Raw genomic sequence first — 113,746 nt, 5'->3', positions numbered from 1 at the left:
AACCGATGACATTGCGAGGAATTAATGATGAGGAGAGCAAAACCGTTACGACAACAGTTTGCACAGCTTAGTTTGATTTTGTTCGGATCTTGTTTATTGGCATTTGCGTATTACCATATCAACTTCCAAAACCACTTGTCGGAGGGCGGATTCGTAGGCTTGGCGCTTTTGGCCAAGTACGGCTTTAATCTCCCGCCGGCTGCGACGATGCTCGTCCTGGACATCCCGCTTTTTATCATGGCGTGGTTGCTGAAAGGACGCCAGTTCATCTGGAACACCATACTTGCGTCGCTTGCCTTTTCAGGCTTTTATGAATTGTTTGAACGATTTTCGCCTATCGTAATCAATTTGAGTGACTATATGCCGGTCGCCTCCCTGCTTTCCGGGGTGTTGACTGGCCTGGCAACAGGGATTGTTCTGCGCTTCGGCGCTGCTACGGGCGGGGATGACATCATGTCTGTCCTGCTCAGCAAATATACCGGTCTGTCGATCGGGACGATCTTTCTCCTGTTGGACTGCATGGTGCTTAGCCTGTCGTTCCTGTATTTGCCGGTCAAAGAGGTGCTGTACACCATTTTGGCGGTCTTGATCGCCAGCAGGGTGATTAACTGGACGATTGGAAAAGGAACGACGGAGGAAGAAGAGAACGTCCATGGACCTGTCCGGGGCGTTTCGACAAGCCACCGATGAGTTTTGACGAAAGCGATAGAAGTATCCATTTTCAATCTGGATCCGACAAGCGACAGGAGAGCCTCCTGTTGCCAATCGAAAAGACCCGAGGGTTATCCCCGGGTCTTTTTTTGGCTGGGGATACTGCAACTTTTCAATCCACAGCCGTAAACGTAACAAATAGACATGTACCAGCAATCTGGGCAAGTGCCCCAGAACGTGTCATCGGTAGGCGAATACCTTAACAGAGGAGAGGGAAAACTGTCTGCAAGGAAATGCAGTCAGCGGCGAGAACTGCCTTCGACATCTATTTAATAGGAAACGATAAAATTACCGGAGCAAATGAAGCATTCAATTGCCAATAAAAATCATTCTCATCGTTGACAGATAATGATTTTCATTATACGATGGTAATGATAATTGATCTCAGTGACGAAGCGATTGCTTTGCTAGTCCTTTTTGCGGGAGGGTGCCATGCGTTATCAAATCAATGGTTACACAGACATGTACACGGTGTTGGCAAATGAACGTAAGGTGGGCGGTGCCGTAGAGGCGGGCTTGATTCGCCTGCGGACCGGTGAAGAGTTCACCAATGCGGTTCTGACGCGGCTTGAAATGTCTGATGCACAGTTTTGTTCGCTTGGCTTTGTCACCCAGGAAGGCAAGCGTCTGATTGTCCATGTGAATGATGTCAGCATGGTTGCAGATGCCGTACATATCAACGTATGTGATCTGAAAAACGAAGTCATGAGGGCGGAAAAAACTGCTGAGCGACTCAAACGGCTGAAGCGGCTATGCGAACTGAATGAAGGCAGTTGTACGCCGACATTCCGCGAAGAAGCACTCCTTCTGGCGGAAGATATCGGGATGGAACTGGCCAGAGGTCATGTCGATTTGTCGTTCCTCCCGGATACGGAAAAAGCGAAAGTGGTGCGAATCGCCTAAAACAAAATTCAAGGCGGCATGTATGAAACAGCGTACATGCTGCCTTCTTACGTTTTGGAAACAGGAGTGAAGGAAAACATGATCAGCTTGCATGATATTGCCCGAACATTAGAACGAGTACGAGAGAAGAAGCCACTCGTGCATAATATCACAAACGTGGTGGTCACCAATTTTACAGCCAACGGATTGCTTGCTCTGGGGGCTTCGCCTGTCATGGCATATGCCCGCGAAGAGGTGGCAGACATGGCCAGACTTGCCGGGGCGCTCGTGTTGAACATCGGTACACTGAATCAGCCGGAAGTAGAAGCTATGATTATTGCCGGGAAGGCAGCCAATCAGCAGCAGGTGCCGGTTATTTTCGACCCTGTGGGGGCTGGCGCGACTTCGTACCGGACAGAGACAGCCAGACGCATTCTGCAGGAGGTCAACGTTTCTTTGCTGAGAGGCAATGCGGCCGAGATTGCCCATGTCATCGGAGAAAACTGGACCATCAAGGGTGTGGATGCAGGGGAAAGCAATGGGGATATTGTCGCGCTGGCGAAAAAGGCCGCGCTGCATTGGAAAACGCACGTGGTCATCACCGGACGGGAAGATATCATTACGGATGGCACTGCCGCGTATCTTATCAAGAACGGTCATCCCATTTTGACAAAGGTTACCGGGACGGGGTGTCTGTTGACTTCGGTGATCGGCGCTTTCGCTTCGGTTGAACAAACCCTCTTGACAGCAGGAGCAGCGGCTCTGGTCAGCTACGGGGTTGCAGCCGAGCTTGCCGCGGAAAAAACAGAGGAAAAAGGCCCTGGCAGTTTTCAAATTGAATTTCTGAATCAACTGGCGATGGTGTCATCGGAAGATATTTTGCGGTATGGTGCTGTGGCTGTTGCGATGTAGGGCCGTTTCGAGGAAAAATTTGCGCATTGAGCATTTAGATCGAAAGAATGAGGCGGGTACACATTGGATGCGATCGACTTACCGGATCATGGATGCAATGTAGCTGTATTTCTTCAGCGTGTACGACAGAAGCTTTTGCTGATGCTCAGACAGTGACAGAAAAACAAACTCCACCTGATCTTGTTCGAGCGGGCGAACGTAGTATTTGGAAATGCCGTGCCTGACGATCTCTTTGTTTAGTCTGGCGGCGATTCCCGCGTCGGTACGTATGTGTATTTCCACTGGTTACTCTCCCTCCTTGACCACAAAATAGCGTACCAGAATCAGGCAAAGAAAAACGTCGGACATGTGACGAAAAAAAGTCCGATCTGTTACCAAGTTGTGTACCCGAACGTGCAATTTCGAATTGTGAAAAATATCCGACTGCCTTGCCTTTGTCTAGAGAAATTCGCATCAGATGAGAAATCGCGTACAGATGGCTGTCAAACATGCGAGAAGTGGAAGGGGAAAAGAAGGTATTGAAATAACTCTTGTTTTATGATATAGTCATTTGTGTCAAAACGGACAAACACAATGTGATTTGGTACTGGATGGATGTCCGAGTGGCCGAAGGAGCACGATTGGAAATCGTGTAGACGGGGATGACTCGTCTCGTGGGTTCAAATCCCACTCCATCCGCCATCTTGCTTAAAATGGCCCGTTGGTGAAGCGGTTTAACACAGCAGCCTTTCACGCTGTCATACAGGGGTTCGAATCCCCTACGGGTCACCATAACTCATGCGGTCGTGGCGGAATTGGCAGACGCGCTAGATTCAGGTTCTAGTGGTGGCAACACCGTGGAGGTTCAAGTCCTCTCGACCGCACCATATGCGGACGTAGCTCAATTGGTAGAGCGTCGCCTTGCCAAGGCGAAGGTCGCGGGTTCGAGCCCCGTCGTCCGCTCCATGATGCGTATGCAGGTCTCTCACCCGTGCCGGGTTTACCCTCGTGGTAAAACACGAAGAATTGCTCGGGTACTTCAGATTTGGCTGCGCAAAGAAGGATACTCGACGAGGTATTGCCAATGGAAGCGAGCCCCGTCGTCCGCTCCATATATATGTGCCCTTAGCTCAGCTGGATAGAGCGTTTGACTACGAATCAAAAGGTCGGGAGTTCGAATCTCTCAGGGCACGCCATTTATCCCCCCAGCAAGGGGAGGTACCTCGGTTGATCTGATAGCCTTTTGCGAAAGGCATGATTCATTTTGCATCGGGAAGTGGCTCAGCTTGGTAGAGCGCTTGGTTCGGGACCAAGAGGTCGCAGGTTCAAATCCTGTCTTCCCGACCATCTTTGTTTTTTTTCTCGAATAGTTGGCTACTATAAATAGAAGCAAGATCGTGCGGGTGTAGTTCAATGGTAGAACCCCAGCCTTCCAAGCTGGTCGCGTGGGTTCGATTCCCATCACCCGCTCTTTTTCATTTATGGCGGTCGTGGCGAAGTGGTTAACGCACCGGATTGTGGCTCCGGCACTCGTGGGTTCGATTCCCATCGATCGCCCCATTTGTCAAACAGCAAAAAAGCCCAGTGTTTGTCCAATTGGACAGCCACTGGGCTTTTTTTTGCTGGGATTACATGCTTTTCTCGCTCAAAATGGCTGTGGTCGAACGCGCTTGCTTCAATCTGATTTGCGGGACGATGATCGCGAGCATGATCAGCGTGACGCCGGCCCATCGCAGTCCGGACACCTGCTCATGGAGAACGAAGCTGGACAAGAGGACGACCGTAGGCAATTCGATTGCACTGAGAATCGTCGCTACGCCATTGCCCAGACGAGGAACCCCGATCGCAAGGCAAAGAATCGGGATGACCGATCCAAAGCAGGCGACCAGCAGAGCGTACGGAAGCAGGCCGTCCAAAAGCCTGCCATTGATCAGGAAGGCAGGGGGGTACACCAACGAAAGCAGAATGGCTGCCAAACTGATGGAAATGGCGCTGCGCAAATATGGATTCATGTCAGGGACGAGCCGCCCGCTGAAAAAGATGACCATCGCAAAGGTGGCGCCTGAGAGCAGTCCAGTCACGAGTCCGTACAGACTGACGCTCTTCAGGCTGTCTATGCCGAGTCCGCTGGCAAGCACCGTCCCGATGCCGAGCAGAACAAGAGACAGCCATTTTTCACGAGTCGGCCATTTCCGGTCTGCGATCGCTTCGATCATCACGCCAATCCATGTAAATTGAAACAACAGGACGATGGCGAGCGACGCGGACACTTGACTGACCGATTGATGATACAGAAAGCTGGTCGCGGCCATCATCACGCTGACAGGCAGCAAAATGAACACATAACGCCAGCGAAAGCGTTCCCTGGATAAAAAGAAGGCGACCGCGATCATGATGAGACCGCCAAAGATTAATTGGCTGCTGCTCATTTCATAGGGGGAAAATCCTGCGTGAAAGGCTGCTTTCATGATAATAGAGAGGATTCCGTAGCTGACAGCTCCCGCGAGAACGAGAATCACGCATTTCCAGTATGACATTAGTAAACTTCCTTTCTTCTGACTAAACAAATAATTGATGGGACCTATTGTACTATAGAAGCAAACTTGATACAATAAAAGTTTATACCATGCTTTATCGTGATAATTAGGTAATAAACTGCTTAGTTACCATGGTAGCGCAATGAAGGGTTGATCTCCTTTTTGAGCTTCCTATAAAGAATGTACATAGATAGATAAGTTGCTCTTCTATCGTTTACACTGAAGAGAATGAGCGAGGAGAACGAAACAGAAACAAATGGGGGCAGGTGTGGATGAAACAAGGAGTCTTGTACGCAATCGGGGCCTATTTTATGTGGGGAATGCTGCCGCTGTACTGGAAGGTTTTCGAGAAGATGGGAGCCTGGGAGATATTGGCCCACCGGATTATCTGGTCAGCCGTGTTTGTCGTAGCCCTGCTGTTTGTGACAAAAAAACTGCGCTATTTGAAATCGTCGGTAACGGAAGCGAAAACGTGGATCGCTTTGGTGCTGAGCTCGTTAATTATCAGCGGCAACTGGCTGATCTATATATGGGCAGTCAACATCGGCCATGTGATGGAAACGAGCCTGGGCTATTACATAAATCCGCTGCTGAGTGTATTGTTCGGGGTTTTGTTCCTTAAAGAGCGCATGCGCCTGGGGCAATGGATCGCTATCGTACTTGCGGCGATAGGGGTTTCCGTCATGACTTTCCATTACGGAAAGGTTCCGTGGGTAGCTATTTTGCTCGCGCTCACGTTTGCCCTGTATGGATTGGCGAAAAAAACCGTCAAACTCGAGCCCATGATGAGTCTCGCCTGGGAGACATTGTTTGTGGCCCCGATCGCTCTTGCCTACGTGCTTGCACTTCAGGTAAACGGACAGGAAACCGCCCTTTCACTGGAAGCTTGGCAAATAGTCTTGCTGACCTTGGCTGGGGTTGCGACAGCCCTGCCGCTGTATTGGTTTGCCCAGGCAGCGAAGCGATTGCCTTTGTCAATGGTCGGCTTCGTTCAATACCTATCGCCAACTATCACGCTGCTGATGGCCATTTTCTTGTTCCATGAACCGTTTACCCAGACCCATTTGATCAGCTTTGGCTTTATCTGGAGCGCATTGGTCGTATTTACGATCAGTTCGCTCCGAAGCAAGGGAACGTCAACAGCTCCCGCTCCAAACGCAAACCTGGCTTTCAAAAAGAAAGCATAACAACAGAAAAACTCCCGGCTTCCTTATATAGAGGAGGCCGGGAGTTTTTGCTATTGCCTTTATTTATATAGCTAGTCCAACACTTACGCTTTTTGCAGCTTGCGATACGCTCCATGATTGGTCGGACCAACGTATTCGTTCAGCTTGAAGGAGTGGCGGATCGCTTCCGTGATAAACTGCTTCGCTACGTTAACGGCATCGCGAACCGATTGTCCTTTTGCCAATTCGGCGCAGATCGCCGCGGAATACGTGCAGCCTGCTCCGTGCGTATAGGTGGTATCGATGCGTTCGCCTTCGAGGATGTCGAATGTACTGCCATCATAGAGCACATCGATTGCTTTTTCATGCTGCAGCTTGCCGCCGCCCTTGACCAAAACATAGGCCGCGCCTTTGTCGTGAATCCGCTTGGCGGCTTCCTTCATGTCGTCGACAGTCTTGAGCGCGCCCATCTGGGACAAAGCCCCTGCTTCATACAGGTTAGGTGTGACGACGGTCGCACGCGGTACCAGAACGTCACGCAAGCAGTCCGCATTTTCCGGATGGAGCACCTCGTCTGCCCCTTTGCAGACCAGGACAGGGTCAACGACTACGTTTTTCAGTTGATACTGTTCGATTTTTTTGGCAGCCAGCTCGATCAGATCCGTTGTTCCGAGCATGCCGGTTTTTACCGCATCGACACCGATCCCGGAGAGGACCGTCTCGATCTGCTTTTCCAGGGTGCCGAGGTCGATCGGGAACACTTCATGGAACCAGGAATTATGCGGATCCTGCGCGACGATAACAGTCAAGGCAGTCATCCCGAATACGCCCAGCTCCTGAAAGGTTTTCAAGTCCGCCTGAATACCTGCTCCGCCGCTTGTGTCAGAGCCTGCGATGGTCAATGCTTTCTTCATGGTCATGGCTTTCGTCTCCCTTTGTATCCGCTACGATGGTAGTAGGGGCATCTCTGAAATCTTCTTATCCTTATTGAAGAGCAAATGCACAGCGGTGTCAATAAGGGTGACACGCAAAAAGCCGCTTTCCCTGTGAGGAAGAGCGGTTCAAAAAGGTGGACGGTCAAACCATGGCCACTTTATGTATGTGTTAGACAGATGCGACGTGATGGAAAGAGAAGCTGATGGGAGCGGCCATTGCTTTTGACCTTGTGCTGGCCAGTTTCTTGGCCTCTTTCGCTGCTTCAAACATGCTAGGAGCTTTAATGACTTCAATCCATTGACGTGTAGCTGTTTCAAACAAAAAGCGATAGATCCTCATCTTCACTCTGCCCTCTCGTGTTTTTCTTGCCTGCTCCTATTATATCAGCGAACTGGAATGATTTGGTTACAGGAGTGTTACAAGTTCTTGAATTTGGTGTGTACAAAGGGTTAATTTTATTTCACGAAATAAAATCGTTACATTTTTCCTGCTCCTCCGTCTATATACAATGAGATGATTTTTCCAAATTTGTAATAGCAAAAGAGGTGTACACAGAAGATGGCCAACGGAATGGGTGAATTGACGGTCGAAAACGTCAATCACAGCTATGGAACCGGGAAAATCAAAGTCCCTGTCCTCTTTGACATCAATATCCACATAGCAAAAGGGGAGTTTGTCGCGCTGTGCGGGTCTTCAGGATCGGGAAAATCGACACTCCTCAACCTGCTGGCGGGATTGACCAAACCGGAAGAGGGCAAGATTTTCGTCAATAGCGAGGAAATCTCCCGTTTTAACGAGAACGAGCTTTGCTTGTTCAGGCGCAAATGCATGGGCTTTATTTTTCAGTCCTACAATCTATTGCCGGGTCTGACCGCGCTGGAAAATGTGGAGCTTCCCTTGATTTTTGCAGGTGAGAGCAAGAAAAAAAGACGGATAAGAGCTGCCGAGATCCTGGAGAAAATGGGGCTGGAAGGCCGCCTGGATCACCGCCCCAACGAGCTTAGCGGCGGGCAGCAGCAGCGTGTCAGTATCGCCCGCGCCCTGGTAAACAACCCGAGTATCGTGCTGGCTGACGAACCGACTGGAAACCTGGACAGCAAAACAGAGCAGGAAATTCTCGACTTGATGAGGCAGATGAACCGAGAAAGCAATACGACATTTATTATCGTTACGCATGAGCAGGAAGTGGCCGAGCAGTCCGACCGGGTGATTTACCTACAGGACGGAAGAGTCGTGCAAAGGCGTACAAAACCGGCGTGATCGAGGGTATGAGGTGAAACAAAAGTGAAATTTATAGACTCATTTCGGATTGTATGGAGAAACCTGTGGCGCATGAAGCTGCGAACAGCGCTTACCTCGGTTGGGGTCATGATTGGTACGGCAGCGATTGTCGCGATGATTGCCCTCAGCTTGGGCTTGAAGGCAAATGCTGTAAAAAGCCTGGAGAGCTGGGGGAACTTGACAGAGCTCGACGTGGAACCGGCCTTCTACATACCGGAAGAAGACAGAGTGATTCCCGACGACGAACGAAAAAAACTGAATATGGCGGCTGTTCAAGAGTTGAAGGCGGTCAAAGGCGTAGCTGCGGTCATGCCGATCAAGCGCATCCGCGGCGAGTCCAAGCTGAAGGTTGGCCGAAGGGAAGGGTACATCGAGCTGGTCGGTGTCGACGTCCGCGAATCTGCCGCATACCGGAAGGACGAAATTGAAAAAGGAACCTATCTTACGGGAGCGCCTCAGGAGGTTGTTGTTTCCTATTACGTTCCGCGAGAGATGAGGGACGTGGAAAAAGAAAAGCGGGAAGCCCGAATGAGGAATGCCAACAAGAGTGGCGGCGGAGGAGGGGAAGTATACTTCTCTCGGCGAGGTGGTGGCGGAGGAGGCGAAGAAGGCCCGGCTCCATTCGACATGGTGGGCAAGCCGGCAACGATTACGCTGACTCGCGAATACCGGATCGACGATGAATTGAAGCTGGAGAAAAAAGACGTCAGGGTGAGGGTCGTCGGCCAACTGCAAAAATCGGAGAATTTCCGCTACGGAAGTGCGGTCTACGCTCCGCTCAGCCTCGTAAAGGAAATGAACGACTGGCTGAACCGCAGCAGGGGCGAGGAGTTTGGTGACACCAGCTCAAGGCGCTCGCGCGATAAAAATCAGGACGAGTTTGTATTCGATGAGATTACAGTCAAGGTCGAGTCTCGCGAAATGGTCGAGAGCGTCGTATCCGATTTGAAAAAGCTTGGCTACGAGGTTTGGTCGCCTGCCCGCGAACTGGAGCAGATCAACAAGTTCTTCTTCGTGATTCAAATGATTCTCGGCGGGATTGCAGCCATTTCTCTTCTGGTCGCTTCCATCGGGATTGTAAACACAATGATCATGTCCATTTTGGAGCGGACCAAAGAAATCGGGATTATGAAGGTAATCGGAGCCACCGTTTACAACATCCGCTGGCTGTTTTTGATGGAGTCGGGCTTCATCGGTCTGATTGGAGGCATGACCGGTCTGGGACTTGCCTGGGGCGCCGTTGAATTGGTCAACTATTTCGGCAAAGCAGGCGGTCTGATGGACAGTCTGGGCTTTGGCGGCGGAGGAGAGGAAATGACCACGTTGGCTGTGATACCGACATGGCTGGCTCTGTTCGCCATCGGATTTGCCTTTATTATCGGTTTGTTGGCGGGCATTTTCCCGGCCATTCGCGCGTCCCGTTTGAGCGCATTGCAAGCGATTCGATCTGAATAAGGAAATGTGGGGTTACTTACGATGAGCAAAAAGAAAAAGTGGATCATCATTTCTGCCGTTCTCGTGCTGTTGGGCGGCGGAAGCGTGTATGGTTATACGAAGTTTACGAGCAACGAGGCGGCATCGGAGCAGCCGCAGGAGGAACCGCCTTCCTTCCCGACTGCGGCAGTAGAGACGGGAGAAGTAAGCAAAGCCATCTTCGCTTCGGGGACAGTGGAAGCCAAGGCCCGTGAAGAGGTGAAGCCGGAGCTGAGCGGAAAGGTCGAGAGGGTGTTCGTGCAGGAGGGACAGCGCGTTTCAAAGGGCGATCCTCTCTTTAGCATTGACGGCGAGGACGCTGCCATTGAGCTGCAAAAGCAGGAATTGAACATCATCCGGGCGCAAAAGGATTTGGCCGAGATCAAAAATAAAAAGGACAAAATTCTCTCTGACAAAACCGGAAAGATCAAAGAAGTTTTGATCAAGGAAGGCGATCAGGTAACGCCTGACACGATTGTGGCAAAGCTGGTCAACACGGATTATCTGAAAATCAAAGGGAAATTCACGGCATACGAGGCCGAACGCTTTAAGGTAGGCCAGCAGGTGAAGGTATTTCTCGTAGCCTCTCTCTCTTATGTCGATGGAACGGTTACGAAAATCGACCTGACCGGAACCAAGGAAAAAGGTGTCGGCGGCGTGCATGACGTAGAGGTGCTCGTGAAAAAGCCGGGAGCCATTTACGTTGGGGACATGGGCGAGGTGCAGTATACAGATGCAAAAGGCACGTTGTACGCCAGCCAGATCGCCACGCCATTCGAGAATCCGGATGACATCGATCTCGTAGCCGGTACGCATGGAAAAGTGGGCAAAGTCGAGATTGAGAATGGCGACGAAGTGAAGGCAGGACAGCTCATTGCAAAAATGGACATGACCTCCGTCGATCTGGAACTGAAGGAAAAAGAACTGGCGCTGAAGGAGTCCCAGCTGACGATGGAGCAAAAGCGACGGGACATCGCAAAAAAACAAGTAACGGCGCCAATCAGCGGGGTAATTACCAAGCTCAATGTAACGGCAGGCGAAACACCTGACTCGGGCAAGCCTGCTGCGGTCATCATGGATACGAGCGCGGTTTACTTTATCGCGGCTGTGGACGAGCTGGACATCCCGTCGATCAAGGTAGGGCAGCACGCGGAAGTGTATGTCTCGGCTTTTGGCAACAAGCCGTTTACAGGAAAAGTAATCGAAGTGCCAAAAGAAGGTACAAAGGAAGACAAGACGGTTCGATTTGCTGTGAAAATCGAACTGTCCGATACGAACGAGATGAAGCACGGAATGACCGGGGACTGCGATATTTTCGTAGAGAAGAAAGAAAATGTGCTCCGACTCCCCATGCAGGCTGTTGAAGTCCTGGAAGAAGGGAAAGGACAGGTCATGGTGAAAGATCCGGCGTCCGGAGAACCGACACCGAAAGAAGTGGAGATTGGGATCGAAGGATCGGAATTTGTTGAGATTAAGAGCGGGCTTGCAGCCGGAGATGAAGTTTTGATGATGCTCGGCGGAGAAATGTAGCCGGAGCAGGCTGGAGCGAACCGCAAATAAAGGGGAAACCGCCCGATGTCTCTATTCATGGACAGCCGGGCGGTTTTTTATGAAATTATGAAGGAAACAAGATTCTCTCTATTTCGGCCCGCAAGCTTTTTAGCGGATTGCCGATCGGCCGCCCGGTGCTTGCTTCGAACAGCTCGGCAGCAGGAACCATGGACAATTGGGCCACGGAAATGCTCTCCGGCTCCCCTCGCTTGGCCAATACTTGCAAGCCATGATAGATGGCTTCGCGGTATTCCGCTGTTCGTCCGCTCATCAGCAAAGGAAATGAGTCGGGAACGAGCTCTGCACGTACGTCTGTCTCCGAAGAACGCACGTGTGCGAACGAATGGTAACGCGCCATGGTCCCTTTGATCGTAGCAGGGTTTGAAAAAAGCAGACGGTGAGAGCCGGAGGAGCTGGATACGTCGTGGAAAAATGGTTCGTCCAGCTTGATGATGGGCAGCTCTACACAATTTTCATCTTCAGGCTGCATGCCTGCAATGTACTGAGTGCAAGTAATGAGAATCGCGTCCACGCCGCATGCGGCGATCCATTGCAGCTGTTCCCGTATCTTTGCTCTCGACGCCTCGTCGGGAAAATGTCCCGAAAGCTCTGAGCGAATCAGGACGCCGGGGTCGACAAAATGGGTCAACGCCAAACCGTCGATACACAAACCATCAGAAATGAGGGCGATATTGGAGTGATGGGCGTGCAAACAGCCAAGGCGCATCAGGAAATCTCCTTTTCAAATGGTTTGACAGCAGCCACTCTGATCCGTTTGTAGTCGATGACCCAAGAGCCGTCGTGAAACAGATGAGGCTTGAGCTCTTCGGCGATGTCCCGATATGCGGCCTTTTTTTCGCCAGCGGACATCCCGGTGAAGAAGGGGGAGCAAAAAGCGTTCAGCCAGTGAAGAATGCCGTTTTCTCCGTCAGGCAGGGGAGTCGGGCGGTCAAAAAGCTGCGCACAAGTGACAGAGAAGCCTTGATGCTCTAATATAGTGGAATAAGTGCCAATACTGGGAAAGTACCAGGGCATTCTTTCAGATGCATCAATGCCGGCTGAGCTTAGCACGATTCGGATCTTTTCGATAACCGTTTCCACATTGCCGGCTCCGCCAAACTCGGCGATGAAGCGCCCGCCGGGACGAAGCGCAATCCAAATGCTTTCAGCCACCTTCTCGGGCTGCTTCATCCAGTGCAAGGCGGCATTGGAAAAGACGGCATCGAAGGTTTCGGTTGTACGATAAGTATGAGCGTCCGCAACATAAAAAGGAAGATGCGGATATTTTTTTCGCGCGGCATCGATCATTTCTTCAGAGAAGTCAATTCCGGTCGGTTTGGCCCCCATGCTCGCCAGCTCATGGGACAAGTCGCCCGTCCCGCACCCGATATCGAGGACAGACTCGCCCGGTTTCGCTTGAAGCCAATCCAGGATGCCTTTGCCAAAGGCGGAAACAAAGCTCATTTTCGTGTCGTACAATTGCGAATTCCATGAATGCGTATCAGTCATGTGAACCCCCTCCTTGCTTTGTTTTTAACAGCAAAAAGGGTATTAGTCAAATCTATAATAAGTATAAAAGTAATAGGAAATTTCTATTTGCATTTGCGAAACAATGCCTTCAGGCAGACGATAAGGGAGGATGAAGGATGGAACCAGTTGTTTTGCGCGGGCATCATTTGCTGTGTGTCCACGGTTTTCGCGGAATGGGATACAGTCCTGACTTTGTTGTCAAAATGGGGGAGATTGTAGAGAGAATCCGCGACAATGAGCAAGACTTTCCGATTCAAGTCGTAAAAGGATTCGATGAAACGTGTCAAGTCTGTCCTCATAAAGGATCGACGCGCTGCGAAGCGGCTCCTGATTCGGAGGAGCATGTCCAAACGCTGGATCAAAATGTGTTTCGGCACCTGGGAATCACGCCAGGGGAGGTTTATCTCAAGTCGGAACTCGTGCAAAGGACACGCGAGAGAGTATCCCCAGATGATTTGGCCCATTTATGCGAGGGGTGCTCGTGGTTATCCTACGGTGTCTGCAAGGAGGGAATAACCGAGCTTCGCAAAGGAAAAAACCCTGAACCTTCCTAATTTTTTCTGACGTGCTTCGAGGATTTGGGAAAGAAAGATCAGGGAGGGAACGGCAATGACGGAGGAAGAGTGGGGCATCCTCTACAAACTTGGCTTTCGCATGGAAGAAGGAAAAGTGAAACATCTCAAGCTGGGAGTCGTAAAAGAAATTGAGGATTTTTCGGGTTTTGATTCACTCTCGGAGTTGGAAGCATTCGCAAAGGAATGCTTGCGGACCCGATGCCTCGTAAACAAGCAGAAGAAACGCGATAAACGGCAAAGGGGTTGAACGGATCGTGGAGCTTGAAGATCGAGTGACACTAACCCGTAAGTTGGATGAGGTAAGGAAATGGGAATCAGACCAGAACGATCTGTGGTTTTGGGAAAAGCTTGGGCGCCTCCCCTTTGTCTTTCTAGACCGGATCACGCCAAACGTGGTGCGGGACAAACTTGGCACAGCCGTCGACGAACTGGTTGCCTTTTTGGAGAACGGAGGGAAGTACCTGGTACGTGAGCGGGATATCCACACCCGCTTTCAGGAAGCGTTCCCGAGGAAGGACGAGCAGTCGCTAGAAACGCTTCCGATCAATCAGCGTCCACTCGCGCAAATGGATAAAATCGCCGCAGAGCTGAGCGAGTCGCGTGCCACCTTTGCAGCCGTACAAGGAGCCACCACAGGCTTTGGCGGCATCTTTACGCTTGCAATCGACATTCCTCTGCTGCTGGGCACCTCGCTAAAGGTACTGCAGGAGATGGCGATTTGCTACGGCTATGATCCGCAGGACAAGCGGGAGCGGCTGTTTATTGTCAAATGTCTGCAGTTCGCTTCCTCGGATATTGTAGGAAAGCAGGCGATCCTGGAGGAGCTGTCTTCTTTCGACAATCCTTCCAAAGAGCGGGATGTACTCTCTCAGCTTCAGGGCTGGCGAGAGGTAGTGGTGACCTACACGGAAAATTTCGGGTGGAAAAAGCTGTTTCAGATCGTACCGGTCGCGGGAATGCTCTTCGGCGCTTATCTGAATCGCTCGTCTGTCCGTGACGTGGCGGAGACGGGCATGATGCTGTATCGCAAGAGAAGGATTCTCGAGCGGCTTGGCACGGAGGCGTAGCTGTAGTGTGAACAAAAGCCCAAATGGCCGAATCGGCCGAACAAATTGCCCAGCCAAACGCCGAACCGAATTATTGAACCGATTTTCTGAATTGCAACCGTCCAGATTAAGTGATGCTGCCGCTCCTACGTCGTCTCCAGCTCCTCGGCGGTAATGGCAAAGATCAGGTGATCCTCCCATTTACCGTTGATTTGCAAATAGCGAAGCGACAGTCCTTCTTCGCGAAATCGGTTTTTCGCAAGAACCTTGATCGAGCCTGTATTGCGCGGCATGACCGCAGCTTGAACCCGGTGAAGCTTTGCTTCGGTAAACGCAAATCGGATGACTTCTCCTACTGCTCTGGTCATTATTCCTTTGCCGTTATGAGATTGATCGAGGAAATAGCCGAGTGTAGCGTTTTGCCAGGCTCCGCGCACGATATTGGAGAGGTTGACGCGGCCGACGAGGGTTTGATCAGGGCCGACGAAAATGCCGAACGAATAGCCTGTCCCTTCGCGAAAGCTTCGCTCTGCCTCCTCCAACTGCTGGTACTGCGCTTCAATTGTGTAAAAAGAAGCGGGGCGGATGGGTTCAAAAGGCTGCAGAAATTGGTGGTTTTGTTGCCGCAAAGAGGCCAGGGCAGGGGCATCGCTTGCAGACAAGGGACGAACAAGAAACGCAGAAGGTGCAAACATCTTCAGGTTCAGCCTCCTATTCACATATAGGGTGGATGGAAAGTTTAGCATGAATCAGGACTGTTGAAAAGAGGGAAAAGGGAGTCGCTGACAATGCCGTCCAGCAGGAGCGGCCCACTCTCGATTCAACAGTTGCCACCGGGTACGGAATTTGGTACAGTACAGGGTAAGTAAAGCTGAACAATTGCATATTGCCTTCTAAATAGAGGCGCGCTGCGGATGAGTACTTCTTTTCATCAGGAATGGGGAAAGGGAAGAGGAGAAAAGGCCAAAGCGCCGAAGTTCTGGCCGCATCCCCATTGGCGGCAGGGCTGGGGTGCTCGTGAATAATGATCATCCTGTCATAGGAGAAGTTTCTCTTATGGAGCGCTATTTACGTTTGCTTGTCCGGTATCAAAAAGCAATGAGTATAGCGTTTGCACTCATTGCTTTTTCTACATTCATTTCAAGAAAAGTGGAGGAGAAGTACTGTGAACATGATGGATGCCAATGAAATTATCTCGTTTATTCAAAAAAGCGAAAAGAAAACGCCTGTAAAGGTATACCTCAAAGGGGATTTGGACGGCATCGACTTCGGTCCCAGCGCAAAAGCCTTTTTGAACGGCGGCACGGGAGTCGTTTTCGGGGAGTGGAAGGAAATCCAGCCTGTTCTGGAGCAGCATGCGGATAAAATCGCGGATTATGTAGTGGAGAGCGACCGCCGCAACTCTGCGATTCCGCTTTTGGATACAAAAAACATTCAGGCACGCATTGAGCCAGGCGCAATCATTCGCGACCAGGTGAGCATCGGCAACAACGCTGTCATCATGATGGGAGCTTCCATCAACATCGGAGCCGTCATCGGAGAAGGCACCATGATCGACATGAACGTCGTCGTCGGCGGACGCGGAACGATCGGGAAAAATTGCCACATCGGCGCAGGTGCTGTCATTGCCGGCGTGATCGAACCGCCATCTGCGTCTCCGGTCGTTATCGAAGACGATGTCGTGGTAGGAGCAAATGCGGTCATTTTGGAAGGGGTTCGCGTCGGAAAAGGCTCCGTTGTAGCCGCAGGAGCTGTCGTTATCGAGGACGTTCCGCCGAATGTGGTAGTAGCTGGTACGCCCGCACGCATTATCAAGCAAATCGACGAAAAGACACGCTCCAAGACGGAGATCAAGCAGGAGCTGAGACAGCTGTAAGGGAGAGGGTAGGCATGGACTGGCGTTCGCTTGATCAACAATACATCGTCTCTACGTACAAAAGACTGCCGATCGCTATCGCCAAGGGCGAGGGAAATTACCTCTACGACACGAATGGCAAGGGATATCTCGATTTGTTTACCGGACTTGCCGTAAACGTGCTCGGCCACTCTCACCCGCGGATTATTCAGGCCCTGCGGGAGCAAGGGGAGCAATTTTTGCACATCTCCAATATTTTCCTCAATCCCCCTGCGATCAAGCTGGCGCAGAGGCTGATCGAGCATACCATCCCGGGGAAAGTCTTCTTTACCAATTCCGGAGCAGAAGCGACCGAGGCGGCTATCAAGCTGATTCACAAATGGACGGCTGCCGAAGGTACGGGACGCTCAGGCATCGTGGTTCTGTCCAACAGCTTTCACGGCCGGACATTGGGAGCTCTTCGCCTGACCAGACAGCCTCACGTCTATCAGGATTTTCCTCAGCCCGATTTTCCGGTCTATGAGCTGAAGGCAGGAGACATTGATCAGCTTCGCGCTGTCTGTGAGGAACGCCGTCCTGCTGCCGTTTTGATGGAGCCGGTGCTGGGCTCGGGCGGTGTCGTCCCTCTGGCTGAAAGCTATTTGCAGGAAGTGGCGGCGATCTGCCAGGCGACAGGCACTTTGTTTGCAATGGATGAGATTCAGACAGGAATGGGACGGACAGGCAAATTATTCGCTTTTCAACACGCTGCTGTGACACCGGACCTCATTCTTTTTGCCAAAGGAGTAGGGGGCGGGCTTCCGCTCGGGGGTGTCATCGCAGGCGAAAAACTGCAAGACTTGTTCAAGCCGGGTGATCACGGCACCACGTTTGCGCCGTCACCGCTCTCTGCCGCCTTGGGGAATGCAGTTCTGGACGAACTGTTGGACGCAGCGTTCCAAAGTCAATTGCAGGATGTGACGCAATACCTGTGGGATCGTTTGGAAGATCTGCGGGCAGCCTTTCCTGAGCAGCTGCAATCGCTTCGCGGAAAGGGAATGATGGTGGGAATCCCGCTCTCGGTTTCACCGGAGGAAGTAAGCCGGCTTCAGCAAAATTTGCTGGAGGAGGGGATTTTGGTCGATGTTACGCAAAAAACCATTGTCCGTTTGCTCCCGCCGCTTACGCTGACCCGCGGAGATGTCGATCGTTTTATGGAAGCCTTCACCCGCGAAATGAGCCAGTTGGCGGCCGGAAAGGAGGCGTAGCAGCGTGAGTGTTTCGACGTTTGTCCGTATCCGCAGAGATCTGCATCAAATTCCCGAGCCCGGGTTCGCGGAGTTCAAGACACAGCGTTACCTGCTCGATTATCTGGAGCAGCTCCCTGCAGAGCGGTTTGAGCTCAAGACATGGAAGACAGGCATTCTCGTAAAAGTGGCAGGCCGCAATCCGAAAAGAACGATCGCCTGGCGCGCGGACATGGACGGGCTTCCCATCACGGAAGAGACCTCCTATCCATTCCGCTCCAGGCACGAAGGGTATATGCACGCATGCGGACACGATATGCACATGGCGATTGGCCTCGGCATTCTGACGCATTTCGTCCATCATCCCATTGACGACGATCTCCTCTTTATCTTCCAGCCTGCAGAAGAAGGACCTGGCGGAGCCAAGCCGATGATGGAGAGCGAGGAGTTTGGAGAATGGCGGCCGGATTGCATTTTTGCCCTGCACATCGCTCCAGAGTATCCCGTAGGCCATATCGCGACAAAGCCAGGCATTCTGTTTGCCAACACATCCGAATTGATGATTGATCTGGTCGGAAAAGGCGGACACGCGGCATTTCCGCATAAGGCAAACGACATGGTAGTCGCGGCAAGCCATCTGGTGACCCAGCTGCAGTCGGTCATCTCCCGCAATATTGATCCGCTGGATTCGGCTGTCATTACGGTCGGGAAGATTGAGGGAGGTACGCGGCAGAACATCATCGCGGAGAAGGCAAGACTGGAAGGGACGATCCGGACGTTTTCCACCGATTCCATGACCCGGGTGAAGGACCGGATTGAAGCCCTGGTCAAAGGGGTGGAAGCGGGATTCGAGTGCAAGGCCGAGATCGATTACGGCTGCGGCTATGCTCAGGTGTACAATCACGAGGAAATGACCCTTCAGTTTATGGACTGGGTGAGGGGAAATCTGCCCGACGTCACCCTTGTACACTGCGCGGAAGCGATGACCGGTGAGGATTTTGGCTTTTTCTTGACCGAAATTCCCGGATTCCTGTTCTGGCTGGGAGCGGATACCCCTTATGGACTTCACCACTCCAAGATCGAGCCGGATGAGCAGGCGATTGAAGTCGCCATCGACGTAGTGACCCGATATTTTACATGGCTCTCCGATCAGCAGGCATGACCGGATAAAACATGTGGATAAAAGCAGGAAAACGACCTCTTGGGGGTCGTTTTTCTATTGTTTGGACATGATGTGACGTGCCTATTCCCGCCAAGCAGGCCATAGCTGTGGATGATGTGGATTTTGTGGATATCGCAGAAAAAACTTCGCGGGGCACCACAACTATTTGCTTGCTTGGGCGTATAAGAATATGGAAAGAAACACTGAGGAAAACAAGCGCTGAAGCGCAACGATACTGGAGGATTGAGTCATGAAAAAAAGGTGGTTGTCTGCCCTGTTGGTGCTGACGGTTGCAGGTGTAGGGAGTACGGCCTTGGGCGAAGGCGCAATGCGCATTTTTCTGAGCGGCGAGCGCATTGTAAGCGATCTGCCCGGGTCTACGGCTTCTTCCATGGAAGAATTGGTGAATCGCTTGGGTGGATTCACAGAGTACGATCAGCGCTCGGGCAAAATGGAAATTATCAAGCCTAATGTGAATGTGCTTGTTCTTGAGGGAGTTCAGCAAAGCCGCAATAAAAATGTCGTCTTCAGCAACCCGATCAAAGGGTACAGCGACAAGGATGTCCCTCGCACGTTTAACGTCTTTGTCGAAGTAGACGAAGCCCCTTCGGCAAAGGATTTGCGCATGCAAGTAGTATTGATTGGACCGGATGGAAAAGAAGTGGAGCAAAGTAAAGTCTGGAAATTCTCAACTCAAAACGGAAACAGCTTCTACTTCTCGGAACCGTTTGTCTCCACCAAGCTTGAGCAGTACGGGACCTACAAAGTGCAGGTGCAGATGAAAACCGAAAAGTTTGATCAGTATGTAACAGTAGGGGAAAACAGTTTTTCCGTGGGCAGATAAAATTATCTGGCTTGGATGCGTTTCCACATGACTTGTTAACGTGGTATAATGATTACAAAACACAAGTTTTTTCATAATCCGCAAGCAAGTACATGAGAGAAAGGAACGATGGGAGCGAATGGAGACAAATCCCCCGCGGTCATCCACCGACATTGACGGCCCGAGTATAACCATTGCCTGGCAAGATGAGCATTCGATCTTGGCCGAATGGCAAATGACAAAAGAGTTTGAGCAGGAAGTCGAGCGAAAATTCGCGATTCCATTTGCCGAACTGCCATTTGTACTCCGCCTCTTCGATGTGACGGACCGCAACGAGATTCGTAATGACGGCACAGATCTGTATACAGACTTTGATATTAACCACCGGTCTTCAGAATGGATTCTTTATGGAGTGACACAGGGACTGAGATACTGTGTTGATCTGGGGATTCGGATGGTTGATGGCAGATTTTATTCGCTGTCGCGATCTCAACTGATTTGATCAACGTACGCATAAGGCAAGGCTCTCCTTTGGGAGAGCCTTTTTTTGCATTCGCTAAGGGATATTTCTCTGTTTGTCCAAAAGGCGCAGAGCGACAGCGAATACAGCCCAGGCCGGCATCGGTTCATCCAGCTTTCCGAGCCATTCCGGTGAGGTGATCAAGCCTTCTTTTAATGCGCGCAGCCCCAGCTCCTGCTTCCACTCGGGGACGGACTTCTCTTCGGGGGCAAATTGATCGTACTGTGTCAAATGGTAGGTGCGTATCAGGTTGGTCAATTTTTCGGCGTACGCCGGATCCGTTGCGTAGCCCGCTTTTTGCAGCTCCTGTGCGGCTTCGGTGGGAGTGGATGCGAGGATGACACGCTTATACGCGGGCCGAAGCAAAAACGAAGCGTGGTCATCGATGGACTGTTGATAGGAATAGTAGGCTTTGAAGGCAGAGGGGCGAATAACCGTCTGGCCATTTTCCACCTCCCGGGAGTTGACCGTGACAGAACCGGCTGGTCCGCTTCCTTTGATCCCGAACAAATTATAGGAGTAGCGGCCGGTTGCGGCATCGGTTGGAACGTGCTTGCCCCAGCCGGATTCCAGAATGGCCTGGGCAATCGTGATCGAGGGGAAGATGCGATGCGTCAGATAAGATTGGCGGGCTGGCCCGGCTACAAAATGGATAAACACTTGTTGGTCCATCGGGCATTCCTCCCAAAAGAAGGGTTGTGCTCTATTTTTATGAGAAAACAAGCAGAGCGGGGAAGGCTGCTGTCTCTCCTTTTAGAAAGAGCGGCAAATGTGGACAAAAACAGCCAGAAAATAAAAAACAGCCGGGAAATGCCGGCTGCTGCTGCTCCAGGCGCTTTATGGCTTGCGCGGCTGGAAATATTGGATGCGGTTGTTAAAGAGGTGCAGCTCTGCTTTAAAATTGCGTGCAAGATAACGGCAAAATTCATTTGCCTTGCTCTTGTCGCCATGTGTTGCAGAGTCCGGCAGGGAAACTTGAATGTAAGAATGTTCTTTACCATTTTTCTCTCGTTTGCCAACTCCGATGATAATCGCCTTGTGAGTGCTCGGATCTTTGCCGCGAAGCAGCAGCCAGGAATCCTTGCCCTCGGGGCGTTCATCGATGACATAAGGGAAAGCGGCATCGGCGTAGGACCAGCCGAGTTGTTCACCGGTTTTTTTGGTCATGTCGACGTAGCGCAGCAATTTTGCTTTGACTTCATCCAGAGATGCTTCAGTGGCTGTAGAGCCATCCACTAAATATATGTAGGCCGACTGCAGATTCACGTTTGCATTCACTCCTAGTCCCGGGAATCTCCTGCGTTAAGTGTAGCATTCCTGCCACTCTTTGGCAATGAATCATTCCCAGGGGGAAAACAATTGCGAGTTTTTTCAGAAAAGTGTAAAATGTATATACCATTTGCAGCGCGTTACAGCACTAGAGAACGACAAATGGATTGTGGAGGGAAGATACCATGCAGGAGGTTTCCATTCGAAATGTCTATGAAGCATTAAATACGATGCGCGCCATAGATGTGGTCAACAAGGAAGATTGGGAGCGAGCGGCAAAAGAAGCGGAGCTGGACTCCTCCGTACAACTGAATATTCTATGGATCATTTATTGCTACGAAGGCGTGCGCGTAACGCAAATCGCGGAGTGGACCTTCTGGCATCCGTCTTCCATTGTGATCCACATCAAAAAGCTGGTGGAAAAAGAGATGGTCTACATCGAAAAGTCAGAGCTGGATGGCCGGGTTGTCCATGTCTATCCGACGCGCAAGGGCAGAGAAGTGATCGAGACAAGCAGGCAGCGGGTCCCTTCGATTTTCCGTCTCACCTATGCGTTGGAGAAGCTGGAAGAGAGGTACAGTACAGCTGTTGTCGAGCTCTTTTTTGAGTGTCTGTCTTTTGTCGCGCAGTCGCTGCACGGATCGGAAAAGGTCCGGTGGATTCAGGAAGGAGAAGACCGGGTACCCAATCGGCAATCCATGATCATCTGACTTCGCCCAATATTTGGCAGGTTGAAATGTAAACTGGAAATTGAGCGGAGATTGTGTTACACTAATAAAGAATCCGAATATTTAAACAATGCTCGGATCATTACACTTGGAGGAGGGATTGCTGATGGAACGCTATGACCATTTGTACGACGTCGCCGAGAATGCACAGGTTCGTTTTTTCGGTTTTGTCACAGAACGGACTCGCCACGACTTCGGAATCGTCTATACGAACAAGTTTTATGGAAAGCCGTTGGTCATCTGTATGCAGACTGGGCAATCTACCCTTCTCGGTTCAGAGGATGCCGTAAACCCGGAGTACCTGAAGAAAATCTTCCGCTTGGATTGTTCAGATGAAGCAGAAATGCTCTCCCACTTTTTCCAGGAGCATTTGCCATCGTTGCCCTTCGAAGAAAACCAGTATTAACGGATGAGCAGAAGTTCGCTTCTGCTCATTTTTTTGTGCGGTGAGATGCAATCATTGCCTTCCAGAAGAGATGGCGCTTTCATACAATTGCCTTGTCACATGCTATTCTTGGAGAAGAGGAGGGAGCAAAATGGAGTGGTTTTCCCATACATGGTCTGTAGAAAAGCCTCGTGCAGCGATGGTGCTGATCCACGGAACAGGCGAGCATCATGGCAGATATCAACATGTCGCTGACGAGTTAAATCGGTTCGGAGTCGAAGTAGTGACAGGGGATCTGCCAGGGTGGGGCCGGTCTGCGGGCAGGAAAGGGCATATCGACAGCTTTTCGCAGTATTTGGACGCGGCTGGGGCGTGGGTAGAGACGGCCTTGCAAAAAGCAGGACAGAAATACCCGGTATTCGTTTTTGGGCACAGCATGGGCGGCCTTGTCGCGGTGCGCCTCATCGAGCGCTTTGCGGAGCGAAAACGACTCGCCGGACTGATTCTCACGTCTCCATGTCTCCAACTGAAGGTGCCGGTTCCACAGTGGAAGGCCAGGCTGGCTGTTTGGTTGGATAAGAGCTGGCCTACACTGCGAATGGCGAGCGGGATAACGCCCGAGATGGTTACGCGCGACCCGGAGGTGCAAAAGGCTTACATAACAGACCCATGGCAGTATCCAAAAGTAAGCGTGCGCTGGTACCAGGAGCTACATCGAGCGATGGGGGAAGCTTGGGAGGAACGAGGCAGCCTTTTGTTGCCGACTCTTGTGCTGCAGGCCGGTGATGATCTGCTGGTCGACGCGGATGCCGTGGAGCGATTTGCGGCTGATTTGCCGGAAAAAGCTGTATTCCGGCGCTTCCCCGGAATGCGTCACGAGCTTTTGAATGAGCCGGAGCGGGAAGATGTGCTCTGCTGTATCGTAGAGTGGATGAAGCAGCACGGACTAGAAATGTGACATACTAATAGAGGTTAAAATGTGTATTTTTTCGATTGACTCCTCCATTATGACGTATTAATATAAAGGTACGATCATGAATGAGCATCATCTTTTTGCTGGCGTGTAGGATATATGACATGCTTGTGCGACAGCAATATGAGAGTCGGAGGGGTTTGCGCAATATGGGGACTATTATTTGCCAAAGCTGTGAGTCGATCATCGAGCATTTTGAGAGCAATCAGGTAAAGACGCTGTATGGCATGTGCAAAGGCGAATGCAAGCACGCGGAAGCGACGAAACAGAAATAAGGCGAAATAGATAGAACACGGACGCTTGTCGAAAGCGTCTGTTTTTTTTTGACAATGATTGGCGAATGAAGGATAATGGGAAAGAGAGAAAATAGTTGTAAGAGGAGGAATTGTTTCATGAAGCGAGGACGCATCCGGGGACTGATGGCGGCTGTCTTGCTGACATCTTCCCTCTGGGGCGGTACATCGGCTTTCGCCGCAAATGAAATCCGAGTCGATGCAAGTCAGCCTTATATTGCCCGTGTAGGCTTTGACATTTCTACCGATTATGCCGTGTGGATGTTGAAGAATGAAAACACCATTACTCTGTATGACATCGATGATCAATCCGAAACCAAAATTGGGGACAAGTCCTCTGGAAAGAAAAATCCGGTGGTGGACGGCAAGTATGTTGCCTGGATTGACGACCGCCACGGAGGAGACGATGTCTACCTCTACGATATTGACCGAAAAAAGGAAACCCGGATTACGAATGGAGACGCCAAACCGTCTCAACTGGATCTTGCGGACAATATGATCGTGTGGACAGATAGTTCAGACGACAACATCTACCTCTACGATATCAAGGCAGGGGAAGCAAAGCGTGTTTCTACCAGCGGTCGAGCGAGCAACCCGACTGTTTCCGGCAATTACGTTGCTTGGGAAGACAGAAGAAATAAAAATGCCGATATCTACTACTACGACATTAAAAAGGGTCGCGAATACGCGGCTGTTGAAGAAAAAGGCGATCAGACCAAGCCGTCGATCTCCATGGATCAAATCGTTTACGAGAATGACAACGGCAGTGATACCGATGTATACCTCCACGTGTTGGGGACCACTCGGGATAAACGATTGACGACTGATTCTGAAGACGATAAAGTGCCGCAGATCTACGATGACAACTTCATCTTCATTAACGATGGGACCCTGTACTTTGGCGATGTCGACAGACCAAAGGACATAGACGATATTGCCAGAGACGTTTATGACAAAATTCCGCCTCGCATGGCCGGCGATTATGTCATTTTCACCAAGAGAGATCGCGATGACAACCTGAGTCTCTATATCTATGATACAGATGAAGAGGACTTGGTCCAGATCGGCGGAACTGCCGGCGAACCAACAGAGCCGGATGGCGATGACAGATATATCGTCTACATAAACGAGTCGAAGAAATCTTCTAGCGTTGTTTTGCACGATCTGAAAACGAAAACGAGCAAGGTGATCAGCAAATCTGACTCCGAGCCAAACCGTCCGCTTGTCAGCAGTCCTTATGTAGTCTGGTATGACGACGATGAGGAAACGCTGATGGTCTACAACATACGGACTGGCAAGCTGAGCAGAGCTGTTGACGAAGACGATACGCCACATGAGAGCCTGTACGAGCTGGAAGGGAAAAACCTGCTGTGGGTAAACGAGGGCCGTCGTTATGATGTGATCCTGACCGACCTGTCTACAGGTGATTACGAAGAACTCGAAACGCTTAATGATGAACCTCTTTATTTGGATGTCAATGAAAACTATGCGATGTGGGTAAAAGAATCACGCTCCGGTGATAGCACCGTTGTCTTGTACGATATCGACCGCGGACGGGATGAGGATATCCGCACTGACGTAAAAATCAAAGGAGCAAGCCTTGGTGACGAATTTGTCGTCTGGAGCGAATACTCCAATTCGACAAGATCGTATGACTTGTACTATTACGACATTGACCGCGAGCGCACCAATCTGGCAGCCCGTTGGACAGAAAAAGACCAGATCGAACCGCAAGCCTCGCGTGATGTTGTGTTCTTCCTGGATAATCGCAATAGCAAAAAAGACACTGACTACGCCTTTGAGTTATACGACATAGAGGATGATTCCTATCTGGATGAAATTTGGTCGGAGGATGCTGATATTGAGCAGCCGCGCATGGGCGGGAACCGACTTGTCTGGATTGACAACCGAGGCTCTACACCAGCTGTTTACACGAGTGAATTCGCCAGCCCGCGTGATGATGACGACGACGATGACAACGGTGGCGAGCAGCCGGTAGATTACAAAGATTACAACTTCATGAAGGCATTGGATGACAATACTCTCCTGAAGATTTTTACCAGCGGTGATCTCGATAAAATGTACTTCGTATTCAATACAGGCACAAGCAAAGAGAAGCGTCTGCCTGTCGAGGTTGCATTAGATGACTATAAATTATTCTTAACCATGTTGAACGACTCGGACTACGATACAGTAGTCATCCGTGTGTTTAACTAATGTATAATAAATCAGGCGTTGGGGTAAGTGCCTCAACGCCTGTTTTTTTTGCTCTCGCCAATAGAAGAAGTCGTGTTTTTTTAGTCAGCTTTTCCTCAGACAAAAGTAGGGGTATGTGAGCATTAATGCCACCAGGAAGAGAAGGGCAGCCACATACGCAGGGATCAAATGAATAAAGTCCGTATATCCAACTGCGAAATGAATGCCAATCCCGGATGCGAATCCAGGCAGACCTCCCAGAAACAGCGTCCACCAGACCCAGGACTCTCCCTGTCTGAATGCCCACAAGCTGATCAACAGCACCGCGATTCCGACTGACAACAGGGCACCGCCAAATCCGGCCCGATCATGGGCGATCACGGGGATCAGCTTCTCATTATAGGCCTGCAAAACCTCGGGCGTAGCACAAAGAAAGGCCAGATCCTGTGGGACAAACACACCGGTAATCCCGATGATGGAGATAATCAGTCCAGCTCCGGTCAACCCGCAGCCGATAATCACAAAGAACAATTGTCCCCACAGTGAGCGGCGCCAGTCACGGTCATTTTTGACTTGGGCGGGCAGAGGAGAGAGCTGTTTGTTTGCAGGTTGCCTTATGGCCAACAGGAAAAACGGGAACAGCGACAGAGACAATACAGCATGCAGAATATCAAAATAACCGTAGCCAATGTAGAGAAAGAAGCTGAGAAAGCCAACTGAGCCGGAAACGAGCAAGACCTGCTTAGCCCAATGAAGCTGCCGGCTAAGGCCGAATCGGGAAAGCTGGAAATAAATCACGCCAATCGAAATCATTGTACCCGCCAGACTAACCCTGTCATGGGACATGAAAGGGAGAATTTGCGGGTTGAGAGCCTGGAGCTCGGACGCTCTCATGCCCAGGAAGGCTTCATCATAGGGAAGTACGACAGTTGTCAATGCTACCAGGAGTGCGAGTAATCCCCCGATCACCATGCCGATCCCCAGCAGCGAGCCAGAGAACCATCCAGTGAACTGCCCGGTGAATTTCCGAGGAGCACGATGGCTCTCGACGGTTGGTGAATCCGGCTCGGACAACTTGCTGTCGGCAGAAAGTTCAGCAGTCCGAAGAGGATGATTGCTTTGCCAAATGGCTTCATTGATTCGTTTTGGCAGGCCAGGACCGGAATAAATCAGTCCGCTGTGAAGCTGCACAAAATCGGCGCCTGCCGCGAATAAAGCCAGAGCATCGTCTGGCTCGATCACGCCGCCGGAACCGATCATAAAAAGATTCGGGTAACTTTTTCGAATCCACTGAACCATCTGGATGCTCTTTTCCCTTGTTATGCCCCCTGTCAAGCGGCGTGGGGACAGCTCTTGCGGCGGCTTTGTGTCTTTGGCTTCAGACTGCGGGATCGATGTTTTGCCAAAAGCAGATGATGGGGAAATGCCACCGGCGATTGCAACACCTTTTATCCCCGCGCGAATCGCCGGCAATAGCAAGCACTCGGCCTCGACCTTGGGCAAGTCCGGTGACAGTACCAGAAGCAGCGGGGCCTTTGTTGCCTCTGCGAGCAAAGAGAGATGCAGGTTCCATGCAGTCTCATCCCACCCATCCAAAAGCTGTTGACGTGTATCAAGCGTAAAGAATCCGCAGTAAGGCGATAGCTGTTCAATCATTTCAATGCGCTCCTGAGCCGCTTCAAGCGGAGAGGACCCAGGGGCGAATGACAGCCGGCAAGCCAATGGAAGCGAGCGATGTCCGCAGCGCTCAAGCCGCTCGGCCAGCTTTGCCGCCCCCATGTTAGCCAAGGGAGCTGGATACGAGATAGACTCGTCTGCCAATAACCGCTCGATGCCGCCGGATTCATCAACGGGATTGCGGGTGACGGGACCCAGTTCTATATAGCCGAAGCCGAATTGGGAAAGGGCGGATAGCCCCCGGGCATCGGTATCGAGCCCGGCCCCCAAGCCAATCGGAGTGGGAAAGGAGATACCCCAATGCTTTCTCGAAAGCTCGGCGGGAGGCTCCATATGTCCCATCAGTTCGATGAGTGAGGGACCGCCCGGGCATTTTGCCAATGTGCCGATAGCGGTCAAGGTCAAATGGCGTGACCGCTCTGCGGGCAGTGTAAACAATAAGGGGCGAAACATCGTGTGATACGACCAATCCGGCATAATGGTTTCCTCCATCTATACCCACTTTTCCCTATCATATCAAATGCTGACTACATACAAAACGCGAATGGCCTCTTCCGAATTGACCTTCGAGACAAAAAAAGCCGACTCGCGTAGAGCCGGCATTTTGTAGGTTATCCAGAGATAGCTGTTTGACGTTTTACGACCTTGACCGTTTTCAGTGACTCGTCCTCAGGGCCTTGAACAGGAAGGCCGACACGAATGTTCTCCTTGATGTAGGCGATGTTTTCCTCTGTAATCACCTCTCCGGGCAAAAAGATCGGAATACCGGGAGGATAAACCATGATAAATTCGGTGATTACCCTACCTGCCGCTTCCGCCAAGGGAACAGTCTCCGTCTCTGCGTAAAAGGCATCGCGCGGCGTCATGGACAGGACCGGGATGTTCGGCAGCGAAATGGTCGGCTTTTCTTCTGCCTGCACATGAGCAAATTCCACAGACAGTTCCCTCAGCGCATTCACCAGAGTGCGAATCGATTCCTCTGTATCGCCAGCGGTAACAAAGCAGAGGACATTGTACAAATCGCTCATTTCGACCTCGATGTTGTACTTCGAACGGAGCCAGTTCTCCACTTCCCAGCCAGTAATCCCCAGATCGCGAACGTGAATCAAGAGCTTGGTCGGGTCCATGGCAAAAGTCGCAGGCGTACCGAGAATTTCCCGACCGACGCAGTGAATCCGCGGGATCTCGTTAATCATCTCTCTGGCTTTGTTGGCCATCTGCATCGCTTGCTCGGTCAACATCCGACCGTTAATGGCCAGGTGCTGCCTCGCCATGTCCAGAGATGCGAGCAGGATATAAGAGGTCGAAGTCGTCGTCAGCATGCTCATGACGGTCTTGACGCGATCGACATCGACCAGGCCTTCGCGAACATTCAGGATAGAGGTCTGGGTCAAGGAGCCTCCCAGCTTGTGAACGCTGGTCGCTGCCATGTCGGCACCGGCTTGCATCGCGGAAATCGGAAGCTCTTCATGAAAATGAATGTGGACACCGTGTGCTTCATCCACCAATACGGGAATTTCATAGTTATGCGCAGTACGTACGATTTCTCTGAGATCGCCCGCAAAGCCGAAGTATGTCGGGTTGATGACGAGGAGAGCAGCCGCATCGGGATGCTGCTCCAGCGCTTTTTGAACAGCTTTTACAGTAATCCCGTGAGATATCCCCAAACGCTCGTCCATCACAGGATGGATAAAAATCGGAGTCGCTCCGGCAAAAATGATCGCCGCCATGACTGATTTGTGAACGTTCCGCGGGACGATAATTTTGTCTCCCGGATTGCAAGTGGCCATAATCATGGCCATGATCGCGCCGCTCGTTCCCTGAACGGAAAAAAAGGTATGGTCAGCTCCGAAAGCTTCGGCTGCCAGATCCTGGGCTTCCTTGATCATTGCCTTGGGATGGTGCAAGTCATCCAGAGGAGCAATATTGATGAGGTCAATCGAGAGAGCGTTTTCCCCGATGAATTCACGGAATGTCGGGTGCATGCCCATGCCCTTTTTATGACCAGGGATGTGAAATTGAATAGGATTTCTTCGGGCGTGCTCCAACAACCCGCTAAACAGAGGAGTACTCTTTTGTCTCATATGATCGCCTCACTTTGCAACAAGAATAAAAGGGTAAAAAACAAACAAATTGAGTATAGCAAAAAGGGGGGGGAAAGCAAGTTCATTTTTTTGATATTTATCTGTGGCGGCAGGAGTTCTCCCTTTTGGCCGAGAAGTGAGTGAGAGAGGTGACGCTTATGAAAACAAGAGTGACTGAGCTGCTGCAGATCCAGTACCCGGTCGTACAAGGCGGGCTGGCTTATCTGGCGTATGCCGAATTGGCGGCTGCCGTCTCCAATGCCGGCGGTCTGGGACAGGTAACAGCAATGTCTCTTCCCTCTCCGGAGGCTTTGCGTGAAGAAATTCGGAAAACCAAGGCCTTGACTGACAAGCCGTTTGGTGTGAACTTTGCCATTGGCCAGCATGGTCGCCCATATGAACACATGCTGGAGGCCGCTTTGGAAGAGGGGGTCCGGGTCATTTCCATAACCGGAGGAAATCCCGAGCCGCTCATTCGCCGAACGGACGGCCTCGATGTGAAAAAGCTCGTGCTTGTCGCCTCAGTCCGTCAGGCGCAAAAGGCAGAATCGATCGGCGCAGATGCGGTCATGGCCGTAGGTCAGGAGGGCGGCGGGCACCTGGGCAGAGATGACATCGGCACGTTTGTACTGATCCCGCGCGTCGTTGATTCGGTGCGTATCCCTGTACTTGCCAGCGGAGGGATCGGAGACGGCAGAGGAATTTTGGCCGCTCTCGCTTTAGGAGCAGAGGGCGTAGAGATGGGGACCCGGTTTATCGCGACCAAAGAGTGCGTCCATGCTCATCCTGCCTACAAGAATGCTTTGATCAGAAGCACAGAGCACGACACCCAAGTAATCAAACGGACGTTGGGGACTCCTGCGAGGGTAGTCAGAACACCCGGGTCAGATCTCATTTTGGAAATGGAAAAAAGCAGTTCGGACTATGAGCATTTGAAGCCGTACATCAGCGGTGAGCGAAACCGCTTGTTTATCCACGAAGGAAACGAGCAGGAGGGCTTCGGATGGGCAGGGCAAGTGATCGGATTGATTGACGATGTCCCGAGTGTACAAGAACTGTTTGACCGAATGTTTCAAGATATACAAGGCAAGCTGGCTTTTCTCAACAACAGTGCAGGTCGTTCCTAGTGGTTTTCCTTAGTGTTCCCGGTCGCACCCGATTATGTGTCCGAAAAGCAAAAGAACAGGAAACCGCTTTTTTAGAGAAAGCGGACCTGTTCTTCTGCATATACCTAAACTACATCCTCATCAAGCGAGTCCCGTTGTACGCAGCTTGCTCAGATTGTACAGCTTGGTCAGGACAGAAAAGGTAGCGTCGAGCTTTGAAAGCAGTTTGTCTCCATCCGCAAGGACAGGATCATGGCGATCGATATTGATGCCGCACAAAATTTCTGCCTTTTTCACTTGTTGCAGTCTGTCGATCAGTTGCAGTACGCCTTCACATCCCAACACTGCTTGAGGAGTGCTGCCCGGCTGCATGTGATCGGGGGACCAGCGAAAGTCGTCAGGTACCATTTCGAGGATTTCCTCCAGGTGTTCCTTCATGGACCGGCTGATCTCCTCCTTGAAGGGAGATTCGTAAATCACTGCATACCAGACAAACAGATGAGTGCCCCACAAGCCTACCTGAAAGTGAGGGTGTTTCTTGTATCCGCGTTTGTCGCCAGCCCAGGCAACCCATGTATCTTTTGGCGGGTTTACTGTTCTGCGCGCGTGCTTGGCGACATGGTAAAACATCTCTTCGCCAGTTGCCAGCGAGAGAGACGGAGCGAAATGTTGTCCGAGGGTCTCCAGCTTGGGCCGGATCAGCTCCTTGATCCCTTCCATTCTGTTGTCCAATCCCTCAATGGCAAACACATCAAAATCATTCTGATGAAAACCGGTAAAAGAATTCGTCATCACGACCACCTCTCATAGCACGATCTGTAGCAAGCAGCCCGCTGGGAAACAGGCAAGTGTCTTTGTCAAAAGAGCTCAGAACCCCCCATATAATAACATAAGATTTTAGGAAAAAACATGCAGGGAAACGAATAGCAAAAGCTGCAACAGAATAATATGATATACCACTCACTCCCGTAAGCAGTTCTATTTACTGAGTATTCTGTGAATGGGAGGGATCTGATGCAAGACGGGAAGGAATTGGAGTATTGCAATTTGTCTGTCTGGTTTGACCGAAAAACCTTGTATGCGATGCTGCAGTTTCTGGTCAATGCAGGAGCAACTGTCACTTGGAAGGAAACCAAGGAGCACTTTCATTTACTCGTGTGCACCCAGGACGGCAGAGCAGAATGGAGACTTCAACGCGTCAACGGTGTCTACAGATGGCAGCAACCTGATTGTTCAGTCCGTGACACCCGGGTGGCCTTGATACTCTACCGCTTTATCCAGAAGGCAAAAGGACATGTCGTTGTAAAAATGCTCCATGAAAGCGGGTTGCTCATAAAGCACATTCGGTATGGAGAAGCCGTCAGAATCGTGGAGATAAAAGGAGCTGAGAAAAAAGTGATCTACGAAAAAGCTTGCAGTGTAACCATGGATCAGGTGATTGCCGCCCTCAAACGTCGTGATGCAGAGGAACGAATACCGGTTTTGCGTTTGGAACTCGATTATGAGTTGGCTACCCTGTACGATGCTTTGCATGCCAAGGATACGGCTCAGATTCGCAGATCGACCGAACGCTTGAAGCAGCTCCGCAAGGAAATGCTGCTGCTGGAAGCATAGGGAAAGCCAACCTAAGATGCAGGCCAGTGAAACGTTAACAGCTTTGCGATTACACGAAAGCATGCGAAAGATGCGTGCATGAGTGGAGGAAAGAACAAAAACGATGAAGGTCGCACATGTGAATAGGGAATGAAAAAAGCGGCATCTCATATCGAGAGTGTCGCTTTTTTTGGTTTTTGCTCCTGGGCATCTTTTTGATCGTAATGTTCGTCTTTTCATTTGAATTGGCCCAGGCAACAGATGTACAATAGAGTAGGATTTTTGGGCCCCTTGCGCCACTAGAAAGGAAGAAAATGTTACATGGTAGATCTCCTATCGCTTGCTGAAAACACGCCGTTCTTGCTCCTGGCCACCCTCGGGCTCATCCTCTTGTTGTTTTTGCTCCTGATCATGCAGTCGGTTCGTATCAACCGTCTTCGCAAATCGTTAAATCGCTTGCTGAGCGGTACAAATGGGGCTAATTTGGAGGAAGGCATGCATCGTCTCTTTGACGAGATGGATGATGTGAAAAAACGGCAAACGGATCAGCAGTTTTTGCTCAATCGCCTGTCACAGCGCATTGCCGGACAGTGCGGAAATGTCGGGGTTGTCCGCTACAATGCGTTTGATGACATCGGCAATGACCTCAGCTTTTCCTTGGCAATCATCGACGATTCCCAGAATGGTGTGGTTGTTACCAGTATTTTCAGCCGCATGGAGTCCCGGGTCTACGCAAAGCCGGTCGAACAGGGCAGCTCGCCTTACCATTTGTCAGAAGAAGAGCAGACAGCGATCAGAAAAGCAATGAATCAAATAGCTGGAAGCCCTTCTGGAACGGAAATAAAACAGGAAAATTAGCGAGTATCCGGCAGAATAGGTGAGTTCTTCTTGTGTCAGGATAAAATTCAACGGATATTCGGCTTTTTTGCGAAAATTCATCCGCTTTTCGCTCAAGACTTTTTACTGCCTCTGTAGTATAATAAAGGAGTCAAGGTTGGCTTTAAATACGAAAAGTAGGTGATCCGCCTTCAATACCCAAATCGATTTTCGATTCGCGGGGCAAGGCCAGGTTCTACAACGTTCCTTCGTTGACACCTAGCGTATCTCCTCATTTGGCAACCGTTTTCGTCCAAACGATCCAGGTAAACCAAAAGAATTGAGGAGATATTTATGGCACAGCGTTTAGCAACAAACTACGCCAAGGCCTATTTTACGATGAACGAAGAAGAGTTGAACCGATTCGTCTCTCTCTTCACCAATGAGCACATTTCTGTCGAAGTGAAAATTTGTGAAAACGGCGATCGGGACGTTTTGTTGACGGACAAGAGCGGTGCGATTCAGTTGACATTCCACCGCTTGGGCAACCGGTATTCCTGTGAAAGTTCCTACCTCATTAGAGATATGCATCTGGCTAATGCCATGCGGAAAGCAATGAAAACGTTTCGAGGCCACGGGATCGTCCATCGGATTTATGACGGATTTACAGTCGTCTATCATTACGACGAAGGTTCTGTCGTAAGCATCCAGGAGGTTTCCGGCGACGAGGAAGTGTCCATTTTTGAAAATACCGCCCCTCATGCCGCAAAGGAACTGGAAGAGCTGTTCCGGCAGACGGGAAGCGAGTGTGAGATTGACTCGATCCGGCAAGAGACGGATAGATGGCTGGACTTGCGTAACTGGGCGAAGCATGCTGCCCCGGAAAAACTTGGCATGATCGACCTTCGTTTGTGCGCATTGTCACGTCGTTTGTTTGAACTGGAAGCCTGAGAAAACTGAAGATTTTCTGCATGAAATGGGTGCTGCGGCGCCCATTTTTTGTTTCCCATGATTTTCTTTCATAAAAAGTATTGTCAACTAGGCCGAAGCATGGTATGTTTGTTTTCGTTGGAAACAGGATTAGGAACCAGGATTCACTTTAAAGGGTGGATAACAAGAGGGAAACCGCCCCCGTTAGTGAATGACGCAGGTCCTAGCGATGTTTAACATTACACTTGCTAGGAAGGGGGAACCGAAAGATGGAATACTCGACTTTCGGAAGACACGTTGCCGTTGACACATGGGGAGTTCAGTTTGACTTGTTGAACGACGCAGAATTTTTGAAGAAGGAAATGATTGAAGCTGCTGAAAGCTGTGGTGCCACTGTACTCAGTGTGCAAGCCAAGCAGTTTTCTCCTCAAGGGGCTACCGTTCTGGTTCTTCTCTCGGAAAGCCATCTGTCTATTCATACCTACCCAGAGCGTGGATTTGCGGCTCTGGATTGCTACACCTGCGGTGAGACCGTAGACCCGCAAGTTGCCATTGATTACCTGGTTTCTGTATTGCGGCCAGAAAAAGTGTACGCAAAGAAACTGGTTCGCGGTACAGGCGAATTGCAAGTGGTTGAACCGGAAATGAAACCGGCCCAGGTGGCAAGCAAGTAACGATTGGAAAAAGCCAAGAGGTGCGGAATATGTCCGCACCTCTTTTGTGTCAAAAATTGCCCGGGTTTAACGGAACGGAGCGGTTATCGTACGGCCGACATCCCGCAGCAATACGGTAAAATCGTTTGCGGCGTTTGCCAGATTTCCGGTTACCGTATTCGGCCCGGAGGTAACGGCATTGGTGGTGTTCGCCAGGCCGTTCGTCACGGTGTTGCTGATGTTTTGCACCCTGCTGTACATGTTGTCATCTGAAGTGACGCGGATGTTGAGATTTGGTGCGGCAGCCCGCGCAGCAGAGTGAACCTGGCGTTCGATGGCTTGCCTTTGCTGCATATCTTGAGCGCCAAAACGGGTCCTGACGCCGATAATGCAATCGTTCCCGTACACGGCTGCCGTTGCTCCTTCAACCCCGGGAACATTGTCTGCTGCTTGCGCCAAACGATCTGCGACATCGCGGTTAAATCCTTGGGCAGTAAAGCCGTTTTGATAATTGTAGGCACCGTAGTTGTTTGCTCCGAAATTGTTTGCGGTGCCGTTGTTAGGCTGCGCATTGTTTTGCAGGTTAGCTGGACGCTGGTATGCCAAATTGTTTGTTTGGGTACCTTTATTTTGATCCGTGCCTGCATTTGCACACCCGGATACAGTTGCCAGCACCATTACGCCAACAAGAGAATACGCCCATTTATTCATGGGGAGCCACCTCCTTCGGTTAGTATGAGCCCGCATTGCACTCGATACTCAGGAAGGGGCTGGATGTCAAAACACCCCATTGTGCCATTTTTCTCTACCTGTTAATATGGAAGGTACGCATACTAGAGGAGGTTTACATGAAGCGTCTTGACATACGCAACATCGCAATTATTGCACACGTCGACCACGGTAAAACGACATTGGTGGACAAACTGTTGATTCAATCCGGTACATTCCGCAGCAACCAGCAGGTTGAAGAGCGGATGATGGACTCCAATGACCTGGAGCGGGAGCGCGGAATTACCATTCTGGCAAAGACCACATCCATTAAGTACAACGAGTACACCATCAACATTCTGGATACTCCTGGGCACGCCGACTTTGGCGGCGAGGTAGAACGGATTATGAGCATGGTGGACGGCGTTCTGTTGATCGTCGATGCTTTTGAAGGATGCATGCCGCAAACTCGCTTTGTATTGAAAAAAGCGCTGGAAGCAAAAGTGACGCCTATCGTCGTGGTCAATAAAGTGGACCGTGATAATGCACGTCCGCAAGAAGTCATCAACGAAGTTTACGACCTCTTTATTGATCTCGACGCAACCGAAGATCAACTGGAGTTTCCGATTGTATACGCATCCGGATTGCAAGGGATTGCGGGTATGGAGCCGGACAAACTGGAAGGAAACCTTCGTCCGCTGTACGAGACGATCATCGAGCACATTCCAGCTCCGGAAGCGAACTCCGAAGAGCCATTGCAGATGCAGGTTACGATGCTGGACTACAATGACTTCCTCGGCCGCATCGGGATTGGCCGTATTTACCGCGGTGTGCTGAACGTAAATGACACCGTTGCCCTGGTAAAACGGGACGGCTCGGTTAAACGGATGCGTGTGCAAAAGCTGTTTGGATTCTCTGGCCTGCAGCGTGTTGAGCAAAAAACGGCAAAAGCCGGTGATATCGTTGCCATCGCCGGTCTCGAGGATATCAACGTAGGGGAAACTGTCTGCCATACAGATCATCCGGATCCATTGCCGCTGCTGAAAATTGACGAGCCGACCCTGCAAATGACATTCCTCGTCAACAACAGCCCGTTTGCCGGACGCGAAGGCAAACACGTAACTTCCCGCAAGCTGCGCGACCGCCTGATGGCCGAGCTGGAGACTGACGTATCCCTTCGCGTAGACGAAACGGATTCTCCGGATGCGTTTATCGTATCGGGACGCGGTGAGCTACACTTGTCCATTCTGGTTGAAAACATGCGTCGTGAAGGCTTTGAGCTGGGCGTATCCAAGCCAGAAGTAATCGTGCGGGAAATCGATGGCCAAAAGATGGAGCCAGCCGAACGCCTGATTATCGACGTGCCGGAAGAATACACCGGTTCCGTCATGGAAACGCTTGGCCAACGCAAAGCTGAAATGGTCAACATGATCAACAACGGCTTTGGCCAGGTTCGCCTGGAATTCATCATTCCGTCCCGTGGTCTGATCGGCTACCGTACAGAGTTCTTGACGATCACACGCGGATACGGCATCATGAACCACTCCTTTGACAGCTACCGTCCGCTCGTTCCGGGCAGCGTTGGCGGACGCCATGCAGGCGTGTTGATCTCCAATGAAACGGGAACGGCCACCACGTACGGTCTGATGTCCGTCGAAGACCGCGGCATCATGTTTATCCAGCCGGGTACCGAGGTATACGAAGGAATGATTGTCGGCGAGCACAACCGCGACAACGATCTGACCGTAAACGTCTGCAAAGAGAAGCACGCGACCAACGTCCGTTCGGCAACGAAGGATGATACCGTGAAAATGAAAACGCCTCGTCTCTTGACGCTCGAAGAGGCGCTGGAATATCTGAATGACGACGAACTGTGCGAGGTTACCCCGCAATCCGTTCGTTTGCGTAAAAAGTATCTGACCAAATCGGAGCGCGAACGCTACGAGAAGCAAAAACGCTATGCGTCTCAGTCTTGATTTGCAGAGGCAAACGCAATTTTGTCTGGCATGACATACTGTCCGGATACGAAAGTAACCATGCAAAAAGCCGCCTGGTAAAAGGGCGGCTTTTTCATTTTCTCAGCAAGAAATTGCTTCGGCCAAGAGGCAAAAAACATCGCAGGCATTCACCCGAGACCAATGTGTATGAACTGGTTTGCCCCTACTGCAAATACTGTTCGATCAGCCCGGTCAATTCTTCCGGCTTCACCCGCGGATCAATCCGCTTGACGACGTTTCCTTCACGGTCGACCAGAAATTTGGCAAAATTCCATTCAATGTCCTGGTTTTCCTCGTTGGGGGCGTGCTGCTTCAGATACTGATACAGGGGATGAGCATTCGGTCCGTTTACATCAATTTTGGCAAACAGGGGAAAAGTCACTCCGTAATTTCGATCGCAAAATGCCGAAATTTCTTCAGCCGTACCAGGCTCCTGAGCGCCGAATTGATTGCACGGAAAACCAAGTACGACCAAACCGCGGTCACGATAGCGCTCATATAATTCCTGCAGTCCTTTGTACTGCGGAGTCAGCCCGCAAGCACTGGCAGTGTTGACGATCAGAAGCAGGTTGCCCTTGTAGCGGGCCAGTGTCGTTTCTTCACCAGCGATGGTTGTGACGGGGATGTCGTAAATACGCAAGGATTCCACCTCTTTCAAAGAGTTGTGATCCCGTCCACTATACCACGTCAAAGGGGAGTCATTCCAGCCTGCCGGCTAAAGCAACTGTTTGATAATCGTCATTTCGACCTCGGACAAGATGATTTGCTGCACAGATTCCGACCCTTTTCGTGCGGTGCTTTGCAGGATGCGTACAACTCCCTCCGGGTTTTGGGCGATAATTGTGCGGATCTCCCCATTCCCGCTCTTTCGCCGAGAATCATGCATGACAGAATAACCGAAGCGCTCCTGCAGAAACTGCAGGCTTGCCTGTACCTGAGCGTGCTTCATGCGAACCCCTCCCGACCGCTTCTTTTCTATTGAACGTATGAAAAAAACAGGACGAGAATGCATGCCAATCTGTCAACCTGCAGTCACAGCATTTTGACAGGTTTCAAGGCAACTGATAAAGTGATAAGGATGGGGTAAACCAGTGCAAGAGCCTCTGGGAAACATCATTACATACGAGAGAAAATGCGGGGGAGAATTCGCTGGTTTGCGAGCGCTTACCCGAAGCAGTATGGCCGCAGGGCAGGAGGGTTAAAGATGGAATGGTTTGAGGTTGTTTCTACCTATGCTCCTTCTTCAACGGAGGGACTTTCGGCTTATGACAGCTTTCGGATGTGGGCTGATCATAACCGGGTGTGGATCATTTTTGTACAATTGATACTTGTCTATTACATGGGATTTGCCACTCGTGTGCGAATGCCCATTTTAAAAACAATTTTGCTTTACGTACTGCTCTTTATCGGCGCTCTGATCTTTGGCATTCTGGATGTGCAGCTGCCTGTGAAAAGCGCCCTGCTCGTAGCGATTGCCATCCTGGTGATCGTCAAGGTCAGAATCAAGCCGGAAGGAAGCAGCAGAAAGTGAGGGGGAGCGCACGTGAAGCGTGAGGATGCATTGGCCAATTGGCTGCAGATCAGGATCGTTGCGGATGCTCGTCCGGACGATCGCTCCGCCGCTGATACTGCCGCCTTTTTTGAGGCCATTCTCAAAGAGGATCATCAGGCGAGCAACCTGACCTACGAGGCAAATGAAGACAGCTACGTGGTTTCCGTTCTATGCAATCAAGAGAAGGTCGAACGGAGATACGATCGTGAGGAGGCAGAATCCCTGCTGAGGGCAATCGAGCTTGAACCGCGATACAATGAATCATAATCACTGTTCTGAAACAAGATGGCTCCGCCTTGCATGCTTTGGCGGGGCCCTATTTTTTATTTCTGCAACTTTTCCAAAGTTGCCCTCGTCTGTAACTGTGCCCAGGGCATTGAGGGAAAACATGGAAAGGGGAAGTACATCAATGAAAAAATACATGACCAGGCCCGTGCTGGCAGTTGTGGCTGCCGCTACGATAATTGGGGGCGTAACGCCGCTGCTGGCCAATGCCAGTACAACCGGAAGCAGCAGTGCGATCAAGGTTGTCATGAACGAAGAAGGCAAGCAAGTGACTCGCTACAATCTGAAAGAGCTGGCAACAAACGATCCGGCCACGCTCAATCTGTTGCTGAAAACGCAGGCAGATCACTTGTACATTGTAGTGGACAAACTGAATCTCGACGTAAAAATGCAAACGTACATTGAGCAAAATGAGGCGGAGTGGAACCGGATTTACAAGGAGTACTATTCCGATATTTACCTCGAAGTACGTTTTGACGAAACCGAGCAGGGCTTTGTCAGCCTAACTCCAGAGACAAAAGAAAGCACCACCTACCTGAAAGGTGAAGTAACGGATGAAGTAACCAAAGTCGTGGTTGTCAAGCCAAATGGCGACAGCATCGAAGTCGTGCCAACGGCCAACGACAGCTTTTCGGTGAGCTTTGCGGCCACTGTGAGCGCGACTCCGCAATACGCGACAGTGAAAGCTTACGTCAACGACAAACTGGTCGATACCCGCGAAGTGCGGATCAACTCGGGAACTGTTGTAGATTCCGATGTTTTGATTCATACGCAGGCTGTTTTGGATAGCAAAAAGGGTGAATTGAAAGTAAACGGCATTGTAAACCTTACGGCAGGCAAAGTAGTCGTGACCTATGACGGAGACAAGAGAGGCGCCGGCGTGAAAAAGCTGTGGGACGGTGTCGGCTCCTATTCAGTCACCATGAAGGATGTAGAGGCTGACAAAGGGAAAGTATTGATTGAGGTGTACAAGGACGGCAAGAAGCTTGATTCGGAATCCGTCGATCTGCTTGTTGTCAACAAGCCGGATAAACCGACCAAGCCGGAAACGCCGAAGCCTGCCCAATACAAAATTACCGGAACCGCCAAGCTTGACGCCAAAGATAAGGAAATTGAAGTAGAAGGGGAAATCGCAGGATTCTCCAAAAACCAAAAAGCGAAGCTGTATGTAATCGCTCCGGACGGCAAAAAACACGAGGTCAAGATAGACGATGACGGGGAGTTCGAAGTGGAGCTCTCTTACAAAAATCGTTCTTACAGCGCCAAGTCCGTCCATCTGGAAGTAGTCGTTGACGGGAAGGTCGTAGCACAAGCTGACATTCCTCACGGTACGCCAGTAAACGAAGTTGATGACGATAAAGATAAAGATAAGAAAAAGAAGGACAAAGACAAAAAGCATCCGAACGGAAATGCGTATGGCTACTGGAAAAAGCATGGCCATGACGATGACGATAACGACGATCGCGACAACGATTAATCCGTTGCATTCTTGAGCGGCCACGAATGGCAATCTTCTTTCTGCTCCGGGCAGCTTGCCAATCATTCCATTTGACTAGGGCTGACGGTAGGTGGAGACATAATCCATCAGTTGGCTGATGTAGTCCCCGATGATGGGAATCGAGAGGAATTTGCTCAGGACGGAACCGAGAATGGCCAGTACGATGGCTGTTCCGATCGTCAGTCCCAGGCCCCGTGCCAGACCTGCCAGGAAATTGATCCAAAGCAGCTTGCGCGGGGCTGTATAATTTTGAATGACATCTGCCAGACGGATATCCTCTAAAAACATGGCGATTTTGTCCATCCGGTCATTTAATTTGCGTGCCTCCTGAATTTCTTCGAGGAGCTGGTCAATCTTTGACAACAGGCGGTCTGTGGGGCTTTGTGACATCTGGTTTCTCCTCCTGTCTCCTATGGTTACCAGTTAAGTAACAGTGTAGGGAAAAAAAGGGGAAGAATCAAGCGCATGCCGGAAAGGTTTGCCTATCTCTTCCTTGGCGGGTACAATAGACGTACAAAACTTACACAAGGAGGCTTCGGAATGGCTGAGACCGTATCCCAAACGCTTTCGGAGGAACTGTTCGGGTTGTTGCAGCAGGAGCGGTTTATCACATTGGGCACCATTGACCATGAGTCTGGGGCGCCATCGCTCAGCTCGCTTTCCTGGACGTTTGCGGCATCGCCGCAAGTCATCCGGTTTGCGGTAGACAACCGTTCACGCATCTTGACCAATATCGCCAAGCAGCCACAAGTGGTTCTGCATTTGATTGGTGCTGGCTCTTCTTATGCCATTAACGGAAGGGCTGTATTGAAGAGTGAGCGGATGGAGGAGGTTCCCCTGAAGCTGGCGATGGTGGAGGTTACCATTGAGGCGGTGCGTGATGTCATGTTCTACGGTTCCCGTATCTCCGTAGAACCGCAGTATGAAAAAACATATGATAAAAATGCGGCGGCGAAGCTGGACAATCAGGTGATGACAGCACTGCGCAAAGCGGAGTAACAGAGAAAACGGGTGAAAACGAAGAGGAAATATCTGTTGACAATCACTCGATATTTCCGTTAGTATTAGGATCAACAAATTGAATAGCAAACTTCTTATCCAGAGAGGCGGAGGGACTGGCCCGATGATGCCCGGCAACCAATTTTCCTGTTAACAGGACGATACTGGTGCTAATTCCTGCAGAGCAAATCATGCTCTGAAAGATGAGAAGGGTTTGCTTGCGGCGACGTAAACAAAGCCTTCTTTTCAAAAGAAAAGAGGGCTTTTTCATGCCCTCAACATCAAAGCAGAGGGAGAGATTGCTATGCATCTGGAAACGAAACTGGTACAGGCGGGGGTAGGTCGTGATACGATCACGGGCGCGGTAAGCTTCCCGGTTTACTATGCGACCGCTTACCGCCACCCGTCTCTTGGTCAAAGTACCGGATACGATTACACCCGTACGGCCAATCCGACACGCAAGGTGCTGGAGGAGGCGATCGCAGAGGCCGAGTGCGGTGATGCCGGTTTTGCCTGTGCTTCCGGGATGGCAGCGATTCACACAGTCATGGGACTTTTTTCTCAAGGCGACCATTTGATCGTTTCGCTTGATTTATACGGTGGGACATACCGTCTTTTTGAGCAGGTCCTTTCCCGCTACGGGCTCCAGTTCAGCTATGTTGATCTGCGCGATCTTCAGGCATTTGCGGGCGCGATCCGTCCGGAGACAAAAGCCGTTCTCATCGAGACGCCGACAAATCCGCTGATGCAAATAACGGATATCGCTTGCGTAGCCGGGATCGCCAAACGAAGCGGTTTGCTGACCATCGTGGACAATACCTTTATGACGCCGTACTATCAGCGTCCACTGGAGCTGGGGGCAGATCTGGTGCTCCATAGCGGGACGAAATATCTTGGAGGCCACAATGACGTGCTGGCTGGCCTGATTGTGACAAAAGGCGCTGAGTTGTCTGAAAAGGTCCGGTTTTTGCACAACTCCATCGGTGCAACCCTCGGCCCACAGGATTGCTGGCTGCTGGTCAGAGGCATGAAGACGCTCGCTTTGCGTATGGAGCGACATCAGAGCAATGCTCTCCAGGTTGCGCGCAAACTGCGGGAGCATCCGGCGGTCACCGATGTATTCTATCCGGGATTGGACGATCATCCCGGCTACGAGATTCAGAGCAAACAGGCGACCGGTTACAGCGGCATGGTGTCCTTCCGCGTTCGCTTCTCTGCTCAGGTGGGGCCGTTTTTGGAAAACTTGCGCATCATCTCTTTTGCGGAGAGTCTGGGAGGCGTCGAGTCTTTGTGCACGTATCCGGCGACACAGACTCATGCCGACATTCCGCAAAAAATTCGAGAATACGTCGGGGTCTGTGATCGTTTGCTGCGATTGTCGGTAGGAGTTGAACATCCGGATGATTTGATTCATGATTTGATACAGGCTCTCGATGCAAGTCTGGTAGCGGAAGGGTGTAGACGATGAAATTTGCCACGAAACTGCTTCACGGGACATCTTGTTTCGATCCGGTGACCGGTGCGGCATCCACGCCGATTTACCAGGCATCTACGTTTCACCAAGCGGATTTGGACCGTCCGGGCGCATACGACTATGCGCGGTCCGGCAACCCGACCCGGCATGCATTGGAAGAGGCGATTGCCGTCCTGGAGGGCGGTGCGCGGGGATTTGCATTTGCTTCCGGCATGGCCGCGATTTCCAGCGTGTTTATGCTGTTTTCCGCGGGCGATCATGTTGTCGTGGCAGAAGATGTCTACGGCGGAACGTATCGCTTTTTGACCAAAGTGTTGTCCCGCATGAATATTGACGTTACGTTCGTGGATACGACCTGCGTAGAGGCAGTGGAGAGAGCCGTCACTCCTCGCACTCGCGGGATCTACCTGGAGACACCTTCTAATCCGACGTTGAAGGTGACAGACATCGCAGCTGTCTGCCATATCGCAAAGGCCAAGAATATCATAGTCATTGTCGACAATACGTTTCTGACCCCGTACTACCAGCGTCCGCTTGAACTCGGAGCAGATATCGTCATCCACTCAGCGACGAAGTTCATCGGCGGCCACAGCGATGTCGTTGCAGGGCTGGCTGTTACCAAGGATGCTGAGCTGGGTGAACAGCTTTACTTTATCCAAAACGGCATGGGAGCGGTACTCGGAGCGCAGGATTCCTGGCTGGTGATGCGCGGGCTGAAATCGCTGAAAGCCAGACTGGATGTAAGCACCCAAACAGCGGAAAAGATCGCTCGATGGCTCGCAAATCATCCTTCCGTTGCAAAGGTACATTATACGGGACTAGAGGGTCATCCCGGCCACCAGCTCCAATCGAGGCAGGCGAGCGGCCACGGAGCCGTGCTGTCCTTTGATGTGGGCAGCAGAGAGCGGGCGAAGGCTTTGTTTGATCGGGTTACGCTTCCGATCGTAGCGGTCAGTCTCGGAGCCGTAGAAACCATTCTGTCGTATCCGGCGATGATGTCACATGCCGCTATGCCAGCGGCAGAAAGAGAGCGTCGCGGTATAACGGACGGATTGATTCGCTTATCCGCCGGACTGGAAGACGCTGACGACCTCGTCCGCGACCTGGAACAGGCGCTTGAAGGTGTAGAGGCCGCTTTATCTGAAAGCAAAAGCAAGGCATTCTCCGGGGCATAACCGGGAGAATGCCTTTTTATTGAGGAGCTTTTTACTGCCGGTTGACCGGTATTTTGCGATTTCCTTCCGGTTTTGCGTTGCCGCTGTTGTTCAGGCGTTGTTCGTTTTCTCTGGATGGCGCTTCCTCTTTCATTTGAACATCGCGAGGGGCTTGGGGAATGATGCGTCCGACAATATCAGCCAATTCTTCCGCAATACCCGCCACGGGCCGGCCTTTTTGCATATCAGTGGACATTTCCCGCAAGCGTTGAACGATGTCGGGATCGGCCGTTACGAGCGCAGTGGCGCCTTGGGGATCTTCCTTCAAGGCTTCTGCCACTGTATATTTGATGACCCCTACTTCAGGGCGATCCAGGTGGGCGTTGATGTCGATGCCGACAACAGCCCATTTGCCCAATACAACAGCGGTGGCATCCTTTACGTTTGGTACACGGGTGGCCAGTTGGACCAGCCGGTCTGCAGTAGCTTGTGACGATTGGTTATAGCCAGGGGACGGTGCTGTTTGCTGTACGCGCTGCGTTTCATCTGCCCGTTTCCCGGGCTGCGGTGCTGCTTGATTCCCGGGAGGCTTGTTGCCAGACATGCAGGCGGAGAGCAGCAGGCTGACACTGAGTACAAGTACGGCTGTCCGCTTCACGGTCATTCTCCTTCGCTTCTTAAGTTGCTCCCACACAAGTCATGCATGATTATCTGTATTTTGTTCTCCTGTCCACCTTTTCATGCGGGACTCGTCTATCTTCACTCTTGCCGACATAGACTGTAGTACATCACGTCGCGGCTACTGAGCATCCCACCCGCAATTGCATAGGGTATAACAGATGGGTAATAGGAGGCGAGATTTTGAAGAAAATCTACGTGCTGGACACCAACGTACTCCTGCAAGATCCACGAGCGATGTTTTCCTTTGCGGATAACGAAATCGTCATACCCGCCGTGGTGTTGGAAGAAATTGATTCTAAAAAGCGCTATATGGACGAGATTGGCCGCAACGCTCGTTATGTGTCGCGGCTGTTTGACAGCTTTCGCGAATTGGGGCATCTGCATCAAGGCATCCTTTTGGAAACGGGTGCGCTATTGCGCGTCGAATTGAACCATTCCTCGCTTGCCAAGCTTCAAAAGCAATTTACGGAAATGACCAATGACAACCGCATTCTGGCGGTAGCGCTTAACTTGCAGGAAGAAGAAAACCTCTTGCCTCAACCACGCCCTGTCATACTCGTCTCGAAGGATGCCCTGATGCGAGTGAAAGCTGATGCGCTTGGACTGATTGCCGAGGACTTTCTTTCGGACCGCGTCGTCGGCGAGTATTCCCACATTTACAGTGGTTATCACAAAATGCAGGTTGCCCCGGAAATCATCAAAAATTATTACGGCAGCCGAAAGTTGTCACTTTCCACCTGTTTTCCGCAGCAGCGTTTTTATCCCCATCAGTTCCTGGTGCTGAAGGATGAGTTGAATCCGTCCATATCGGCTATCGGGAAGGTTGACATCGATGGAAAGAATCTGGAGATGCTGGTCGCTGACGACGATCCGATCTGGGGAATCAGGGCCCGCAATGTCCAGCAGCGGATGGCTTTCGAATTGCTCTTGCGAGAGGATATTCCGCTGGTGACGATGACAGGAAAAGCGGGTACCGGGAAGACCTTGCTGGCATTGGCTGCGGGGCTTTTGCAAATTGAAGATTTGCAAACATACAAGAAGCTGCTTGTAGCAAGGCCAATCGTCCCGTTGGGGAAAGACATTGGCTATTTGCCCGGTGAGAAGGAAGAGAAGCTTCGTCCCTGGATGCAGCCGATTTACGATAATTTGGAGTATTTGTTCAATACAAAACGCTCCGGTGACCTTGACAAAATATTGGCAGGGATGGGCAGCATTCAGGTAGAAGCGCTGACGTATATCCGCGGGCGTTCCATTCCGGAGCAGTACATTATCATTGATGAAGCGCAAAACCTGACAAAGCATGAAGTGAAAACCATTTTGACTAGGGTGGGGGAAGGGTCGAAGATCGTATTGATGGGAGATCCCGAGCAGATCGACCATCCATACCTGGACGAGAGCAACAATGGACTTACGTACGTGGTGGAGATGTTTAAGGATCAGAAACTGGCTGGTCATATCCGCTTGGAAAAAGGGGAGCGCAGCGTTCTGGCACAGCTTGCGGCAGACTTGCTGTAAGTGTGCATAGTGCAAGCGAATCCGGACATACTAGGATTGTCGAACCCGATGATCCATGAATCAAAATCGGCGAAAGCCTTCCAGGAGGCGAAGAACCGTGGATGGTCATGATCACGCTCTCGATATCAATCGAACTGGCGGACACCGTACTCTTTAGGTAAGACAAACTCTGTTACGGAGGTTGAGGAGCTAAAGAGAATAATCGGTACTACCCCATAGCAACGGGTTCGACACGGCCGCTCCCAATTTGGGAGCGGTTTTGATTTATGGCTAAAAACGCGATCAGCAATCTTTTGGTAAAAAGATAGACAACGAATCGACAAATAAAGTGCTTTTTCGATAAAGGGAATATATGGAATATAGTGAATATATAGTAAATAAGGAGGTGAAAACAATGAAAAAACTGGCTGGTATTCTACTCGGAGCAGCTCTGGTTTTTACGCTGTCCTCTTCAGTCACGGCAAATTCGGAAGCTTGCGCTGGCTGCAAAGCGCCAAAACCTCATCCGGATTGCGTATGTCTGAATGGTGGTCCACAATGGGCCTGCCCGTGGTGATTTCAGTTCTGAATATTCAATCAAATACTTAATTTCAGCAAGGTCGAACTGCCATAAACTCTTAGCCACCTCTCGGGTGGTATTTTTTTTGACTTCCTGTCAGGCAAAAGAAAAAGCCCGGTATCCCGGGCAAACGGCTAAGCTTGATTTTGCAGAGCTTTTCTCAACAATGTAACCGTGCTTGCGTGCATGCCTTCATGGTACAAGCTGAATAAAAACATGCCCCCAAATGTATCGATTTCGGCTTTTCCGCGAAGGTTGAACGGGCTGGGAAGCTTTTCTTCAAAGCGATCGGCAAACTCTTTTTTAATCCGTTCCGTTTGCTCTGCCAATTGTTGGTTCAATGTTTCCAGGGTAGGAAGCTCCCCTTGCCAATCGGCAGGTTTTGTGCCGGGGCCGAACAGGGCCGCATAAGATTCGGGGAGGTGCGGAGCTTTTCCCCCGTAGAGCAGAGCATCCTGGGTAAATAAAACGTGGCCAATATTCCAGCGGATATTGTTGGAAAACCCTTCCGGCACAATGTCGGCCTGCTCTTCCTTCGTTGCCTGCAGCGTAGCAAGCGTAAGACTGCGGACTACATCGTAATGATCCCAAGCATGTGCAATGTTCATTCGCATTACCGCCTTCCATCTTCGTATCCATACAAAAAAATGTTACTTGAAATTGTCGCTGGTGAAAATATCCGAATGTGCTATGGTTGTCTCTTTCCCCATAAAGATGAAGCAAGGGGGGAGTGAAGCATGGTTACACTGGATACATCTATTTCTTTTTTGATTTACATCACGGCGGTTTCCAGCGCGGCCGCAGGGGTGACAGAGGCTGTCAAATCGGTCGTACCTTTTCTAAATACAGATTACGAAGCAAAAGAAGACAGGCTGGAGGATCACAATCATGCTGCCCGGCTTTCCCACTACAAAAAATTCCTGAATTTGCTCATCTCTGTTGTCGCAGCCGGTCTGATTTTTGGTTTTCTCCGGCTAGACCCGGCTTTGATTCTAGTCGGTGCCCCATCTGCTTTTGTAGAGAACTCCTGGCAGTTGGGTACGTGGATGTGGGGAATCGTCGCAGTCTTCGGCTCTCCGTTTTTTGCGTCGCTCCTAAAAATTCTCGAGTGCTGGAAGCATAATATGAACGGAAACCATATCCCCAACAAGCCGCGGCAAAAGGTGAGCGGCCCGAAGCAATAGGAGGCATCCTTTTCCCTTTCCCGAGTGCCGTACGCTCTATTGCCCCTTGCACAGCTCTTGCGATAAGATAGCCTTGTGCAATTTTGAGAAAAAAAGGGAGAAGCAGGCATGAGAAGAAAGTACGGACTTTTGGCAATTTGCTTCCTGCTGACAGTCTTTCTGCTTCAGGCGTGCGGATCGGCTGAATCGGCAAAGGGAGGATTGTCCGCCGCATTTGATCCGGAAAATCCGCAAGAATACGGCATTCGCGGCATTTATTTGGGACAAAACGTCAAAGAGGCGATGGACGTCCTGAAGCCGGCAAAGGCCGATTTTATGGATGCTGTGACGAGAGAGAGCTATACGTTGGACCAAATGGCTTCCGGAGCCGGTACCGTTGTCATGGGATTGCTCCTGGTCGACGATACCCAACTGATAGTCATGGTGAAGCAAGGTGTCTTGAAATCGATCGCAGTCGGAGGCGTTCCTCCGGAAAAAGCCGCCCAATTTGCCACGAATCGCGGATTGGCTGTCTATGACAGCTTCCAACGCTTGCAGGAGCTGTATGGCCAGGCGAAGCCCGGGCAGGAAGTGTCGCTTCAAGGAAGCAAGTACAAGGCGCTATTCAGCATTCACGATGACAAGGTGATCGGTTTTCGTTTCGATACGATTGGCGATTGACAGAGATGGGATACAACGTTCGCAAACAGCCATGCGTGCATCCTTCGGGTAGCGTATGGTTTTTTACACGTCTTTGTCCTGCCAGAGTACAGAGATGTTGTAGGCCCGGGCAATTCCGTCGATTAACTGATCATGGGCAGGATCAATCAGGTACAGATCAGCCGGCGTGGAGGGAATGCGCCCGAGGATAGTTTCCTTCATTTGTTCCAGCGCCGCCCATTGATCCTGATCGTCACCTGCGGATACATCAAGCGAAAAAAATGCGACCCGATCTGCATACAGGTAAGTATGGCCTTCCTGGCTTTCAAACCCGATGTCATCCAGGTGAATGATTTCCGTGTCGGGAGGGAGAAGCCAAAGGGAGAATTCCTCTCCCAGCATCGAGGCTTTCGTCAACAGCTCGTTCAGCTTTTGACGATCATGCTCGCCTTCAACGATGAGCAGCTGTCCATCGCGGTCAAACACATTGACATTGTCTCCGATTTTATGTATGACTTGAGCATAGAATCCGGGAAGCTTGCCGGCCGGGGCTTGCATTTCAACACCGAACATTCGTTTCATCGTCATCACTCCACTTTACGCCGTTTTCTTTCATCGTATCATAGTTCATAAGGAGGTTTCACATGAAAGAGGCCAATATGAAAATCGAGAGCTTTGCGCTTGGAGCGTTTCAGACAAATGCGTATGTGCTGACCCATCCGGAAACACAGGAATGTATCGTCATCGATCCGGGAATGGAACCGGAACCTCTTCTTCGTGCACTGGAAGGCAAAAAGGTAGCGGCTGTGCTGCTGACCCACGCCCATCTGGACCATATCGGCGGTTTGAATGCTGTCAGAGCGTTGACAAAAGCGCCTGTCTACATCCATCCTTTGGAGAGTGAATGGTTGACGAATCCCGACCTGAATGGTTCCAGTCGCTGGAATTTGCCGGAACCGATTATTTGTGAGCCAGCCGAATATGAATTGGCCGATGGACAGATGCTGGAGCTTGCCGGTTTTTCTCTCCGCGTTCTGCATACACCGGGCCATTCTCCGGGAAGCTGTTCGTTTGTCATAGGGAAACATTGTTTTGGCGGCGACGTGCTGTTTGCCCAGAGCATCGGCAGAACGGATTTGCCAGGCGGCGACTTTGAGACGCTGATGATCAGCATTCAAGACAAATTGTTTGAACTGGATGACGATACGATCGTCTACCCGGGACATGGCCCCAAAACGACGATCGACGCAGAGAAAACCTTCAATCCATACGTAACGGGGATGCTTCGATAGAGCGCCCCACGGAAGCGAGTGGAAGGACAGGAAAACAAAAGGAGTTTACTGACACATGAGAAAAAAATGGTGTTCACTGGTGATCGTCGTTGCGCTTGGCTGGGGAACAGTTGGATGTGTCCCGCAGACAGGAAAGACCGATCAAACCACAGCAGCCCCTGTCTCTTCCGCCGCGGCTCAAGAGCCGGCTGACTTACCTGCTGAGGCACCTGCAGACAAACCAACGGACCAACCAACAGACCAACCAACAGACCAACCAACAGACCAACCAACAGACCAACCAACAGACAAACCTGTAGACGAGCCAGCAGATGTCTCAACCGAAGAGTCCGGCACCAACCATGCAGCGGGACTATCGGCACCGCTTTCCCGTTTTCCGGAGCAGCGCATCACGCTAATGGCTGTAGGTGACATCATGGTCCATGACGAACAACTGGAAGCCGCTCTTTTGCAGGATAAAAAAACCTATGATTTTGCACCGTCATTTGCGTACGTGAAACCGATTTTTCAAGAAGCCGACTGGTTGATCGGCAACCTGGAAACGACACTCGCCGGGCAAGAGCTGCGCTATTCCGGTTATCCGATGTTCAATTCCCCGGATTCTTTGGCCGATACGCTAAAACAGCTCGGTTTTACCGCCCTGACGACAGCCAATAACCATTCCATGGACCGAAAAGAAAAGGGCGTGCGGAGAACAATCGATCAGTTGGATCGGGTCGGCTTGCTCCATACCGGAACGTTTCGGGACGAAGCAAGCCGCAATGAGCCGCTTATCTTGAACAAAGACGGCTTTACGATGGCGCTGCTCTCGTACACGTACGGGACGAATGGCATTCCGATTCCAAAGGATAAGCCTTACCTGGTCAATTTGATCAATCCCGATCTGATCAAGGCAGACATCGCGAAAGCAAGAGCAGCGGGTGTCGATCTGGTCGCGGTCGCGCTCCATTTTGGAAACGAGTACCAGCGCATGCCAAACGCCAAGCAGCGGGAGACTGCCGAGCTGTGCATCAAGTTCGGAGCCGACCTGGTGCTAGGGGCGCACCCCCATGTCGTGCAGCCGTATGAATGGAAGACGATGACACTGGAGGATGGGAGTACCCACACCGGATTTATTGCCTATTCACTGGGCAATTTTATTTCCGCCCAACGCCGGGATTACAAAGACGTAGGAGTGATCCTGAAGCTCACCTTGTACAAAGGAGAATCAGGAGAAGCCAAAGTGGAAAAAGCGGAATGGACGACAACCTATGTTCATTATTATCGGAAGAATGGAAAACGTCATTATGTCATTTATCCTGTACCGCTCGCTGTTTCAGCCATGGAGCAAGGTCAGAAGCCGCCTGTGCTTGGCAAGGAACTGGCCGATTTCCTGAACCGGCTGCAAAAGGAAATGGATACGCATCTGAATTCGATGAATAAACAGACGAAGGCCAGCTAGGAAGCTGGCCTTTTTTGCGTGCAAGGGGGATTTATTTTTTTCCGAAGCCAAAGGGGAAGTTGACCTTCAGCTGCAAACGGAGTTCTTCATCCATCATGCTGATCCCCTGCACCTGAATGTTCGGGGAGATCAATTCCGGATAAAAGCCGAGGTCGTACTGCTTCTCCATCTCTTCAACAGTGGAGGAAGGCAGGGCAAAGCCGTCGAAATACAATTCATTGATCTTAAATTTCAACTGTTTCGGCGAAACGAGCTCATATGATCCGACGAGCCGAAGCTTCATGTGATCGTATTCACCTTCAACGATGAGCTGATTGTTTTCAAATTGAAAACGAGACTGTTTGAACAGGTCGTTTTTACTCATCAGAAACTGGTTGAAATCATTCTGATTGATCGTCAGCGTGTGAAGGAACAGCCCTTCCGACTGGATTCTCTCCGGTGTCGCCAGCTCGGGAATTTGGAACATGACGGTCGACAACTGGGTAAAGAAGGTTTGGAAGGCGGGCAGACCGCGTTTTTGCCAATCGACGATCAAATGGTCCATCAGCGATTGCACGCTGGTTGCATCTCCAACCATTTGCAGGTTTTTTTCTTTTTCCGTCTGGACGGCCAGCATTTCGGCCAGCTGCAGCTCGTATTGCTTGCGCAGGTCTTGCAGGGCCGTCAACCGTTCCAGCTTGTCTGCTTGCAGAGCTGTCATCTTGGCGCGTTCTGCCTGAAATTTTTCCAGGCGCGAGATATCCCGCTCATAGAGAAGCTGCAGGAACTCAAACATCAACAGAAAATCGTTGAAATTCTCGGCATCAAACAGAAGTGTCAGAAACGACACTCGTTCTCCCATGTAATAGGCTCTGGCGACTTCACCAGCATGTCTCCTCATCGCTTCGATGACTGCCTTTTGCCGTTGCATGTCCAGATCGAGACGGGCTATTTCCCCGCTCAGCTTTCCTTCCTCCTGTTTGATCAGGCCCAAGGTTCTTTCCAGTTCTTTTTGTGTAAAGTGCTGCTGCAGGATCAATTGTTCCAAAGGAGGCGCTTCCTGGGCAAAAGCGGTAAGCGGAATCGCGGCCAGCAGTAACACGAGCAAAATTTTACGCATCTCTTCACCTTTTGTTTCGTAGCGTGATTGGAGCAACTAGCCAAATACGCTCTCACCACATTGTATGATCTCTTTTCGTATTATAGCCTTAGTTGGCGGAATTTGGATAGCAGGAGAAGTGAAGATGACGACAATATCCAGAATTTACAAGGAAATAGAGAGCCATCCGGAGGGGGCAATCCCGTTTGTCCGCTTCATGGAGCTGGCGTTGTATGATGAAAGCGAGGGCTATTATACAAACAGCCGCCCAAAGATCGGAAAGGAAGGCGATTTCTTTACAAGTGCATCTGTGCACCCGGTTTTTGCGGAGACCTTGGCTGACGCGGTGGCAGAGATGTGGGACGCGGGAAAATGGCGTTCGCCTGCTCTGATAGAGATCGGTGGCGGGACCGGGGCATTGTGCAGCGGCATGCTTGCTCGATTGCAGGAGAGCTCTCCGCATTTGTTCGATTCCATCCAGGTCGTCCTGATCGAAGCAAGTCCGTATCACAGGGAGCTGCAGAAACAGGCGCTGTCGAAGTGGGGGCTGCCTGTCCGCGCCTATCAAAGTCTCGAGCAAGCGGCAGCATCCGAGAGCCTGCAGGGTGTCGTGTTCTCCAATGAGTGGCTGGATGCTTTTCCGGTACATATCGCTGAAAAAACGCAGAAGGGCTGGCAAGAGGTATGGGTCACCAAAAACGGCGATCAATTGGCAGAGTGCTATCGGGACCCGATCCCTCCGCTGGCCCGTTACTTGGCCGAGATTGACAATGGATTGCCCACAGGCATGAGGGTGGAAGCCAATCTCGGAATCGAGGAGACATTCGCACAACTCTCCCGGCTGCTCCGTTCTGGATACGTGATGACCATCGATTACGGCGACTTGCAGGAGGAGCTATACCATCCGAGCAGAAAGCGGGGGACGCTGATGTGCTACCGCCGTCACCAAGCCGATGATAATCCATACGAGCATGTCGGCGACAAAGATATTACGGCGCATGTCAATTTCTCCGCGCTGATCCGCGCAGGGGAGCGGGAGGGATTTCAGAAGGTCACGTATATGCGCCAGGATCAGTTTCTGATCAGGAGCGGGATACTGGAAAAAGCGGTCAATCATACGGACAGAGATCCGTTTACCAGCCAGGCGATGAAACGGAACAGAGCAATCCAACAGCTGATTTACCCAGGGGGCTTGGGCGGGATGTTCCGGGTGCTGGTGCAAGCAAAAGGGGAGGTTACAAGTCACGGGTTTCGTTTCCAAACAGCAGAAAAGTACGGGGAGAAAAGATGACGGCAGCGTGAAGATGCCAAGAAAAAAAGATGCTCATCAGATGTGAGCATCTTTTTTCTTACAGAAACGATTGAATCATCATGGAGTGCTCTTGCGGTCCTACCGGCATCACGAAGAACGTGTAATAGGTGAACCCAACGAAGGAGACAAACATAAAACCGAAGAAGATGTTCAAGTATGCCCGCTCAGTCAGATTCATGTAGCTGAGCGCCACAAAGAATGCGGTCAGGCCGAAGAACAACAGGGCCATCGGGTACAAGCCAGCCCAGAACGACATCAGCGCGATTGCGATCGTCCAGAAGCCCAGTACGCGATACATACGATCCATCTGTAATCCCTCCTTTTGCAGCAAGTCGGCAATATTTACAAGATTCCTTCCCCATTATATAGGACAGGAGGAGACGTGTAAACGGGAAGGTATGACGGTTTTTTGACTGTCTTGGTAAATGCTGCTGGTTTAGCTAATCAACCGACATTTGGCAGTCCAGCTCGGGTACGCGGACTACCGTGTAATTGCATGAGCGGCAGCCGCTCAGCATCGATTCGTCTTCTCGTAACTCAATTTGCCCAAAGTATGTTTCAAATATTCCCGTCAACAAGGCGTTATGCATCCTGCATACAGAGGAAGGATAGCGCTTGGCCGTTTCGGAAAAGGTGCAATTGAATACGCGAAAGCGCAAACGTCCGTCCTGGAGCGCTTCGATGTCAGGCTTCAAGCCTTGGGCGACGACCAGCCGGTGTATATGCTCCAGCTTTTCTTCAAAGGAAGCTTTGTTTTCATCTAAAGGGAACTCCTTCAAGGCGCGTTTCGCCATTTCCGTTCCCATCCGATAGCCCATCTTGGTTAGCGCAGCTTCCCCGGCCTCGCCGAGTGAAAGGATGCTTTCTATCGCTATGTCCGCCAAGAGGCGGTAATCTCGCGGAGGAAATTGCAGGCTGACCACCTGATCGGAAAGCGAATATAGACGGCTGGGACGCCCGCCTTTTCCGCTCTTGTCAGAAGCTGAGCTGAGCAGATTGACATCCTCAAGCTTGGTCAGATGAAGACGGGCTACATTGGGATGGATCGAGAAGTGTTCGGCCACGTCTTGAACGGTAACGGGCTCCCTGCTGTTGGAAACGTACTGGTATATTGAAAAACGGGTAGAATCAGCCAAAGCGCTTGTAAGTTTCTGAGCATCGCATTCCATACCGTTCTCCCCTTTCCGTTGACAAATTACATTAAGTGTATCCGATTTTTCTTCGATTGTTAAGGTAAGAGTGTGCAGCCGATGGGTTTTAGCGCTGTCGATTGCCGTTATATCTAATCGTATTTTTTAGATTTAATACTATTGACATAGTGTTAATACCACATTTATAATCCAAAGTAGAAAAGGTTTTTTTATTAGCTTACTTTTAGATAGCTGATTATGCGATAGATGAGATGGAGGGTTATAAGATGGCTGTTGCAGAGCGTACACGTACCCAAAAATTGACTTTTTTCACGTATCCGAGCTGTACTTCCTGTCGGAAGGCGAAGGCATGGCTGGCGGAAAACGGAGTGAACTATGAAGAGCGTCATTTGTTTAAAAATCCGCCCACATCAGAAGAACTGCTGGAGATCATCAAAATGACAACGAACGGGTTGGATGAAATCCTGTCTACACGCAGTCAGCGATTCAAAAATCTGGATGTGGACATCAACGATATGTCTGTGAGCGAGCTTTTGGAAATGTTGAGCGAAGAACCGCAATTGCTGAAACGTCCGATCTTGACTGACGGCGAGAACCTGATCGTCGGCTTCAATCAATCTGCTATGAAAAACCTGCTTTCCTAATTCGAGGAGAAGGGTAGCCCCCTTCTCTTTTCTCTTTTTTCAGAGGGGGTTACAATGGGGAAAACGAGCGAGAAAGGGTGGAGACCGGGTGGAAACGATTCGGGTAGAAAAACGGGACGGCATCGCGACAATCACTTTTCATCGTCCAAAGGTACATAATGCGATCAGTCTGGAAATGGCAGAAGAGCTGCAGCAGGCAATCGAGGACGCTTCGGCGGATAAGGAAATCAAAGTAATCATTTTCACCGGGGAAGGTGCGAGCTTCGTCTCCGGCGGGGATGTGAGGCAATTCATCGCTGCTCGCGGCAAGGAGCAGGCTCTGCCCATCCTCAGCAAGGTGGCGGATGTGCTCCAGGCAGTGGAGACTGCAAAAAAGCCTACGATTGCCATGATCAATGGACATGCGCTCGGCGGGGGCAGTGAATTTGCGATTTCCTGCAACTTTCGGTTCGCCAGTGAAACCGCAGTGCTGGGCTTTGTGCAAATCGGGCTCCATATCACGACGGGCTGGGGAGGAGGCTCGCGGCTGCTGGACAAGCTCCCGGAGTCCAAAGCACTGGCCCTCCTGTTGACAGGGGCAAGACTCAGCGCCGAAGAAGCGAAAGGCTACGGACTGGTGGACCGCGTCTGCCATCCTGAGCGCCTGCGCGAGGAGACGGAACAGTTCGCCGCGGCAATCGCCGCCCGTCCCTTGGCCAGCATCGAAGCATATATGGACATGCTCGCCTGGAAGCGAAAAGGGTTGTCACTGGCGGAACGCACGCGCCGGGAAGTCAGCCAATGCGCCGAGCTATGGGGAAATGACGAGCACGTGCGTCTTGTAGAGAAATTTTTAGGCAAATAGAGAATAGGAACTCGCCAGCTCCGCTCCCGTTTAAACAATTGTGTGCTTGGACATACTTTTTCTAGTAGAAAACGATTCTACCAGAGTAGGAAAAAGCATAGGATGGAGTACATCATCCTTTTAAAGGTAACGGGAGGGACTTCATACATGGTAGCTTCCAGACAGGACGCATGGACTGAAGATGACGATCTGGTGTTGGCGGAAGTCACCCTACGCCATATTCGCGAGGGCGGGACGCAGCTTGCTGCTTTTGAAGAAGTAGGGCAACGCCTTGGGCGTACGGCGGCCGCATGCGGATTTCGCTGGAACAGTTGTGTGCGCAAAAGATATGACGCAGCGATTGTGATAGCGAAAAACCAGCGGCAGCAGTTGAAAAAGATGGGACGGCTTACTTCTGTCCAAACAGAGGTAAATGGAGAGGCACAGCTTCTGAGAAAACAGCAATCGCCGGTCCAGCAGCTCTCTCCAAGCGGCTCAGCCGAGGAGCAGATTGAAGCAGTGATTCGGATGCTGATGAATCACAAGGATTTGGTCCGAAAGGTACGGCAGCTTGAACAAGAGTTGGAAGGAAAGGTTTTGGAGATAAAAGAGTTGAAGGAAGCGCACGACAGGATGAAAAAAGACTTGGAACAGGTCCAGGGAGTCAACGAGGATTACAAAGCGTTGGTTCAAATCATGGAGCGTGCACGGAAAATGGCCTTCTTGAATGAAGAGGAGCCCGTGAAAGCCATTTTCAAAATGGACGAGAACGGGAATTTGGAGAGGGTGGAAAAATAGACCCGAAAGTCTGCAAGGGACAGCGAATCATGAAAAAGAAGCGGCCGCATAGCCGCTTCTTTCGTTTTTCAAACCCCGTCAGTCTTGAAGTCCGACACCCTCTGGGAGCCATACATAAGGGTTTTCGCCGCGGTCACGGACCGGGTTGTACTTGACCGGAGTAAAACCCATCTTCAACCAGAATTCATCCGCACGACAGCGGGAGTTGGTCTTGATCGGGGCACCGAAGCTCTTGGCATGGTTCACCAGAGCAGTACCGTAGTCCTTGCCGCGATAATCCGGAAGGACCTCCAGCTTCCACAGCTCGTAGTAATCCTGAGCGGGGGCAAAGTAACGATCGTACTTGCCGTCGATTTTGTAAAGGCTCATCCGCGCCACCAGCAAATCATTGTCATAGATGCCGTAGAAAGGAGATTCGGAATCGTTTTCCACGATGTTCGCCTCCAGGTCTTCCTTCATCGAAAGCTCCTCCAGGCCAAATTCGCGGAATCTTTGAAACTCCTCCAAAGTCTTGTAGTTGATGTTTAGACGTTTTACCTCAAACATGAGTAAGCCACTCCTCTCACGCGCTTTGCCTTGCCATAACATTACTTATCATTATACACAAAATCGGTTACATCTGAGCGCATTTTCTCCTTTTGTCCCATCTGTTTGCAAAAAATGTTTTCGTCTCCATGGAAAAAATTTAAATTTCAACCTAGAACTATGTCATATCTCATGGCAAAATAGAGAGAAGCAAAACAATTTCGACAATCGTCCGGACGAGTTGCAAACGGTTTCACGGTGCCGGCCGATTGGTCTTGGAGAGGAGCGTTGCCATGCGAAAAGTATTGATCGCCAATCGCGGGGAAATCGCCAGGCGGATTATTCGCACCTGCCGGGAGCAGGGGCTGGGGACGGTAGCGGTGTTTTCAGACGCAGACAAAGATCTTCCCTTTGGCCGTGAAGCAGACGAGGCCGTACATATCGGCCCGCCACCGGTACCGCACAGTTACCTCAATGTAGACGCCATCATCGCTGCGGCCAAACAGACAGGGGCGGATGCCGTTCATCCGGGTTACGGATTGCTGTCCGAAAATGCAGCGTTTGCCCGCCGCTGTCAGGAGGAAGGCCTGCTCTTCATCGGTCCATCGCCAGAGGTGATCGCCCAGATGGGAGATAAATTGACGGCTCGAAACGTGATGCACAACGCAGGAGTCCCGATCGTACCAGGCTGCAAGGAACCCGCGAAGTCTCCTGACGAGGCGGCGCAGCTGGCTTCGGAGATCGGGTATCCGGTCATGCTGAAAGCGAGCGCTGGCGGCGGGGGGATCGGCATGCAGATTTGCCGTGACGAAGCCGAGCTGAGGCAAGCGTATCAATCGGCAAAGGGCAGGGCAAAGGCGTACTTCGGCAACGATGCGATGTACATTGAGCGCTATGTCGATGAGCCACGTCACATCGAAGTGCAGATCGCCGGGGACATTCACGGAAACGTTCTGCATATTCTGGAGAGAGAGTGCTCGATCCAAAGAAGACATCAGAAGGTACTGGAGGAAAGTCCTTCTCCCTTTTTGGACGACGATACGAGAGAGAAGCTCTGCAGCGCAGCGGTGCAGGCAGCACGTGCTGTAGGCTACACCGGTGTCGGAACAGTAGAGTTCATCGTCGATGGAAACAAACAATTCTATTTTTTGGAAATGAATACACGCCTGCAGGTAGAACACCCTGTCACGGAGGAAATGACCGGACTTGATCTGGTCGCCATGCAGTTGGCTATTGCGAGAGGAGAAAAACTCTCATTTGCTCAGGAAGATATCAAGGCGATCCGGCACGCGATAGAGCTGCGGGTCTATGCAGAAGACCCGGTCACGTTTATGCCTTCGCCGGGAACGATCACGCTGTATCAGCCGCCGCAGCTGGAGGGCGTCCGGATCGACGACGGTGTGGAAACAGGGACACAAGTGACCCCGTTCTACGATCCGATGATTGCCAAGGTCATCGCTTCCGGAGCGGACCGGAGCGAAGCGATCAAGCGGGCGAAAGCGGCAATGCAGCAATTTGTCCTCACCGGAATCAAAACCAATATTCCATTCTTGCTGGAGGTACTCGAAGACGAGCAGTTCGTCCGGGGAACCTATACCACTCGTTTCATCCAGGAACGGAAACAAAAATCAGTCTAAGGAGTGCGAGCAAAATGAAGAATGTAGCAGCAACGATGGCAGGAACAGTCATCAACATCCTGGTGCAAAAAGGCGATCAAGTCAAAGCCGGTCAAGATGTGATCGTACTGGAATCAATGAAGATGGAAGTGCCGGTTCAGGCGGAAGCAGACGGCGTTGTTGCCGAGATCAAAGTCAACAGCGGCGATTTTGTCAACGATGGAGATGTGATCGTCGTACTGGAATAGAATGGGGCTGCTTCTAAACTGAGCGCCCGCTAGGAAAGGGGGAGCGTCCATGCAGGTACAAATTGTCGAGGTCGGACCGCGCGATGGACTGCAGAACGAACAAAAAGTGCTCTCCGCTCCGGAAAAAATCCGGCTGATCGAGATGCTGGCGGAAGCCGGACTGCAAAGAGTGGAAGCGAGCTCCTTCGTAAACCCGAAGTGGATTCCCCAACTGGCTGATGCGGGAGAGGTTTGCCGCTCGCTTCCGCACCAGTCACGCGTGAGGTACAGCGCCCTTGTTCCAAACCTGAAAGGGCTGGAGCGGGCGCGGGAGTGCGGCTTGACCGAAGTAGCCCTGTTCATGTCCGCATCGGAGACGCACAATTTGAAAAACATTAACAAGTCGATCGAGGAGACCTTTCCCGTCCTTCGCGAGACAGCCAGGGAAGCATTGGCCTTGGGCATGCGTGTCCGCGGCTATGTGTCGACGGTGTTCGGCTGCCCCTACGAGGGAGAGGTTCCCCTGGACAACACCCGCAAAGTCACGAATGAGCTGATTTCGATGGGGGTCTATGAGGTCTCGATTGGCGATACGATAGGAGTGGCTACACCCCTGCAGGTTCATCAAGTTTTTGCGGCGCTTGTGAAAGATGTTACGACTGAGCGCTTGGCCGGTCACTTTCACGATACCCGCGGTACTGGTCTGGCAAATGTCGCCGCAGCGCTGGACGAGGGCATACGGATCTTTGACAGCTCGATCGGAGGGCTTGGCGGCTGTCCATATGCGCCGGGGGCATCTGGAAACATTTCGAGCGAAGACCTTGTTTACATGCTGCACGGGATGGGATACGAGACAGGGGTCAGCCTGGAGAAGCTGGTCGAGGCGGGAGCGTATGTCCAGCAGCTTTTGGGACGCGCCCTGCCATCCAAGGTGCTCCAGGCCGCCTTGGCCCAGTCGCACAGAAGACAACCCGAATCCCGGGCAGAAGGAGGCAAAGCATGACTGTCTTGTATGAAAAAGAAGGACTGATCGGGATATTGACGATAAACCGCCCTGAGGTGTTTAACTGCCTCAACCTGGACACTTTGCTCGCGATGCGGCAAACGGTTGCCGAGGCAGCCGTGGATCGGAGCGTGCGTGTGCTGATCGTCACCGGAGCGGGAGACAGGGCTTTCTGCTCCGGGGCCGACCTGAAGGAGAGGCGGTCCATGACTGATCTGCAGGTACAGCATTACATCAGAACAATCCGCGACACGTTCAGCGAGCTGGAGCGGATTCCCAAGCCGGTAATCGCAGCCATCAATGGCATTGCCCTTGGCGGCGGCACGGAGCTGGCTCTCGCGTGTGATTTGCGTGTGATGAGCGAGACAGCCCAGATGGGGTTGACGGAAACGTCCCTCGGGATCATTCCCGGCGCGGGCGGAACACAGCGGCTTCCCAGGCTGGTCGGCAAAGGAGTGGCAAAGGAGCTCATCTTTACGGCCCGCCGCGTAGCTGCCGGGGAAGCGCTTGCCATCGGACTGGTGAATAAGGTGGCGGCTTCCGATCAAGTCATGACGGCTGCCCTGTCGCTTGCCCGCGAGATTGCCGAAAATGCCCCGATCGCCTTGGCCCAGGCCAAGTATGCGATCGACTACGGTCTGGAGACTGACCTGGCTACGGGGCTGGCCATGGAGAGCAACGCCTATCAGGTATTAATCCCTACCCGTGATCGGCAGGAGGGACTCGACGCCTTTAAAGAGAAGCGAAAGCCGGTGTATCGCGGCGAATAAGAGGAGGTAGTAGGCACCCATGAGCAAACAAGCAGAAGACATGCTGAGAGAACGCATCGCCCAGGTGGAAAAGGGCGGAGACGAAAAATACCATGCCAAGCTGAAGGAGCAGAACAAGCTGTTTGTCCGTGATCGCTTGAAGCTTCTGTTTGACGACGAATTTCACGTGGAGGACGGCCTGTTTGCCAACTTTATGGCTGGCGACCTGCCGGCAGACGGAGTCGTTACGGCTATCGGGAAAGTAAACGGACAGACGGTCTGCGTCATGGCGAACGATTCTACGGTAAAAGCAGGCTCCTGGGGTGCCCGGACGGTCGAGAAAATCATCCGCATTCAGGAAACGGCGGAGAAAATGCGGGTGCCGCTGTTGTACCTGGTCGATTCCGCCGGGGCACGGATTACGGACCAGCTTGAAATGTTCCCGGGCCGGCGGGGGGCAGGTCGAATTTTTTACAATCAGGTAAAGCTCTCCGGCAAAATTCCGCAAATCTGCATCCTGTTTGGACCTTCCGCTGCCGGAGGCGCCTATATCCCGGCGTTTTGCGACATCGTCATCATGGTCGACAAGAATGCCAGCATGTATCTGGGGTCCCCGCGGATGGCCGAGATGGTGATCGGAGAAAAGGTGACACTGGAAGAGCTCGGCGGTGCCCGCATGCACTGCTCTGTCAGCGGCTGCGGAGACGTACTGGCAGCCAATGAAGAAGAGGCGATTTCTGCCGCTCGCCGCTATCTCGGCTACTTTCCTGCCGACTACACGGCCAAGCCTCCGGTTGGGGCCGCCAAGTCGCCTCGTCCAGACGCGAAAAAAATCAGCGAGATCGTCCCGGAGAATCAAAATGCTCCGTTCAACATGCATGAACTGATCGACGCGTTGGTCGACGAAGGCTCGTTTTTTGAGGTGAAGAAGCTGTTTGCGCAGGAACTGATTACGGGGCTTGCCCGTCTCGATGGCAAGCCGATCGGTATCGTGGCGAATCAGCCGAGGGTAAAGGGAGGCGTCTTATTTGTCGATTCGGCTGACAAGGCGGCGAGGTTCATCACGCTGTGCGACGCCTTTCAAATCCCGTTGCTGTTTTTGGCGGACGTACCGGGCTTCATGATCGGCACGGCGGTCGAGCGGGCCGGCATCATCCGCCACGGAGCAAAAATGATATCCGCGATGGCGGAAGCGACGGTTCCGAAAATTTCGGTTATCGTGAGAAAGGCCTACGGAGCAGGACTTTATGCCATGGCCAGCTCTGCTTTTGAACCAGACTCCTGCCTCGCGCTGCCGGGAGCGCAAATAGCCGTAATGGGGCCGGAAGCAGCGGTGAATGCTGTCTACAGCAACAAGATTCAAGCCATTGAAGATCCCCAGGAACGGCAAGCCTTTATCATGCAAAAACGGAAGGAGTACCAGGAAGACATCGACATCTATTTGCTCGCTTCCAATCTGATCGTGGACGCGATCATTCCTCCCGAAGAGCTGAGACGGGAGCTGATTGCAAGATTTGACGTCTATGCGAACAAGAAGCAGATTTTTTCAGAGCGAAAGCACCCCGTTTATCCGGTGTGACCATTTCGCCCGCTGGTCGTCCCAAGAGGGATGGCCTTTTTTATTTCGGCAGGTGAATATTTTTTTGACAATTTCGATCTCTTTACGTAGGAATAATTGATCATTGCCAGCAACTTTGGTATTCTTGAAATAAGTATTGATTAATGTAGGTGAACAAATGCAGCTTCAGTCGATACCACTCCATTTGGTTGTCATAGGCGGCGGTTCTGTAGGGCTTTTATACGCGTCCAGGTTGCTGCTGAGCGGGCAGTCAGTCACACTCGTCACCCGCACCCGCGAGCAGGCGCAGCTCTTGACGCAAGCAGGAGTAACCCTTCGCCAGCTCGACGGAACGGTGCAGAAGGCTTCAATCCGAAGCAACCCGATGGAAGACGGTTTGCCGCAAGGAGACCTTTACCTGCTGGCGGTCAAACAGTCGGATCTTGATGCGATCCTGCCTGATCTTCGCCACCTTTCTGCTGCATCGCGGGTATTGGCCCTCCAGAACGGCATGGGACATTATGAGAAATTGACACAGGTGCTTGAAAGCCGTCAGTGTTTTTTTGCAAGCAATACGGAAGGAGCGCGCCGGCTGTCCCCTGTAGAGGTCGAGCATACCGGAACGGGACTTTTGCGCATAGGTCCTTGGACGGAACAGGATGAGCGCGATCCGATCTGCAACGCGTTCGTAGAGCTTGCCAACCGCTGTGGTTTTCAGGCCGTTTATGAGGATACGATAAAACCATTCGCCTGGAGAAAGCTGCTGGCAAATGCCTTGATCAACCCGTTGACAGCTCTGTTCGAGATGCCAAACGGCATGCTGCTTGAATCCCCGCACACCGTGACATTCATGAAAGAACTGTTTTGGGAAGCCGCGGCCGTAGCGGAGCGCTGCGGTGAAAAAATTGAAGAGCGAGATTGGCAGGAAGTTGTAAAAATTTGCCGAAATACTTCCCGTAACATTTCCTCAATGTTGCAAGACATCCGGCGGCGGAATCACACGGAAGTAAACGCTATCAACGGTTATCTCGTTCAAAAGGGGAGGGAAACCGGAATACCCGTCCCGATGCATGAGACATTGCTGCGCGCCGTGCTTCTGAAGACAGACATGGTGAAGGGGAAGGGAGAGGCCGCCATTGACCTTTTTGGGTAAGCTTTGGTCGTTTTTTTCAACGACGTGGACCTATTTTTGGGCGACGTTGACCGCGTTTCCTTTTCTTGGATTCCCACTGGCGTACTTTTTGGTGTATCTGTGGAAAAAGGACCGGCGTTTGGCCGGACGCTGGGCTGTAAATATCACGAATTTTTTGCTCATTCGTGCCGTTGTCGTCGCGTATAGCGTAATTTGGCCGGAAGCGCTGTCTGCGTGGTGGTGGATTACCGGATTTTTTCTCGCGGCCATTGGACTCATCGGCTGGGTTCAAATCAGGCTGAAAGGTAAGCTGTCGCTGTTGAAGGCGAGCTTCTCGGTTTGGAGACTGTCTTTCCTCCTGTTTGGACTGGTCTACGTAGTGCTGTATACAACCGGGATCTTTAAGACGATGGGCGACGTATAAACACTCGCGGCACCGATACACATACCAATAAAGAAAGAAGGTAGGATTTATGAGGCTTCCCATCGAATCGATTGGGCATAAGATTCGAATGATTCGGAAAGAGCGTGGCTTTACCCTGGAGATTATGGCGAACAAAACAGGACTGAGCAAGGGCTTGCTCAGCCAGGTCGAACGCGGCATTTCTCAGCCTTCTCTTGATTCCCTGTGGAAAATCACGAAGGCTCTGGAGGCTTCGATCATCCATTTCTTCGAGGACATCGACCAGAAGCAGGTCCACGTTACGCGAAAGCCGAAGCGCAGACAGATGGTTTTTCCCGAGTCAACAGGGACGTACGCGTTATTGTCTGCGGGGGGAAGCTCAAAACTGGGTATGTTGGAAGTAAAGCTGCAAAAAGGCGAAATGGTAGTGGACAAATTCGTGCAAGGCGAAGGAGAAGAGTGCTTTGTCGTCACGAAGGGAACGGTTACCGTGCGATTCAACGATGAAGAGCACGTACTGGAGGCCGGCGACAGCATCACTTTCGACAGCACCAAATCACACAGTGTCGAAAATACGGGCGAGGAAGAAGCGGTTCTGATCTGGTCCGTCACTCCGCCGCAATTTTAATTTCATACAATGGCAATTACACTTTGACAACCCATTACGGCGGGTTGTCTTGTTTTTTTGGGGGAGGGGGGCATGGTATAATTTGCAGTGACATGGAGTAAGAAAGGTGAGCTTCTATGAATGTTGAATGCGTATCGCTGCCGTTGGCCAACCGGCTGGCTCATGATTACCAGCTGGGAAACGCCGACGCGCTACGTTTTTTTACCTATCCCCCGTACCAGATGGAATCGTATCGGAAACGGCTCGAATGGCTTGAAAACAATGAGATTCCTCACAGAGACAAACTAGCTGATGGGCTGCTTGCCTACAATCAAGCGATCGGCAATCATCAGCGAGCGATGGAAGGGATCGAAAAGCTGCGAAAGCAGGGTACTATGGTTGTGATCGGCGGCCAGCAGGCTGGTGTCCTTACTGGCCCGCTGTACACGATTTACAAGGCTGTCCATCTGATTCAGGCTGCAAGGCAGCTTTCGGCACAGTTGAATGCAGAAGTCGTTCCTGTGTTCTGGATTGCCGGCGAGGATCACGACATCGATGAGATTGACCACACATTCTGGCTCACCGATCAAGAGACAAAGCTGCATAAGGAGAAAATCTCCCTTCCGCGTACGGGACGCCCTTCGGCCAGCAGTGTGCCGCTGGGACGTGCGGAGTACGAGGCATTCATGGAGAAGCTGTTCGCCAATTTGACAGAGACGGAGGAGACAGCGGCGATCCGCAGGTGGGTGGAAGAGGCTGCTGCATCGTCAAAAACCGTCGTCGATTGGTTTGCCCGCCTGATGGCCAGTTTGTTTGGCAAGCACGGCCTGATTCTGGTCGAATCTTCTCTCCCTTTTGTCAGAGAGCTGGAAAAGCCTGTCTTTACGCAAGTTTTGCAGCGAAATGAGGAGCTCAGCGCGCTTGTAGCCGACGCGGCTGGCCGTTTGGAGAGTGCAGGCTACCCGCTTCAGCTGGAGGTGGGGGGACAGGAGGCGAATCTCTTCCTGTATGAAGGAAAGGATCGTTTGCAGCTGCTCCGCCACGGAGATCGCTTCGTCACCCGCCGGGGAACGTATACCCGCGAGGAGATGATTGAGCTGGCCGAGACAGATCCCTGTCGATTCAGCTCCAATGTAGTCACCCGCTCGCTGATGCAGGAGCATCTCTTCCCGACCTTGGCTTTTGTGGCTGGCGCGGGGGAGATTGCTTACTGGGCGTATTTCAAGGAGATGTTTGCCGCTTTTGGCAAGCAGCTGCCGATCGTGCTCCCGCGGGTCTCCGTCACCCTGGTTGAAGGGGCGATTGCCCGCTTGCTGAAAGATTTCGACCTGCCCATCGACAAGGCGCTGGCTTCGTTTGCCGCGTGGAAGGAGGAATGGGAAGCGAGCAGGGGAGCCCATCCCTTGACGGACCGCTTTCAGCATGTCCGGGACGCCATGCAGGAGCTGTATCAGCCGCTCGTCAGCGAGGTTGCACTCCTGGAGCCGGGAATGGAGCAGTTGGCGGAGAAAAATGCGGCTCGTCTATTGGAACAGGTAGACTTTTTGGAGCGGCGGCTAGTTCTGGCGCTGGAGCAGCGGGAAGATATCGGGAAGCGGCGTCTGTGGAGGCTGGAAGCGGCGCTGAATCCTGCAGGAGGATTGCAGGAGAGGAAGCTGTCGATTATCCCGTTCGTAAACAAATACGGTCTGTCGCTTGTCGACCGGCTCGTGGAAGCGCCCCTCGTCCACGATGGCAGCCATCAGGTTGTCTATCTGTAAAACCGGATAACATGAGTGAAGCCGCACCGTTTGTGATCGGGTTGCGGCTTCTTTTTTTGTGCTCCCGGAAATGAAGGGTCTGACCATGCACCATGGAAAAACTTTCTTGCCGTTTTGTTGGGATTTGTCGAAACATTTCATGCATATAAACGTCATACCTTTTGAACAGGAGATTTTCTCCGAAAGGTGGTCAAACTTTTCATGCGAGGCAAGAAAATGACGACAGGCAGATGGGTGTTGACCGTTGCTCTTTCTGTTACCTGGCTGCTATCCGGTTTGGGAGCAGGGGGACAGACGGCCGAGGCCCGCATTAGCGATCTGGCAGCCAGCAGCGGTACCTTCGTGGATACCGAGCGGCATTGGGCCAAAAAAGAGATAGCAGAAGCGGTAAGCGCACGATGGGTCCAAGGATTTCCGGATGGAACGTTTCGGCCGGAGACACCTGTTTCCCAGGAGCAGTTCATGGCGCTGGTTGAGCGCATGCTGCCGCCATTTAACGGACACGAAGCGGATGATTTCGCGCAGGACCTTTACCTGAAACCCGTGAAGGGCCGCTGGTCGGAAAAAACGTATAAGCATTTGCTGCCAGCTGGCATACTGCCGAGCGGAAAGCCTGAGGAGCCGCTGACGCGCGTTGAGGCGGCAAGATTGACCTTGGCTGCGCTGGGTAAACAGTCAGAGGGAGAAAAATACCGGGGTACGACGTCCCGCTTTTTTAGTGATGTATCAGTGGACAATGAGCATCAGGTAGTGATGGTGTATCCGATCTATAAACTAGGCGTTATGGCTGGTTACCCGGACGGGACGTTCCGCCCGAATGACAAAGTCAGCAGGGCGAAGGCGGTGGTCCTCCTGAACAGGATCAGGGAAGCGCAGGAGGAGCTGTACCCGGGGAAGGTAACCGAGGCGGAGCGCCAGGCGATGACAAAAGCGGTAGACAGCTTTGTCACAACCGTTATGGACAAGGAGAAAATCCGGCGATACGACGATCTGGTCAGCTACGTACAAAAAAACAAGCTGCCCGTCAGTGAAAAGTTCCTGCAAGAGCACTTCTCGTTTATGAAATACGACGTCTATGATTTCATTCGCTTTCCGCGTTTTGACGAACTGATTTACTACGCGAAAATCAGCGAGGGCAAGTACCGGATGACCGTCCAATACTATTCCGGAGAGCTGGGCGGCAGTGTAGACAGGACGTTCTATCTCGCGTCCGCGGACGGAAAGGACTTCCGGTTGATCGGAAAAGACGAGTAGCAGGGACTGCCGGAAAGGCGGAAAATTTGCTGCCCGTTTCAATAGAACGGGACGAGCGAAACGATGATGATACGGTGGCAGCAAAAACAAAGATTGATTACACGTGCTCGTTTGACGGTTGCCAGACTGTCCTGCAAACTGGGACGGAGTAAAGCCGGAGAACAAGAAAAACAGCCATTCCTGCTCAAGTTTGACAAGCAGGGAACGGCTGTTTTTTGTTTCGGAAACGGCTGTTTTTTTGTTTGGGAAATGAATCGTTTTTACTATCATCTTTTGGACTGATACCTATTCATATGCCCATTGTTTATGTCGAAGCCCGCTCCTTTGCCATCAGGTTATGAAGCTTTTCGCTGCCAGTTTTCCCATATCAGGAGAACGCCGGCAATCACCAGCGGATAAAGCGCCGACCATCCGAGAAAAGGATAAAGCCCACCGGTAACGATCAGCGATGTCCAGGCAGCGATACGTCCATACCGGCTGTTCTTCAAGAGTCGGACACCGGCAAGACAGCCCCCGATATAGGTGGCAAAAAAAGTCGCGTTGGGAAACTGGATGAGACGAGCGAGATCAATCCAGCCCATGGCAAGAACGAATAGAACGATGAAAAAACAAATCGATAAAAAGAGCAGTCCGCCGACCGGCGTCCCGTATTTGGAATGGAGACGGCCAAACCAGCGCGGGGCCGTGCCTTCCTGAGCCAAAGCATAGGCAATTCGGGAAGCGGCGCTGATATACGCATTGGCCGCAGCGACGCAGATAAACAGGGCCGTCACACTGACAATCCACCCTCCGATCGGGCCAAACGAAAGCTGAACCATCACGCTCAGAGATGCTTCCGACCGGCCTTCGCCATAGCTGTGGGTAGCAACGGTCATAAGGGCAACGGCGAAGTAAAGCAAAGCGACGATGCATGCACTCCACAGGACGCCGCGGACCGCGTTTTTCTCCGGATCGACAAACTCCTCGGAGAGGTGTGTCACCGCTTCCCAACCGATAAAGCACCAGAACAACAGGCCAGCCACTTGCACGACACTCAGCCAGCCATTCGGGGCAAACGGAGTAAAGTGACTGGCAGAAGCATGGGGCAGCGCGGCCAATACCGCGATCACCAAAATAGCCACGATCAATGAAACGACAACCGTCTGGACGCGGCTTGCGACTTTCAGGCCAAATACGTTCATGAGGACGACAGAACCAAGAATCAGTCCTGCAGCGAGATACACTTGAAGCTGGCTCCACTGCAAAAGGACAGCGACATAGTGGGACGCTGTGACAGCGACGATCGGGGCGCCAATCGGAACCGACAACAGAAAAAACCAGCCGACCATGTTTCCATAGCGGTCTCCGAAAGCCATCCTGACGTAAGTGGAGACGCCACCTGAGCTAGGGTGTCGGGCGGACAACAGCCCCATGGTGATGGCCATCGGCAGTACGAGGATGGCCATGAACAGCCAGGCGAGGACAGAGGCGGGGCCGGCCATTTCTGCCGCCATCCCGGGGATGAGCAGCACTCCCGAACCGATCACGGCACCGATATACAGGGCGACGATATGGGGAAGCGACAGCGTTTTCGCCAGTCCTGACGTGTGAGAAGTCGAGTTTTTCATGTAAATTCGTCTCCCGAAAGCTATTTATTTGTTGGTATTTGAAGTGTAGCATAGACGTTATCATCGGAGTTATCTATAATATTCGATGATGAGAATCGAAAAAAACGATTTAATAATAAAGGGGAGAGCCCGATGGATACCCGTTATTTGCAGACCTTTCGCGAAGTGGCGAAATGGCACAGCTTTACCCGAGCGGCTGAAGTGCTTGGTTATGCCCAATCCAGTGTTACGACTCAGATACAGAATCTGGAACAGGAGTTTGGCGTCACCCTGTTCGAGCGGTGGGGACGAAAAATCAGGCTGACACATGCCGGAGAAGTGCTGCTGGAATACAGCGGGCAGCTGCTCGGACTGCTTGATGAGGCGAAGGCCCAACTGAGTGAAGAGGCTCAGCTAGCCGGCACGTTGACCATCGGGACAGTGGAATCTCTCGCCGCTTTTTACTTGCCCCCCTATTTGCAGCAGTTTCGCCGCGAGCAGCCGCAGATTCGGGTGCTGCTCAATCCGGGGATCTGCTACGAGCTCCGTCAGGGTGTCAAGGAGGGCACTTACGACTTTGCGGTTGTACTCGATTGGCTGCAATCCCACCCCGACCTGGAAAGCGTAAATCTCGGAGAAGAAGAACTGGTCGTCATTGCATCTCCCGAACATCCGCTGACTTCGCGAAAACGGGTTGAAGCGAGTGACTTCAATGGCGAACAGTGGATTTTTCCCGAGGCGGGCTGCAGCTATCGGTCGATGATCGAGTCAGTCCTGCGCGACAGTGGAGCGAGCTTGGAACCCTCGCTCGAGTTTGGCAGTCTGGAAGCGATCAAGCAGTGTGTGGCATACGGGCTGGGAATCGCACTTGTCCCGATGATCGCTGTGGCCGAAGAGGTGAAAAAGGGGACGATCTCGGTCTTGCCCTTTACGCATCCAGACATTCGCGTTTACCGCCAGCTCGTATACCATAAAAAGAAGTGGATGCCGCGAGCGATGCGCCACTTTTTCAATCTGTTGACCGAAGGGATGCCTGCCCGTGAGATCTAAATGGCAAAAACAAAGCGGAATAGTTGCTTTTTTGGTTATAGGGTTATGGAACGGATAGGAAAAACAAAAATCATGTGGTAAGATAAATCATAGTTTGTTTGTAGAAGAAGGAGGTTCAATCCGCTCATGAACATGGTTTCTGAAAGCATCGTAAAAGATATGGCGCTTGCGCCGAATGGCCACCTGAAAATCGACTGGGTAAAAGAACATATGCCCGTCCTCAACCGGATCCGCGAGCGCTTTGAAAAGGAAAAGCCGTTTGCAGGCCTGAAAGTAGCGATTTCGTTGCACCTGGAAGCAAAAACCGCCTACCTGGCGAAAGTGGTGCAAGCCGGCGGTGCCGAGGTAACCATCACCGGCTCCAATCCGCTTTCTACACAGGATGATGTTTGCGCAGCACTTGTGGAAGACGGCATTCGCGTCTTTGCGAAATACAATCCGTCTCCGGAAGAGTACAAAAGCCATCTGATCAAAACGCTGGAAACGCGTCCGGACCTGATCATTGACGACGGTGGCGATCTGGTGACGATCCTGCACAGCGAGCGTCGCGATCTTCTTTCCCAAGTGCGCGGCGGTGCCGAGGAAACCACGACAGGAATCCTTCGCTTGAAAGCGCTCGACAAGGAAGGCAAGCTGGAATTCCCGATGGTTGCGGTAAACGACGCATTCTGCAAATACTTGTTTGACAACCGCTACGGTACAGGCCAATCCGTATGGGATGGCATTAACCGGACCACCAACCTGGTCGTCGCTGGAAAAACGGTAGTTGTCGTCGGCTACGGCTGGTGCGGCAAAGGCGTTGCGATGCGTGCGAAAGGTCTTGGAGCGAAAGTGATCGTCACCGAGATCGACTCTATCAAAGCGGTAGAGGCGTACATGGACGGATTCGAAGTCATGCCGATGAGCGAAGCGGCCAAGCACGGCGATTATTTCGTCACAGTGACCGGAAACCGCGATGTCATCCGCAAAGAGCATTTTGAAGTCATGAAAGATGGCGCGATTCTCTCCAACGCCGGCCACTTCGATGTCGAAGTGAACAAGGTTGAGTTGGAAGCGATGTCGAAATCCAAGCGCACCGTTCGCAAAGACATCGAGGAATTTGTCTTGGCAGATGGTCGAAAAGTGTATCTCCTGGCCGAAGGACGTCTGGTCAACCTGGCTGCCGGTGACGGCCATCCGGCGGAAATCATGGATATGACCTTTGCCCTGCAAGCCGTCTCTCTCGAATACGTAAACAAAAACTACGAGTCTATCGGCAAACACGTGCTGAACGTGCCTTACGAGCTGGACGAAATGGTTGCCCGCTACAAGCTGGAGGCACTCGGCATCACAATCGACAAGCTGACAGACGAGCAAAAAGCATACTTGGACAGCTGGGTCGAATAATTTCGCGAAACGCGTCTTTTCCCGGTAAAAAAATCAACGAAAAATCCTGCTTACAAAAGCAGGATTTTTTATTTATAATAGCAAGTAGGTGACCGAGTGGGGAAAAGTGGGGGAAAGTGGAGGTCAGCGGAAGGAAAGTGGGGGACAGGCCGTGTTCATGGGTGAATACCAACATAGTATCGATGAAAAAGGCCGGTTGACGATCCCTGCCAAATTCCGTGAAGGCCTCGGGGCTTCCTTCGTCATTACCCGCGGGCTCGACCAATGTCTGTTTGTCTATCCGCCAGAAGAGTGGAAAGCATTGGAGGAGCGGCTGAAGACGCTGCCGTTCACCAAAGCGGATGCTCGCGCCTTTACGCGGTTCTTCTTTTCCGGAGCGGCGGAATGCGAGTGGGACAAGCAGGGAAGGGTAAATATACCACCTACTTTGCGCGACTACGCGGCGCTTCAAAAAGAGTGCGTCGTCATCGGTGTATCCAATCGGGTAGAGATCTGGAGCAAGGATCGTTGGGAAAATTACTTTGCGGAGTCGGAAGGATCTTTCGCCGAGATTGCGGAGAAGCTGGTGGATTTTGATTTATAGGAATCAGAGAAAATGCGGTGCGTCGGAACCATTCAGGTGCACCCGTTGAATTAGGAGTGACGGCTTTGTCCTTTCATCATGTAACTGTATTGCGAGAAGAAGCCGTTGACGGACTGAACATCCGGCCGGATGGCATCTATGTGGATTGTACGCTCGGGGGCGCCGGGCACAGCAGTCTGATCGCTTCGCGGCTTGCGCCAGGCGGACGACTGATTGCGGTTGACCAGGATGACTGGGCACTGGATAACGCGAAGGAACGTCTTGCTCCCTACATAGATCGGGTAACGCTGGTGAAAAGCAACTTTCGCCATCTGAAAGAAATTGTGGCTGAGCTGGGCCTCGATGGTGTAGACGGCGTACTGTTTGATCTGGGCGTTTCGTCTCCGCAGCTGGATGAAGGAGAGCGCGGATTCAGCTACAATGCCGACGCACCGCTTGACATGCGGATGGACCAGCAGGGAGAGCTTACCGCCTACGACATCATCAACGAGTGGGACGAGCAGGAGCTGGCCCGAATCATTTGGGAATACGGCGAAGAAAAATTTTCCCGGCGAATTGCCCGGCAAATCGTTCAAAGGCGGCAGCAGGCTCCTGTAGAGACGACAGGGGAGCTGGTGGAAATTATTAAAGAAGCCATTCCGGCCGCAGCGCGCCGTACCGGTCCCCACCCGGCCAAGCGGACGTTCCAGGCGATCCGGATCGCTGTCAATGACGAGCTGGATGCCTTCCGGGATGCGATCGTGGATGCGATCGGCATTCTGCGTCCCGAAGGTAGAGTGAGTGTGATTACGTTCCATTCCCTCGAAGACCGGATCTGCAAGCAGGTTTATCAGGATTTTTCCAAAGGGTGCATTTGTCCCCCTTCCTTTCCTGTATGTGCCTGCGGAAACAAGGCCACGGTCAAGATCGTGACCAGAAAGCCGATCCTGCCGTCAGAAGAAGAGCTGGAGGCTAATCCTCGGGCGCGTTCAGCCAAGCTGAGGGTCGCTGAAAGGTTATAGAAAAAGAATGCGGCAAAAAATTTGAGACGCTCGCAGCCAGAGCAAAAGGAGTGAGACCGAGATGAGCTACTACTACCGGAGTAATCTCGCGGTAGAACTGGAGGATTCACCAGGTTCCGTCACCAAGAAGAAAACGAAGCGGACTGTACGCATCAAACCGTCTATACCAACCAAGGAGAAGCTGATGTATCTGTTTTTTATCACCCTGGTTGTCATAGGTGTGGGGATGGTTGGTGTTCGTTATTCGCAAATCTCGCAGTACAACTATGAAATACAGCGCCTGAAGAAAGAGATCAGAATAAATAAGGAAAAGAACACCAGTCTTCAGCTGCAGATCGAGCAGCTCAGCAACCGCGATCGGATCATCATGGAAGCGGAGAGAATGGGAATGGTGTACAATCCGGAAGCGGCTCATCTGGTAGGTCAATCCAAAGAAGCTGCAAAAAAGGACGGGAAAGGAAGCAAAGCTGCGAGTCAAAAGAAACAGCCATAACCCAAGCACGGGACAGCAATGAGCTCTGTAGAAAATGTTACTTGCGCAAGTGAGTAACATTTTTTCATAATGTCTTCTGAATAAAAAGACTGTTCGAATGCAGATCCGCCGGCTTCGTCGAACATGATTCGACGGAAGCTTTTCTTTTGACAGTCGGTTTTTTGATATGCAATGGAATATCCTTGGTTTGGAGTGAAACAAAATGGAACTGAAACGGCGTGTGAATTTGCGCATTATCCTCCTGGCCCTGTGTGTAATCGTACTGTTTTCCTCGCTCACGGTACGTCTTTGGTGGATTCAGACGGTGGAAGCGACAGGCATTATGGAAATCGCGCAAAAGCAGTGGGATCTGGAGAAAACGCTGAAGCCAAAGCGTGGAGCCATTTTGGACAGGAATGGGGAAATTTTGGCCTATGAGGGAAAGGCGTATGATGTGAGCGCAAGGCTCAAGCCTCGCGATGACAGGGATCAGGATGTCGTGAAAGATCCTTATTATACTGCACAGGCGCTTGCGCCCATCCTGAATGCCCCTGTAAATGAGCTGTTGAGAATCCTGACCAAGCCAAATCAAGTTGTTGAGCTGGGAAGATACGGAAAAAAGATCAGCGAAAATCAAAAAGTCGGCATTGAAAACCTGCAGTACCCCCAGCTCCCAAGCGGAGAAAAAGTGAAGACCAACCAACTCCCGGGGATTATTATTACCGAAACGACACGTAGGTACTACCCGAACAATAGCTTTGCAGCGCATGTCCTCGGCTATTTGGACTTCTTTGAAGAGGAGGCCAAAATGGGGATCGAGCTCCAGTTCGACAAAGAGCTCCGGGGCGAAAAGGGAGAGATGCATGTAGTCACGGACAAGGTAGGCTACCAATTGCCGGATGGCGAACGGGAGTACAAGCCGGCCAAGGACGGCATGAACATCTACCTGACGATCGATAAGACGATCCAGGATTACGTGGAGCAAGCGCTCGACAAGGCCGAGCAGGAGTACAAGCCAAAAGGGGCGACTGTCGTGGTGGCGGACCCGCAGACCGGCGAGATTTTGGCGATGGGCAACCGGCCGCAGTTCAATCCGAATACGTACTTTACCGGGATTACCAACTTTACGAATCACGCCGTAACCACCATGTTTGAGCCGGGCTCTACATTCAAGATTATTACACTGGCGGCAGCGATCGAAGAAGGCAAATTCGATCCGAACGCATACTATCAATCCGGGACGTACAAGAAATTCAAGCCGCCCATCCGCGACCACAACCAGGGGGCGGGCTGGGGCACCATCTCCTTCCTTGAAGGGGTGCAAAGATCGAGTAACGTCGTGTTTGTCATCATGGGATACGACTACCTTGGACCTGAGCTTTTGAAAAAGTACTTTGAGAATTTCGGGATCGGCAAGCCGACAGGCATCGAGCTGCCGTACGAGAAGAAAGGGATTTTGAACAACCTGCTGAAACCGGCTTCCCAGCGCGACATTGCCGTTACCACTTTTGGGCAAGGGGTGGCCGTCACCGCGATCCAGCAGGTGGCAGCGGTAGGAGCCATCGCCAACGGCGGCGAGCTGCTCAAGCCGCACATCGTAAAAGAAATGCGCGATCCGGTGACGGGAGCAGTCGTAAAACGCAGCCAGCGGGAAGTGGTCCACCGTGTCGTAAGCGAGGCGACCGCCAAAAAGACTCGTGATGTTTTGGAAACGGTCATTACCGGAGAGCATGGTACAGGGAAATCGTACTTTATAGACGGTTACCATGTTGCAGGTAAAACGGGAACGGCCCAAAAGTACGACGACAAGGGAAGAATTATGGAGGGGCAGCACTATATCGTGTCCTTTATCGGCTTTGCTCCCAAAGACAATCCCCGTTTGCTTGTCTACGTCGTCGTGGATGACCCGACCACAAACGAGCATTACAGTTCATGGGGAAAAAATTTCGTAGCGCCGATCTTCAAATCCGTCATGGAGCGCAGCCTCCAGTACCTGCAGCAAAAGCCGGATGCGGTAGGAGCCGAGAAAAATGCCCAAACGGTGACGGAGCAGGCCATTGCAAAGGCAGAGCAAGTTCGCGAGGTCAGCATGCCCAAGCTGGTCGGGATGTCTACAACAGCCGCCAAGCTCAGGGCAGAGCAGGACAACATCACGGTCAACATCATGGGAACCGGGACGAAGATTGTCAATCAATACCCGGCTCCTTATGAAAAAGTGGTGCCCGGATCGACGGTCACGCTTGTAACAGACCGAATCGAAGGTTCAAAAATGCCTGATTTCAAAGGGAAATCGCTGCGCGAAGTCATGGAGTTCGCATCGCTGATGCAGCTCAAGATCACCTCGTACGGCGCCGGCTTCGTCACGCAGCAAAATATTCCGCCAGGTACAGCGTTAAAAGGAGGAGAGCAGCTTCAGATTACTCTCCAGCCGTCATCCGGTCCGCTTTCTCCGGCACTGCAGCCTGGTCAAGGCGTGGTGCCAGGAACGGCAACAGATCCGGGCGGAGCCCAACCGGACGCAAATTCGCCTGATGGCCAGTCCGGTGCAGCGAACGCTGCTGGAGGGCAGCCTCCACCAGGCTCTTCGCAAACAACAGTGCCTGGTAACGGTACACCTCAAGGCGATAGCGGGAATACGACCGTACCTGGAGTTCCCCAGACAGGTACGACAGGGAGTGGCAATCCCGCTTCGACGACAGGGACATCTGGGACACCGGGAACGTATCCACCGGTTTATCCGCCAGGAGCCGTGCAATCGGGCACAGGTATCGCCCCGGGAACACAAGCTGTTCCGACTGGAGGCTATTCCGGCTATCAGGGCTATCAAGGCTATCCGGGGCAACCTGCCGGTGCGGGACAAATGCCGGTCGGAACAGGCCAAAGCTTGCCGCAGGGACAAGCAACCTGGCAGTATCCCTACCCAAACAATACTGTGCCGGGCACACAGCAGATTCCCGCAGGGCCGCCTGCTGCTCCGGCCGGATCGACAACCGCACAGCCATAGGTTCTAACCTGTCCCCCCTCCGAATAGGGTAGGAATGAGACAACCTGTGTCATAAGGGGGGACTCGCTGTGCGGGTATCCAATGTAACCGTGAGACGCCGCATTTTTGTCGCATTGGTTATCGGAATCGTGTTGTATACGGCTCTGATTACGAGGCTAGGCTACGTACAACTGGTCAAGGGGCCGGAGCTCCAGGAAAAGGCGTTGAAGCTGTGGAACCGCGACATCAAATACGAGCCGAAGCGAGGGCGAATTCTTGACCGCAATGGCAAGGAGCTGGTGACAAACATCAGCGTTCCTTCCGTGGTCGCGATTCCGGTTCAGATCAAAGACCCGCATGGGACGGCGAAGCAGCTGGCAGTATTGTTGGGCCAGCCGGAAGACGTCGTTTACAAGGGGATTATGAAGAAAGAGAGGATCAATCGCGTTCCAGGCGGCAGGAAAATTTCTGAAGAAAAAGCGCGGCAAATCCAGGAGTTGAACCTTCCGGGCATTGTCGTCGTAGAAGATTCCAAACGCTTCTACCCAAACGGGACGATGGCAGCCCATCTGTTTGGTTTTACGGGCATCGACAACCAGGGCTTGACCGGACTTGAGCGGATATACGACCAGTTCCTGCAAGGCAAAGAGGGATATGTATCCTATCTTGCCGATGCGACAGGACAAACGATGCCGGGCGGGTCAGAAGAATACGTAGCGCCGGTCGACGGGATGGATATGTACCTGACCATCGACAGTCAAATTCAGTCGTTTATCGAGCGGGAGCTGGATGAAGCGATGGTTGCATATCAGCCGGACGATGTACTTGCGATCGCAATGAACCCGAAGACAGGCGAGATTCTCGGCATGGGCAGCCGCCCAACCTACCATCCCGAAAAGTACAGGGATTATCCAAGCGAAATCTACAACCGGAACCTGCCGATCTGGAAAACGTACGAGCCCGGTTCCACCTTTAAGATCGTAACACTGGCCGCAGCTCTCAACGAAGGTGAGGTCAAGCTGGACGAAAGCTTCTTTGACCCCGGCTACATCATGGTCGCGGGCAAGCGTCTGCGCTGCTGGAAGCGGCAGGGGCACGGGCAGGAAACGATGCTCGAAGTCGTGGAAAATTCCTGCAACCCCGGCTTTGTCACCATGGGGCAACGCCTGCAAAAGGAAAGGCTGTTTGAGTACATCAAAAAATTTGGATTTGGCCAAAAGACGGGCATTGACCTGATTGGAGAAGAGAACGGTCTTTTGTTTAATCTGAATCGGGTAGGACCTGTTGAACTGGGTACGACCTCATTCGGGCAGGGGGTCTCGGTGACCCCGATCCAACAGATGGCTGCTGTTTCGGCGGCGATAAATGGCGGGAAGCTGATGAAACCGTTCGTCGCCAAGGAGTGGCGGGACAGTGTTACGCATGACATCGTCGGCCGGACGCTGCCAACGGAGGTTCGTCAGGTGATCACTCCCGAGACTTCTGAAAAAGTCCGCTACGCCCTGGAAAGTGTCGTGGCCAGAGGAACCGGAAAGAACGCGTACATCGAAGGCTACCGCGTCGGCGGAAAAACCGGTACGGCGCAAAAGGTGAGGGACGGCAGGTATGTAAACGGCGAGTACATCGTGTCTTTTATCGGCTTCGCCCCTGCAGACGATCCCCAGATACTCGTCTATTTCGCAGTCGACAACCCGAAGGCGCTCGCATTCGGCGGACTGATTGCCGCGCCCAGCGTGAAGAACATTTTGGAGTCGTCCCTGCAGCACTTGGGCGTACCCAAACGCAAGGACGGGATCGAAAGGGAAGTAAACAGGGCGCTTGGCGACAAGAACTACCTGGAGGTGCCGCAGATGGTGGGGCTCTCCATGCGCGAGGTGGCAACGACCTATGATCAGCTGCCGCTCGTTGTCGAAGGCAAGGGGTCACATGTCATCCAGCAATCGCCTGCGGCCGGAGTCAAAATTGAGGAAGGCTCAAAAATTCGTATCTACCTTGGTGACAAATCAAGCGATTAGCTATAAAATGAGTATTCGGAGCGGAGCGGAAGAGGCTTGTACACAGGTGCTCACCCTCCGCTTTTGTAGAATTTGCTTGGCTTTTGTCTATAATAGGGAAAGAATGGGGTGCCAGTTTTATGTTGCTTCGGGATCTGCTTGCTCCCTTGTTGCCAGTGCATGCTACTGGGGATGACAGCATCGAAATTACAGGAATAACAGCAGATTCACGCAAAGTAAAGCCCGGCTTTTTATTTGTCTGTTTGACTGGCTTTACCGTGGATGGACATACGTTTGCAGCGCAGGCGGTGGAAAAGGGAGCCGTGGCTGTGTTGGCTCAAAAGGATGTGGACGTGCCAGCAACCATTGTTCGGGTTCCTGATACCCGTCGGGCAATGGCGATGCTGGCTGACCGCTTTTACGGGTCCCCGACGCGTGAATTGAAGGTGATCGCGGTTACGGGTACCAATGGAAAAACGACCACGACCCATCTGATCGACAAGATTTTATCTGATCAGCAGAAGCGTACCGGTTTGATCGGCACCATTCACATGAGAATCGGCAATGTCACCGAGGAAGTAAAAAACACGACGCCGGATGCGCTGGAGCTGCAGGAAAGCTTTCGCCGCATGCGCGATATCGATACGGAGTACGCCATTATCGAAGCGTCTTCCCATGCGCTGGAGCTGGGCCGCGTCCGCGGTTGCAATGTACATACAGCCGTCTTTACCAACTTGACGCAGGATCATCTCGATTACCACAAGACCATGGAGAATTACCGCCACGCCAAGTCGCTTTTGTTCGCCCAACTGGGCAATGAATACGATCCGCAGCGGATGAAAACAGCCGTGCTGAATGCGGATGACGAGGCGTCCGGCTTTTTTGCCACCGTCACACCGGCCAGGGTCATCACGTACGGTATTGACAACCCTGCTGACATCAGAGCGGTGGACATTGAGATCAGCACAAAAGGGACGACATTTGTCGCCCATACGTTTCAAGGCTCTGTCAAACTGTCTTTGAAGCTGATGGGCAAGTTCAACGTCTACAATGCGCTGGCGGCGATGGCGGTCGGATTGGCCGAAGGAATTTCGCTAGAGGCGATCAAGTCCAGTCTCGAACAGGTGCAAGGCGTGAGTGGGCGGTTTGAGTCCGTTGATGCAGGGCAGCCTTTTGCCGTGCTCGTCGACTATTCGCACACGCCGGACAGTCTGGAAAACGCGCTTGTGACGATCAAGGAATTTGCCAAAGGAAAAGTGTTCTGCATCGTCGGTTGCGGCGGTGACCGGGATAAGACAAAGCGCCCGATTATGGCGCAAATTGCAACGAAATACGCTGATCTGACCGTCTTAACTTCAGATAACCCGAGGTCCGAGGACCCGCAGGCGATTCTCGATGACATGCTCGCCGGTCTGAAGAAAACCGCTCCGGACCGTTACACTTCCATCGTGGACAGACGGGAAGCGATCGGGCATGCCGTATCCCTTGCAGTTGATGGCGATGTGATCCTGATCGCCGGAAAGGGCCATGAGACGTACCAGATCATCAAGGGCGAGGTTTTGCCTTTCGATGACCGGGAAGTGGCAAAAGAAGCTATCAGAGGGCAGAAGAACGAATAGAAGCACATATTCTTGAATAGCATCAGAGAAAGGAGGGTCGGGCATGTTCGCTGACAACGTACTCCTAGTCACGATCGTAGCCGCGTTTCTCATCGCCGTACTCATCGGTCCCTTGTTCATCCCCGTCCTGCGCCGCTTGAAATTTGGGCAGGCGATCCGGGAGGAAGGACCACAATCCCATCAGAAAAAAGCAGGGACCCCCACGATGGGGGGGACCATCATTTTGTTGGCACTCATATTCACTGTGCTTAAATTTGCCAATGCCACCATCGAAGTTCTCTTTTTGATGCTGGTCACGATTGGATACGGATTGATCGGTTTTTTGGATGACTACATCAAAATTATCAAAAAGCGCAATCTGGGACTGACTGCAAAACAAAAATTTGCCGGCCAAATCCTTTTAGCTATCGGTGCCTATTATCTTTTGCACCTGATGGGTCATGACACCTCGCTCCATTTGCCAGGCACTCCCTGGAACATTGAACTGGGAGTATTGTACTTTCCGTTCCTTTTGTTCCTGTTGGTCGGTACCACCAATGCCGTCAATATTACAGACGGTCTCGACGGACTTTTGGCGGGGACAGGAGCGATTGCATTTGGAGCTTATGCGATCATTGCCTGGTTCAGCCAGAATTACGATACAGCCATTTTCAGCGCCTCTGTAGTCGGCGCGGTTCTCGGATTCCTCGTATTCAATGCTCATCCCGCCCGCGTGTTTATGGGCGATACCGGCTCGCTGGCGCTTGGAGGAGCGCTGGCAGGCATTGCGATCATGACCAAAACCGAACTGTTATTGGCGATCATCGGCGGCGTCTTCGTCGTTGAAACCTTGTCTGTCATCCTTCAGGTTGTTTCTTTCAAAACGAGAGGCAAGCGCATCTTCCGCATGAGTCCGCTGCACCATCACTTTGAATTGACGGGCTGGTCAGAGTGGCGCGTGGTCGTCACGTTCTGGCTGGTGGGTATTTTCTTCGCTGGATTGGGCGTCTACCTCGAGGTGGTGACTCTGCGATGAACAACTATCAAAATCAGCACGTCGTCGTTCTGGGCATGGCAAAGAGCGGTGTAGCGGTGGCCAAACTGCTGCACCGCTTTGGTGCGCATGTTGTCGTAAATGACCAAAAGCCGCGCGAGGAAGCGGCGGGCGCGGACGAGCTGGAAGCGCTCGGCATCGAGGTGATCTGCGGCGGCCATCCGGATGATTTGATTCACCCGGGAGTAGCGCTTGTGGTGAAAAATCCGGGGATTCGGTACGAGGCAGCGCCGGTAGCCAAAGCGATCGAGCTGGGCGTTCCGGTTGTGACGGAGGTTGAGCTGGCTTACCAGGTCTCCCAGGCGCCGATTATCGGAATTACGGGGTCCAACGGGAAGACCACGACAACCACTTTGGTCGGATTGATTCTGCAGGAAGCGGGGATCGACGCTCTTACAGGGGGCAATATCGGAACCGTTTTGTGCGGCCTTGCCCAAGAAGCCCGTCCGGATCAATGGCTGGTCGCCGAGTTGAGCAGCTTTCAGCTGATGGGGACGCTTTCGTTCAAACCGAAAATCGGCGTGCTGATGAACATTTATCCGGCACATCTCGATTATCATCATACGATGGACGAGTACAAGGCAGCCAAATGGAAGCTGTTTGCCAACCAGACGTCTGACGACATCGCCATTTTGCCTTACGACCAGCCGGATGCTTGGCCTGCGGATGAGGCTTTGCGAGCATCGGTTTATTACTTCAGCAAGCAACAGCCCGTTCCGCGTGGCGTCTGTGTAGACAATGGAGTCATCGTCTACGTAGACGCAGCGGGGGAGCGGGAAGAAATTTTGCCGCTGGACAGATTGTCTGTGGCTCATTTGGACAACGCGCTGGCGGCTGCATTGGTCGGCAAGCTGGCAGGCGCGGGCAGCGAAGCAATCGCCAAGGTGCTGTCTAGCTTTGCCGGAGTAGAGCACCGGATGGAATTTGTCGGGACCGTGGCAGGAGTCAAGTACTATAATGATTCCAAGGCGACGAATTCGGAGGCTGCTTCGCGAGCGCTGCAGGCTCTGTCTGAACCGACGATCTGGATTTGCGGCGGATTGGACAGAGGTGTCACTTTTCACGACCTCATTCCGGTCATGCAGAAAAATGTCAAAGCTGTGATTGCCTTCGGCGAGACGGCACCGATATTGCTGGCTCGAGCCAAAGAAGCAGGAATCAACAGGCTGATCCATGTCGATACTGTGGAAAAAGCCGTTATTGCCGCTTCCGAGGCAGCCGTGCCGGGTGACGTTGTCCTGCTGAGTCCGGCATGCGCGAGTTGGGATATGTTTCCTTCATTTGAGGTGAGGGGGAGCATGTTTAAGGACGTTGTGCATAGACTTAAAACAAGCCTAGCATAACGCCTTGTCCCTGCACGGTCTCACCAAATGACTATCATCTCGGGACGGCGTGAGAAAGGAATGACTTTGCACGATGAGCAAGGTACGCTCTGCCCCCGATTTCATGATTATTTTTGCAACACTTTTTTTATTAGGAATTGGCATCGTGATGGTGTACAGCGCAAGTGCCATCGTTGCAACAAGAGCGCCCTTCAACGATCCGTATTTTTTTGCCAAGCGTCAGTTGATCTTTGCTTTGCTCGGGATCACCTCGATGTATTTGATGATGAATATCGACTACTGGGTATGGAAGCAGTGGGCCAAGCTCGGCTTCATGATCAGCATCGGCCTTTTGATCGTCGTTCTGATCATCGGGATTGAGGTAAATGGTTCAAAAAGCTGGCTTGGTCTGGGAGCGTTCGGGATTCAACCGGGCGAGTTTGCCAAGCTGGGTGTCGTCGCCTTCCTGGCGCGCTGGCTGGCAGACAATCAAAAACAGATCGTGCTGTTTCGGACAGGTTTGGCCCCGGCACTGGCGATCCCTGTTGTCTGTTTTGGCTTGATCATGCTGCAGCCGGACCTTGGCACAGGGACTGTACTGATGGGGACGGCGGTCATGATGATTTTCGCCGCAGGAGCCAGGATCAGCCATTTTGTCGGCCTCGGCTTGATTGGTGTCGCCGGTTTTGTCGGGCTCGTGCTGTCGGCTCCTTACCGGATCAAACGGATCACATCGTTCCTCGATCCCTGGCAGGACCCGCTGGGCACAGGCTATCAAATCATTCAATCGCTTTATGCGATCGGCCCCGGCGGCTTGTTCGGCCTGGGGCTCGGACAGAGCAGACAAAAGCATTTCTATCTGCCGGAGCCTTATAATGACTTTATTTTCTCGGTCATCGCCGAGGAGCTTGGTTTCATCGGCGGGACACTGGTGCTGCTCGTATTCCTTCTGCTTCTGTGGCGAGGCATGCGCACGGCCATTACGGCGCCCGATCTGTTCGGCAGCCTGCTGGCGCTCGGGATTATCGGCATGATCGCCATTCAGGTCGTGATCAACGTCGGCGTCGTTACCGGCATGTTTCCGGTTACCGGAATCACCTTGCCTTTTCTCAGCTACGGCGGGTCATCGCTGACGCTGATGCTTACAGGGGTAGGGGTATTACTAAACATTTCGCGTTTTTCCAGATGAAGAGGGGAAAACGGCAAACTTGGGTGAAGGTGATTACTATGCGTGTTGTCCTCACGGGTGGAGGCACAGGTGGACATATTTATCCGGCGCTTGCGGTGGCGAAAGAAATTTCTCGCCAACAGCCGCAGGCTGCCTTTTTGTACATAGGCAGTAAAAAAGGCTTGGAAGCACAGCTCGTTCCACGGACGGACATTCCGTTTCAATCAGTCGAGATCGCTGGTCTGAAGCGGAAGCTGACTTTCGATAACGTAAAAACACTGTGGAAATTCATCCAGGCTGTCTCTTTATCCAAACGGATGCTGCGCGAGTTCCGGCCTGATGTTGTCATCGGCACGGGCGGGTATGTGTGCGGCCCGGTTGTCTATGCTGCGGCTCGTCTCGGGATTCCTACGGTGATTCATGAACAAAATGTCGTACCGGGTTTGACAAACAAGTTTTTGGCCCGTTATGTCGATCGCGTAGCTGTCTCGTTTGAGGAGTCGCTTTCGTTTTTTCCTGCGGGAAAAACAGTGCTGACCGGCAATCCTCGGGCCACCGAGGTGATGCATGGAGATCCGCGGGCGGGAAGAGCTTTTCTCGGTGTAGGCGAGGACAAGCGTGTGGTGCTGATTTTTGGCGGAAGCCGCGGAGCAAGAGCGATCAATGAGGCGACGTTGGCCATTGTACCGCGCATGCAGGAGTTTCCCCGCACCCATTTTGTCTACGTGACAGGTGACGTTCACTACGATTCCATTTCGGCTGCATTGAAAGAAAAAGGGGAGCAGCCCCGCAACCTTTCCGTCTATCCGTTCGTCCACAATATGCCGGACTTGCTTGCAGCCGCCCACTTGATGGTAGGCCGTGCCGGGGCATCAAGCCTGGCTGAGCTGACAGCGTTGGGCGTGCCCTCCATACTGGTTCCGAGTCCGTACGTTACCAACAACCATCAGGAAAAAAATGCGCGCGGACTGGAGAAGCAAGGAGCTTCCATCGTTATTTTGGAAAACGAGCTTAGCGGAGAGAGGCTGTTGGAATCCCTTTCTGCCATTTTGGGAAGCGAGGAGCGGTGGGCTGCGATGCAAAAGAGCTCTCGCCAGCTTGGAATGCCTGATGCCGCAACGAAAATCTATCAGGTGCTAGGGGAGCTTAAAAGGTAGAAGGGTCTTTTTTGGGCGACTGTCACGCCAATATGGGCGATCGCATAGTATGGAGCAAACACGTGATAAGGCCTAGGTCCGACCTAGCATGTGTATCAGGAGGTTCACAAATGAAGCAGATCATAGATGAATTGAGGCAGGCGGATATTGGAAAAGTGTGGACCGATGAACCTCTCGCCAATCATACCACTTGGCGGATTGGGGGTCCTGCTGATTTGTTAATCCAGCCCAAGGATAAGTCAGCGTTGTTGACAGCCTTGAAAATCATCCATCGTCATGATATTCCTTGGAGTGTAATCGGGCGCGGCTCCAACCTTCTGGTGAGGGACGGAGGGATACGCGGAGCCGTGCTCAAGGTGGCTGAGGGCTTGAGTCACTGCGAATTCAGGGGCGAAGAGGTGTGTGTGGGTGCCGGATATTCCATGATCCGCCTGGCGGTGGAGGCAGGCAAAAAGGGATTAACAGGTATGGAGTTTGCGGGAGGCATTCCTGGTACAGTAGGCGGGGCCGTCTACATGAATGCGGGGGCGCACGGATCGGATTTGTCACGTATTATCAAAGAAGCCGAAATCCTCTTTGATGATGGTGAAGTCAAAGTGTTGAACAACGAAGAACTGAGCTTCAGCTATCGGACGTCCCTTTTGCAAAAGCGCAAGGGAGTTGTTTTGGAAGCCCGCTTTGGGCTGCGCCAGGGCGACCGCCGAGAAATAGCTGCTACACTGGCAGCCAACAAGGAGCGGCGCCGCATCACGCAGCCGTTGCAAATGCCTTGTGCCGGAAGTGTTTTTCGCAATCCGCCTGGAGACCACGCCGGCCGTCTGATCGAGGCTGCAGGCCTGAAAGGATTTCATTACGGGGGAGCTCAGGTTTCCGAGATTCACGCCAATTTTATCGTCAATCGGGGAGGCGCTACGGCTACCGACGTCCTCACCTTGATTACGCACATCCGCTGCACGATCAAAGAAAAGTTTGGCGTTGATTTGCATCCGGAGGTGTTGGTGGTGGGCGAGGGGTAACACGGAGGTGAAAGTTTGGATACTTTTGCGATCGAAGGCGGAAGACCTCTGTCTGGTTCGCTTCGGGTCCAAGGAGCCAAGAATGCTGCCCTTCCCATCCTCGCCGCGTCGATTCTCGCGGAAGGGCAATTTTATATCTATGATGTTCCCCACCTCAAAGACATCGAGGTGATGCTGAAAATCTTAACTGCACTGGGAGCCAGGACAAAGCATGCGGACGGAAGTGTCGATCTGGATACGACCTCAGTTTCCGTGTCGCATGTCCCTGATGATCTGATGGGTCAAATGCGTTCTTCGATCTTTTTGGCCGGACCGCTTCTGGCACGTTTGGGCGAGGTGACCATCTCCCGGCCAGGCGGCTGTTTGATTGGAGAGCGGCGGATCGACTTGCATCTGGCCGGCTTGACAGCGCTGGGAGCAAAAATCGAGGAAGCAGAGGGCTATATTACGTTTCGGGCAGATCAATTGTATGGTACTAACATCTTTCTCTCTTTCCCGAGTGTGGGGGCAACAGAAAACATCATGATGGCTGCTGTATTGGCCAAGGGAACGACACGTATCTGCAATGCCGCCAGGGAACCGGAAATTGTCGATTTGCAAAACTTCCTGAACGCCATGGGTGCACGCATCTGCGGCGCCGGAACGGATACGATCGAGATCAACGGCGTTACCAGGCTGCGTCCAGTCAGCTATCGGATCATCCCCGATCGGATCGTAGCGGGCACTCATCTCCTGGCGGTCGGAGTGTCAAAGGGACACATTGAACTGACCAATATCATCCCCGAGCATCTCACCGCATTAATTGAGGTCGCCCGTAGCTGTGGTGTTGAAATCAAGACCTACCATGATATAATGGAAGTCAAGAGCACAGGCAACCCGCTTGCCTACGAACGGATAATTACCTCCCCGTTCCCCGGTTTTCCGACCGATTTGCAAGCGCAGTTGATGGTGTTCTTGGCACAGGCAACAGGAACAAGTGTGATCAAGGAGACGATTTTTGAAGGAAGATTCAAACATGTGAACGAATTGGCGCGAATGGGCGCCTCCATTTACGTCGACCTGGGTTCCGCGATTATCCGCGGCGGAAACAAACTGTCAGGTACGAGTGTTGAGGCAAGTGACCTGCGGGCAGGTGCCGCACTTGTTCTGGCGGGATTGGCGGCGGAAGGCACGACCACGGTATCACAGATTCATCATATCGACCGTGGTTACGAACGGCTGGAGCTGCAGCTGCAGCAGCTGGGTGCCCGCATTTCCCGCGTGTCGATATAGACAAGAAGAAAGTGAGCGGCATATGCTATGCCGCTTTCCCTGTTTTGTATGGTGGCAGTTATTTATAGGATTGCCATTATTTGTGAGGTGATTTGCCGGAAAGCAGGTCTCCTTGGATACGGAACAATCGTGTATCAGTGCTCGGCGCGTGACACGCTAGCGTAGTGAGGAAGGGTTGAGTCATGGCGGTAATCGAAGAACGCATTCCGCACGTTAAAGAGCAGCGTCCGCGGCGCAAAGGAAATCGCAAGCTGGTTGTTTTGCTCGTCCTGTTTTTTTTGATCGTATTGATCGTCTTGTTCATCCGCTCGCCGTACAGCAAGGTTCAGGAAATTCAGGTGTATGGAAACGACATGTACTCGAGCGAGGAGATCATCGCTCATTCCGGTTTGACACTTGGCATGCAGTTTTTGAATGTGTGGGAAAGCCAGGTGCAAAAAGCGAGCAAGCCTTTGGAAGGGGTGAAAACCATCTCTGTGGAACGATCCTTTCCCGGCGTAATTCGCTTGCATGTAACCGAATTCAAACGTGTGGCGTTTTGGAATGGACAGGATGGCAGCAGGGCTCCGCTCCTGGAGAACGGGAAAGTGCTCAGACAGGTGGATTTTTCCAAACGGATGGTGGACAGGCCGCTAATCAGTTCATGGCCAAATCCCGAAATGCTTCCGGACTTGGCAAAAGCGCTGGCGAAGCTGTCCCCTGCAGTATTGGGGGAGATTTCCGATATCGCCCTGACGCCGACGATTTATGACAATCAGCGGGTCACTCTGTTCATGAGGGACGGAAACGAGGTCAGGAGTGTCGTGTACAAGCTGGATACTATGCTGAATTGGTATCCGACAATCGTGCAGGAGCTGCCAAAAGGGGTAAAAGGGGTTCTTTCGCTGTTTGAGCAGCCATGGTTCGTACCGTATTCGAATCCTGGGGCGCCCATTCAGCTTCCTGCCGGTGGGTAATAGCCCCAATCGTTTTAAGTATGGGTAAAAGGGGTAGCTGCAAAATGGGTCGTCGTCATAAATTTAACTTGTACCTCACTCTCGTCACTTTTTGTACGGGTTTTCTTGTGGCAACTTCGGTCGAGACGACCAAGCTGTTGCAACGGGAACGCTTGAACGACCAGCAATTTCAGCAAGAGACGCAATTAACCGAGCGTATTCTGGCTGAAAAGGAGCAAAACCGGCACCTGGAGAACCAGCTGCTCGATTTGCAGCGGCAGGTCGGAAAGATCGAGGAGGCGATGGCGCAGCGAAAATCGGAAGGCGCGAGCATACTCAGTCAGCTCGAGGCAGCGAGGATGATGGCCGGGGTTGTACCCGTAGAAGGACCAGGGCTCGTTGTAACCATGCAGGACAGTCAAAATGCCGGAAGCAGCATGGACGTCGCGAATTACATCGTTCATGAACAGGACGTACGGCTGGTTGTAAACGAGCTGCGTGCCGCCGGTGCTGAGGCGATCAGCATCAACGGGCAACGGCTGGTCAGCAATTCGGCCATTCGCTGCGTAGGTCCGACCATTATTGTAAACGGGATCAAGTCGGCGGCGCCTTTCGTCATCTCCGCGATCGGAGAGCCAAATACGCTGGAGGCGGCCTTGAATCTCCCGGGCGGCGTAATCCAAACGCTGCAAGACTTTGTACAGATTGATGTTTCAAAAAAAGAAAAAATCAAACTGCCAGCTTATGTAGGTGACGCCAAGACCAAACATTCCTAGGTGAAGGAAGCGTTTCTCATGTTGCAAAAAAGCCGTAAAATCACATTTATTCTTGCCATTATTAGTGCTATCATAGGGGTTATGTTGACCGTACAGCTCAGAAGCAGCCTTCATCCGGCACATAAGGAATCACGCAGTATAGCGGAATTGCGGACGTCGCTTCAGAAAGAGCTGGAGAAGCACAAAAATCTTCTGGCTGACATCTCCAAATACAATCAGCTTTACTATCAGTATGAGACCGCCCTCAATGAGGATGAGAGCCTTTCTGTCATGAAAGAAGAGCTGGCGAGAAACCGGAAAATGGCGGGAATGGTCAGCGTGGAAGGCGAGGGGATCATACTTCGGGTCGTTGATGCCCAGGTGAATCCTGCGGAAGCGGGCCTCGACGGAGGGATGACCGAGCCGGTAATCGGAGGCTATACGATTGACGATGAAGACCTCAGATGGCTCGTCAATATTCTCTTTGCCAACGGTTCTCAGGCAGTGTCCATCAATGGGCATCGAATGGTGGCAACGACACCGATCCGTTATGTCGGCAATGCGATTCAGATTGATACCAGGACGATTCAGCCGCCTTACGAACTGAAAGCGCTCGGGGAGCCGGACGTGCTGCTGTCGGCGCTCAAGCTGGAGGGTGTGGAAGAAAACTTTCGTCTGGCCAACAAGGAGATTATCGCAGAGAAGCGGGACAAGCTGATCATACCGGCTAATCGGGAGCAGCGCCCCATCCAATACATGAAACCAGTCAAAGAAAAAGGAGAATCCTGACATGTGGCTCCCGCTTATCGGACTCATCGTTGGCATCGCTGTCGGATTTATGCTGGATTGGCGCGTGCCTCAAGAATACAGCAGCTATTTGTCTATCGCCCTTCTGGCTGGTCTGGACACGATTTTCGGGGGAATCCGTTCCTATCTGGAACGCACGTTTAATGTTCGCGTTTTTATGTCCGGTTTTTTCTTCAATACGCTGTTTGCGGCCGGACTGGCATTTATCGGAGGCTTTCTCGGCATCGACCTCTACCTTGCCGCGATTGTTGCTTTCGGCGTGCGTTTGTTTAACAATTTGGCGGTGATTCGTCGGATAGTCCTATCCCGTTGGATTAACCAGCAGGAATAGAGAATCACTCGAAATTGGGAAGAAGGTCATATTTTTACAAAAATTCATGATCAAAAAAAGGGAATGGTAGTCCTGTGTTGAATAAATTACGCAGATGTATTCACATTATGACGACAAAAGACGTAGCAAGGGAGGTGTCACAGGTTTGGTAAGCAATGAACTCATCGTCAGCCTAGATATTGGAACTTCCAAAGTTCGCGTCATGATCGGCGAAGTAAACAACGGTTCCATCAACATCATCGGAGTCGGACAGGCACACTCGGAGGGTATCAAGAAGGGTGTGATCGTCGACATCGACCAAACTGTGCATGCCATCCGGGAAGCTGTTGACCATGCTGAACGCATGGTTGGGGTATCGATTGATGAAGTATACGTCGGTATCACAGGAAACCACATTGAACTGCATGAAACCCAAGGGGTTGTCGCTGTATCCAGCGAAGACCGTGAAATACGAGATGAAGACATCCAGCGAGTTATTCAGGCAGCAAAAGTTGTTGCCATACCGCCTGACCGGGAGATCATTGAAGTCGTTCCGAAAGAGTATATCGTCGACGGGCAGGGCAGCATAAAGGACCCGAGAGGGATGATTGGTGTCCGTCTGGAAATGGAAGGCACGATCGTCACAGGCTCGAAAACTGTCGTACATAATATCGTTCGTTGCACGGAGCGGACAAATCTTCGCGTAGCCGGAATTTTTCTGCAACCGCTAGCCTCGAGCACGGTAGCTCTTTCCAAGGATGACAAAAATATGGGGGTCGTTCTGGTTGACATCGGTGCGGGTTCTACCACCATCGGTGTATTTGAGCAGGGAAAACTGGCAGCAACGACCGTGATTGGCATCGGGGGCGACCATATTACCAACGACATCGCTTTAGGACTTCGGACCCATACGGATGTAGCTGAACGCGTGAAGACGAAAAATGGTTGCGCTCTGATCGACGAAGCGTCGGAGGATGTAAAATTCAAGGTAACCCGTATTGGCAGTGATGTGGAAAAACAGTTTACTCAGGTGGATTTAGCCAATATCATTGAACCGCGTGCAGCGGAGATTTTTAACCTCGTGGAAGATGCGGTCTACAAGCTGGGTTTCCATGATGAGGTTGCCGGCGGATACGTATTGACTGGCGGAACGGTTGCGATGCCAGGCATGCTGGAGTTGGCAAAGGAAGAACTGGATGCGCCGGTGCGCGTCGCGATTCCTGATTATATCGGGGTTCGAGACCCCGCCTATACAACAGGCGTGGGTTTGATACAGTACGCTCTGCACCAGTTGGAGCGTCGCAGCGTGCGTACAGCTCCTCCGTCGTTTAAAGGCGGGCCGAAGCCTGCAGCCGTTTCCAAGCCGAAAGAAGGCGGCGGTTTGATGGAAAAAGTGAAAAACTGGTTCAGCGAGTTTATATAACCGCCTGTAACCTCAAGACTCCGAATACGGTGAATCGGCTGATGTTTACGAACATTGCCCGCGGGGAAGTAGTCACTTGCGGGCGATGAACCGCACAACCAACCGGCTTCACCACACAGAAGCTTTTCTCATGTTGAATTGGGGAGGACTAGCAAGATGCTGGAATTTGATATGGACATGGAATCCTATGCGCGAATTAAAGTGATTGGTTGCGGCGGTGGCGGTAGCAACGCGGTTAACCGTATGATTGCCGGAGGTTTAAGAGGAGTAGAATTTATCACTCTGAACACTGACGCGCAAGCTTTGCAACTCTCCAGTGCTGATATCAAGCTGCAGATCGGAGAAAAACTGACTCGAGGACTGGGAGCAGGGGCAAATCCGGAAATCGGAAAAAAAGCCGCTGAAGAAAGTGCCGATCTGATCGAGCAAGCCCTGCGTGGGGCTGACATGGTATTTGTAACGGCTGGAATGGGCGGCGGTACCGGTACCGGTGCGGCTCCTGTCGTAGCTGAAATTGCCAAAGAGCTGGGCGCTCTGACAGTCGGGGTCGTAACTCGTCCGTTTTCGTTTGAAGGACGGAAGCGTTCTACACAAGGCGAGCAAGGGATCGCTGCGTTGAAGGAAAAAGTCGATACGTTGATCGTCATCCCGAATGACCGCCTGTTGGAAATCGTGGATAAAAATACACCGATGCTGGAGGCGTTCCGTGAAGCGGACAACATCCTGCGTCAAGGTGTGCAAGGGATATCGGACTTGATTGCTACTCCAGGTTTGATCAACCTGGACTTTGCTGACGTTAAAACGATCATGACCGAGCGCGGTTCCGCTTTGATGGGGATTGGCGAAGGCAGCGGCGAAAACAGAGCGGCTGAGGCGGCTCGCCGTGCCATTTCCAGTCCACTGCTGGAATCATCCATCGATGGTGCCCGCGGGGTTCTGATGAACATCACGGGAGGGACAAACCTCAGCTTGTACGAGGTAAACGAAGCGGCAGACATCGTTTCATCTGCGGCTGATCCGGATGTAAACATGATTTTCGGTGCGGTCATCAACGAGGATTTGAAAAACGAGATCGTTGTAACGGTAATCGCTACCGGCTTTGAAGACTACCAGCGGCAAAACACAAGCACTGGACAGCGCCGGGTGCAACAGCCTGTTCAGACAGGCAACCGCCCGACACCTATCTCCAATACGGGAGCGAGCCGTGCGAAGGAAGAGGAAGAAGAGAAGTCTTTCTTCTCGATGAGCAATTTGGACAATCTGGACATTCCTGCCTTCCTGCGCAACCGTCGCCGCAACAAAAAGTAAATTCGCGTTTTGGCAAAAATATGACCATTAGAAAAACCTTGTTCCATGACGGAGCAAGGTTTTTTGTTTTGCGTGCGTGGCGTTATTTATCCATAGTCTTTTCCGGTTCTTCCCCGGTACGAATGTGTATGGCCGTCGTCAAATGTCGTTACGCCAGAAAAATCGTGGTAATGTCCTCCACCGGGAAGTGGGATCGGAGGGCCGGTCCATCCGCGGAAGCGGTGAACATGCCCGTCATCATAGGAGGTGACGCCTTCATAGTAATGCAAATGTCCTCTCCCTGTTCCTTGATAGGGAGGGGAGGTTCGGCCTCGGACTTCATGGCGATGACGGTCGTCTACACTTGTCAGTGTGGAATAAGAGTGGATATGACCCGGGATATCGCCAAAGCGGATAAAGTCGATGGCATGGCTGTGAGAGGACTGCTTGTTTTTTCTGCTCAAATGGAAGCTCCCTGCCTCTCTGATGGGTTTTATACATCAGATGCTGAGAGCGCTGTTTCGGAACCGGGGATTCACCCAGAGGACCCAAAATCTTCTACAAAAAATCCGAAAAAACACGGTCAAGAATTGACAGACTTTACATACACATTGATATATACTGGCCTTGGTCGGAAGGGATAGCGGCCAGAGATAGGTACGACCCTCCGGGGAGGCCGGGAGCGGCCTGGTCTTTTCGGGATCGGGGGTGATAGCGGAGTGATCGTCTATCTCGATATCATTCTACTCCTCAACTTTGCCATTGATACCTTGCTGCTTTGGTTTACGGCATATTTTCGCAAAGAGCGGGTGCGGTGGTGGCGGATTTCTCTGGCATCTTTGTTTGGGTCAACCTATCTGGCCTTCTTCTTTTTCCCAGCTTTTGCACCGATGTATCAGTGGGCTGTAAAATTGCTGTTTTCCGTCATCATGCTGTGGATTGCCTTTGGCCGAAGGAGGCTGCTCGGTTTTTTGCATAATTTGGTCATCTTTTACTTTGTGGCCTTTGTCTTCGGCGGGGGAGTGTTTGGACTCCAGTATTTTCTTTCGACGCAAAGCGAGGTCGTAAATGGACTGGTCACTGTCCACAACGACGGTTTCGGCGTCGGCTTCACGCCTACTCTCGGCATCCTCTTGGCCGGCTTCGTGCTCGTTTTCTTCCTAAGCAGGCAAAGCTATGGGGCTATTTCGCAGCCGCGACGGATCGAAGCCTTTCTCGCAGAGGTAAGGGTGAAGCTCGCCGGTGAAACCGTCTTGTGCAGAGGTTTGGTCGACACGGGAAACCAGCTGCATGAGCCGATTACCCGTACGCCTGTCATGATTTTGGAGAGCAGTCTGCTAGCCCACATCCTGCCGGAAGCTCTCGCCACGCTTATCGAAAAAAGCGAAGGAGCGGTCAATCAGATGGACGGTGTGTGGGAGGAGCTGCCGCCTGCGTGGCAGTCTCGTCTTCGGCTTGTTCCGTATCGCAGCGTTTCCAGCGGGATGAGCTTTCTGATCGCGCTCAAACCGGACGAAGTGCTGATCGTGCAGGACGGCAAGCGCTATGTGAGCGAGAAAGTACTGGTTGGTCTCAACCCGATTCCATTGGCAGCAGACGGGCAATACCAGGCCATCGTACACCCTGCGATGATAGAGACCCCTTTCCAAGAAGAATACGCAGTACGCGAACAGGAGGGCTAACGAAAATGTATGTAAAACTTCGCCTACAATTACAACTACTCTGGTACCGTTTCCTGCTGTGGACTGGTGCACGAGCCGAGGAAATTTACTACATCGGCGGAAGCGAGGCCCTTCCTCCGCCACTGACCAGAGAAGAGGAAGAGATCTTGCTTGGCAGATTGCCTTCCGGCGATCCCGCTGTACGGAGCATGCTGATTGAGAGAAACCTGAGGCTGGTCGTTTACATTGCCCGCAAATTTGAAAATACCGGGATCAACATCGAGGATCTGGTCAGCATTGGCACCATTGGGTTGATCAAGGCGGTGAACACCTTTGATCCCGAGAAAAACATCAAACTGGCTACCTATGCCTCGCGCTGTATTGAAAACGAGATTTTGATGTACCTGCGCCGAAACAACAAGATCAGGTCGGAGGTTTCTTTTGACGAACCGCTGAATATTGACTGGGATGGCAATGAGCTGCTGTTGTCGGACGTCCTCGGCACCGAAAACGACACCATTTACAAAAACATCGAGGACCAGGTAGACCGCAAGCTGTTGAAAAAAGCACTCGATAAGCTGACAGAGCGGGAGCGCGTCATCATGGAGCTGCGCTTCGGCCTCACGGGAGGCGAGGAGAAGACGCAGAAGGATGTTGCCGACCTGCTTGGCATTTCCCAGTCCTATATTTCCCGTCTGGAAAAGCGAATTATAAAACGGTTGCGAAAAGAATTCAACAAAATGGTCTAACGCATATTTTCCCAATCGAGGGAGATACTGTTCCTAAACCGTGCCAGAAAGTGGTCCCGCCACTCTCTCGTCCGGGTACGCGTCAGAACGCGGCCTTTCAAGACAACCGGGTTAGGAACTTTTTTCTTGCTTCGAGGAGGGAAAGACGTGACGCGCAATAAAGTAGAGATATGCGGGGTAGACACCTCTAAGCTTCCCGTGCTGACCAACAAGGAAATGCGGGAGCTGTTCGAACGCTTGCAGGGCGGGGAACTGCCAGCGCGGGAAAAGCTGGTCAACGGCAACCTGCGATTGGTGCTGAGTGTCATTCAGCGTTTCAACAATCGAGGAGAGTACGTTGACGATCTGTTTCAGGTAGGGTGCATTGGACTGATGAAGGCCATTGACAACTTCGATCTCGGGCAAAACGTTAAATTTTCGACCTATGCCGTGCCCATGATCATCGGGGAAATCCGCCGCTACCTGAGGGACAACAACCCGATTCGCGTTTCACGGTCTTTGCGGGATATCGCCTACAAAGCGCTGCAAGTGCGGGACAATCTGACCAACAAGCATTCGCGTGAGCCCACCATTATGGAAATTTCCCAGGAGCTCAATGTTCCCAAGGAAGACGTCGTATTCGCGCTGGATGCCATCCAGGACCCGGTTTCTCTGTTTGAACCGATCTATCAGGACGGCGGCGATCCGATCTACGTGATGGATCAGATTAGCGACGAGAAGAACAAGGACGTCATCTGGGTTGAGGAAATCGCGCTTCGTGAAGGAATGCAGCGTTTAGGCGAGAGGGAAAAAATGATTCTCTCGATGAGATTTTATGAAGGGAAGACGCAGATGGAGGTAGCCGAGGAAATCGGCATCTCGCAGGCGCAGGTCTCCCGTCTGGAAAAAGCGGCGATCGCCCATATGCAAAAACACGTGCAATCGTAACATTATCAGTTTGTCCAAGCCCTGCGGAACGGCACTGCAGGGCTTATTCTTTTGCGCCGGATTTCGGACATAATCGCCCGCCTGCTCATATAATGAAAGGGAAGGGGAGAAAAGTAGGTGAGGAGCAGATGGTCAAGATTTCAGATTTCCAGACCAAAGAAGTAGTCAACATCTTGGACGGCAAGCGGCTTGGACAGATATCCGACCTGGAAATAGACCTTCGCCACGGGAGGGTAGAGGCCATCGTCGTCCCCGGACCGGGTAAGTTTCTCGGATTTTTTTCATCGGGCAATGATTATGTCATCCCTTGGCGCAACATTGTGAAAATCGGGAAAGACGTTGTTCTTGTGAGAGTAGAAGAGACGCTTCGCGTAGACGTGAAGGGCAGCACCGAGGATGAGTACCGCTCGTAGAAAGGCATAAGAGAGCCTTTCTTTTCTTTTGGGCTATGGTATCATTAGCCATAGAAAAGAGAGTCCAGCATGCGAATGGACAACCCGGTTTTTCTACGGTTCTATCACGAAGGAAGAGGTGGCGGCATGAACGAACCATTTGTTGGACATACAGGGAAAGCAGGGCTTCGGCTGGAGGAGTGGGAAAAAGCGTTTCCCGGTCTTGTCGCAGGCTTTACCACACGTTCCGGCGGGGTAAGCGAGCAGCCTTACGGATCGTTTAACATGGGGCTGCATGTCGGCGATAGCTCCTCCCACGTGGTAACCAACCGCAAGCGGCTTGCCGAGGAGCTGGGCATGCCCTTCGATGCGTGGACCTGCGCAGACCAGGTGCATGGCAACCGGGTATGCGAGGTAGTGGCAGGAGGGGCAGGCAGAGAAAGTCTGGAAGACGTCATTGCAGCCACGGATGGGCTATTTACAAATAAACAGGGAGTCCTGCTTGTGTCTTTTTACGCAGATTGCGTGCCGCTTTTCTTTCTGGACCCGGAGACGGGGGCGATCGGGCTGGCTCACGCCGGATGGAAAGGAACTGTTTCGCGTATTGCCGAGGAAATGGTGCGTGCTTTTGAGCGCAACTACGCAGCAAAAGCGGCAAACATGAAAGTGGCGATCGGCCCGGCAATATGCGGGAACTGTTATGAGGTCGATGAGCGGATTATCGGGCAGGTACGGGCAGCCGCAAAAAATTGGTCGCCAGCAGTGTCCCCGCGTGAAAATGGGCGCTACCTGCTGGATTTGCCCAGACTCAATCAGGAAATTGTAACGGAATGCGGAATATTGCCCGATAACATAATACGGACCCAATGGTGTACAAGCTGCCGTACAGACCTGTTCTTCTCCCATCGGAGAGAAGCGGGACCTGCAGGGAAGACGGGAAGGATGGCCTCCTTTATCGGATGGCGGGATCGTTGAAATAGATCTTTGTTTGGAAAGGGAGTCGGAAGAAGTTATGACGCGGGAACAGGAATTGCTGAAAGAAAGATTGGACCGAATCGAAGAGAGAATAGCGGCTGCCTGCAGCCGTTCGGGGCGCGACCGCAGCGAGGTAAAGATCGTCGCGGTTACGAAATATGTAGGTGCCGACACCATTGGCGATTTGCTCAAGGTCGGCGTCGAGCACATCGGCGAAAACAGGGTCCAGGATGCCCTGCCCAAATACGAGCAATGGGGAGAGCAGGGAGTTTGGCATTTTATCGGCCACCTGCAGACAAACAAGGCCAAAGAGGTCGTCGGCCGCTTTTCCTATATTCACTCTCTGGACCGCTTGTCCCTGGCCCGGGAAATAGAGAAACGGGGAGAAGCGTTGAATCTTGTCGTTCCCTGCTTTTTGCAAGTCAATATTTCCGGGGAAGAGACAAAATTTGGCCTTAGTCCCAATGACGTATTGGCTTTTTTGCGCGAAACCAGTAATATGAAACATATAAGGATCGCGGGATTGATGACCATGGCGCCTCATGTCGATGATCCGGAAGAGGTGCGGCCTGTATTTCGTGGTCTGCGAGAATGGAAAGAGCGGATCAATGAATGGAAGTTTCCGCATGCGGAAATTACAGAGCTGTCGATGGGCATGTCCAACGACTTTGAAGTAGCGATTGAAGAAGGAGCTACATATATTCGGCTAGGCTCGGTTTTGGTCAAGCCGGACTAATCGACCATTCACGAGAGGAGGATTGCTATGAGCGTTATGAATAAAATCAAAGGGTTTCTGGGATTGGAAGACGAGGAATACTTCGAAGAGACGGTAGTAGAGGAACGCGAAGAGCAAGAGCCTATTGCCAGACGACAGCCTGCAGCGCGTGCGAACAATGTCGTTCCTTTTCAGACACGGGAGAAGGAGGGAATCCGTTTGATCCTCTGCGAACCCCGTCAATACAGTGACGCCCAAGACATCGCTGACAACCTGCGTCACCGCAGACCAGTCGTGGTCAATTTGCAACGGGTGGAAAAGGAACAGGCAAAACGGATTATCGACTTTCTCAGCGGCACTGTCTATGCGCTGAACGGCGATATCCAAAAAGTCGGAGACTACATTTTTGTTTGCACACCCGATCATGTTGACATCCAGGGTACCATTTCCAGCGTGGTGGAAGAATAAAAGTGTTTGATTGAACGGAAGCGAAGTTTGGATGAGTAACATGATGCTTGTTACTTTGAAAAGGATAAAGGGTGAGTGAATGACAGCCATTCTGTTTACGATCATTGATTTTGCCTTTACGGTTTATCAGTTTATGGTGATTGCGTATGTCCTCATGTCGTGGGTGCCTCAGATGAGAGATACGGGAATCGGGCAACTGCTGGAGCGGCTGGTGGAACCGTATTTGGCTCCGTTTCGCCGGTTCATACCGACGCTCGGCTTCATTGACATATCTCCAATCGTAGCGTTGATCGCACTGAATTTTGCCCACAGCGGATTGAAGACAATCCTCATTAAACTGCTGTATATGTAGGAGCCGGTCACATGAGTGTATACGACCATTTTCGAAAAGAAGAACTTCCCTTTGTGGAACGGGCGCTGGAAATGCTGACGCTGGTAGAGCGGAAGCAGGCCATGCGCCTTACTGATTTTTTGGACCCGCGGCAAGCGGCCATACTGAAAAGCTTGACCTCGCAGGTACAGGACGTCTCGGTTACCGCAAACGGCGGCTATGAAGGGGCAGAGCGGGTTCGTGTAATGCTGCACCCTGATTATCTGACCCCCGAGGCGGAGGAGTTTCGTTTGACCTTGCTGCACATCGCTGCTGATCAGCGGTTTAAGCGGCTGGAGCACAGGGATGTGATGGGAGCCTTGCTCAATGCAGGCCTCAAGCGGGAGAAATTCGGGGATATGATCGTGGACGAAAGCGGCTTGTTTGCCGTCGTTGCAGAGGAAGTGGCTGACTTTGTCCGCGTTCAAGTGACCCATATTCACCGTACGCCCGTTTCGTTTGAAAAAGTGGAGTGGGCCTCCTTTCAGGCGCCGTCAGAGCGTTTGACCGAAAAGACCATCACCGTTCCCTCACCGCGAGTGGACGCGGTAATCGGCGAGGTGTACCATCTGTCACGGGCCAAGGCGGTCATCCCGATCCGTGCCGGCCGTTTGAAGGTCAATTGGAAGGTGGTAGACGATCCGTCCTACCAGCTAGAGACGGGAGATATGGTTTCCCTCGCCGGTTTTGGACGCTTCAAGCTGCTCGAAGTGGCCGGAGCTACTCGCAGTGGAAGGTTACGAATGAATGTCGGCTTGGTTACATAGAATCATAGAAGGGCTTAAAAAATTGCAAAATCCGGCAGGAAATGATGTGGAAGCTGTCGAAAATGTCAGTACGATTATCGGAAGAAGTGGGGGGTACATGTGCCTTTAACGCCGTTAGATATACACAATAAAGAATTCAGCACAGGATTCCGCGGTTACAACGTCGACGAAGTAAATGAATTTCTGGATCAGATCATCAAGGACTTTGAGCTTCTGATCAAGGAAAAGAAAGAAATGGAAGAGCGCATCGCCATACTGAATGAGCGTGTGGATCACTATAAAAGCCTGGAAGAAAACTTGAGCAAGTCCATTCTCGTCGCTCAGGAAACGGCCGAAGACGTGAAGTCAAACGCAAGAAAAGAAGCTCAGTTGATCCTGAAAGAAGCGGAGAAAAATGCAGACCGGATCGTCAACGAAGCGTTGGCGAAGTCTCGCAAGATTGCAATCGAGATCGAAGAGTTGAAGAAACGGGCGTCTGTGTACCGGATGCGTTTCCGTACGCTGCTCGAAGCCCAATTGGAGATGCTGGAAAACGGCGCGTGGGACGATATCGAACAAGCAGATTCGTCTTCCGCAGTGCTTGCCGAATAATCCATTGACGCCAGGGCTATGATGGTACTATAATTTATTGAAACTTTTCTTTACAACTATACACTCGCTGACAAACGATGATCGGGACGAGTAAGCGATCGAGCGCAGCTTAGAGAGCCGGTGGACGGTGAAAACCGGACTGCTGCTTGCCGCTGAAAATCACCCGGGAGTTCAATAACCGAAAGACTGCTGGCTGCGTCGTGCGGTGGTCGAGTAAGTGAGCGCGTCATTCTCGTTACGAATGAATCAAGAGGAACAGGGCTTGTGCCGGTATATTTCGGCTGATTTCTGTTCAATCAGGGTGGTACCACGGGAGCTTTCTCTCGTCCCTACAGGGGATGAGGGAAAGCTTTTTTATATTTTTCTGTAGGAGTGAATCAGACAATGGATTATAGCAAAACGCTGGCACTGCCAAAAACAGACTTTCCGATGCGCGGGAATCTTCCGGCCCGCGAGCCTGACATGCAGGCAAAATGGGAAGAGCTGAATATTTATGAAAAAGTGCAGGAGCGGACAAAAGGACGCCCCAGCTTCATTTTGCATGACGGCCCTCCTTACGCGAACGGCGACATCCACATCGGCCATGCCTTGAATAAAGTGTTGAAGGACTTTATCGTCCGCTACAAATCGATGGCGGGCTACTGCGCTCCGTACATTCCGGGCTGGGATACGCACGGCTTGCCAATCGAACAGGCAATCATCAACGCCCAAGGACTGGATCGCCGCAGCATCGAGGTAAATGACTTCCGCAAACGCTGCGAAGAGTACGCCTGGAGCTACATCGACAAGCAGCGCGACCAATTTAAGCGCCTCGGAATTCGCGGTGACTGGGAAAATCCGTATGTGACCCTGCTGCCGGAGTACGAGGCACGTCAAATCAAGATTTTTGGCGAAATGGCGAAAAAAGGCTACATCTACAAAGGGCTGCGCTGTGTGTACTGGTCCCCGTCATCGGAGACTGCGCTTGCCGACGCCGAAATCGAATACAAGGACAAGCGCTCGCCATCCATCTACGTCAGCTTCCAGGTACAGGATGGAAAAGGCAAGCTGGATACGGAAACAGGTGTCGTAATCTGGACGACCACGCCTTGGACGCTGCCAGCCAACCTGGCGATCTCCCTGCATCCGGAACTGGAGTACAACGTAGTCAAAGCCGACGGACGCAAATTCGTACTTGCGGGCGGACTGTTGGAAGCGGCCAGCAAGGAAATCGGCTGGGAAAGCGTAGAGGTGCTGGCAACCTTCAAAGGGCAGGAGCTCGAAGGCGTAGTCACCAAGCATCCGTTCTACGATCGCGAGTCGCCGATCATCCTTGGCGAGCACGTAACGCTCGACGCCGGTACGGGCTGCGTTCACACTGCTCCGGGTCACGGGGAAGACGACTTCGCTGTCGGTCAAAAATACGGCCTTGGCGTACTGTGTCCTGTGGACCACGAAGGAAAAATGACCAAGGAAGCTCCCGGCTTCGAAGGGTTGTTCTACGAAGATATCAATAAGCTGGTCACGGAAAAGCTGAATGAGACAGGCGCGCTCTTGAAGCTGGGCTTCATCACTCACTCGTATCCGCATGACTGGCGTACGAAAAAGCCGGTCATTTACCGTGCGACAGAACAGTGGTTTGCTTCGATTGATGCATTCCGTGAAAACATGCTCGAGGCCATCAAAAACGTGAAGTGGATTCCGCACTGGGGAGAAACCCGTTTGGCGAATATGATCGCCGACCGCGGAGACTGGTGCATTTCCCGCCAGCGCGTATGGGGTGTGCCGATTCCGATCTTCTACTGCAAAGACTGCAACGAGCCGATCATCAATGACCAAACGATTGAGCACATCTCCGAGCTGTTCCGCAAAGAAGGCTCGTCCGTCTGGTTCGCTCGCGAGGCTAATGAGCTGGTGCCAGAAGGCTTGTCCTGCGGCAAATGCGGCTGCACGGAATTCCGCAAAGAAACAGATATCATGGATGTATGGTTTGACTCCGGCTCCAGCCATGAAGCGGTATTGAGAGAGCGTGGACTGGGCTGGCCGGCTGACATGTACCTGGAAGGCTCCGACCAATACAGGGGCTGGTTCAACTCCTCGCTGTCCACTGCCGTTGCCGTATACGGTACAGCACCGTACAAAGCGGTATTGAGCCACGGCTTCACGCTGGATGGAGAAGGGCGCAAAATGTCGAAGTCGCTCGGCAACACGATCGTTCCGCAGGAAGTCATCAACAAGCTTGGCGCGGACATCCTGCGTTTGTGGGTAGCTTCGGTCGATTATCAGGCTGACTCGCGCATCTCTGACGCGATCCTCAACCAGATCGCGGAAGTATACCGCAAAATGCGCAATACGTTCCGCTTCCTGCTGGGGAATCTGGACGGCTTCGATCCGGCGAAAGACCGCGTAGCCTACGAGCAATTGAGCGAGCTGGACCGCTATGTCCTGGCCAAAGCAGCGCAAGTAGTCAAGCGTGCGCGCAAGGCTTACGACGAGTACCAGTTCCACACTGTCTTCCATGCCGTTCACAACTTCTGCGTCATCGATCTGTCTGCTTTCTATCTGGATATTTGCAAAGACCGACTCTATGTGGAGGCGCCGGATAACCTCAAGCGTCGCGCAGCGCAGACTGTCATGTACGATTGTCTGATGAGCCTGGTCAAGCTGGTGGCACCGATCCTGCCGCATACAGCAGATGAGGTATGGAGCTTTATCCCGGGTGTGACAGAAGCAAGTGTTCAGCTGACTGACATGCCGGAAGCAAATGAACAGCACTTGGGCTTTGCAGCGGAAGCACTCAGCAAATGGGATGCGTTCCTCGCAGTACGCGATGAGGTACTGAAGGCTATGGAAGAAGCGCGCCGGAACAAAGTATTCGGAAACTCCGTAGACGCCAAGCTGGCGCTTTATCCGCAAACGGAAGAGACGGCAAGCGTACTGTCTTCGATGGAGGATCTGGCCGACCTGTTCATCGTTGCCCACGTTGACCTGCATCCGTACGGAACGCCTGCTCCTGCGGAAGCGGCTGCATTGGAAGGAATCTCTGTCGTGGTAGCTCCTGCTGACGGTGTAAAATGCGAACGCTGCCGCGTCGTGAAGCTGGATGTCGGTGCCGACAGTGCACATCCTTCCATCTGCAAGCGCTGTGCATCCGTTGTCAACGAACACTATGCACATGTAACGGAGTAAGAGGTCCTTTCATCGGTCAAAAAACAACTGAAAATCGACGAATGAAAAGCAGTTTTTGTCAAAGTCGCCCAAGTCGTCATGACTTCGGGCGACTTTTTGTTATCCCTCCGAATAGTGTTTTTTTCTCCATGACCTTTACCTTGATACGGTTGGCGTATTTGCGGCCGGGGTTAATTTGAACAGCGAATAGACATACTACCCTTCAGAGATAACAAAGGAAGGACGGTGTCATACGTGGACGAGCAGAAGCTGGCGCGCTTCAGGGTAAGACTTCTAGAGCAGAAGAAGGAACTGGAGGATCGGGTGCAGGACCACTATGGAATGCGCGAACCGATGTCTACTTCCCTACAGGAATTTTCCATGTACGATAACCACCCGGCCGATATCGGCAGCGAAATGTTTGAGCGGGAAAAGGATCTTGCCCTGGACAGCTTGGACAGGGAAACACTAAAGGAAATCGATCAGGCGCTGAGCAGAATGGAGGAAGGCACATACGGCATCTGTACGGTATGCGGACAGGACATAATGGAGGAGCGTCTGGAAGCGTTGCCTCAAGCCCAGACGTGCAAGGAACATGCACCTGCTCCGAACCTCAACGAATCGCGTCCAATCGAGGAAGAATTCCTCCAGCCGCCATTTGGGCGGACTTCTCTGGATGAAAAAGAGGGACAAAACGGCTTCGACGGCGAGGATGCCTGGCAAATCGTCGAGGCGTGGGGAACCTCCAGCACGCCGTTTTCCTTCGTGGATAATGACAAAACCGACTACAAGGAAATGTATATAGAAAGCGACGAGCCAGACGGGTTTGTCGAGGCTGTGGAGGAAATCGGATATACGGATATTCACGGCTATCACGGGCCGGACAGCGTCAAATTCATGCGCAGCGGAACGTATGAAGAGTATATGCGCAAAGGCGAAGGAAAAGGGCAGTTCTTGAATTATGAAGATGCCTTGGAAGAAAGAGCGGAGCGGGAAGGGCGAAATGATTTGATGTAAATCAGGAGGACTTTCATGCAGATCGCACGCGTTGAGACGTATCCCTTGCTCTACACGCTTGGGCAGCCGTATGGGGACGCAAATGGGTACAAAAAATACCGGACCTGTTTCCTGATCAGGATCATTACCAACTCCGGCACCGAAGGCTGGGGTGAAGCGGTTGACTGGCTGCCCACACTGGAAAAAGGCTTTTCCGAGAGGATCATTCCTTATTTGCTTGGAAAGCGGGCGACAGACCGGTTGTCAATCGTCTCCACCATCGCAAAATGGCACCAGCGTGCTGCCGTGGCGGTGAGCATGGCTCTGACTGAAATTGTGGCAAAAGAGGCAGGCTTGTCACTGTGCGAACTGTGGGGAGGTGCCTTGCATAGCTCTATTCCGGTTTACGCCTCGTTTCAATCGTACAGCGATAGAGAAGACTGGCCGCTCCATTCAGTCCGCCTCGTCGAAGCCCAGATTCACAACGGTTTTCGCATGGTCAAAGTGAAAGTCGGAGGCAGGTGCTGGCAGGAGGACCGGAGGCATATTGAACGACTGAAGGCCTCCATTCCGGAAAGTGTTCAGGTGGCTCTGGATGCAAACCAAAGCTATGATCTGGCGACTGCCCGCAAGTGGGAGCAAGTTTTTTCTCGCTATGGAAATTGGTTGTGGATGGAAGAGCCGATGCCGATGGAAAGGACCGAGGAGTATGTGAAGCTTCGTGCAGCTCTTTCGGTTCCTTTGGCAGGCGGGGAGAATTTGATTAGATGTAATCAATTTTTACCTCTGTTAAAAAATGGGGCTGTTGACTTGATTCAACCTGACCCCGTTCATTCGGAAGGCATAGACAGCTATCGGGAGAACCTGACGATAGGCCGAAATTTTGGGCATCGGGTTTCCCCCCATGTTTACGACGGCTCCCTGGCCCGTCTTTATGCCATCTGCTCACAAGCTTGCTTGCCGGCCTGGAGCAAAATGGACGGAGACAAAATCGAGCCTGTCGAATGGGACGTCATGGAGAATCCGTTTACGGAATTATTCCCAATAAAGCTTCAGGGAGGACTGGCTGTCGTCCCTGATGGCATCGGTATTGGTGTTGAACCGGATTGGAGAATTATAAACGCATTGCGCTGGGACGGCAGCGCATACGTGTAAATACGGGGAGATTGGACATGGCGCAAAACACAAAAAATCTGGTTGGTTTAACCGGCATCCCGCTGGTCATGGTGCTGGGCAATTCAATGCTCATCCCTGTATTGCCCACAATGAAATCCAAAATGGATCTGACTGCCTTGCAGACGAGCTTGCTGATCACTGCTTTTTCGATCTCTGCGGGAATTGTCATTCCGCTTGCGGGCTATTTGTCAGACCGGTTCGGACGCAAGATCGTCATTATCCTGTCGCTCATCCTCTATGGTGCAGGCGGCTTGGTGGCCGGTCTGGCATCGCTCTGGTGGGACAATCCGTACATGCTTATCATGCTGGGTCGCGTAATGCAGGGGATTGGAGCGGCAGGAACAGCTCCGATCGCGATGGCGATGGCCGGAGATTTGTTCAAAGGCGCCTCGGAAAGCCGGGCGCTTGGCTTGATGGAGACGTCCAACGGGCTTGGGAAAGTCCTCAGTCCGGTTTTCGGCTCGCTCCTGGCGATGATTGCGTGGTATATGGTGTTCTTGGCTTTTCCCATTATTTGCGGAGTGGTTTTGCTGCTGTTTCTGTTTTTTACCAAGGAAAAAAAACAGGAAAAACAGCCGATGCCGGTTCGCCAATATCTGCAGTCGATTGGGCAAGTCTTTCGGCAGCATGGGCGCTGGTTGATTCCGGCCTTTTTTATCGGGAGCATCTGTCTGTTTACGCTTTTCGGGGTCTTGTTCTATCTGTCCGACCTCCTGGAAGAAAAGTATAAAATCGACGGGCTCTTGAAAGGCGCATTTTTGGCGGTTCCCCTTTTGGTGATGAGCATCACAGCGTACATCACCGGATTGATTATCAAGAAAAAACTAGGGCTCATGCGCCTCTTTGTCATCATCGGGATGTTCCTGCTTGCCACTTCCTACGTTATCGCCAATTTTGTAAAAGGTGCTTATGTATTGACGGGCGTTCTTATCATTGGAAGTGTCGGTACGGGATTAATCCTGCCCTGCCTGAACAGTATGATCATCGGGGCTGTAAAGAAGTCAGAGCGGGGGATGATTACCTCATTGTACAGCGGTGTCCGTTTTATCGGTGTAGCCGTCGGACCGCCTGTGTTTACCTGGCTTTTGGATAGGTCAAGAAGCGTGATGTTCCTCTCGATTGCGGGGCTGGCTGCACTATTTGGGGTGGTGGCGATCTTCTTCTTGAAACCGAAGCAAGCAGGGGATGCTGCCTCGGAGCAGCCGTCGGAAGAAGAGGAGGAAAGCGCCAAAGAGACAAAGGCGATGGAGCAGGTAGCGGAGATTCTTGGCATCCATCGGGAGAGCGAAGAGGACAAACGACGCGTGGAAGCGATAAAAAGGTTTGGATTCGATCCAAACGATTTAATGGACGCCTTGTTAAAGAACAAAGGGACCAAAAACAAGGAAAAAAGCTGACAGGCATCCGCCTTTTTAAAGGAGATGCCTGTCTCTTCATGTTTTCACATTCGCGGAAAAGGGATGGCGCCTTGCTTGCTCAAGCGTCAACGGATAGACGTCATCATACAAATATCGGCTAAACGGTTTTTGCCCTTTTACCGCTACGGGTATTTCCTCAAACCAAACGGCTTCTTCCACATCGGTTCCGGTTGGGAGATCCGCAAGATGCAGCACCCGGGCTATGTAGATATCCTTTACGATTTCACCGCCAACCGTGTACTGACCGATCCTCTCGATTGCTTCCAGGACAGCACCCGTCTCTTCAAAGGTCTCCCGGACGGCGGCGGCCAGGCTTGTTTCACCGGGCTCGACTTTTCCCCCGGGAAGTTCAATCCCTCGCGTCCGATGACGGGTAAACACCAGCTTTCCTTGCCAAAAGGGGAAGACGAGGACGTGCTTGGCGGTACGCTGGCGAAAGACGGCAGGATCAAAGGTAAGGGTAACCGAGAAGCCGAAGTCATCTACGAATTCATGCATGCTTCACTGCTCCTTCAGTTGGAGTGAAATGTGCTTTACTGCCTTCATCGCCTGACCTGCCGCCAAAGACAGGCTGCCATAATCCGCACCGTTGGTGACATCACCGATCGCGTAAATCCATTCTGTCCCTTTGACCTGCTGATAATTGTCTGCCGGCAGATAGCGGGAATTTTCTTCTCCCAAAAGGCTGTCTAACCCGTCAACATTGCCGTGAACCCCAATTCTGGGCAAAATGCGATCGACGCTTATTGTTGAAGGCGTATCCGGACGAAAGGAGCGAAGGGACAAAACAGCTTTTCCATCCCGCTCCGAGCAAGCGGCGACCTCCGTTTCCCACAGAATCGTCAGCGAAGGAAGCGTGGAAAGTCGTTCTCTCCACTGGGAGCGGGCCCGCATGTGGGCGCTTCTCACCAAGAGGTGAACCGTCCGTGCATAGCGGCTCAGATTGTAGGCGCTCTCCGCTGCACGATCGCCTCCGCCGATGACGGCGATGTCCATTCCGGTGACTGCTTCCGCCTCGGCGGTAGTGGAAAACCAGGGGGCCAGTACCTTGGAACAATCCGCGAGGGCAGGAATCTGATTAGGGCTTACGCCTGTCGCAACGATCAGATAGTCTGTCTGATAGGCCGTCCGCGTGGTTGTTACCTTTCGCTTGGTGGGATCGACCGAGGTCAGCGCTTCACCAAACCGGACTTGCAGGCTTCGAAGCACTTTATGACTTTGCAGCTCTTCAAGAAGGTTCGTTCCGTCCGCGTAAATATGCGGAGGAAAATCCCAGATTTCATTGTGGATTTGCGCCAGCTGGCCGCCCAACCGATCCGTTTTCTCGATCAGAATGCAGGACAACCCGAGCCGTTCGCACCAAATGGCGGCCGACATTCCCGCTATGCCGCCGCCAGCGATAAGTACCTGAACATGTTCCACACGAGTCCCCCTTTCCAAAAAGAGACTGCCAAACGCTCTCTATATATATGCTTTCTATGATGATCCAGACAGTTTTAGACTACCCCTTTCGACGGGCGAGTGCAAGAGTGTTCTGCCAGGCCGGGATCAAGATGTACAACCCGTAGGCAAAGACCACCCAGACCGAGAAGGAAAGCACCTGCTCATCACTCATGTGCGGGAAGAAGAGAGTGTGATTCGAAAGGGAGATGCTGTCCAGCATTAGTCCTACGGCTGTGCCAAGCATCCCGAAGCGGACGAGGCCGTACTTTGATGGATCAATCAGGTGGTAGGAAAGGCCCACCAAGTAAAGAGCGATGGCCGTGACAGCTTCCAGTCCGAGAAAGACGGGGAAAAACAGGTCGTGTGTCACACTGACAAGTACGTGATGGCCAAAGTAACGGAAAAATAACGTGACCAGCAGCCAGACTATTGCGCCGGAGACAACCGGAGTGACCCATTCGCGTGTTGACAGTTTCATCGTGATTCGGCTCCTTTCCTTCCAACAAGAAATGAAATGACATGAGCGAGGTCGGCATACGCCTGATCGGCATCAAAGGTGGGCGACAGCAGCGCCTGCAAGGCGAGTCCGTCAATCCACGCATTGAACAGAGGGGCCCAGCGTTCGGCTGGAATATCAACAGGTGTACGCTCCCCCGCGAATTTTTTGACAATCTCGCCAAGCGCTTGATTTTCCTGGTCCTGCAGCAGGGCCAGCTCGCTGCGCAATGAGTCCTGATAGATACCCGCAGCGATCAAGGAGAAATAGACGCGATGATACGGAGAATCATGGGTACAGCGGCTCCGGGCGGAAGCGAGCGCCTTTTCCAAAATGGCTTCGCCTTGGCCGGCATCTGCCAGAAGGTCATGCCAGGAATCCTGACACATTTCTTTAATCAACTCGAGAAGCAGTTGTTCTTTGTTGCGAAAATGGTAGTACACCGTTCCTTGGGTAACGCCTGCTCCCTCGGCCACAGCTTTCAAGGTAAGGGCCTGCATCCCGTGGCTTGCGATTACCTGACGGGCAGATTGGAGCAATTCCTGACGAGAGATGACGTTCGGTTTGGCCATATACTCACCCTCTTGACATTGATTAGTTAGTTGAATGACTAACTCTATTGTGATTTTCATAATAGGAGAAAAAAATGGCATCGTCAAGCAGCCTTCACCAAAGTTTTACAAAAATAGACCCGGGTATGGTAGAATGAGACATAATTTTACAAGAACAAAAACTTCTCTGTCTTTTCGAGGGAGTGACTGGATGTTGGGGAATACACAAAAGAACGGAGTGCCGACGGCAAAGCAGAGGCGGACCAAGCGGAGCAAAAAGGGTCTCAAGCTGTGGCTCATGTTGACCGGCAGCATGCTTCTGCTAGCAGCCATCATCGGCGGGGGATATGTCCTCTCCAAGCTGGATGACACGCTGACGGAGGTAACCGAGAACCCGTACAAATTGCCGGATCAGCCCGTAGTCGAACAGCATTACGAAGAAAACAAATCGCTTTCGATCCTGATCATCGGGACGGATACACGCCAGAACATCGGCATGCTGAATACGGATGTTCTCATGCTGGCTGTCGCTGATCCGGATGACAAGAAGGTGAGCATGGTCTCCATTCCGCGGGATACGCGGGTAAAGGTGCCCGGCTACCCGGAATACCACAAGATCAACGGAGTATTCGCCATTGGAGAAGGGCTGAGGCAGCAGGCGGAGAAAAAGGGAGAGCCTGTGACCGAAAACGGTGTGACCATCCTGAAAAAAACGATGGAGAGCATGTTTGGCATCCCGGTCGACCACTATATCCTGCTTGATTTTGAAGGCTTCAAGGCCGTTATCGACAAATTGGGAGGAGTCGAGGTAACTGTCGACCGCGAGCTGGTCTACGAATTGCCGCGCGGGGGTGTTTACCGGACGCTGAGGGCTGGCAAACAGGTGCTGAATGGCGAGCAGGCTCTCGGCTATGTCCGCCATCGTATAGACAGAAGGGGTAGCAAATACGATTCAAGCGATTTCGACCGGAACAGGAGGCAGCAAGAGGTGATCAAAGCCGTTACCGACAAGATGACCTCTGCTGATGGACTGACGAAGGCCCTGGCTGTTTTGGAAACAGCCGGCAAGCATGTGAAAACCGATTTGTCGAAGGATCAAATCAAAGGCTTGGCCATGGATTTCAGCAATTTCTCTTCGAAAGACATCGTTTCGCTTGACAACGGGGCGCTGTGGGATTCCCGCCTGCTGTATACGCTGTGGCCGCGGGAAAACATGAATGAGATCCGCCGCATTCTGCAAAGCGAGCGGGGCGCTCAATCCGAAATCGCGATGAACGACGCTGCGATCGCGGAGGTAGCCCGTGCGGAGCCCCGCAAGCCTTCCGGGGGAACAAAACCGTCCACCGGCAGCGGAAGTCATGCAACTCCGGCTAAGCCGCCGTCCGCAAAGCCGGACTCTGGCTCAACCAAGCAGCAAACGAGTCCGCAGCCTCCGAAGCCCCCAGGTGATATGCAGCCGGATGTCAATACTGCACCGGGAGAAGGGCAAGGTGGTGCGGTTCCTGTTCCGGGAGGTGAAGGTCAGCCTGCGCCGGCAGACATGCCGCCTCCCGACATTGTCAATCCGCAGCAGTGGGTGCCGAGTCCGCCTTCAGCGGGAGCCGACAACGGTCAGACCGGATAGACCGAGGCTGCATTCGAGAAGCGAATAACGAGCATATGGGAAACGGGGGCAGGAGACTGCTCCCTTTTTGTGCTTTCCATCCGCTCGCAAGGAGGGAAGCGGATAGTGTAAAATGAACGGGAACAAGCTTTTCAACAAAACCTGTACAAATAGCATAGGGAGAACGAGGAAATGAAGGTTGTCATAGCAGAAAAGCCGGACCAAGCCATGAAACTGGCCGGCCCCTTTACACATAGAAAAAAGCAGGGATTTCTTGAGATCGCCCCCAATCGCCTGTTTCCCCAGGGGGCGCTCGTCACATGGGCGATCGGCCACATCTGTGAGCTCGTTCCCCCGGAAGCGTACAATCCAGCCTGGAAAAGATGGACACTGCAAAGCCTGCCGCTGATTCCGGAGACGTTTCGCCATCAGGTGACACGGTCCAAAGCCAAGCAGTTTGCCATCATCAAGCAGCTCCTCAGACGGTCTGATGTTCGTGAAATTATCCACGCCGGTGATGCGGGGAGAGAAGGCGAGTTGATCGTCAGGACCATCATCGAACAGTGCGGCGTGAAAAAACCGATGAAGCGCTTGTGGATTTCCTCTCTGACCGAGAAGGCCGTTGTCGCGGGCTTCGAGTCGCTTTTGGACGAAACGGAGACGCAAAACCTGTATCAGGAAGCCTACAGCCGCTCCTGTGCCGACTGGCTGATCGGCATGAACGCCTCCCGTGTCTACACGATTCTGCTGAAGAACAAGGGGATCAACGATGTATTTTCAGCGGGGAGGGTTCAGACCCCGACACTTGCGCTGGTCGTCAAGCGCGAAAAGGAAATCGCGAACTTCAAGCCCGAACCGTTTTGGGAGGTGCTGGCCACTTTTCAGATCGATGGCAAGAAGTACGAGGGCGTCTGGCAAAAGGACGGGCAGTCCCGCATCGACCAGGCGGAGATGGCAGAGCGGATCGCCGCCTTTTGCCGCGGGAAGTCAGCCTCTGTAAAAGAGGTGAAGCAGGAACGGAAGGAGTATTTGCCGCCCTATCTGTTTAATCTCTCGGCATTGCAGGCAACCGCCAACAAGCTCTACAAGTTCTCGCCGCAAAAGACGCTTGAAGTGGCACAGAAGCTCTACCTGAAAGGATATCTTTCCTACCCGCGCTCCGATTCCAGCTTCGTCACCACGGAGGAGGCGCGGACCTTTCCCGATATTCTCGCCAAGCTGGCAAAGCAGCCGGCGTTCAGCGGCTATTTTCCGACGCCCAAGACATCGCTTGCAGGGAACAGCCGCTACGTCAATCAGAAGAAAGTGACGGACCACTATGCGATCATCCCGACGGAGCAGGTGCCGAACGTCGCGAAGCTGCCTGATGAAGAGCGCAAAATTTACGACCTGGTAGCGCGCAGGCTGATCGCCGCCCACTGCGAGAGCGCATTATTTGACTATACGACCGTGCTGACGCTGGTGGAGGGACGGGCAGAGTTCGTCAGCAAGGGAAAGGTTCAGGTGCGTGCCGGTTGGCGAACTGTGTTGTTTGACCAGGAGAAGGACGGCGACGATGAGATTTTGCCGCCGCTTGCAGAGGGCGAAGAGGGCAGCGTGCACAAGGTAAAGGTAAAGGAGAGCAAGACGCAGCCGCCCAAGCGATACACGGAAGGC

The 113,746-nt window shown here is 52.1% G+C and carries 116 protein-coding genes, 8 tRNA genes, 2 riboswitches and 1 other annotated feature (1 of these 127 running past the window's edge); of the genes, 95 read left to right on the top strand and 29 right to left on the bottom strand.

The features are described 5' to 3' along the window. Nucleotides 1-24 precede the first annotated feature (24 nt). From NST37_RS16685 to thiM, 3 genes are all read left to right on the top strand, one after another. The gene (locus NST37_RS16685; RefSeq protein WP_031932787.1) at nt 25-690 is read left to right on the top strand and encodes a YitT family protein; all 666 of its coding nucleotides are present in this window, start codon (nt 25-27) and stop codon (nt 688-690) included. 453 nt (nt 691-1,143) lie between these two features. Further along, nucleotides 1,144-1,614, top strand: a complete 471-nt coding sequence (locus tag NST37_RS16680) for a hypothetical protein (protein ID WP_024985598.1) — start codon at nt 1,144-1,146, stop codon at nt 1,612-1,614. A 78-nt stretch (nt 1,615-1,692) separates the two neighbouring features. Then, nucleotides 1,693-2,505, top strand: a complete 813-nt coding sequence (gene thiM, locus NST37_RS16675) for a hydroxyethylthiazole kinase (protein WP_024985597.1) — start codon at nt 1,693-1,695, stop codon at nt 2,503-2,505. Nucleotides 2,506-2,583: 78 nt separating this feature from the next. Here thiM and NST37_RS16670 read toward each other — a convergent pair whose 3' ends face one another. After that, nucleotides 2,584-2,787, bottom strand: a complete 204-nt coding sequence (locus NST37_RS16670; protein ID WP_003386355.1) for a hypothetical protein — start codon at nt 2,785-2,787, stop codon at nt 2,584-2,586. Between the two features lie 306 nt (nt 2,788-3,093). On the opposite strand from NST37_RS16670, the gene NST37_RS16665 reads away from it, so the two are divergent. The 8 genes from NST37_RS16665 (at nt 3,094) to NST37_RS16630 (ending at nt 4,044) form a co-directional block, all read left to right on the top strand. Further along, nucleotides 3,094-3,186, top strand: a tRNA-Ser gene (locus NST37_RS16665). A 13-nt stretch (nt 3,187-3,199) separates the two neighbouring features. Further along, nucleotides 3,200-3,276: transfer RNA gene (locus tag NST37_RS16660), tRNA-Glu, on the top strand. A gap of 8 nt (nt 3,277-3,284) precedes the next feature. Further along, nucleotides 3,285-3,371 (top strand) — tRNA-Leu (locus NST37_RS16655). 3 nt (nt 3,372-3,374) lie between these two features. Further along, nucleotides 3,375-3,450, top strand: a tRNA-Gly gene (locus NST37_RS16650). A gap of 153 nt (nt 3,451-3,603) precedes the next feature. Then, nucleotides 3,604-3,680: transfer RNA gene (locus tag NST37_RS16645), tRNA-Arg, on the top strand. A gap of 74 nt (nt 3,681-3,754) precedes the next feature. Continuing rightward, nucleotides 3,755-3,831: transfer RNA gene (locus NST37_RS16640), tRNA-Pro, on the top strand. Between the two features lie 52 nt (nt 3,832-3,883). Then, nucleotides 3,884-3,954 (top strand) — tRNA-Gly (locus NST37_RS16635). 14 nt (nt 3,955-3,968) lie between these two features. Beyond that, a tRNA-His gene (locus NST37_RS16630) sits at nt 3,969-4,044 on the top strand. A gap of 68 nt (nt 4,045-4,112) precedes the next feature. Here the strand turns inward: NST37_RS16630 and NST37_RS16625 are convergent. Continuing rightward, a complete protein-coding gene (locus tag NST37_RS16625) occupies nt 4,113-5,021 on the bottom strand; it encodes an EamA family transporter (protein ID WP_003386354.1) in 909 nt (302 codons plus the stop codon). 272 nt (nt 5,022-5,293) lie between these two features. On the opposite strand from NST37_RS16625, the gene rarD reads away from it, so the two are divergent. Then, on the top strand, nt 5,294-6,208 hold the full coding sequence (gene rarD / locus NST37_RS16620; RefSeq protein ID WP_031932788.1) for an EamA family transporter RarD: 915 nt from the start codon (nt 5,294-5,296) through the stop codon (nt 6,206-6,208). Between the two features lie 83 nt (nt 6,209-6,291). On the opposite strand, the gene pdxK is transcribed toward rarD, so the two are convergent. Next, on the bottom strand, nt 6,292-7,107 hold the full coding sequence (gene pdxK / locus NST37_RS16615; RefSeq protein ID WP_251255735.1) for a pyridoxine/pyridoxal/pyridoxamine kinase: 816 nt from the start codon (nt 7,105-7,107) through the stop codon (nt 6,292-6,294). A 184-nt stretch (nt 7,108-7,291) separates the two neighbouring features. Next, the gene (locus NST37_RS16610) at nt 7,292-7,468 is read right to left on the bottom strand and encodes a hypothetical protein (RefSeq protein ID WP_155807973.1); all 177 of its coding nucleotides are present in this window, start codon (nt 7,466-7,468) and stop codon (nt 7,292-7,294) included. Between the two features lie 213 nt (nt 7,469-7,681). Here NST37_RS16610 and NST37_RS16605 point away from each other — a divergent pair, with 213 nt between their 5' ends. From NST37_RS16605 to NST37_RS16595, 3 genes are read left to right on the top strand one after another with little or no spacing between them, the layout of a single operon-like run. Then, nucleotides 7,682-8,383: an ABC transporter ATP-binding protein gene (locus tag NST37_RS16605; protein WP_003386350.1), complete on the top strand. Its 702-nt coding sequence runs from the start codon at nt 7,682-7,684 to the stop codon at nt 8,381-8,383. 24 nt (nt 8,384-8,407) lie between these two features. Next, nucleotides 8,408-9,859 carry an ABC transporter permease gene (locus NST37_RS16600; RefSeq protein ID WP_024984010.1) on the top strand — a complete coding sequence of 484 codons (1,452 nt, stop codon included), beginning with the start codon at nt 8,408-8,410 and terminating at the stop codon, nt 9,857-9,859. Between the two features lie 21 nt (nt 9,860-9,880). Beyond that, complete coding sequence (locus tag NST37_RS16595; RefSeq protein WP_003386348.1) at nt 9,881-11,407, top strand: efflux RND transporter periplasmic adaptor subunit; 1,527 nt, start codon at nt 9,881-9,883, stop codon at nt 11,405-11,407. Between the two features lie 85 nt (nt 11,408-11,492). On the opposite strand, the gene NST37_RS16590 is transcribed toward NST37_RS16595, so the two are convergent. Beyond that, nucleotides 11,493-12,155 carry a hypothetical protein gene (locus NST37_RS16590; RefSeq protein WP_031932790.1) on the bottom strand — a complete coding sequence of 221 codons (663 nt, stop codon included), beginning with the start codon at nt 12,153-12,155 and terminating at the stop codon, nt 11,493-11,495. Further along, complete coding sequence (locus NST37_RS16585; RefSeq protein WP_003386344.1) at nt 12,155-12,937, bottom strand: class I SAM-dependent methyltransferase; 783 nt, start codon at nt 12,935-12,937, stop codon at nt 12,155-12,157. The genes NST37_RS16590 and NST37_RS16585 overlap by 1 nt, the downstream gene beginning before the upstream one ends. 137 nt (nt 12,938-13,074) lie before the next feature. Between NST37_RS16585 and NST37_RS16580 the strand changes: the two genes are divergently transcribed. The 3 genes from NST37_RS16580 to NST37_RS16570 are packed head-to-tail and all read left to right on the top strand — an operon-like array spanning nt 13,075 to nt 14,600. Next, a complete protein-coding gene (locus tag NST37_RS16580; protein ID WP_003386342.1) occupies nt 13,075-13,512 on the top strand; it encodes a DUF1284 domain-containing protein in 438 nt (145 codons plus the stop codon). Between the two features lie 55 nt (nt 13,513-13,567). Further along, nucleotides 13,568-13,780 carry a hypothetical protein gene (locus tag NST37_RS16575; protein WP_003386340.1) on the top strand — a complete coding sequence of 71 codons (213 nt, stop codon included), beginning with the start codon at nt 13,568-13,570 and terminating at the stop codon, nt 13,778-13,780. A gap of 7 nt (nt 13,781-13,787) precedes the next feature. Further along, nucleotides 13,788-14,600: an EcsC family protein gene (locus NST37_RS16570; RefSeq protein ID WP_031932793.1), complete on the top strand. Its 813-nt coding sequence runs from the start codon at nt 13,788-13,790 to the stop codon at nt 14,598-14,600. Between the two features lie 125 nt (nt 14,601-14,725). Here the strand turns inward: NST37_RS16570 and NST37_RS16565 are convergent, their stop codons facing one another. After that, the gene (locus NST37_RS16565) at nt 14,726-15,274 is read right to left on the bottom strand and encodes a GNAT family protein (RefSeq protein ID WP_003386338.1); all 549 of its coding nucleotides are present in this window, start codon (nt 15,272-15,274) and stop codon (nt 14,726-14,728) included. A gap of 195 nt (nt 15,275-15,469) precedes the next feature. Beyond that, a riboswitch (Lysine riboswitch) is annotated at nt 15,470-15,654 on the top strand. Nucleotides 15,655-15,744: 90 nt separating this feature from the next. Between NST37_RS16565 and dapD the strand changes: the two genes are divergently transcribed. From dapD to NST37_RS16540, 5 genes are all read left to right on the top strand, one after another. Then, entirely contained in the window at nt 15,745-16,455 is a 711-nt protein-coding gene (gene dapD / locus NST37_RS16560; RefSeq protein ID WP_003386337.1) for a 2,3,4,5-tetrahydropyridine-2,6-dicarboxylate N-acetyltransferase, read from the top strand. A 14-nt stretch (nt 16,456-16,469) separates the two neighbouring features. After that, the gene (locus tag NST37_RS16555) at nt 16,470-17,681 is read left to right on the top strand and encodes an acetylornithine transaminase (RefSeq protein ID WP_003386336.1); all 1,212 of its coding nucleotides are present in this window, start codon (nt 16,470-16,472) and stop codon (nt 17,679-17,681) included. A 4-nt stretch (nt 17,682-17,685) separates the two neighbouring features. Continuing rightward, on the top strand, nt 17,686-18,822 hold the full coding sequence (locus NST37_RS16550; protein ID WP_003386335.1) for an N-acetyldiaminopimelate deacetylase: 1,137 nt from the start codon (nt 17,686-17,688) through the stop codon (nt 18,820-18,822). 250 nt (nt 18,823-19,072) lie between these two features. Then, nucleotides 19,073-19,666, top strand: a complete 594-nt coding sequence (locus NST37_RS16545; protein WP_003386334.1) for a hypothetical protein — start codon at nt 19,073-19,075, stop codon at nt 19,664-19,666. Between the two features lie 118 nt (nt 19,667-19,784). After that, on the top strand, nt 19,785-20,147 hold the full coding sequence (locus tag NST37_RS16540; RefSeq protein ID WP_003386333.1) for a DUF4912 domain-containing protein: 363 nt from the start codon (nt 19,785-19,787) through the stop codon (nt 20,145-20,147). Nucleotides 20,148-20,201: 54 nt separating this feature from the next. Here the strand turns inward: NST37_RS16540 and NST37_RS16535 are convergent, their stop codons facing one another. Both NST37_RS16535 and NST37_RS16530 read right to left on the bottom strand, forming a co-directional pair. Then, a complete protein-coding gene (locus NST37_RS16535) occupies nt 20,202-20,837 on the bottom strand; it encodes a glucosaminidase domain-containing protein (RefSeq protein WP_003386332.1) in 636 nt (211 codons plus the stop codon). A gap of 165 nt (nt 20,838-21,002) precedes the next feature. Next, a complete protein-coding gene (locus NST37_RS16530; protein ID WP_003386331.1) occupies nt 21,003-21,431 on the bottom strand; it encodes a DUF1885 family protein in 429 nt (142 codons plus the stop codon). Nucleotides 21,432-21,619: 188 nt separating this feature from the next. Here NST37_RS16530 and NST37_RS16525 point away from each other — a divergent pair, with 188 nt between their 5' ends. From NST37_RS16525 to NST37_RS16505, 5 genes are all read left to right on the top strand, one after another. Continuing rightward, entirely contained in the window at nt 21,620-22,144 is a 525-nt protein-coding gene (locus tag NST37_RS16525) for a MarR family transcriptional regulator (protein WP_003386330.1), read from the top strand. A 124-nt stretch (nt 22,145-22,268) separates the two neighbouring features. Continuing rightward, nucleotides 22,269-22,568 carry a DUF3055 domain-containing protein gene (locus tag NST37_RS16520; RefSeq protein WP_003386329.1) on the top strand — a complete coding sequence of 100 codons (300 nt, stop codon included), beginning with the start codon at nt 22,269-22,271 and terminating at the stop codon, nt 22,566-22,568. 130 nt (nt 22,569-22,698) lie between these two features. Continuing rightward, nucleotides 22,699-23,505 (top strand): alpha/beta hydrolase, encoded by an 807-nt coding sequence (locus NST37_RS16515; protein WP_031932794.1) that lies wholly within the window; start codon nt 22,699-22,701, stop codon nt 23,503-23,505. 164 nt (nt 23,506-23,669) lie between these two features. Beyond that, nucleotides 23,670-23,795: a GapA-binding peptide SR1P gene (locus tag NST37_RS16510; protein ID WP_003386327.1), complete on the top strand. Its 126-nt coding sequence runs from the start codon at nt 23,670-23,672 to the stop codon at nt 23,793-23,795. A gap of 117 nt (nt 23,796-23,912) precedes the next feature. After that, entirely contained in the window at nt 23,913-26,030 is a 2,118-nt protein-coding gene (locus NST37_RS16505; RefSeq protein ID WP_031932795.1) for a hypothetical protein, read from the top strand. Between the two features lie 84 nt (nt 26,031-26,114). On the opposite strand, the gene NST37_RS16500 is transcribed toward NST37_RS16505, so the two are convergent. Together NST37_RS16500 and NST37_RS16495 are read right to left on the bottom strand one after the other, a co-directional pair. After that, the gene (locus tag NST37_RS16500; RefSeq protein WP_031932796.1) at nt 26,115-28,163 is read right to left on the bottom strand and encodes a dihydroorotate dehydrogenase; all 2,049 of its coding nucleotides are present in this window, start codon (nt 28,161-28,163) and stop codon (nt 26,115-26,117) included. Between the two features lie 134 nt (nt 28,164-28,297). Then, entirely contained in the window at nt 28,298-29,770 is a 1,473-nt protein-coding gene (locus NST37_RS16495) for an aminotransferase class I/II-fold pyridoxal phosphate-dependent enzyme (RefSeq protein WP_003386323.1), read from the bottom strand. A gap of 158 nt (nt 29,771-29,928) precedes the next feature. Between NST37_RS16495 and NST37_RS16490 the strand changes: the two genes are divergently transcribed. Beyond that, nucleotides 29,929-30,897: a nitronate monooxygenase gene (locus NST37_RS16490; protein ID WP_339185572.1), complete on the top strand. Its 969-nt coding sequence runs from the start codon at nt 29,929-29,931 to the stop codon at nt 30,895-30,897. Between the two features lie 120 nt (nt 30,898-31,017). Here the strand turns inward: NST37_RS16490 and NST37_RS16485 are convergent, their stop codons facing one another. After that, complete coding sequence (locus NST37_RS16485; RefSeq protein ID WP_327956061.1) at nt 31,018-31,668, bottom strand: DUF1054 domain-containing protein; 651 nt, start codon at nt 31,666-31,668, stop codon at nt 31,018-31,020. Nucleotides 31,669-31,890: 222 nt separating this feature from the next. Here NST37_RS16485 and NST37_RS16480 point away from each other — a divergent pair, with 222 nt between their 5' ends. The 4 genes from NST37_RS16480 to speD all read left to right on the top strand — a co-directional run bounded on the left by NST37_RS16480 (nt 31,891) and on the right by speD (nt 34,889). Then, nucleotides 31,891-32,490, top strand: coding sequence for a hypothetical protein (locus tag NST37_RS16480; protein WP_003386318.1), 600 nt, complete (start codon nt 31,891-31,893; stop codon nt 32,488-32,490). Nucleotides 32,491-32,790: 300 nt separating this feature from the next. Beyond that, on the top strand, nt 32,791-33,327 hold the full coding sequence (locus tag NST37_RS16475; protein WP_003386317.1) for a DUF4446 family protein: 537 nt from the start codon (nt 32,791-32,793) through the stop codon (nt 33,325-33,327). A 312-nt stretch (nt 33,328-33,639) separates the two neighbouring features. After that, the gene (locus NST37_RS16470; RefSeq protein ID WP_003386316.1) at nt 33,640-34,236 is read left to right on the top strand and encodes a hypothetical protein; all 597 of its coding nucleotides are present in this window, start codon (nt 33,640-33,642) and stop codon (nt 34,234-34,236) included. Nucleotides 34,237-34,484: 248 nt separating this feature from the next. Next, nucleotides 34,485-34,889 carry an adenosylmethionine decarboxylase gene (gene speD, locus NST37_RS16465; protein WP_003386315.1) on the top strand — a complete coding sequence of 135 codons (405 nt, stop codon included), beginning with the start codon at nt 34,485-34,487 and terminating at the stop codon, nt 34,887-34,889. Nucleotides 34,890-34,955: 66 nt separating this feature from the next. Here the strand turns inward: speD and NST37_RS16460 are convergent, their stop codons facing one another. Next, nucleotides 34,956-35,579: a YhcN/YlaJ family sporulation lipoprotein gene (locus tag NST37_RS16460; RefSeq protein ID WP_003386314.1), complete on the bottom strand. Its 624-nt coding sequence runs from the start codon at nt 35,577-35,579 to the stop codon at nt 34,956-34,958. A gap of 137 nt (nt 35,580-35,716) precedes the next feature. Between NST37_RS16460 and typA the strand changes: the two genes are divergently transcribed. Next, nucleotides 35,717-37,552, top strand: a complete 1,836-nt coding sequence (gene typA, locus NST37_RS16455; RefSeq protein ID WP_003386312.1) for a translational GTPase TypA — start codon at nt 35,717-35,719, stop codon at nt 37,550-37,552. A gap of 184 nt (nt 37,553-37,736) precedes the next feature. Here typA and NST37_RS16450 read toward each other — a convergent pair whose 3' ends face one another. Both NST37_RS16450 and NST37_RS16445 read right to left on the bottom strand, forming a co-directional pair. Next, nucleotides 37,737-38,213 (bottom strand): glutathione peroxidase, encoded by a 477-nt coding sequence (locus NST37_RS16450; protein ID WP_031932800.1) that lies wholly within the window; start codon nt 38,211-38,213, stop codon nt 37,737-37,739. Between the two features lie 75 nt (nt 38,214-38,288). After that, complete coding sequence (locus NST37_RS16445; protein ID WP_003386310.1) at nt 38,289-38,522, bottom strand: hypothetical protein; 234 nt, start codon at nt 38,520-38,522, stop codon at nt 38,289-38,291. A gap of 255 nt (nt 38,523-38,777) precedes the next feature. Here NST37_RS16445 and NST37_RS16440 point away from each other — a divergent pair, with 255 nt between their 5' ends. The 3 genes from NST37_RS16440 (at nt 38,778) to NST37_RS16430 (ending at nt 40,887) form a co-directional block, all read left to right on the top strand. Beyond that, a complete protein-coding gene (locus NST37_RS16440; protein ID WP_003386309.1) occupies nt 38,778-39,104 on the top strand; it encodes a YlaH-like family protein in 327 nt (108 codons plus the stop codon). Nucleotides 39,105-39,116: 12 nt separating this feature from the next. Further along, entirely contained in the window at nt 39,117-39,392 is a 276-nt protein-coding gene (locus NST37_RS16435) for a hypothetical protein (protein WP_003386308.1), read from the top strand. Nucleotides 39,393-39,534: 142 nt separating this feature from the next. Beyond that, a complete protein-coding gene (locus NST37_RS16430; protein WP_251246958.1) occupies nt 39,535-40,887 on the top strand; it encodes a fucose-binding lectin II in 1,353 nt (450 codons plus the stop codon). Nucleotides 40,888-40,962: 75 nt separating this feature from the next. Here the strand turns inward: NST37_RS16430 and NST37_RS16425 are convergent, their stop codons facing one another. Further along, on the bottom strand, nt 40,963-41,298 hold the full coding sequence (locus NST37_RS16425; RefSeq protein ID WP_003386306.1) for a DUF5665 domain-containing protein: 336 nt from the start codon (nt 41,296-41,298) through the stop codon (nt 40,963-40,965). A gap of 150 nt (nt 41,299-41,448) precedes the next feature. On the opposite strand from NST37_RS16425, the gene NST37_RS16420 reads away from it, so the two are divergent. The 3 genes from NST37_RS16420 to NST37_RS16410 all read left to right on the top strand — a co-directional run bounded on the left by NST37_RS16420 (nt 41,449) and on the right by NST37_RS16410 (nt 44,556). Continuing rightward, the gene (locus tag NST37_RS16420) at nt 41,449-41,907 is read left to right on the top strand and encodes a pyridoxamine 5'-phosphate oxidase family protein (RefSeq protein WP_024984000.1); all 459 of its coding nucleotides are present in this window, start codon (nt 41,449-41,451) and stop codon (nt 41,905-41,907) included. 92 nt (nt 41,908-41,999) lie between these two features. Beyond that, nucleotides 42,000-42,117: riboswitch (SAM riboswitch) on the top strand. 94 nt (nt 42,118-42,211) lie between these two features. Beyond that, the gene (locus NST37_RS16415; protein ID WP_003386303.1) at nt 42,212-43,375 is read left to right on the top strand and encodes an aminotransferase class I/II-fold pyridoxal phosphate-dependent enzyme; all 1,164 of its coding nucleotides are present in this window, start codon (nt 42,212-42,214) and stop codon (nt 43,373-43,375) included. Beyond that, the gene (locus NST37_RS16410) at nt 43,372-44,556 is read left to right on the top strand and encodes an aminotransferase class I/II-fold pyridoxal phosphate-dependent enzyme (RefSeq protein WP_003386302.1); all 1,185 of its coding nucleotides are present in this window, start codon (nt 43,372-43,374) and stop codon (nt 44,554-44,556) included. The genes NST37_RS16415 and NST37_RS16410 overlap by 4 nt, the downstream gene beginning before the upstream one ends. 31 nt (nt 44,557-44,587) lie before the next feature. Here the strand turns inward: NST37_RS16410 and NST37_RS16405 are convergent, their stop codons facing one another. Then, on the bottom strand, nt 44,588-45,199 hold the full coding sequence (locus NST37_RS16405) for a YhcN/YlaJ family sporulation lipoprotein (RefSeq protein ID WP_339185571.1): 612 nt from the start codon (nt 45,197-45,199) through the stop codon (nt 44,588-44,590). A 197-nt stretch (nt 45,200-45,396) separates the two neighbouring features. Between NST37_RS16405 and NST37_RS16400 the strand changes: the two genes are divergently transcribed. Beyond that, on the top strand, nt 45,397-46,731 hold the full coding sequence (locus NST37_RS16400; protein ID WP_003386300.1) for a PhoH family protein: 1,335 nt from the start codon (nt 45,397-45,399) through the stop codon (nt 46,729-46,731). Between the two features lie 693 nt (nt 46,732-47,424). On the opposite strand, the gene NST37_RS16395 is transcribed toward NST37_RS16400, so the two are convergent. Beyond that, nucleotides 47,425-47,898 (bottom strand): DinB family protein, encoded by a 474-nt coding sequence (locus NST37_RS16395; protein ID WP_003386299.1) that lies wholly within the window; start codon nt 47,896-47,898, stop codon nt 47,425-47,427. A 129-nt stretch (nt 47,899-48,027) separates the two neighbouring features. Between NST37_RS16395 and NST37_RS16390 the strand changes: the two genes are divergently transcribed. After that, nucleotides 48,028-48,474, top strand: coding sequence for a hypothetical protein (locus NST37_RS16390; protein ID WP_003386298.1), 447 nt, complete (start codon nt 48,028-48,030; stop codon nt 48,472-48,474). A gap of 108 nt (nt 48,475-48,582) precedes the next feature. Continuing rightward, the gene (locus NST37_RS16385) at nt 48,583-49,134 is read left to right on the top strand and encodes a hypothetical protein (protein ID WP_003386296.1); all 552 of its coding nucleotides are present in this window, start codon (nt 48,583-48,585) and stop codon (nt 49,132-49,134) included. 63 nt (nt 49,135-49,197) lie between these two features. On the opposite strand, the gene NST37_RS16380 is transcribed toward NST37_RS16385, so the two are convergent. Next, a complete protein-coding gene (locus tag NST37_RS16380) occupies nt 49,198-49,695 on the bottom strand; it encodes a hypothetical protein (RefSeq protein ID WP_003386294.1) in 498 nt (165 codons plus the stop codon). A 62-nt stretch (nt 49,696-49,757) separates the two neighbouring features. Here NST37_RS16380 and NST37_RS16375 point away from each other — a divergent pair, with 62 nt between their 5' ends. Both NST37_RS16375 and NST37_RS16370 read left to right on the top strand, forming a co-directional pair. Then, a complete protein-coding gene (locus NST37_RS16375) occupies nt 49,758-50,405 on the top strand; it encodes an MBL fold metallo-hydrolase (protein ID WP_003386293.1) in 648 nt (215 codons plus the stop codon). A 55-nt stretch (nt 50,406-50,460) separates the two neighbouring features. Further along, nucleotides 50,461-51,846: a CapA family protein gene (locus NST37_RS16370; RefSeq protein ID WP_339185570.1), complete on the top strand. Its 1,386-nt coding sequence runs from the start codon at nt 50,461-50,463 to the stop codon at nt 51,844-51,846. A gap of 31 nt (nt 51,847-51,877) precedes the next feature. On the opposite strand, the gene NST37_RS16365 is transcribed toward NST37_RS16370, so the two are convergent. Further along, a complete protein-coding gene (locus NST37_RS16365; RefSeq protein ID WP_003386291.1) occupies nt 51,878-52,945 on the bottom strand; it encodes a hypothetical protein in 1,068 nt (355 codons plus the stop codon). Nucleotides 52,946-53,069: 124 nt separating this feature from the next. Between NST37_RS16365 and NST37_RS16360 the strand changes: the two genes are divergently transcribed. Beyond that, nucleotides 53,070-54,215 (top strand): SAM-dependent methyltransferase, encoded by a 1,146-nt coding sequence (locus tag NST37_RS16360; protein WP_339185569.1) that lies wholly within the window; start codon nt 53,070-53,072, stop codon nt 54,213-54,215. 58 nt (nt 54,216-54,273) lie between these two features. On the opposite strand, the gene NST37_RS16355 is transcribed toward NST37_RS16360, so the two are convergent. Next, on the bottom strand, nt 54,274-54,543 hold the full coding sequence (locus NST37_RS16355; protein WP_003386289.1) for a DUF2626 domain-containing protein: 270 nt from the start codon (nt 54,541-54,543) through the stop codon (nt 54,274-54,276). Between the two features lie 133 nt (nt 54,544-54,676). Then, entirely contained in the window at nt 54,677-55,405 is a 729-nt protein-coding gene (locus NST37_RS16350) for a helix-turn-helix domain-containing protein (protein WP_024983993.1), read from the bottom strand. A 248-nt stretch (nt 55,406-55,653) separates the two neighbouring features. Between NST37_RS16350 and NST37_RS16345 the strand changes: the two genes are divergently transcribed. From NST37_RS16345 to NST37_RS16335, 3 genes are all read left to right on the top strand, one after another. Continuing rightward, nucleotides 55,654-56,031: a Spx/MgsR family RNA polymerase-binding regulatory protein gene (locus NST37_RS16345; RefSeq protein WP_003386287.1), complete on the top strand. Its 378-nt coding sequence runs from the start codon at nt 55,654-55,656 to the stop codon at nt 56,029-56,031. A gap of 88 nt (nt 56,032-56,119) precedes the next feature. Further along, nucleotides 56,120-56,875: an enoyl-CoA hydratase/isomerase family protein gene (locus NST37_RS16340; RefSeq protein ID WP_003386286.1), complete on the top strand. Its 756-nt coding sequence runs from the start codon at nt 56,120-56,122 to the stop codon at nt 56,873-56,875. A gap of 147 nt (nt 56,876-57,022) precedes the next feature. Further along, the gene (locus NST37_RS16335) at nt 57,023-57,652 is read left to right on the top strand and encodes an RsfA family transcriptional regulator (protein ID WP_024983991.1); all 630 of its coding nucleotides are present in this window, start codon (nt 57,023-57,025) and stop codon (nt 57,650-57,652) included. Nucleotides 57,653-57,730: 78 nt separating this feature from the next. On the opposite strand, the gene NST37_RS16330 is transcribed toward NST37_RS16335, so the two are convergent. After that, nucleotides 57,731-58,198 (bottom strand): N-acetyltransferase, encoded by a 468-nt coding sequence (locus NST37_RS16330; protein ID WP_003386284.1) that lies wholly within the window; start codon nt 58,196-58,198, stop codon nt 57,731-57,733. A gap of 272 nt (nt 58,199-58,470) precedes the next feature. Here NST37_RS16330 and NST37_RS16325 point away from each other — a divergent pair, with 272 nt between their 5' ends. The 10 genes from NST37_RS16325 to NST37_RS16280 all read left to right on the top strand — a co-directional run bounded on the left by NST37_RS16325 (nt 58,471) and on the right by NST37_RS16280 (nt 68,486). Next, nucleotides 58,471-59,814 carry an acetyl-CoA carboxylase biotin carboxylase subunit gene (locus NST37_RS16325; RefSeq protein WP_339185568.1) on the top strand — a complete coding sequence of 448 codons (1,344 nt, stop codon included), beginning with the start codon at nt 58,471-58,473 and terminating at the stop codon, nt 59,812-59,814. A gap of 14 nt (nt 59,815-59,828) precedes the next feature. Next, nucleotides 59,829-60,041: an acetyl-CoA carboxylase biotin carboxyl carrier protein subunit gene (locus tag NST37_RS16320; protein WP_003386282.1), complete on the top strand. Its 213-nt coding sequence runs from the start codon at nt 59,829-59,831 to the stop codon at nt 60,039-60,041. A gap of 49 nt (nt 60,042-60,090) precedes the next feature. Then, complete coding sequence (locus NST37_RS16315) at nt 60,091-61,023, top strand: hydroxymethylglutaryl-CoA lyase (RefSeq protein ID WP_003386281.1); 933 nt, start codon at nt 60,091-60,093, stop codon at nt 61,021-61,023. Then, nucleotides 61,020-61,793, top strand: coding sequence for an enoyl-CoA hydratase-related protein (locus NST37_RS16310; protein WP_003386279.1), 774 nt, complete (start codon nt 61,020-61,022; stop codon nt 61,791-61,793). The genes NST37_RS16315 and NST37_RS16310 overlap by 4 nt, the downstream gene beginning before the upstream one ends. Before the next feature lie 19 nt (nt 61,794-61,812). After that, complete coding sequence (locus NST37_RS16305) at nt 61,813-63,351, top strand: acyl-CoA carboxylase subunit beta (RefSeq protein WP_327970433.1); 1,539 nt, start codon at nt 61,813-61,815, stop codon at nt 63,349-63,351. A gap of 157 nt (nt 63,352-63,508) precedes the next feature. After that, nucleotides 63,509-64,483, top strand: coding sequence for a 2-dehydropantoate 2-reductase (locus tag NST37_RS16300; RefSeq protein ID WP_171506295.1), 975 nt, complete (start codon nt 63,509-63,511; stop codon nt 64,481-64,483). Further along, a complete protein-coding gene (locus NST37_RS16295; RefSeq protein ID WP_003386276.1) occupies nt 64,467-64,886 on the top strand; it encodes a DUF3397 domain-containing protein in 420 nt (139 codons plus the stop codon). Before NST37_RS16300 ends, NST37_RS16295 begins: the two co-directional genes overlap by 17 nt. A 49-nt stretch (nt 64,887-64,935) precedes the next feature. Next, entirely contained in the window at nt 64,936-65,493 is a 558-nt protein-coding gene (locus NST37_RS16290) for a cupin domain-containing protein (RefSeq protein WP_003386275.1), read from the top strand. A gap of 116 nt (nt 65,494-65,609) precedes the next feature. Then, complete coding sequence (gene bshC / locus NST37_RS16285; protein WP_339185567.1) at nt 65,610-67,232, top strand: bacillithiol biosynthesis cysteine-adding enzyme BshC; 1,623 nt, start codon at nt 65,610-65,612, stop codon at nt 67,230-67,232. Between the two features lie 201 nt (nt 67,233-67,433). Beyond that, entirely contained in the window at nt 67,434-68,486 is a 1,053-nt protein-coding gene (locus tag NST37_RS16280; protein WP_339185566.1) for an S-layer homology domain-containing protein, read from the top strand. Between the two features lie 335 nt (nt 68,487-68,821). On the opposite strand, the gene NST37_RS16275 is transcribed toward NST37_RS16280, so the two are convergent. Beyond that, nucleotides 68,822-70,093, bottom strand: a complete 1,272-nt coding sequence (locus NST37_RS16275) for an amino acid permease (protein WP_003386271.1) — start codon at nt 70,091-70,093, stop codon at nt 68,822-68,824. Between the two features lie 132 nt (nt 70,094-70,225). Between NST37_RS16275 and NST37_RS16270 the strand changes: the two genes are divergently transcribed. The 20 genes from NST37_RS16270 to ftsZ all read left to right on the top strand — a co-directional run bounded on the left by NST37_RS16270 (nt 70,226) and on the right by ftsZ (nt 93,666). Beyond that, complete coding sequence (locus NST37_RS16270) at nt 70,226-71,122, top strand: LysR family transcriptional regulator (protein ID WP_003386270.1); 897 nt, start codon at nt 70,226-70,228, stop codon at nt 71,120-71,122. Between the two features lie 126 nt (nt 71,123-71,248). Continuing rightward, nucleotides 71,249-72,508 (top strand): adenosylhomocysteinase, encoded by a 1,260-nt coding sequence (locus tag NST37_RS16265; RefSeq protein WP_003386269.1) that lies wholly within the window; start codon nt 71,249-71,251, stop codon nt 72,506-72,508. A 151-nt stretch (nt 72,509-72,659) separates the two neighbouring features. Then, entirely contained in the window at nt 72,660-73,091 is a 432-nt protein-coding gene (gene mraZ, locus NST37_RS16260; RefSeq protein WP_003386267.1) for a division/cell wall cluster transcriptional repressor MraZ, read from the top strand. Nucleotides 73,092-73,147: 56 nt separating this feature from the next. Beyond that, the gene (gene rsmH, locus NST37_RS16255) at nt 73,148-74,092 is read left to right on the top strand and encodes a 16S rRNA (cytosine(1402)-N(4))-methyltransferase RsmH (RefSeq protein ID WP_031932810.1); all 945 of its coding nucleotides are present in this window, start codon (nt 73,148-73,150) and stop codon (nt 74,090-74,092) included. A 61-nt stretch (nt 74,093-74,153) separates the two neighbouring features. Continuing rightward, nucleotides 74,154-74,585, top strand: a complete 432-nt coding sequence (gene ftsL, locus NST37_RS16250) for a cell division protein FtsL (protein WP_003386265.1) — start codon at nt 74,154-74,156, stop codon at nt 74,583-74,585. Nucleotides 74,586-74,787: 202 nt separating this feature from the next. Further along, entirely contained in the window at nt 74,788-77,568 is a 2,781-nt protein-coding gene (locus tag NST37_RS16245; RefSeq protein WP_031932811.1) for a PASTA domain-containing penicillin-binding protein, read from the top strand. A gap of 68 nt (nt 77,569-77,636) precedes the next feature. Beyond that, entirely contained in the window at nt 77,637-79,562 is a 1,926-nt protein-coding gene (locus NST37_RS16240) for a stage V sporulation protein D (protein ID WP_024984202.1), read from the top strand. Nucleotides 79,563-79,681: 119 nt separating this feature from the next. After that, a complete protein-coding gene (locus NST37_RS16235) occupies nt 79,682-81,160 on the top strand; it encodes a UDP-N-acetylmuramoyl-L-alanyl-D-glutamate--2,6-diaminopimelate ligase (protein ID WP_339185565.1) in 1,479 nt (492 codons plus the stop codon). Nucleotides 81,161-81,203: 43 nt separating this feature from the next. Next, nucleotides 81,204-82,175, top strand: coding sequence for a phospho-N-acetylmuramoyl-pentapeptide-transferase (mraY, locus tag NST37_RS16230; protein ID WP_003386259.1), 972 nt, complete (start codon nt 81,204-81,206; stop codon nt 82,173-82,175). Continuing rightward, entirely contained in the window at nt 82,172-83,536 is a 1,365-nt protein-coding gene (murD, locus tag NST37_RS16225; RefSeq protein WP_024984201.1) for a UDP-N-acetylmuramoyl-L-alanine--D-glutamate ligase, read from the top strand. Before mraY ends, murD begins: the two co-directional genes overlap by 4 nt. A 73-nt stretch (nt 83,537-83,609) precedes the next feature. Continuing rightward, on the top strand, nt 83,610-84,704 hold the full coding sequence (gene spoVE / locus NST37_RS16220; protein WP_003386257.1) for a stage V sporulation protein E: 1,095 nt from the start codon (nt 83,610-83,612) through the stop codon (nt 84,702-84,704). 38 nt (nt 84,705-84,742) lie between these two features. Beyond that, on the top strand, nt 84,743-85,840 hold the full coding sequence (gene murG, locus NST37_RS16215) for an undecaprenyldiphospho-muramoylpentapeptide beta-N-acetylglucosaminyltransferase (RefSeq protein WP_003386256.1): 1,098 nt from the start codon (nt 84,743-84,745) through the stop codon (nt 85,838-85,840). A 110-nt stretch (nt 85,841-85,950) separates the two neighbouring features. Beyond that, nucleotides 85,951-86,856: a UDP-N-acetylmuramate dehydrogenase gene (gene murB, locus NST37_RS16210; protein ID WP_003386255.1), complete on the top strand. Its 906-nt coding sequence runs from the start codon at nt 85,951-85,953 to the stop codon at nt 86,854-86,856. Between the two features lie 15 nt (nt 86,857-86,871). Next, on the top strand, nt 86,872-88,128 hold the full coding sequence (gene murA, locus NST37_RS16205; RefSeq protein ID WP_003386254.1) for a UDP-N-acetylglucosamine 1-carboxyvinyltransferase: 1,257 nt from the start codon (nt 86,872-86,874) through the stop codon (nt 88,126-88,128). A 182-nt stretch (nt 88,129-88,310) separates the two neighbouring features. After that, nucleotides 88,311-89,084: an FtsQ-type POTRA domain-containing protein gene (locus NST37_RS16200; RefSeq protein ID WP_024984199.1), complete on the top strand. Its 774-nt coding sequence runs from the start codon at nt 88,311-88,313 to the stop codon at nt 89,082-89,084. 44 nt (nt 89,085-89,128) lie between these two features. Then, the gene (locus NST37_RS16195; protein ID WP_003386252.1) at nt 89,129-89,839 is read left to right on the top strand and encodes a DUF881 domain-containing protein; all 711 of its coding nucleotides are present in this window, start codon (nt 89,129-89,131) and stop codon (nt 89,837-89,839) included. Nucleotides 89,840-89,857: 18 nt separating this feature from the next. After that, on the top strand, nt 89,858-90,607 hold the full coding sequence (locus tag NST37_RS16190; protein WP_003386251.1) for a DUF881 domain-containing protein: 750 nt from the start codon (nt 89,858-89,860) through the stop codon (nt 90,605-90,607). Nucleotide 90,608: 1 nt separating this feature from the next. Continuing rightward, complete coding sequence (locus tag NST37_RS16185) at nt 90,609-90,956, top strand: small basic family protein (RefSeq protein ID WP_003386249.1); 348 nt, start codon at nt 90,609-90,611, stop codon at nt 90,954-90,956. A 145-nt stretch (nt 90,957-91,101) separates the two neighbouring features. Next, the gene (gene ftsA / locus NST37_RS16180) at nt 91,102-92,358 is read left to right on the top strand and encodes a cell division protein FtsA (protein ID WP_024984198.1); all 1,257 of its coding nucleotides are present in this window, start codon (nt 91,102-91,104) and stop codon (nt 92,356-92,358) included. A gap of 156 nt (nt 92,359-92,514) precedes the next feature. Next, complete coding sequence (gene ftsZ / locus NST37_RS16175; RefSeq protein ID WP_003386245.1) at nt 92,515-93,666, top strand: cell division protein FtsZ; 1,152 nt, start codon at nt 92,515-92,517, stop codon at nt 93,664-93,666. 86 nt (nt 93,667-93,752) lie between these two features. Here ftsZ and NST37_RS16170 read toward each other — a convergent pair whose 3' ends face one another. Beyond that, nucleotides 93,753-94,109: a YmaF family protein gene (locus NST37_RS16170; RefSeq protein ID WP_024984197.1), complete on the bottom strand. Its 357-nt coding sequence runs from the start codon at nt 94,107-94,109 to the stop codon at nt 93,753-93,755. A gap of 255 nt (nt 94,110-94,364) precedes the next feature. Here NST37_RS16170 and spoIIGA point away from each other — a divergent pair, with 255 nt between their 5' ends. The 14 genes from spoIIGA (at nt 94,365) to NST37_RS16100 (ending at nt 107,976) form a co-directional block, all read left to right on the top strand. Further along, nucleotides 94,365-95,327, top strand: coding sequence for a sigma-E processing peptidase SpoIIGA (gene spoIIGA, locus NST37_RS16165; RefSeq protein ID WP_122958257.1), 963 nt, complete (start codon nt 94,365-94,367; stop codon nt 95,325-95,327). 5 nt (nt 95,328-95,332) lie between these two features. Next, nucleotides 95,333-96,055, top strand: coding sequence for an RNA polymerase sporulation sigma factor SigE (sigE, locus tag NST37_RS16160; RefSeq protein WP_003386241.1), 723 nt, complete (start codon nt 95,333-95,335; stop codon nt 96,053-96,055). A 147-nt stretch (nt 96,056-96,202) separates the two neighbouring features. Continuing rightward, nucleotides 96,203-96,982 carry an RNA polymerase sporulation sigma factor SigG gene (gene sigG, locus NST37_RS16155; protein ID WP_003386240.1) on the top strand — a complete coding sequence of 260 codons (780 nt, stop codon included), beginning with the start codon at nt 96,203-96,205 and terminating at the stop codon, nt 96,980-96,982. Between the two features lie 128 nt (nt 96,983-97,110). After that, the gene (locus NST37_RS16150; protein ID WP_003386239.1) at nt 97,111-97,395 is read left to right on the top strand and encodes a YlmC/YmxH family sporulation protein; all 285 of its coding nucleotides are present in this window, start codon (nt 97,111-97,113) and stop codon (nt 97,393-97,395) included. 126 nt (nt 97,396-97,521) lie between these two features. Next, a complete protein-coding gene (gene pgeF / locus NST37_RS16145; RefSeq protein ID WP_003386238.1) occupies nt 97,522-98,349 on the top strand; it encodes a peptidoglycan editing factor PgeF in 828 nt (275 codons plus the stop codon). A 37-nt stretch (nt 98,350-98,386) separates the two neighbouring features. Continuing rightward, nucleotides 98,387-99,085 carry a YggS family pyridoxal phosphate-dependent enzyme gene (locus NST37_RS16140; RefSeq protein WP_172920688.1) on the top strand — a complete coding sequence of 233 codons (699 nt, stop codon included), beginning with the start codon at nt 98,387-98,389 and terminating at the stop codon, nt 99,083-99,085. Between the two features lie 27 nt (nt 99,086-99,112). Beyond that, nucleotides 99,113-99,532: a cell division protein SepF gene (locus NST37_RS16135; RefSeq protein ID WP_003386236.1), complete on the top strand. Its 420-nt coding sequence runs from the start codon at nt 99,113-99,115 to the stop codon at nt 99,530-99,532. A 79-nt stretch (nt 99,533-99,611) separates the two neighbouring features. Next, nucleotides 99,612-99,884 (top strand): YggT family protein, encoded by a 273-nt coding sequence (locus NST37_RS16130; RefSeq protein ID WP_003386235.1) that lies wholly within the window; start codon nt 99,612-99,614, stop codon nt 99,882-99,884. 11 nt (nt 99,885-99,895) lie between these two features. After that, nucleotides 99,896-100,669, top strand: coding sequence for a YlmH/Sll1252 family protein (locus tag NST37_RS16125; protein ID WP_003386234.1), 774 nt, complete (start codon nt 99,896-99,898; stop codon nt 100,667-100,669). A 99-nt stretch (nt 100,670-100,768) separates the two neighbouring features. Continuing rightward, a complete protein-coding gene (locus tag NST37_RS16120; protein WP_003386233.1) occupies nt 100,769-101,260 on the top strand; it encodes a DivIVA domain-containing protein in 492 nt (163 codons plus the stop codon). Nucleotides 101,261-101,328: 68 nt separating this feature from the next. Further along, nucleotides 101,329-101,594: a binding site (T-box leader), on the top strand. A 50-nt stretch (nt 101,595-101,644) separates the two neighbouring features. Continuing rightward, a complete protein-coding gene (gene ileS / locus NST37_RS16115) occupies nt 101,645-104,428 on the top strand; it encodes an isoleucine--tRNA ligase (protein WP_024984193.1) in 2,784 nt (927 codons plus the stop codon). A 234-nt stretch (nt 104,429-104,662) separates the two neighbouring features. Then, a complete protein-coding gene (locus tag NST37_RS16110; protein ID WP_327957017.1) occupies nt 104,663-105,424 on the top strand; it encodes a TraR/DksA C4-type zinc finger protein in 762 nt (253 codons plus the stop codon). Nucleotides 105,425-105,439: 15 nt separating this feature from the next. Continuing rightward, complete coding sequence (locus tag NST37_RS16105) at nt 105,440-106,558, top strand: mandelate racemase/muconate lactonizing enzyme family protein (RefSeq protein ID WP_003386229.1); 1,119 nt, start codon at nt 105,440-105,442, stop codon at nt 106,556-106,558. Nucleotides 106,559-106,575: 17 nt separating this feature from the next. Continuing rightward, nucleotides 106,576-107,976 (top strand): MFS transporter, encoded by a 1,401-nt coding sequence (locus NST37_RS16100; protein ID WP_339185564.1) that lies wholly within the window; start codon nt 106,576-106,578, stop codon nt 107,974-107,976. A 36-nt stretch (nt 107,977-108,012) separates the two neighbouring features. Here the strand turns inward: NST37_RS16100 and NST37_RS16095 are convergent, their stop codons facing one another. The 4 genes from NST37_RS16095 to NST37_RS16080 form a co-directional block, all read right to left on the bottom strand. Beyond that, nucleotides 108,013-108,495 (bottom strand): NUDIX domain-containing protein, encoded by a 483-nt coding sequence (locus tag NST37_RS16095; protein WP_024984190.1) that lies wholly within the window; start codon nt 108,493-108,495, stop codon nt 108,013-108,015. 3 nt (nt 108,496-108,498) lie between these two features. After that, entirely contained in the window at nt 108,499-109,419 is a 921-nt protein-coding gene (locus NST37_RS16090; RefSeq protein ID WP_003386226.1) for an NAD(P)/FAD-dependent oxidoreductase, read from the bottom strand. A 79-nt stretch (nt 109,420-109,498) separates the two neighbouring features. Next, nucleotides 109,499-109,918, bottom strand: coding sequence for a hypothetical protein (locus tag NST37_RS16085; RefSeq protein WP_003386225.1), 420 nt, complete (start codon nt 109,916-109,918; stop codon nt 109,499-109,501). After that, a complete protein-coding gene (locus tag NST37_RS16080; RefSeq protein ID WP_003386224.1) occupies nt 109,915-110,508 on the bottom strand; it encodes a TetR/AcrR family transcriptional regulator in 594 nt (197 codons plus the stop codon). Before NST37_RS16080 ends, NST37_RS16085 begins: the two co-directional genes overlap by 4 nt. A 190-nt stretch (nt 110,509-110,698) precedes the next feature. On the opposite strand from NST37_RS16080, the gene NST37_RS16075 reads away from it, so the two are divergent. Both NST37_RS16075 and NST37_RS16070 read left to right on the top strand, forming a co-directional pair. After that, nucleotides 110,699-112,111 carry an LCP family protein gene (locus tag NST37_RS16075; protein WP_003386222.1) on the top strand — a complete coding sequence of 471 codons (1,413 nt, stop codon included), beginning with the start codon at nt 110,699-110,701 and terminating at the stop codon, nt 112,109-112,111. Between the two features lie 171 nt (nt 112,112-112,282). Beyond that, on the top strand, nt 112,283-113,746 hold the 5' portion of the coding sequence (locus NST37_RS16070) for a DNA topoisomerase III (RefSeq protein WP_003386221.1). Its footprint extends 690 nt past the window's final position; only the first 1,464 of its 2,154 coding nucleotides appear in the window; the start codon lies at nt 112,283-112,285; the stop codon falls past the right edge of the window.

This window comes from Brevibacillus sp. FSL K6-6036 (assembly GCF_037964015.1).
GTDB lineage: Bacteria > Bacillota > Bacilli > Brevibacillales > Brevibacillaceae > Brevibacillus > Brevibacillus borstelensis.
Note: the sequence above shows the minus strand (reverse complement) of the source record. Positions and strands in the feature narration are given on the sequence as shown.

Bases quoted from the DNA above. Each gene is read 5' to 3' on its own strand.
- NST37_RS16685 (WP_031932787.1), top strand. From the start codon at position 25: ATGATGAGGAGAGCAAAACCGTTACGACAACAGTTTGCACAGCTTAGT.
- NST37_RS16680 (WP_024985598.1), top strand. From the start codon at position 1,144: ATGCGTTATCAAATCAATGGTTACACAGACATGTACACGGTGTTGGCA.
- thiM (WP_024985597.1), top strand. From the start codon at position 1,693: ATGATCAGCTTGCATGATATTGCCCGAACATTAGAACGAGTACGAGAG.
- NST37_RS16625 (WP_003386354.1), bottom strand. From the start codon at position 5,021: ATGTCATACTGGAAATGCGTGATTCTCGTTCTCGCGGGAGCTGTCAGC.
- rarD (WP_031932788.1), top strand. From the start codon at position 5,294: ATGAAACAAGGAGTCTTGTACGCAATCGGGGCCTATTTTATGTGGGGA.
- pdxK (WP_251255735.1), bottom strand. From the start codon at position 7,107: ATGACCATGAAGAAAGCATTGACCATCGCAGGCTCTGACACAAGCGGC.
- NST37_RS16605 (WP_003386350.1), top strand. From the start codon at position 7,682: ATGGCCAACGGAATGGGTGAATTGACGGTCGAAAACGTCAATCACAGC.
- NST37_RS16595 (WP_003386348.1), top strand. From the start codon at position 9,881: ATGAGCAAAAAGAAAAAGTGGATCATCATTTCTGCCGTTCTCGTGCTG.
- NST37_RS16590 (WP_031932790.1), bottom strand. From the start codon at position 12,155: ATGCGCCTTGGCTGTTTGCACGCCCATCACTCCAATATCGCCCTCATT.
- NST37_RS16585 (WP_003386344.1), bottom strand. From the start codon at position 12,937: ATGACTGATACGCATTCATGGAATTCGCAATTGTACGACACGAAAATG.
- NST37_RS16580 (WP_003386342.1), top strand. From the start codon at position 13,075: ATGGAACCAGTTGTTTTGCGCGGGCATCATTTGCTGTGTGTCCACGGT.
- NST37_RS16575 (WP_003386340.1), top strand. From the start codon at position 13,568: ATGACGGAGGAAGAGTGGGGCATCCTCTACAAACTTGGCTTTCGCATG.
- NST37_RS16565 (WP_003386338.1), bottom strand. From the start codon at position 15,274: ATGTTTGCACCTTCTGCGTTTCTTGTTCGTCCCTTGTCTGCAAGCGAT.
- NST37_RS16555 (WP_003386336.1), top strand. From the start codon at position 16,470: ATGGACTGGCGTTCGCTTGATCAACAATACATCGTCTCTACGTACAAA.
- NST37_RS16545 (WP_003386334.1), top strand. From the start codon at position 19,073: ATGAAAAAAAGGTGGTTGTCTGCCCTGTTGGTGCTGACGGTTGCAGGT.
- NST37_RS16540 (WP_003386333.1), top strand. From the start codon at position 19,785: ATGGAGACAAATCCCCCGCGGTCATCCACCGACATTGACGGCCCGAGT.
- NST37_RS16535 (WP_003386332.1), bottom strand. From the start codon at position 20,837: ATGGACCAACAAGTGTTTATCCATTTTGTAGCCGGGCCAGCCCGCCAA.
- NST37_RS16525 (WP_003386330.1), top strand. From the start codon at position 21,620: ATGCAGGAGGTTTCCATTCGAAATGTCTATGAAGCATTAAATACGATG.
- NST37_RS16520 (WP_003386329.1), top strand. From the start codon at position 22,269: ATGGAACGCTATGACCATTTGTACGACGTCGCCGAGAATGCACAGGTT.
- NST37_RS16515 (WP_031932794.1), top strand. From the start codon at position 22,699: ATGGAGTGGTTTTCCCATACATGGTCTGTAGAAAAGCCTCGTGCAGCG.
- NST37_RS16510 (WP_003386327.1), top strand. From the start codon at position 23,670: ATGGGGACTATTATTTGCCAAAGCTGTGAGTCGATCATCGAGCATTTT.
- NST37_RS16505 (WP_031932795.1), top strand. From the start codon at position 23,913: ATGAAGCGAGGACGCATCCGGGGACTGATGGCGGCTGTCTTGCTGACA.
- NST37_RS16500 (WP_031932796.1), bottom strand. From the start codon at position 28,163: ATGCCGGATTGGTCGTATCACACGATGTTTCGCCCCTTATTGTTTACA.
- NST37_RS16495 (WP_003386323.1), bottom strand. From the start codon at position 29,770: ATGAGACAAAAGAGTACTCCTCTGTTTAGCGGGTTGTTGGAGCACGCC.
- NST37_RS16490 (WP_339185572.1), top strand. From the start codon at position 29,929: ATGAAAACAAGAGTGACTGAGCTGCTGCAGATCCAGTACCCGGTCGTA.
- NST37_RS16485 (WP_327956061.1), bottom strand. From the start codon at position 31,668: ATGACGAATTCTTTTACCGGTTTTCATCAGAATGATTTTGATGTGTTT.
- NST37_RS16480 (WP_003386318.1), top strand. From the start codon at position 31,891: ATGCAAGACGGGAAGGAATTGGAGTATTGCAATTTGTCTGTCTGGTTT.
- NST37_RS16475 (WP_003386317.1), top strand. From the start codon at position 32,791: ATGGTAGATCTCCTATCGCTTGCTGAAAACACGCCGTTCTTGCTCCTG.
- NST37_RS16470 (WP_003386316.1), top strand. From the start codon at position 33,640: ATGGCACAGCGTTTAGCAACAAACTACGCCAAGGCCTATTTTACGATG.
- speD (WP_003386315.1), top strand. From the start codon at position 34,485: ATGGAATACTCGACTTTCGGAAGACACGTTGCCGTTGACACATGGGGA.
- NST37_RS16460 (WP_003386314.1), bottom strand. From the start codon at position 35,579: ATGAATAAATGGGCGTATTCTCTTGTTGGCGTAATGGTGCTGGCAACT.
- typA (WP_003386312.1), top strand. From the start codon at position 35,717: ATGAAGCGTCTTGACATACGCAACATCGCAATTATTGCACACGTCGAC.
- NST37_RS16445 (WP_003386310.1), bottom strand. From the start codon at position 38,522: ATGAAGCACGCTCAGGTACAGGCAAGCCTGCAGTTTCTGCAGGAGCGC.
- NST37_RS16440 (WP_003386309.1), top strand. From the start codon at position 38,778: ATGGAATGGTTTGAGGTTGTTTCTACCTATGCTCCTTCTTCAACGGAG.
- NST37_RS16430 (WP_251246958.1), top strand. From the start codon at position 39,535: ATGAAAAAATACATGACCAGGCCCGTGCTGGCAGTTGTGGCTGCCGCT.
- NST37_RS16425 (WP_003386306.1), bottom strand. From the start codon at position 41,298: ATGTCACAAAGCCCCACAGACCGCCTGTTGTCAAAGATTGACCAGCTC.
- NST37_RS16420 (WP_024984000.1), top strand. From the start codon at position 41,449: ATGGCTGAGACCGTATCCCAAACGCTTTCGGAGGAACTGTTCGGGTTG.
- NST37_RS16415 (WP_003386303.1), top strand. From the start codon at position 42,212: ATGCATCTGGAAACGAAACTGGTACAGGCGGGGGTAGGTCGTGATACG.
- NST37_RS16410 (WP_003386302.1), top strand. From the start codon at position 43,372: ATGAAATTTGCCACGAAACTGCTTCACGGGACATCTTGTTTCGATCCG.
- NST37_RS16405 (WP_339185571.1), bottom strand. From the start codon at position 45,199: ATGACCGTGAAGCGGACAGCCGTACTTGTACTCAGTGTCAGCCTGCTG.
- NST37_RS16395 (WP_003386299.1), bottom strand. From the start codon at position 47,898: ATGAACATTGCACATGCTTGGGATCATTACGATGTAGTCCGCAGTCTT.
- NST37_RS16390 (WP_003386298.1), top strand. From the start codon at position 48,028: ATGGTTACACTGGATACATCTATTTCTTTTTTGATTTACATCACGGCG.
- NST37_RS16385 (WP_003386296.1), top strand. From the start codon at position 48,583: ATGAGAAGAAAGTACGGACTTTTGGCAATTTGCTTCCTGCTGACAGTC.
- NST37_RS16380 (WP_003386294.1), bottom strand. From the start codon at position 49,695: ATGAAACGAATGTTCGGTGTTGAAATGCAAGCCCCGGCCGGCAAGCTT.
- NST37_RS16375 (WP_003386293.1), top strand. From the start codon at position 49,758: ATGAAAGAGGCCAATATGAAAATCGAGAGCTTTGCGCTTGGAGCGTTT.
- NST37_RS16370 (WP_339185570.1), top strand. From the start codon at position 50,461: ATGAGAAAAAAATGGTGTTCACTGGTGATCGTCGTTGCGCTTGGCTGG.
- NST37_RS16365 (WP_003386291.1), bottom strand. From the start codon at position 52,945: ATGCGTAAAATTTTGCTCGTGTTACTGCTGGCCGCGATTCCGCTTACC.
- NST37_RS16360 (WP_339185569.1), top strand. From the start codon at position 53,070: ATGACGACAATATCCAGAATTTACAAGGAAATAGAGAGCCATCCGGAG.
- NST37_RS16355 (WP_003386289.1), bottom strand. From the start codon at position 54,543: ATGGATCGTATGTATCGCGTACTGGGCTTCTGGACGATCGCAATCGCG.
- NST37_RS16350 (WP_024983993.1), bottom strand. From the start codon at position 55,405: ATGGAATGCGATGCTCAGAAACTTACAAGCGCTTTGGCTGATTCTACC.
- NST37_RS16345 (WP_003386287.1), top strand. From the start codon at position 55,654: ATGGCTGTTGCAGAGCGTACACGTACCCAAAAATTGACTTTTTTCACG.
- NST37_RS16335 (WP_024983991.1), top strand. From the start codon at position 57,023: ATGGTAGCTTCCAGACAGGACGCATGGACTGAAGATGACGATCTGGTG.
- NST37_RS16330 (WP_003386284.1), bottom strand. From the start codon at position 58,198: ATGTTTGAGGTAAAACGTCTAAACATCAACTACAAGACTTTGGAGGAG.
- NST37_RS16325 (WP_339185568.1), top strand. From the start codon at position 58,471: ATGCGAAAAGTATTGATCGCCAATCGCGGGGAAATCGCCAGGCGGATT.
- NST37_RS16320 (WP_003386282.1), top strand. From the start codon at position 59,829: ATGAAGAATGTAGCAGCAACGATGGCAGGAACAGTCATCAACATCCTG.
- NST37_RS16315 (WP_003386281.1), top strand. From the start codon at position 60,091: ATGCAGGTACAAATTGTCGAGGTCGGACCGCGCGATGGACTGCAGAAC.
- NST37_RS16310 (WP_003386279.1), top strand. From the start codon at position 61,020: ATGACTGTCTTGTATGAAAAAGAAGGACTGATCGGGATATTGACGATA.
- NST37_RS16305 (WP_327970433.1), top strand. From the start codon at position 61,813: ATGAGCAAACAAGCAGAAGACATGCTGAGAGAACGCATCGCCCAGGTG.
- NST37_RS16300 (WP_171506295.1), top strand. From the start codon at position 63,509: ATGCAGCTTCAGTCGATACCACTCCATTTGGTTGTCATAGGCGGCGGT.
- NST37_RS16290 (WP_003386275.1), top strand. From the start codon at position 64,936: ATGAGGCTTCCCATCGAATCGATTGGGCATAAGATTCGAATGATTCGG.
- bshC (WP_339185567.1), top strand. From the start codon at position 65,610: ATGAATGTTGAATGCGTATCGCTGCCGTTGGCCAACCGGCTGGCTCAT.
- NST37_RS16280 (WP_339185566.1), top strand. From the start codon at position 67,434: ATGCGAGGCAAGAAAATGACGACAGGCAGATGGGTGTTGACCGTTGCT.
- NST37_RS16275 (WP_003386271.1), bottom strand. From the start codon at position 70,093: ATGAAAAACTCGACTTCTCACACGTCAGGACTGGCGAAAACGCTGTCG.
- NST37_RS16270 (WP_003386270.1), top strand. From the start codon at position 70,226: ATGGATACCCGTTATTTGCAGACCTTTCGCGAAGTGGCGAAATGGCAC.
- NST37_RS16265 (WP_003386269.1), top strand. From the start codon at position 71,249: ATGAACATGGTTTCTGAAAGCATCGTAAAAGATATGGCGCTTGCGCCG.
- ftsL (WP_003386265.1), top strand. From the start codon at position 74,154: ATGAGCTACTACTACCGGAGTAATCTCGCGGTAGAACTGGAGGATTCA.
- NST37_RS16245 (WP_031932811.1), top strand. From the start codon at position 74,788: ATGGAACTGAAACGGCGTGTGAATTTGCGCATTATCCTCCTGGCCCTG.
- NST37_RS16235 (WP_339185565.1), top strand. From the start codon at position 79,682: ATGTTGCTTCGGGATCTGCTTGCTCCCTTGTTGCCAGTGCATGCTACT.
- mraY (WP_003386259.1), top strand. From the start codon at position 81,204: ATGTTCGCTGACAACGTACTCCTAGTCACGATCGTAGCCGCGTTTCTC.
- murD (WP_024984201.1), top strand. From the start codon at position 82,172: ATGAACAACTATCAAAATCAGCACGTCGTCGTTCTGGGCATGGCAAAG.
- spoVE (WP_003386257.1), top strand. From the start codon at position 83,610: ATGAGCAAGGTACGCTCTGCCCCCGATTTCATGATTATTTTTGCAACA.
- murG (WP_003386256.1), top strand. From the start codon at position 84,743: ATGCGTGTTGTCCTCACGGGTGGAGGCACAGGTGGACATATTTATCCG.
- murB (WP_003386255.1), top strand. From the start codon at position 85,951: ATGAAGCAGATCATAGATGAATTGAGGCAGGCGGATATTGGAAAAGTG.
- NST37_RS16200 (WP_024984199.1), top strand. From the start codon at position 88,311: ATGGCGGTAATCGAAGAACGCATTCCGCACGTTAAAGAGCAGCGTCCG.
- NST37_RS16195 (WP_003386252.1), top strand. From the start codon at position 89,129: ATGGGTCGTCGTCATAAATTTAACTTGTACCTCACTCTCGTCACTTTT.
- NST37_RS16190 (WP_003386251.1), top strand. From the start codon at position 89,858: ATGTTGCAAAAAAGCCGTAAAATCACATTTATTCTTGCCATTATTAGT.
- NST37_RS16185 (WP_003386249.1), top strand. From the start codon at position 90,609: ATGTGGCTCCCGCTTATCGGACTCATCGTTGGCATCGCTGTCGGATTT.
- ftsZ (WP_003386245.1), top strand. From the start codon at position 92,515: ATGCTGGAATTTGATATGGACATGGAATCCTATGCGCGAATTAAAGTG.
- sigE (WP_003386241.1), top strand. From the start codon at position 95,333: ATGTATGTAAAACTTCGCCTACAATTACAACTACTCTGGTACCGTTTC.
- NST37_RS16150 (WP_003386239.1), top strand. From the start codon at position 97,111: ATGGTCAAGATTTCAGATTTCCAGACCAAAGAAGTAGTCAACATCTTG.
- pgeF (WP_003386238.1), top strand. From the start codon at position 97,522: ATGAACGAACCATTTGTTGGACATACAGGGAAAGCAGGGCTTCGGCTG.
- NST37_RS16140 (WP_172920688.1), top strand. From the start codon at position 98,387: ATGACGCGGGAACAGGAATTGCTGAAAGAAAGATTGGACCGAATCGAA.
- NST37_RS16135 (WP_003386236.1), top strand. From the start codon at position 99,113: ATGAGCGTTATGAATAAAATCAAAGGGTTTCTGGGATTGGAAGACGAG.
- NST37_RS16130 (WP_003386235.1), top strand. From the start codon at position 99,612: ATGACAGCCATTCTGTTTACGATCATTGATTTTGCCTTTACGGTTTAT.
- NST37_RS16125 (WP_003386234.1), top strand. From the start codon at position 99,896: ATGAGTGTATACGACCATTTTCGAAAAGAAGAACTTCCCTTTGTGGAA.
- ileS (WP_024984193.1), top strand. From the start codon at position 101,645: ATGGATTATAGCAAAACGCTGGCACTGCCAAAAACAGACTTTCCGATG.
- NST37_RS16105 (WP_003386229.1), top strand. From the start codon at position 105,440: ATGCAGATCGCACGCGTTGAGACGTATCCCTTGCTCTACACGCTTGGG.
- NST37_RS16100 (WP_339185564.1), top strand. From the start codon at position 106,576: ATGGCGCAAAACACAAAAAATCTGGTTGGTTTAACCGGCATCCCGCTG.
- NST37_RS16095 (WP_024984190.1), bottom strand. From the start codon at position 108,495: ATGCATGAATTCGTAGATGACTTCGGCTTCTCGGTTACCCTTACCTTT.
- NST37_RS16085 (WP_003386225.1), bottom strand. From the start codon at position 109,918: ATGAAACTGTCAACACGCGAATGGGTCACTCCGGTTGTCTCCGGCGCA.
- NST37_RS16080 (WP_003386224.1), bottom strand. From the start codon at position 110,508: ATGGCCAAACCGAACGTCATCTCTCGTCAGGAATTGCTCCAATCTGCC.
- NST37_RS16075 (WP_003386222.1), top strand. From the start codon at position 110,699: ATGTTGGGGAATACACAAAAGAACGGAGTGCCGACGGCAAAGCAGAGG.